The 111488-nt window shown below is 73.7% G+C and carries 102 protein-coding genes, 4 tRNA genes and 1 pseudogene; 62 read left to right on the top strand and 45 right to left on the bottom strand.

The window, feature by feature from the left end; all coding sequences use genetic code 11:
* Window positions 1-14 precede the first annotated feature (14 nt).
* Window positions 15-164 (top strand): hypothetical protein, encoded by a 150-nt coding sequence (locus HOQ23_RS09405; protein ID WP_172214082.1) that lies wholly within the window; start codon window positions 15-17, stop codon window positions 162-164.
* A 71-nt stretch (window positions 165-235) separates the two neighbouring features.
* The gene (locus HOQ23_RS09400; protein ID WP_172214080.1) at window positions 236-3205 is read left to right on the top strand and encodes a helix-turn-helix transcriptional regulator; all 2970 of its coding nucleotides are present in this window, start codon (window positions 236-238) and stop codon (window positions 3203-3205) included.
* A gap of 95 nt (window positions 3206-3300) precedes the next feature.
* Here HOQ23_RS09400 and HOQ23_RS09395 read toward each other — a convergent pair whose 3' ends face one another.
* On the bottom strand, window positions 3301-3555 hold the full coding sequence (locus tag HOQ23_RS09395; RefSeq protein ID WP_216653996.1) for a GlsB/YeaQ/YmgE family stress response membrane protein: 255 nt from the start codon (window positions 3553-3555) through the stop codon (window positions 3301-3303).
* A 53-nt stretch (window positions 3556-3608) separates the two neighbouring features.
* Entirely contained in the window at window positions 3609-4328 is a 720-nt protein-coding gene (locus tag HOQ23_RS09390) for an SDR family NAD(P)-dependent oxidoreductase (protein ID WP_172214078.1), read from the bottom strand.
* Between the two features lie 121 nt (window positions 4329-4449).
* On the opposite strand from HOQ23_RS09390, the gene HOQ23_RS09385 reads away from it, so the two are divergent.
* The 6 genes from HOQ23_RS09385 (at window position 4450) to HOQ23_RS09360 (ending at window position 9517) form a co-directional block, all read left to right on the top strand.
* Window positions 4450-5835, top strand: coding sequence for an NAD(P)-binding domain-containing protein (locus HOQ23_RS09385; protein WP_216653994.1), 1386 nt, complete (start codon window positions 4450-4452; stop codon window positions 5833-5835).
* The gene (locus HOQ23_RS21205) at window positions 5832-6434 is read left to right on the top strand and encodes a TetR/AcrR family transcriptional regulator (protein ID WP_172214073.1); all 603 of its coding nucleotides are present in this window, start codon (window positions 5832-5834) and stop codon (window positions 6432-6434) included. The genes HOQ23_RS09385 and HOQ23_RS21205 overlap by 4 nt, the downstream gene beginning before the upstream one ends.
* Window positions 6431-7366, top strand: a complete 936-nt coding sequence (locus tag HOQ23_RS09375; protein WP_172214071.1) for an alpha/beta hydrolase — start codon at window positions 6431-6433, stop codon at window positions 7364-7366. Before HOQ23_RS21205 ends, HOQ23_RS09375 begins: the two co-directional genes overlap by 4 nt.
* 78 nt (window positions 7367-7444) lie before the next feature.
* Entirely contained in the window at window positions 7445-7627 is a 183-nt protein-coding gene (locus HOQ23_RS09370; RefSeq protein ID WP_172214069.1) for a hypothetical protein, read from the top strand.
* Window positions 7628-7822: 195 nt separating this feature from the next.
* Window positions 7823-9082, top strand: coding sequence for an HNH endonuclease signature motif containing protein (locus HOQ23_RS09365; protein ID WP_172214067.1), 1260 nt, complete (start codon window positions 7823-7825; stop codon window positions 9080-9082).
* Window positions 9083-9118: 36 nt separating this feature from the next.
* The gene (locus HOQ23_RS09360; protein WP_172214065.1) at window positions 9119-9517 is read left to right on the top strand and encodes a hypothetical protein; all 399 of its coding nucleotides are present in this window, start codon (window positions 9119-9121) and stop codon (window positions 9515-9517) included.
* 45 nt (window positions 9518-9562) lie between these two features.
* On the opposite strand, the gene HOQ23_RS20845 is transcribed toward HOQ23_RS09360, so the two are convergent.
* The 7 genes from HOQ23_RS20845 to HOQ23_RS09325 are packed head-to-tail and all read right to left on the bottom strand — an operon-like array spanning window position 9563 to window position 15437.
* Window positions 9563-10372, bottom strand: a complete 810-nt coding sequence (locus tag HOQ23_RS20845; RefSeq protein ID WP_216653992.1) for an acyl-CoA thioester hydrolase/BAAT C-terminal domain-containing protein — start codon at window positions 10370-10372, stop codon at window positions 9563-9565.
* 3 nt (window positions 10373-10375) lie between these two features.
* Window positions 10376-10843, bottom strand: a complete 468-nt coding sequence (locus HOQ23_RS09350; RefSeq protein WP_172214063.1) for a GNAT family N-acetyltransferase — start codon at window positions 10841-10843, stop codon at window positions 10376-10378.
* A 31-nt stretch (window positions 10844-10874) separates the two neighbouring features.
* On the bottom strand, window positions 10875-11333 hold the full coding sequence (locus HOQ23_RS09345) for a DUF1772 domain-containing protein (RefSeq protein ID WP_367650437.1): 459 nt from the start codon (window positions 11331-11333) through the stop codon (window positions 10875-10877).
* Between the two features lie 6 nt (window positions 11334-11339).
* Window positions 11340-12524 carry a sulfotransferase gene (locus HOQ23_RS09340; RefSeq protein ID WP_253945343.1) on the bottom strand — a complete coding sequence of 395 codons (1185 nt, stop codon included), beginning with the start codon at window positions 12522-12524 and terminating at the stop codon, window positions 11340-11342.
* The gene (locus HOQ23_RS09335) at window positions 12521-13366 is read right to left on the bottom strand and encodes an SDR family oxidoreductase (RefSeq protein ID WP_253945342.1); all 846 of its coding nucleotides are present in this window, start codon (window positions 13364-13366) and stop codon (window positions 12521-12523) included. Before HOQ23_RS09335 ends, HOQ23_RS09340 begins: the two co-directional genes overlap by 4 nt.
* On the bottom strand, window positions 13363-14562 hold the full coding sequence (locus HOQ23_RS09330; RefSeq protein ID WP_367650436.1) for a hypothetical protein: 1200 nt from the start codon (window positions 14560-14562) through the stop codon (window positions 13363-13365). Before HOQ23_RS09330 ends, HOQ23_RS09335 begins: the two co-directional genes overlap by 4 nt.
* The gene (locus HOQ23_RS09325; protein WP_172214061.1) at window positions 14559-15437 is read right to left on the bottom strand and encodes a TIGR03619 family F420-dependent LLM class oxidoreductase; all 879 of its coding nucleotides are present in this window, start codon (window positions 15435-15437) and stop codon (window positions 14559-14561) included. Before HOQ23_RS09325 ends, HOQ23_RS09330 begins: the two co-directional genes overlap by 4 nt.
* Before the next feature lie 97 nt (window positions 15438-15534).
* Here HOQ23_RS09325 and HOQ23_RS09320 point away from each other — a divergent pair, with 97 nt between their 5' ends.
* From HOQ23_RS09320 to HOQ23_RS09310, 3 genes are all read left to right on the top strand, one after another.
* Window positions 15535-15993, top strand: a complete 459-nt coding sequence (locus HOQ23_RS09320; protein WP_172214059.1) for a nuclear transport factor 2 family protein — start codon at window positions 15535-15537, stop codon at window positions 15991-15993.
* A gap of 8 nt (window positions 15994-16001) precedes the next feature.
* A complete protein-coding gene (locus HOQ23_RS09315; protein ID WP_216653990.1) occupies window positions 16002-16496 on the top strand; it encodes a nitroreductase/quinone reductase family protein in 495 nt (164 codons plus the stop codon).
* A gap of 125 nt (window positions 16497-16621) precedes the next feature.
* Entirely contained in the window at window positions 16622-17155 is a 534-nt protein-coding gene (locus tag HOQ23_RS09310; RefSeq protein WP_172214055.1) for a hypothetical protein, read from the top strand.
* Window positions 17156-17161: 6 nt separating this feature from the next.
* On the opposite strand, the gene HOQ23_RS09305 is transcribed toward HOQ23_RS09310, so the two are convergent.
* Entirely contained in the window at window positions 17162-18160 is a 999-nt protein-coding gene (locus HOQ23_RS09305) for an EamA family transporter (protein ID WP_172214053.1), read from the bottom strand.
* A gap of 40 nt (window positions 18161-18200) precedes the next feature.
* On the opposite strand from HOQ23_RS09305, the gene HOQ23_RS09300 reads away from it, so the two are divergent.
* Window positions 18201-18743, top strand: coding sequence for a MarR family winged helix-turn-helix transcriptional regulator (locus HOQ23_RS09300; RefSeq protein ID WP_172214051.1), 543 nt, complete (start codon window positions 18201-18203; stop codon window positions 18741-18743).
* A gap of 1 nt (window position 18744) precedes the next feature.
* Here the strand turns inward: HOQ23_RS09300 and HOQ23_RS09295 are convergent, their stop codons facing one another.
* The gene (locus HOQ23_RS09295; protein ID WP_172214049.1) at window positions 18745-19596 is read right to left on the bottom strand and encodes an aldo/keto reductase; all 852 of its coding nucleotides are present in this window, start codon (window positions 19594-19596) and stop codon (window positions 18745-18747) included.
* Window positions 19597-19660: 64 nt separating this feature from the next.
* Between HOQ23_RS09295 and HOQ23_RS09290 the strand changes: the two genes are divergently transcribed.
* Both HOQ23_RS09290 and HOQ23_RS09285 read left to right on the top strand, forming a co-directional pair.
* Entirely contained in the window at window positions 19661-20146 is a 486-nt protein-coding gene (locus tag HOQ23_RS09290) for an NUDIX hydrolase (RefSeq protein ID WP_216653988.1), read from the top strand.
* 9 nt (window positions 20147-20155) lie between these two features.
* A complete protein-coding gene (locus tag HOQ23_RS09285) occupies window positions 20156-21520 on the top strand; it encodes a CapA family protein (protein WP_172214045.1) in 1365 nt (454 codons plus the stop codon).
* A gap of 1 nt (window position 21521) precedes the next feature.
* Here the strand turns inward: HOQ23_RS09285 and HOQ23_RS09280 are convergent, their stop codons facing one another.
* Window positions 21522-22532 carry a M28 family metallopeptidase gene (locus HOQ23_RS09280; protein ID WP_216653985.1) on the bottom strand — a complete coding sequence of 337 codons (1011 nt, stop codon included), beginning with the start codon at window positions 22530-22532 and terminating at the stop codon, window positions 21522-21524.
* A gap of 50 nt (window positions 22533-22582) precedes the next feature.
* Between HOQ23_RS09280 and HOQ23_RS09275 the strand changes: the two genes are divergently transcribed.
* The 8 genes from HOQ23_RS09275 (at window position 22583) to HOQ23_RS09240 (ending at window position 32721) form a co-directional block, all read left to right on the top strand.
* Window positions 22583-23713, top strand: coding sequence for a hypothetical protein (locus HOQ23_RS09275; RefSeq protein ID WP_172214043.1), 1131 nt, complete (start codon window positions 22583-22585; stop codon window positions 23711-23713).
* Window positions 23714-23945: 232 nt separating this feature from the next.
* Window positions 23946-25796, top strand: coding sequence for a molecular chaperone DnaK (gene dnaK / locus HOQ23_RS09270; RefSeq protein ID WP_172214041.1), 1851 nt, complete (start codon window positions 23946-23948; stop codon window positions 25794-25796).
* Window positions 25793-26422: a nucleotide exchange factor GrpE gene (gene grpE, locus HOQ23_RS09265; protein WP_172214039.1), complete on the top strand. Its 630-nt coding sequence runs from the start codon at window positions 25793-25795 to the stop codon at window positions 26420-26422. The genes dnaK and grpE overlap by 4 nt, the downstream gene beginning before the upstream one ends.
* A gap of 109 nt (window positions 26423-26531) precedes the next feature.
* Window positions 26532-27713: a molecular chaperone DnaJ gene (gene dnaJ, locus HOQ23_RS09260; RefSeq protein ID WP_172214037.1), complete on the top strand. Its 1182-nt coding sequence runs from the start codon at window positions 26532-26534 to the stop codon at window positions 27711-27713.
* Complete coding sequence (locus HOQ23_RS09255) at window positions 27713-28147, top strand: helix-turn-helix transcriptional regulator (RefSeq protein ID WP_172214035.1); 435 nt, start codon at window positions 27713-27715, stop codon at window positions 28145-28147. The genes dnaJ and HOQ23_RS09255 overlap by 1 nt, the downstream gene beginning before the upstream one ends.
* A gap of 12 nt (window positions 28148-28159) precedes the next feature.
* The gene (locus HOQ23_RS09250) at window positions 28160-28642 is read left to right on the top strand and encodes a VanZ family protein (protein ID WP_172214033.1); all 483 of its coding nucleotides are present in this window, start codon (window positions 28160-28162) and stop codon (window positions 28640-28642) included.
* A gap of 149 nt (window positions 28643-28791) precedes the next feature.
* Window positions 28792-31386, top strand: a complete 2595-nt coding sequence (gene clpB / locus HOQ23_RS09245; RefSeq protein WP_172214031.1) for an ATP-dependent chaperone ClpB — start codon at window positions 28792-28794, stop codon at window positions 31384-31386.
* 81 nt (window positions 31387-31467) lie between these two features.
* Window positions 31468-32721 carry a hypothetical protein gene (locus HOQ23_RS09240; protein WP_172213912.1) on the top strand — a complete coding sequence of 418 codons (1254 nt, stop codon included), beginning with the start codon at window positions 31468-31470 and terminating at the stop codon, window positions 32719-32721.
* Here the strand turns inward: HOQ23_RS09240 and HOQ23_RS09235 are convergent.
* Window positions 32696-33901: a pyridoxal phosphate-dependent aminotransferase gene (locus tag HOQ23_RS09235; RefSeq protein WP_172214029.1), complete on the bottom strand. Its 1206-nt coding sequence runs from the start codon at window positions 33899-33901 to the stop codon at window positions 32696-32698. The genes HOQ23_RS09240 and HOQ23_RS09235 overlap by 26 nt on opposite strands.
* A 54-nt stretch (window positions 33902-33955) precedes the next feature.
* Between HOQ23_RS09235 and pyrE the strand changes: the two genes are divergently transcribed.
* Together pyrE and HOQ23_RS09225 are read left to right on the top strand one after the other, a co-directional pair.
* Window positions 33956-34495, top strand: coding sequence for an orotate phosphoribosyltransferase (pyrE, locus tag HOQ23_RS09230; protein WP_367650435.1), 540 nt, complete (start codon window positions 33956-33958; stop codon window positions 34493-34495).
* Window positions 34492-35172 (top strand): DedA family protein, encoded by a 681-nt coding sequence (locus HOQ23_RS09225; RefSeq protein WP_172214027.1) that lies wholly within the window; start codon window positions 34492-34494, stop codon window positions 35170-35172. Before pyrE ends, HOQ23_RS09225 begins: the two co-directional genes overlap by 4 nt.
* 80 nt (window positions 35173-35252) lie before the next feature.
* Here the strand turns inward: HOQ23_RS09225 and HOQ23_RS09220 are convergent, their stop codons facing one another.
* Window positions 35253-36032, bottom strand: coding sequence for a VTT domain-containing protein (locus tag HOQ23_RS09220; protein ID WP_172214025.1), 780 nt, complete (start codon window positions 36030-36032; stop codon window positions 35253-35255).
* 267 nt (window positions 36033-36299) lie between these two features.
* Between HOQ23_RS09220 and HOQ23_RS09215 the strand changes: the two genes are divergently transcribed.
* Window positions 36300-36956: a TrmH family RNA methyltransferase gene (locus HOQ23_RS09215; protein WP_172214545.1), complete on the top strand. Its 657-nt coding sequence runs from the start codon at window positions 36300-36302 to the stop codon at window positions 36954-36956.
* Window positions 36957-37004: 48 nt separating this feature from the next.
* Here the strand turns inward: HOQ23_RS09215 and HOQ23_RS09210 are convergent, their stop codons facing one another.
* Window positions 37005-37487 carry a TIGR00725 family protein gene (locus tag HOQ23_RS09210; RefSeq protein WP_172214023.1) on the bottom strand — a complete coding sequence of 161 codons (483 nt, stop codon included), beginning with the start codon at window positions 37485-37487 and terminating at the stop codon, window positions 37005-37007.
* Window positions 37488-37626: 139 nt separating this feature from the next.
* On the opposite strand from HOQ23_RS09210, the gene fbaA reads away from it, so the two are divergent.
* From fbaA to HOQ23_RS09195, 3 genes are all read left to right on the top strand, one after another.
* The gene (gene fbaA / locus HOQ23_RS09205) at window positions 37627-38658 is read left to right on the top strand and encodes a class II fructose-bisphosphate aldolase (protein ID WP_172214021.1); all 1032 of its coding nucleotides are present in this window, start codon (window positions 37627-37629) and stop codon (window positions 38656-38658) included.
* Window positions 38659-38791: 133 nt separating this feature from the next.
* Complete coding sequence (locus HOQ23_RS09200) at window positions 38792-40537, top strand: alpha/beta hydrolase (RefSeq protein ID WP_172214019.1); 1746 nt, start codon at window positions 38792-38794, stop codon at window positions 40535-40537.
* A 49-nt stretch (window positions 40538-40586) separates the two neighbouring features.
* Complete coding sequence (locus HOQ23_RS09195; protein ID WP_172214017.1) at window positions 40587-41003, top strand: DUF3151 domain-containing protein; 417 nt, start codon at window positions 40587-40589, stop codon at window positions 41001-41003.
* Between the two features lie 27 nt (window positions 41004-41030).
* Here the strand turns inward: HOQ23_RS09195 and HOQ23_RS09190 are convergent, their stop codons facing one another.
* Window positions 41031-41933, bottom strand: a complete 903-nt coding sequence (locus HOQ23_RS09190; protein WP_172214015.1) for a LysR family transcriptional regulator — start codon at window positions 41931-41933, stop codon at window positions 41031-41033.
* A 101-nt stretch (window positions 41934-42034) separates the two neighbouring features.
* Here HOQ23_RS09190 and HOQ23_RS09185 point away from each other — a divergent pair, with 101 nt between their 5' ends.
* Entirely contained in the window at window positions 42035-43003 is a 969-nt protein-coding gene (locus HOQ23_RS09185; protein ID WP_172214012.1) for a YeiH family protein, read from the top strand.
* Between the two features lie 15 nt (window positions 43004-43018).
* On the opposite strand, the gene lysS is transcribed toward HOQ23_RS09185, so the two are convergent.
* Both lysS and HOQ23_RS09175 read right to left on the bottom strand, forming a co-directional pair.
* Window positions 43019-44737, bottom strand: coding sequence for a lysine--tRNA ligase (gene lysS, locus HOQ23_RS09180; RefSeq protein WP_172214010.1), 1719 nt, complete (start codon window positions 44735-44737; stop codon window positions 43019-43021).
* A 171-nt stretch (window positions 44738-44908) separates the two neighbouring features.
* On the bottom strand, window positions 44909-45829 hold the full coding sequence (locus HOQ23_RS09175; RefSeq protein ID WP_367650434.1) for a diacylglycerol kinase family protein: 921 nt from the start codon (window positions 45827-45829) through the stop codon (window positions 44909-44911).
* 137 nt (window positions 45830-45966) lie between these two features.
* Here HOQ23_RS09175 and HOQ23_RS09170 point away from each other — a divergent pair, with 137 nt between their 5' ends.
* From HOQ23_RS09170 to purB, 3 genes are all read left to right on the top strand, one after another.
* A complete protein-coding gene (locus tag HOQ23_RS09170; protein ID WP_172214008.1) occupies window positions 45967-47250 on the top strand; it encodes an adenylosuccinate synthase in 1284 nt (427 codons plus the stop codon).
* A gap of 86 nt (window positions 47251-47336) precedes the next feature.
* On the top strand, window positions 47337-48608 hold the full coding sequence (purD, locus tag HOQ23_RS09165; protein WP_172214541.1) for a phosphoribosylamine--glycine ligase: 1272 nt from the start codon (window positions 47337-47339) through the stop codon (window positions 48606-48608).
* Window positions 48608-50038: an adenylosuccinate lyase gene (gene purB / locus HOQ23_RS09160; RefSeq protein ID WP_172214006.1), complete on the top strand. Its 1431-nt coding sequence runs from the start codon at window positions 48608-48610 to the stop codon at window positions 50036-50038. The genes purD and purB overlap by 1 nt, the downstream gene beginning before the upstream one ends.
* A 14-nt stretch (window positions 50039-50052) precedes the next feature.
* Here the strand turns inward: purB and HOQ23_RS09155 are convergent, their stop codons facing one another.
* Both HOQ23_RS09155 and HOQ23_RS09150 read right to left on the bottom strand, forming a co-directional pair.
* Complete coding sequence (locus HOQ23_RS09155) at window positions 50053-51525, bottom strand: MFS transporter (RefSeq protein WP_172214004.1); 1473 nt, start codon at window positions 51523-51525, stop codon at window positions 50053-50055.
* A gap of 39 nt (window positions 51526-51564) precedes the next feature.
* Window positions 51565-53010 (bottom strand): MFS transporter, encoded by a 1446-nt coding sequence (locus HOQ23_RS09150; protein WP_367650433.1) that lies wholly within the window; start codon window positions 53008-53010, stop codon window positions 51565-51567.
* A 120-nt stretch (window positions 53011-53130) separates the two neighbouring features.
* On the opposite strand from HOQ23_RS09150, the gene HOQ23_RS09145 reads away from it, so the two are divergent.
* Window positions 53131-54027: a phosphoribosylaminoimidazolesuccinocarboxamide synthase gene (locus tag HOQ23_RS09145; RefSeq protein WP_172214000.1), complete on the top strand. Its 897-nt coding sequence runs from the start codon at window positions 53131-53133 to the stop codon at window positions 54025-54027.
* A gap of 4 nt (window positions 54028-54031) precedes the next feature.
* On the top strand, window positions 54032-54442 hold the full coding sequence (locus HOQ23_RS21535) for an SRPBCC family protein (RefSeq protein ID WP_172214539.1): 411 nt from the start codon (window positions 54032-54034) through the stop codon (window positions 54440-54442).
* Between the two features lie 90 nt (window positions 54443-54532).
* Here HOQ23_RS21535 and HOQ23_RS21530 read toward each other — a convergent pair.
* Window positions 54533-55192 (bottom strand): annotated as a pseudogene (locus tag HOQ23_RS21530) (phosphatase PAP2 family protein); the annotation flags it as partial.
* A gap of 163 nt (window positions 55193-55355) precedes the next feature.
* On the opposite strand from HOQ23_RS21530, the gene HOQ23_RS21525 reads away from it, so the two are divergent.
* Both HOQ23_RS21525 and HOQ23_RS09135 read left to right on the top strand, forming a co-directional pair.
* Window positions 55356-55820: an AMP-binding protein gene (locus HOQ23_RS21525; RefSeq protein WP_367650432.1), complete on the top strand. Its 465-nt coding sequence runs from the start codon at window positions 55356-55358 to the stop codon at window positions 55818-55820.
* Window positions 55805-56923 (top strand): AMP-binding protein, encoded by a 1119-nt coding sequence (locus tag HOQ23_RS09135; protein ID WP_367650453.1) that lies wholly within the window; start codon window positions 55805-55807, stop codon window positions 56921-56923. The genes HOQ23_RS21525 and HOQ23_RS09135 overlap by 16 nt, the downstream gene beginning before the upstream one ends.
* 42 nt (window positions 56924-56965) lie before the next feature.
* On the opposite strand, the gene HOQ23_RS09130 is transcribed toward HOQ23_RS09135, so the two are convergent.
* Window positions 56966-57484: a general stress protein gene (locus HOQ23_RS09130; protein WP_216654033.1), complete on the bottom strand. Its 519-nt coding sequence runs from the start codon at window positions 57482-57484 to the stop codon at window positions 56966-56968.
* Window positions 57485-57570: 86 nt separating this feature from the next.
* Between HOQ23_RS09130 and purS the strand changes: the two genes are divergently transcribed.
* Genes purS through HOQ23_RS09115 form a run of 3 tightly spaced genes read left to right on the top strand, consistent with a single transcriptional unit; the run spans window position 57571 to window position 58945 of the window.
* Window positions 57571-57840: a phosphoribosylformylglycinamidine synthase subunit PurS gene (gene purS, locus HOQ23_RS09125; RefSeq protein WP_172213996.1), complete on the top strand. Its 270-nt coding sequence runs from the start codon at window positions 57571-57573 to the stop codon at window positions 57838-57840.
* A complete protein-coding gene (purQ, locus tag HOQ23_RS09120) occupies window positions 57837-58502 on the top strand; it encodes a phosphoribosylformylglycinamidine synthase subunit PurQ (protein ID WP_172213994.1) in 666 nt (221 codons plus the stop codon). Before purS ends, purQ begins: the two co-directional genes overlap by 4 nt.
* A complete protein-coding gene (locus HOQ23_RS09115; RefSeq protein ID WP_172213991.1) occupies window positions 58499-58945 on the top strand; it encodes a DUF3817 domain-containing protein in 447 nt (148 codons plus the stop codon). The genes purQ and HOQ23_RS09115 overlap by 4 nt, the downstream gene beginning before the upstream one ends.
* Before the next feature lie 94 nt (window positions 58946-59039).
* Here HOQ23_RS09115 and HOQ23_RS09110 read toward each other — a convergent pair whose 3' ends face one another.
* Window positions 59040-60446: a glycoside hydrolase domain-containing protein gene (locus HOQ23_RS09110; RefSeq protein WP_172213989.1), complete on the bottom strand. Its 1407-nt coding sequence runs from the start codon at window positions 60444-60446 to the stop codon at window positions 59040-59042.
* A 325-nt stretch (window positions 60447-60771) separates the two neighbouring features.
* Here HOQ23_RS09110 and purL point away from each other — a divergent pair, with 325 nt between their 5' ends.
* The 3 genes from purL to HOQ23_RS09095 are packed head-to-tail and all read left to right on the top strand — an operon-like array spanning window position 60772 to window position 64220.
* Window positions 60772-63054: a phosphoribosylformylglycinamidine synthase subunit PurL gene (gene purL, locus HOQ23_RS09105; RefSeq protein WP_172213987.1), complete on the top strand. Its 2283-nt coding sequence runs from the start codon at window positions 60772-60774 to the stop codon at window positions 63052-63054.
* Window positions 63047-63472, top strand: coding sequence for an alternative ribosome rescue aminoacyl-tRNA hydrolase ArfB (gene arfB, locus HOQ23_RS09100; protein WP_172213985.1), 426 nt, complete (start codon window positions 63047-63049; stop codon window positions 63470-63472). Before purL ends, arfB begins: the two co-directional genes overlap by 8 nt.
* 37 nt (window positions 63473-63509) lie before the next feature.
* The gene (locus HOQ23_RS09095) at window positions 63510-64220 is read left to right on the top strand and encodes a S9 family peptidase (protein ID WP_172213983.1); all 711 of its coding nucleotides are present in this window, start codon (window positions 63510-63512) and stop codon (window positions 64218-64220) included.
* A 2-nt stretch (window positions 64221-64222) separates the two neighbouring features.
* Here the strand turns inward: HOQ23_RS09095 and HOQ23_RS09090 are convergent, their stop codons facing one another.
* Both HOQ23_RS09090 and HOQ23_RS09085 read right to left on the bottom strand, forming a co-directional pair.
* A complete protein-coding gene (locus HOQ23_RS09090) occupies window positions 64223-65023 on the bottom strand; it encodes an ABC transporter permease (protein ID WP_172213981.1) in 801 nt (266 codons plus the stop codon).
* Entirely contained in the window at window positions 65020-66039 is a 1020-nt protein-coding gene (locus tag HOQ23_RS09085; RefSeq protein ID WP_172213979.1) for an ATP-binding cassette domain-containing protein, read from the bottom strand. The genes HOQ23_RS09090 and HOQ23_RS09085 overlap by 4 nt, the downstream gene beginning before the upstream one ends.
* A gap of 61 nt (window positions 66040-66100) precedes the next feature.
* On the opposite strand from HOQ23_RS09085, the gene HOQ23_RS09080 reads away from it, so the two are divergent.
* Window positions 66101-67144 carry a YafY family protein gene (locus HOQ23_RS09080; protein WP_172213977.1) on the top strand — a complete coding sequence of 348 codons (1044 nt, stop codon included), beginning with the start codon at window positions 66101-66103 and terminating at the stop codon, window positions 67142-67144.
* Here the strand turns inward: HOQ23_RS09080 and HOQ23_RS09075 are convergent.
* Window positions 67093-68235 carry a DUF2776 family protein gene (locus HOQ23_RS09075; protein WP_216653976.1) on the bottom strand — a complete coding sequence of 381 codons (1143 nt, stop codon included), beginning with the start codon at window positions 68233-68235 and terminating at the stop codon, window positions 67093-67095. The genes HOQ23_RS09080 and HOQ23_RS09075 overlap by 52 nt on opposite strands.
* 50 nt (window positions 68236-68285) lie before the next feature.
* On the opposite strand from HOQ23_RS09075, the gene HOQ23_RS09070 reads away from it, so the two are divergent.
* A complete protein-coding gene (locus HOQ23_RS09070) occupies window positions 68286-68663 on the top strand; it encodes a sterol carrier family protein (RefSeq protein ID WP_172213975.1) in 378 nt (125 codons plus the stop codon).
* 9 nt (window positions 68664-68672) lie between these two features.
* Entirely contained in the window at window positions 68673-70019 is a 1347-nt protein-coding gene (locus tag HOQ23_RS09065; RefSeq protein WP_172213973.1) for a dipeptidase, read from the top strand.
* A gap of 20 nt (window positions 70020-70039) precedes the next feature.
* Here HOQ23_RS09065 and HOQ23_RS09060 read toward each other — a convergent pair whose 3' ends face one another.
* Window positions 70040-71818: a cell wall metabolism sensor histidine kinase WalK gene (locus tag HOQ23_RS09060; protein ID WP_172213971.1), complete on the bottom strand. Its 1779-nt coding sequence runs from the start codon at window positions 71816-71818 to the stop codon at window positions 70040-70042.
* 116 nt (window positions 71819-71934) lie between these two features.
* On the opposite strand from HOQ23_RS09060, the gene purF reads away from it, so the two are divergent.
* The 3 genes from purF to HOQ23_RS09045 all read left to right on the top strand — a co-directional run bounded on the left by purF (window position 71935) and on the right by HOQ23_RS09045 (window position 74975).
* Entirely contained in the window at window positions 71935-73497 is a 1563-nt protein-coding gene (purF, locus tag HOQ23_RS09055; protein ID WP_172213969.1) for an amidophosphoribosyltransferase, read from the top strand.
* 10 nt (window positions 73498-73507) lie between these two features.
* Window positions 73508-74611, top strand: a complete 1104-nt coding sequence (gene purM / locus HOQ23_RS09050; protein ID WP_172213967.1) for a phosphoribosylformylglycinamidine cyclo-ligase — start codon at window positions 73508-73510, stop codon at window positions 74609-74611.
* Between the two features lie 175 nt (window positions 74612-74786).
* On the top strand, window positions 74787-74975 hold the full coding sequence (locus HOQ23_RS09045) for a DUF3073 domain-containing protein (protein ID WP_153325225.1): 189 nt from the start codon (window positions 74787-74789) through the stop codon (window positions 74973-74975).
* A 135-nt stretch (window positions 74976-75110) separates the two neighbouring features.
* Here HOQ23_RS09045 and HOQ23_RS09040 read toward each other — a convergent pair whose 3' ends face one another.
* The 3 genes from HOQ23_RS09040 to HOQ23_RS09030 form a co-directional block, all read right to left on the bottom strand.
* Window positions 75111-76223 (bottom strand): Glu/Leu/Phe/Val dehydrogenase, encoded by a 1113-nt coding sequence (locus tag HOQ23_RS09040; protein WP_367650431.1) that lies wholly within the window; start codon window positions 76221-76223, stop codon window positions 75111-75113.
* Between the two features lie 97 nt (window positions 76224-76320).
* Window positions 76321-77655: a hypothetical protein gene (locus tag HOQ23_RS09035; protein ID WP_172213963.1), complete on the bottom strand. Its 1335-nt coding sequence runs from the start codon at window positions 77653-77655 to the stop codon at window positions 76321-76323.
* Window positions 77652-80882: a response regulator gene (locus tag HOQ23_RS09030; protein ID WP_172213961.1), complete on the bottom strand. Its 3231-nt coding sequence runs from the start codon at window positions 80880-80882 to the stop codon at window positions 77652-77654. The genes HOQ23_RS09035 and HOQ23_RS09030 overlap by 4 nt, the downstream gene beginning before the upstream one ends.
* Window positions 80883-81062: 180 nt before the next feature.
* Between HOQ23_RS09030 and HOQ23_RS09025 the strand changes: the two genes are divergently transcribed.
* A complete protein-coding gene (locus HOQ23_RS09025; RefSeq protein ID WP_172213959.1) occupies window positions 81063-82373 on the top strand; it encodes an HNH endonuclease signature motif containing protein in 1311 nt (436 codons plus the stop codon).
* A gap of 118 nt (window positions 82374-82491) precedes the next feature.
* On the opposite strand, the gene HOQ23_RS09020 is transcribed toward HOQ23_RS09025, so the two are convergent.
* Window positions 82492-83271, bottom strand: a complete 780-nt coding sequence (locus tag HOQ23_RS09020) for an SDR family oxidoreductase (protein WP_172213957.1) — start codon at window positions 83269-83271, stop codon at window positions 82492-82494.
* A gap of 201 nt (window positions 83272-83472) precedes the next feature.
* Between HOQ23_RS09020 and HOQ23_RS09015 the strand changes: the two genes are divergently transcribed.
* On the top strand, window positions 83473-84126 hold the full coding sequence (locus HOQ23_RS09015) for a GTPase domain-containing protein (protein ID WP_216653971.1): 654 nt from the start codon (window positions 83473-83475) through the stop codon (window positions 84124-84126).
* 108 nt (window positions 84127-84234) lie between these two features.
* Here the strand turns inward: HOQ23_RS09015 and HOQ23_RS09010 are convergent.
* Window positions 84235-84311: transfer RNA gene (locus tag HOQ23_RS09010), tRNA-Phe, on the bottom strand.
* Window positions 84312-84553: 242 nt separating this feature from the next.
* Between HOQ23_RS09010 and HOQ23_RS09005 the strand changes: the two genes are divergently transcribed.
* The 3 genes from HOQ23_RS09005 to HOQ23_RS08995 all read left to right on the top strand — a co-directional run bounded on the left by HOQ23_RS09005 (window position 84554) and on the right by HOQ23_RS08995 (window position 85299).
* Window positions 84554-84626: transfer RNA gene (locus HOQ23_RS09005), tRNA-Glu, on the top strand.
* 115 nt (window positions 84627-84741) lie between these two features.
* A tRNA-Asp gene (locus HOQ23_RS09000) sits at window positions 84742-84818 on the top strand.
* 106 nt (window positions 84819-84924) lie between these two features.
* Window positions 84925-85299: a metallopeptidase family protein gene (locus HOQ23_RS08995; RefSeq protein ID WP_172213955.1), complete on the top strand. Its 375-nt coding sequence runs from the start codon at window positions 84925-84927 to the stop codon at window positions 85297-85299.
* 39 nt (window positions 85300-85338) lie between these two features.
* Here the strand turns inward: HOQ23_RS08995 and HOQ23_RS08990 are convergent, their stop codons facing one another.
* Complete coding sequence (locus HOQ23_RS08990; RefSeq protein ID WP_367650452.1) at window positions 85339-86226, bottom strand: ATP-binding protein; 888 nt, start codon at window positions 86224-86226, stop codon at window positions 85339-85341.
* 346 nt (window positions 86227-86572) lie between these two features.
* On the opposite strand from HOQ23_RS08990, the gene HOQ23_RS08985 reads away from it, so the two are divergent.
* The gene (locus HOQ23_RS08985) at window positions 86573-88054 is read left to right on the top strand and encodes an NAD(P)/FAD-dependent oxidoreductase (protein WP_172213951.1); all 1482 of its coding nucleotides are present in this window, start codon (window positions 86573-86575) and stop codon (window positions 88052-88054) included.
* A 58-nt stretch (window positions 88055-88112) separates the two neighbouring features.
* On the opposite strand, the gene HOQ23_RS08980 is transcribed toward HOQ23_RS08985, so the two are convergent.
* The gene (locus HOQ23_RS08980; RefSeq protein WP_172213950.1) at window positions 88113-88769 is read right to left on the bottom strand and encodes a PaaI family thioesterase; all 657 of its coding nucleotides are present in this window, start codon (window positions 88767-88769) and stop codon (window positions 88113-88115) included.
* 65 nt (window positions 88770-88834) lie between these two features.
* On the opposite strand from HOQ23_RS08980, the gene HOQ23_RS08975 reads away from it, so the two are divergent.
* Window positions 88835-89368 (top strand): GNAT family N-acetyltransferase, encoded by a 534-nt coding sequence (locus HOQ23_RS08975; protein WP_172213948.1) that lies wholly within the window; start codon window positions 88835-88837, stop codon window positions 89366-89368.
* 132 nt (window positions 89369-89500) lie between these two features.
* The gene (locus HOQ23_RS08970) at window positions 89501-91780 is read left to right on the top strand and encodes a SpoIIE family protein phosphatase (protein ID WP_172213946.1); all 2280 of its coding nucleotides are present in this window, start codon (window positions 89501-89503) and stop codon (window positions 91778-91780) included.
* A 56-nt stretch (window positions 91781-91836) separates the two neighbouring features.
* On the opposite strand, the gene HOQ23_RS08965 is transcribed toward HOQ23_RS08970, so the two are convergent.
* Window positions 91837-93003: an acyl-CoA dehydrogenase family protein gene (locus tag HOQ23_RS08965; RefSeq protein WP_172213944.1), complete on the bottom strand. Its 1167-nt coding sequence runs from the start codon at window positions 93001-93003 to the stop codon at window positions 91837-91839.
* A gap of 137 nt (window positions 93004-93140) precedes the next feature.
* Here HOQ23_RS08965 and HOQ23_RS08960 point away from each other — a divergent pair, with 137 nt between their 5' ends.
* Entirely contained in the window at window positions 93141-94208 is a 1068-nt protein-coding gene (locus HOQ23_RS08960; protein WP_172213942.1) for a PP2C family protein-serine/threonine phosphatase, read from the top strand.
* A gap of 18 nt (window positions 94209-94226) precedes the next feature.
* Here the strand turns inward: HOQ23_RS08960 and HOQ23_RS08955 are convergent, their stop codons facing one another.
* Complete coding sequence (locus tag HOQ23_RS08955) at window positions 94227-95171, bottom strand: universal stress protein (protein WP_172213940.1); 945 nt, start codon at window positions 95169-95171, stop codon at window positions 94227-94229.
* A 64-nt stretch (window positions 95172-95235) separates the two neighbouring features.
* On the opposite strand from HOQ23_RS08955, the gene HOQ23_RS08950 reads away from it, so the two are divergent.
* Window positions 95236-95385, top strand: coding sequence for a hypothetical protein (locus HOQ23_RS08950; protein ID WP_172213938.1), 150 nt, complete (start codon window positions 95236-95238; stop codon window positions 95383-95385).
* Between the two features lie 22 nt (window positions 95386-95407).
* Here HOQ23_RS08950 and cydD read toward each other — a convergent pair whose 3' ends face one another.
* From cydD to HOQ23_RS08930, 4 genes are all read right to left on the bottom strand, one after another.
* On the bottom strand, window positions 95408-98770 hold the full coding sequence (gene cydD, locus HOQ23_RS08945; RefSeq protein ID WP_172213936.1) for a thiol reductant ABC exporter subunit CydD: 3363 nt from the start codon (window positions 98768-98770) through the stop codon (window positions 95408-95410).
* Between the two features lie 72 nt (window positions 98771-98842).
* On the bottom strand, window positions 98843-99862 hold the full coding sequence (gene cydB / locus HOQ23_RS08940) for a cytochrome d ubiquinol oxidase subunit II (RefSeq protein ID WP_172213934.1): 1020 nt from the start codon (window positions 99860-99862) through the stop codon (window positions 98843-98845).
* 31 nt (window positions 99863-99893) lie between these two features.
* A complete protein-coding gene (locus tag HOQ23_RS08935) occupies window positions 99894-101342 on the bottom strand; it encodes a cytochrome ubiquinol oxidase subunit I (protein WP_172213932.1) in 1449 nt (482 codons plus the stop codon).
* A gap of 147 nt (window positions 101343-101489) precedes the next feature.
* Window positions 101490-102545, bottom strand: a complete 1056-nt coding sequence (locus HOQ23_RS08930; RefSeq protein ID WP_172213930.1) for an NAD(P)H nitroreductase — start codon at window positions 102543-102545, stop codon at window positions 101490-101492.
* A gap of 196 nt (window positions 102546-102741) precedes the next feature.
* Between HOQ23_RS08930 and HOQ23_RS08925 the strand changes: the two genes are divergently transcribed.
* Window positions 102742-103392, top strand: a complete 651-nt coding sequence (locus HOQ23_RS08925; protein WP_172213928.1) for a response regulator transcription factor — start codon at window positions 102742-102744, stop codon at window positions 103390-103392.
* A gap of 6 nt (window positions 103393-103398) precedes the next feature.
* Here the strand turns inward: HOQ23_RS08925 and HOQ23_RS08920 are convergent, their stop codons facing one another.
* A complete protein-coding gene (locus tag HOQ23_RS08920; protein ID WP_172213926.1) occupies window positions 103399-103827 on the bottom strand; it encodes a pyridoxamine 5'-phosphate oxidase family protein in 429 nt (142 codons plus the stop codon).
* Window positions 103828-103987: 160 nt separating this feature from the next.
* Between HOQ23_RS08920 and HOQ23_RS08915 the strand changes: the two genes are divergently transcribed.
* Together HOQ23_RS08915 and HOQ23_RS08910 are read left to right on the top strand one after the other, a co-directional pair.
* Complete coding sequence (locus HOQ23_RS08915; protein ID WP_172213924.1) at window positions 103988-105718, top strand: GAF domain-containing sensor histidine kinase; 1731 nt, start codon at window positions 103988-103990, stop codon at window positions 105716-105718.
* Window positions 105719-105833: 115 nt separating this feature from the next.
* Window positions 105834-106784 carry a universal stress protein gene (locus HOQ23_RS08910; protein WP_172213922.1) on the top strand — a complete coding sequence of 317 codons (951 nt, stop codon included), beginning with the start codon at window positions 105834-105836 and terminating at the stop codon, window positions 106782-106784.
* Between the two features lie 266 nt (window positions 106785-107050).
* Here HOQ23_RS08910 and ppdK read toward each other — a convergent pair whose 3' ends face one another.
* Together ppdK and HOQ23_RS08900 are read right to left on the bottom strand one after the other, a co-directional pair.
* Window positions 107051-109720: a pyruvate, phosphate dikinase gene (gene ppdK, locus HOQ23_RS08905; RefSeq protein WP_172213920.1), complete on the bottom strand. Its 2670-nt coding sequence runs from the start codon at window positions 109718-109720 to the stop codon at window positions 107051-107053.
* 73 nt (window positions 109721-109793) lie between these two features.
* On the bottom strand, window positions 109794-110096 hold the full coding sequence (locus HOQ23_RS08900) for a hypothetical protein (RefSeq protein ID WP_172213918.1): 303 nt from the start codon (window positions 110094-110096) through the stop codon (window positions 109794-109796).
* Here HOQ23_RS08900 and HOQ23_RS08895 point away from each other — a divergent pair.
* Window positions 110089-110421, top strand: coding sequence for a hypothetical protein (locus HOQ23_RS08895; protein ID WP_172213916.1), 333 nt, complete (start codon window positions 110089-110091; stop codon window positions 110419-110421). The two genes, HOQ23_RS08900 and HOQ23_RS08895, sit on opposite strands and share 8 nt — an antisense overlap.
* 74 nt (window positions 110422-110495) lie before the next feature.
* Here the strand turns inward: HOQ23_RS08895 and HOQ23_RS08890 are convergent.
* A tRNA-Lys gene (locus HOQ23_RS08890) sits at window positions 110496-110568 on the bottom strand.
* A 134-nt stretch (window positions 110569-110702) separates the two neighbouring features.
* Window positions 110703-111293 (bottom strand): hypothetical protein, encoded by a 591-nt coding sequence (locus HOQ23_RS08885; RefSeq protein WP_172213914.1) that lies wholly within the window; start codon window positions 111291-111293, stop codon window positions 110703-110705.
* Between the last annotated feature and the right edge of the window lie 195 nt (window positions 111294-111488).

The raw sequence follows: 111488 nt of genomic DNA, 5'->3' as shown, positions 1-111488 counted from the left end.
ACAGGAGCCGAGCGATGTCCATGTTCGAGACCACCAACCAGTTCGGGCGCTCCGAGCTGGACTACCGCAACCAGCGGATCCGCGCCGGGCGCAGCTTCCGGCGCCGCGAGCGCCGCCGGGACCGGGTACGCCGTCCGGCCGAGGCCAGCGACAACGCGCGCTGAGCCCCGCAGGACCCGGCTCCGTGACCGAAACACGCGAGCAATCGGGGCGCGCAACCGCGAAGATGGAGGCCGTGCCCCACTCCAGCAGCACCCTCGTCGGTCGCGACGCCGAGCTCGGTGAGCTCGCCGTCCTGCTCGGGGTGCGCGCCGGCCGCACCAGCCGCGCGCCCGGCGGCCCCGGCGGGGCGGTGCTGCTCTCCGGGGACGCCGGCGTCGGCAAGACCCGGCTGCTGCTGGAGCTGGCCGACCTCGCCGTCGCCGCCGGCTGGCAGGTGGCTGCCGGGCACTGCCTCGACTTCGGCGACAGCGCGCTGCCCTACCTGCCGTTCTCCGAGGTCCTCGGCCGCCTCGCCGCGACCCACGCGGAGGCCGTCGAGGAGGTCGCACGCACCCATCCCGCGCTGTCCCGCCTCCAGCCCGGCCGCCGGGTGCTCACGGCGGGCCCCGACGCCTCGGACGGCGCAGGCACTGCGGACACCGCGACGCTCGACCGCGGGGACCTCTTCGAGGCCGTCCACGCGCTGGTCGAGCGGGTCGCCGCCGAGGCGCCGCTGCTGCTGATCGTCGAGGACACCCACTGGGCCGACCGCTCCACGCGCGACCTGCTCAGCTTCTGCTTCTCCCGGCCCTTCGCCGGGCCGGTCGCCCTGGTGGTCACCTACCGCACCGACGACCTGCACCGCCGCCACCCGCTGCGCCGCCAGGTCGCGGAGTGGTCGCGCGTGCGCGGCGTGTCCCGCCTGGCGCTCAGCCCGCTCGACGACGACGCGGTACGCCGCCTGGTCGCCGAGCTCGCCCCCGCCGACCTCCGCCTCGCCGAGCTCGCCGAGCTCAGCGACAGCGTCGTCGTGCGCGCCGAGGGCAACGCGTTCTTCGTCGAGGAGCTCACCAGCGCCGCCTCCGGCCCGGAGCGCTGGGTCCCGGCCGACCTCGCCGACGTGCTGCTGGTGCGCCTGGACCGTCTCGACGACCTTGCCCGGCAGGTCGTGCGGACCGCCAGCGTCAGCGGCCGCTCGGTCAGCCACGAGATGCTCGAGGCCGTCTCCGGGCTGGACCCGGTCTCTCTGGACGCGGGCCTGCGTGGCGCGGTCGAGATGAACGTCCTGGTCGCCGAGCGCGGCACCTACGCCTTCCGCCACGCGCTGCTCGGCGAGGCGCTGTACGACGACCTGCTCCCCGGCGAGCGGGCTCGGCTGCACGCGGCGTACGTCGCGGCGCTCCAGCAGGGCGCGGCCCGGGGCACCGCCGCGGAGCTGGCCCGCCACGCCCGGCTCGCCCACGACCTGGACACCGCGCTGACCGCGAGCATCCAGGCTGCCGAGGAGGCGACGCGCGTCGGCGGGCCGGACGAGGCGGCGTACCACTACGAGCAGGCCCTGGAGCTGATGGCGGACCCGGAGCGCTGCCTGGCGTGCGCCGACGTCGAGCCCTCGCGCCTGGTCGTGCGCGCCGCCGAGGCACTGACCGCGAGCGGGGTCCCCGAGCGCGCCGCGGCGCTCATCGAGGACCAGATGCGTCGCCTGCCCGGCGCCACCGACGTGCAGCGGGCGCGGATGCTGGCGGCGCGGGCGAGCGCGCTCTACCTCACCGAGGCCGAGAGCGACCCCTCGCTGGTCTCGGCCGAGGCCGTCGCCCTCGCGCCCGCGGGCGACAGCGCGCTGCGCGCCCGGATCCTGGCGATCCACGCGCGGATCCTGGCCTCGGTCGGACGCTACGACGAGGCCGAGGCGGTCGGCATGGACGCCCTCGTGCTCGCCGAGCGCCTCGACCTCAGCGAGCACGTGTCCGACGCCGTGACCACCCTCTCGGGGCTGAAGCGGTCCGGTCCGGTGGAGGGCCTGCGCGCGGCACTGAGCGACGCGATCGCCCAGGCCCAGGAGTCCGGCGTGGTCGCCGCCGAGCTGCGCGGTCGCTTCCTGCTGGCCCGCTCCCACGAGGACTGGGCCGAGCTCGAGCTCGCCGCCGAGGGCTTCCGCAGCGGCATCGTGCTGGCGGGGAGGGCCGGGCTGCACTGGGCGCCGTACGGCTTCGAGGCGCGCTGGCGGCTGGCCTGGATCGAGTTCCTCCGGGGCCGCTGGGAGGAGGTGCTCGAGCTCACCGACTGCGGGGAGCACGCCGCGCCGCCCATCCCGGGTGCGCTGCTGTCCTCGGTGCGCCTGCTCGTGGAGCAGGCGCGCGGGGCCGACGTGACCGCCGACCTGCGGGCGCTGCGCCCGCTGTGGCGCCGCGAGGGTGCGCTGGTGATCCACGCCGCGGAGCTGGAGCTCCTCACCGCCGGGCGCGGGGACGACCCCACCGCCGTCGTCGCGGTGTACGACGACGCGGTGGGCGTGCTGGCCAGCATCTGGCACGAGTGGTTCAGCGCCCGGATCCGGCTCGCCGCGGTTGCGATCGGCGAGCTCGCCGGCCTGGTGCCGCGGGCGAGCGGCGCGCAGCGGGAGCTCGTCGCGGCGCAGGTGGCGCGGCTGCACGCCGACGGGCGGGCGGTGCGCGAGCAGTACTCCGACCCCTCGGGGCACTGGGGGCCGGAGGGACGCGCCTGGGAGTGCCGGCTGGACGCCGAGGTGTTGCGCGCCCGCTGGCTGGCCGGCGAGCCGACCTCCCTGGAGGAGCTGGTGCGGGCCTGGCGGCGCACGGAGACGGCGTTCGCGGAGTTCGGCCACGTCCACGAGCTGGCGCGGGTGCGGGCCCGGCTGGCCGCGGTGCTGCGGGCGAGCGGGGACACCGCCGGCGGCCCGGAGGCCGCCGACCTGGCGCGGGAGTCGGCGGACCGCCTGGGCTCGCGGCTGGTGCTGGAGGAGCTGCGCGCCCACGCCCCGGCGCCGCCGCGCGCCGACGCCGTCCCGGACGCGCTGACCCCGCGGGAGGCGGAGATCCTCGCGCTGGTCGCCGAGGGCCGCTCGAACGGCGAGATCGCCCGTCAGCTCTTCATCAGCGCCAAGACGGTCTCGGTGCACGTCTCGCGGATCCTGGCCAAGCTCGGTGCGACCAGCCGCACCGAGGCGGCCGCGGTCGCGCGACGACGCGGCCTGGTGGAGTAGGCCCGCTGCCGGCCCGGACGCGCACGGAGCCCACGCCTCGTGGGCGCGGGCTTCGTGCAGGTGGGTCGTGGTGGCCGCGGGCGGCCGGCGCGCCGTCAGCGCTTGCTGGTGACGCTCTCCGCGATGCCGATCAGCAGCACCGCGGCGACGATCGCGACGATCGAGCCGAGGATGTTGAGCTCCCAGATGTCACCGGTGCCGAGGGCCGAGGCGATGACGCCACCGATGAGGGAGCCCACGACGCCGAGGCCCAGCGTGGCGAGGATTGACAGGTTCTGCTTGCCGGGCTTGATCAGGCGCGCGAGCGCGCCGACGACGAGACCGAAGACGAGGAAACCGATGATTGCCATGGGAGCCGAGTACCCCGTTCCGCCCGTGATGCCACATGCGGGCGGCCGGCGAGTCAGCCGAAGGCGCGTGCGACGTGCCCGGGCAGGTCGGGGTAGCGCATCAGGTGCGCGCCGCCGTTGAGGTCGAGGTTCTCCCCGGTGAGCCAGGCGGCGCGGAGCAGGAAGCCGATCGCCTCGGCGACCTCCTCGGGCGTGCCGGCCCGCCCCAGCGGGGTGTTCGCGAGGTAGTCGGCCTCGATCCCGTCGATGTCCAGCGCCGGCGCGGTCAGGGGCGTGGGGACCAGCCCGGGGGAGACGGCGTTGACCCGGATCCCGCGCGGGCCGAGCTCCAGGGCGGCCACCTCGGTGAGCATCGCCAGGCCCGCCTTCGAGGCGCAGTACGCCGCCATCCCGGCGCCCGGCTGGCGGGCGTTGAGGGAGGCGACCGAGACGATCGACCCACCGGGGCCGAGCACCCGGGCGGCGTGCTTGAGCACCGTCATCGCCCCGGTGAGGTTGACGTCGAGCACCCGCCGGAAGTCGGCCACGTCGTGCTCGGCGACCGGCGCGAGGGTGCTGGTCCCGGCGGTGTTGACCACCGCATCGACGCGTCCGTACGTCGCGACCACGCCGTCGAGGAAGCCTGCCACGCTCGCCTCGTCGGTCACGTCGACGCGCGGCTCGGTGCCCAGGTCGCCGACCGCGACGTCGTACCCCTCCGCGTCGAGCGCGAACGCCGTGGCCGCGCCGATCCCGGAGGCGCCCCCGATCACGACGGCCGTCCGTGTCCCCATGGATCCCCCTTGGTGCCGGCGTCCGGCCGGTGTCGTTGTTGACGCGTGTCAACTGTGGACCTACTGTGCCTCAGGTCACATCCTCGCGCCAGGGGATCGCTCGAATCGTCCAGGAGGCCACGTGTCCGGACCCACCACCGCCGTCATCGGCGCCGGCATCAGCGGGCTGACCGCCGGCAAGATGCTCGGCGACTACGGCGTGCCGTACACCTGCTTCGAGGCCTCGGACCGGATCGGCGGGAACTGGGCGTTCGGCAACCCCAACGGGCACAGCAGCGCCTACCGCTCGCTGCACATCGACACCTCCAAGCACCGGCTGTCCTTCAAGGACTTCCCGATGCCCGAGGACTACCCCGACTTCCCGCACCACACCCAGATCAAGGCCTACCTCGACTCCTACGCCGAGGCGTTCGGGCTGCTGGACCGCATCGAGTTCGAGAACGGCGTCGAGCACGCCGAGCGTCTCGACGGCGGTGGCTGGGAGATCACCGACCATGCCGGTGCGACGCGGCACTTCGACCTGCTCGTGGTCGCCAACGGCCACCACTGGGACCCCCGCTACGCCGACTTCCCCGGCGAGTTCACCGGGGAGTCCATCCACTCCCACCACTACATCGACCCCACCGACCCCCTGGACTTCCACGGCAAGCGGATCCTGGTCGTCGGCATCGGCAACAGCGCCGCCGACATCGCCGTCGAGCTCTCCAGCCGCTCGCTGAGCAACCAGGTCACGCTGTCCACGCGCTCCAGCGCCTGGATCGTGCCGAAGTACACCTACGGCCTGCCCGCGGACAAGTACTACGCCACCACGCCGTACCTGCCGCTGAAGTGGCAGCGCTGGGCGATGCAGAAGATGCAGTTCATGACCGGCTCGAATCCCGAGCTGTACGGCCTGCCCGCGCCCAACCACAAGTTCTTCGAGGCCCACCCGACCCAGTCGGTCGAGCTGCCGTTGCGGCTCGGCTCCGGCGACATCACCCCGAAGGGGAACGTCGCGCGCCTCGACGGCTCCACGGTGCACTTCGAGGACGGCACCAGCGACGACTTCGACGTGATCGTCTACGCCACCGGCTACAACATCACCTTCCCGTTCTTCGATCCCGCGTTCCTCAGCGCCCCGGAGAACCGGATCCGGCTGTTCAAGCGGATGTTCAAGCCGGGGATCGAGGACCTGGCCTTCGTCGGCCTGGCCCAGGCCACGCCGACGCTGTTCCCGTTCGTGGAGGCCCAGACGCGGCTGCTCGCGGCGTACGCCGTGGGCCGCTACCGGCTGCCCGCGCCCGCGGAGATGGAGCGGGCGATCGACGAGGACCAGGCGAAGTACACCGGTCACGTGCTGGACCGCCCGCGGCACACCCAGCAGCTGGACTACTTCATCTACGAGCACGACCTGCGCGCCAAGGAGATCCCGGCCGGGGTCGAGCGGGCGCGAGTGCAGGGACCGCCGCCGCTGGTCGCGCAAGCGGCCCGGGCCGCCGAGGCGGCCCGGGCGGCGGCGCGGACGTGATCGCGAGCCGGGGCGACCGGCGACGTACCGCGTTGCTCGAGGCGCTCGACGAGCACCTGCGCGACGCCGGGCCCGACGCCCGCCTCGAGGACATCAACGTCGCCGACCTCTCGCGCCGCGCCGGTGTCACGCGCTCGGCGTTCTACTTCTACTTCGACAACAAGGCCGACGCCGTCGCCGCCCTGCTCGAGGAGATGCACGACGCCGGCCAGAGCGCCGCGGAGCTGCTCGCCGGCGACGGTGCGGTCCGCGACCAGGTGGCCGCGGCGATCCGCACCGTCCTGTCGGGCTGGGAGCGGCGCCGCCACGTCTACCGCGCGATGCTCGAGGCCCGGGCGACCAGCCCGGGGGTGCGGGAGCGCTGGGACAGCACCCAGGAGGGGTTCGTGCGGATCGCCGCGGACGTCATCGACGCCGAGCGGGCCGCGGGCCTGGCGCCGCCCGGCCCGGACGCCCACGCGGTCGCCACCGTGCTCCTCGACGTCAACGACCGGGCGCTGGCCCGGCTGGTCCAGGACGCGGCCGACCTCGACTGGGAGCGCCACGTCGAGGCGGTCGTCCATGTCTGGCTGAGCACCATCTACGGGAGGAACGCATGACCACGACGCAGGGCTCCGACGCCCACCCCGCCCCGGCCCGGTACGCCGAGACGTGGTTCCGCGGTCCCGACGGGGTGCGCCTGCACGCCTGGCACTTCCGCGGTGAGGGCGACGCGCTCGCCACTCCCGCCGGTCGCCCGGTCGTGGTGATGGCCCACGGCCTCGGCGGGACCAAGGACAGCGGGCTGGCGCCGTTCGCCGAGCGGCTGGCCGCTGCCGGGCTCGACGTGCTCGCCTTCGACTACCGCGGCTTCGGCTCCAGCGAGGGGGAGCCGCGCCAGACCGTGTCGATGGCCGCCCAGCTCGCCGACTACCGCTCCGCGATGACGGCCGCCGCCGGCCTGCCGGGCGTCGACCCGCAACGGCTGGTGCTGTGGGGCGTCTCGCTCGCGGGCGGCCACGTGCTGGCCGCCGGGGCGCGGCGCGACGACGTCGCCGCGGTGGTCTCGATGGTGCCGCTGGTCGACGGCCTCGCCGCCGCCCGCCTCGCGGTGCGCCACCACCGACCGACCGCGCTGCTGCGCTCCTCGGCCGCCGGCATGCGCAGCCGGGTCGGGCGCCGGGTGATGATCCCGGTGGTGGCGCGGCCCGGCGAGCTCGGCGCGCTGACCCTGCCGGGCGCCTACGAGGACTACCTCGCCGTCGCCGGCCCGACGTTCCGCAACGAGGTCGACGCCTCGGTCGGCCTCGAGCTCGGCAACCACCGCCCCGGGCGCGAGGCGCGCCACCTGCGGTGCCCGCTGCTGGTGCAGATCGCCGACTTCGACCGCAGCGCGCCGCCGCACGCCGCGGCCAAGGCCGCCGTCGCCGGTCGCGCCGAGGTGCGCCACTACCCGGCCGACCACTTCGACCTGTTCGAGGGCAAGGAGTGCTTCGAGGCAGCGGTGCGCCACCAGGTCGATTTCCTGGTGCGGCACCTGCGGGTGGGGTGAGCGGCCGACGCGGCGGCCCGGCCTCGAACTCACCTGAACGGTGGGCCGGGGTGCTATTCGAGATGACATGATCCGCCGGTGGATATCTTGCTTTTGGCGCCGTTGGTCGTCGTCCTCTTCTTCGTGCTCCTGTTCATGGGCAGGGGGTCGCTGGCGCGCGGCACCAACGCGGCAACGGCCAACGGTGCGACATTGTTGGTCCTCGCGACCATTCTCGGAGTGCTGGCGCTGGGCATGATCGTCTCGCTGGATGTCTGGTGAATGAGTCTCGCCGCCTCCCTCACGTCCGGTGATGAGTCGGCCGTGGGCTAGTCGAGGTCGTCGCGTGGAGGACCTCATCCCGACCTTTTCCACAGATTCAGTCTTTACCTCTCGAGACCTTTCGAACACTTTCGAACAACGGTAGGATTGTTCTCACGGAACCAGTTCTCCACCACGTCCTCTCGGGAGGCGACGATGGCCGACAATGCGGCTCATCCCTACCTCGCCGATGTGGGGTGCGCGGAGGCGTTCCTCGACAAGATCGCGGACCGGGACCCGACGTTTCTGTCTGTGCCCGAGAAGCGTCAGGCGTTGCGGATGACTGCCCACCTGGCCTCGCGGGCGCAGGCGATGCACGCGCGGGTGATGGCGTGCGCCGATGACGTGGCCGACGCGGACGGGTATCGCGACGTGGCCGCCTGGGTGGCGCACCGCACCCACACCTCCGGACTGGCCGCCCGGCGCTTGCAGCGGCTCGGGACCGCGTGCGAGCTGCGTTGGCACCGCGTCGGCACCGCGCTCGCCGGCGGGCACGTGAGTCTTGACCAAGGGCACGTGATGGTCGCTGCGCTCGACGACCTGACCGATGCGTTCTCGCTGGTCGAGGCGGGCGCGGAGGAGTGGTCGGCGATGCTGGCCCGCGCGGAGGCCTACCTGGTCGAGCAGGCCGCCGACTTCGGGCCGCGCGAGCTGGGCCGTCTGGCCGAGCGGCTGCTGGAGGTCGTCGCTCCCGAGTGGGCGGAGAAGGTCGAGGAGGAGCAGCTGCGCGCCGCGGAACGCCGCGCTCGGCGGCGTACGACGCTGGGCGTGCGGCACCTCGGCGACGGCTCCGCGATCATCCGCGCCCAGGTGCCGGAGAGTGTCGCGCTGCGCCTGACCACGATGCTGGAGTCGTTCACCAACCCCCGCCGAGCGGATGAGCCGGCGGCGGACGGGCGGCGGGTGCCCTACGAGCGTCGGTTGGGCGAGGCGTTCTGCTCCCTGCTGGAGAGCATCGATCCCGCGAGGCTTCCGCTGCACGGCGGCGACGCCACGACCTTGGTGATCACGATGGACCTGACTGCGCTCGTCGAGGGACTGGGATCCGCCACCCTCGCGGACGGCTCCCGTATCACCGCCGGTGAGGCCCGGCGCTTGGCTTGCACGGCCAATCTCGTCCCCGCGGTGCTCGGCACAAGGTCGGTGCCGCTCGACCTCGGCCGCACGAATCGTCTTTTCAGCCCCGGTCAGCGAAAGGCCTTGGCAATTCGCGACAAGGAGTGCCGCGCCGACGGCTGCACCATTCCCTCGACGTGGTGCGAGGCGCATCATGTCGATCCGTGGTCGGCGGGCGGGAAGACCGATCTCGACAATGCAATGTTGTTCTGCTCGCACCATCATCATCTGATCCACGATGACCGTTATCTGCACCAACGAATGCCGAGTGGCGATATCCGATTCGCTCGGCGGACGTGAGGGTTGCGACATGACTTCCTGTGGGAATGTCGCGGCGTGAAGGTCTACGTGGCCGGGGCTCTGGCGGACGTCGCTGGGGTGCAGGCGGTCCAAGCGGCCGTGATGGCGGCCGGGCACGAGCTCACGCTGGACTGGACGCGAAGTCTGGATGTGACGCTCGTGGAGAGCTACGGGTCGGACCTCGCGCTCTCTGCGAGCCTGGCCTCGGACGACCTGGAGGCAGTGCTCAGCGCGGAGGCAGTGCTGGTCGTCATGTCCGACGAGGAGGGCAGAGGGATGTTCGTCGAGCTGGGCGCCGCGCTGGCTCGGGCGCACCGAGGGGAGCTCCAGCACGTGGTGCTCCTTGGCCCGATCGGGCGGGAGAGCGTCTTCTACTTCCACCCTGCCGTGCAGCGGATGACGTCGGTCGACGAATGGCTCGCCAGCATCGCGTGACTCGCTGTCTGCTCATGCGGCGCTCTCCGAACACGAGGGAAGCGGTCAGAGCAGAGCACTGAGCTGACTCCATGCCGCCGCGCCGAGCCTGGAGTCAGCCGCGGGGGTGCCGCCGCGTCGCATCCGCATCCCTCCCGCGGCGAGCGGTTCGCCGGGCAGCACGGTGCGATGGCCGGCGTCGGGTTCGAGGACGAGCATCGTCTCCAGGCCCTGCTCGTCGCGCCGTGCCGTGATGGCGTCAGCCATCGTCTGCGAGGGCCAGACCTGGTCGTCGCCGCCGGCGACCAGGAGCACCTGGTCGATGTGCTCGACCGGGATCGCGGCCGCGGAGAGCGCCTCGGGGAACCGGTCACGAGACGCCTCGTAGTGGCCCAGGAAGGCGGGTGGTGGGTCGGTGTCGGGCTCCCAGTCGTCGACGAGGTCGACGTAGGGCAGTGGGGTGCCGCCGAGGGTCCAGTGCGACGCCAGGCTTCCGTCGGGCCTGACGCCCGCCCAGACCACGTCGGAGGGCGCGAACGCGGCAACGGCGCTGACGTGGGGGCTGTGAACACCCGTCAGGAGCGCGGCTTCAGATCCGAACGAGGTGCCGAGGACCACGACTCGATCGCAGCTCCGGGCAAGGTCGTCCACACGTTCGAGGAAGAGCTCCAGCGCGATCTCCCACGGTCCCTCGTTCTGGCCGGCCCCTCCGAACCAGCGGATCGACTCGGCGAGGACTCCGTGGCGTGCCAGCAGCTCCGCACGTGCCGAGTCCACGCGGCCGCTGGAGCCCGCGAGGACCAGGGCGGCGACCCCCGAGGGCGAATCGGGGACCCAGCGCACGCCCTCGACGTCCACGAGCTCTACCGGGCGCACGCCTCAGAGCACCAGCGTGAAGAAGCTGCTGTTCGGGCTGGGCGAGTAGTCGCCGAACGGCGCGCACGGGACGAACCCCGCCGCGGCGTACATCGCACGCGCGGGGATGAACGCGTCCATCGATCCGGTCTCGAGGCTGATCCGGGTCGCGCCGCGCTCGCGGGCGAGGGCGAGCAGATGGGTGAGCATCCGGTGCCCGTGCCCGTGGCCGCGATGCTCGCTCGCGGTGTGCATCGACTTCAGCTCCAGGTGGCCGCCGCCGAGGTCCTTCAAGGCGCCGACGGCGACCAGCTCGCCGTCGACGCGGGCCGAGCAGAACGTGATCGAGGCGACGAGCAGTCCGTCGATGTCGAGGGTGTGCACGTCCTCGGGCGGGCTGTGCTCGTGGCCGAAGGCCAGGTGGCGCGCGAGGAGCGCGCGGACGTCGTCGGCGCGCGGGTCGTCCGGGCCGATCACGGGGGCGACGGTCATGGGGAGATCATCGCGGACACGTCGCACGGTCTCAGGAGAGGCACGCCGCCACGCCCAGGCAGGCCACCGAGCCGGTCGAGGTGAGCGTGCGGACGACGTTCCAGCGCCGCCAGGCGCGCTCGAAGCCCGCGCGGGCGGCCGCGGGATCGCCGCCGCCGGCCTCCAGCGCATCGTTCAGCGGGACGTTGCGCGCGCCGGTGACCGCGACCGTCGCGACGGCGAGTGCCGTGCCGGCGACCGCCCAGCACCGCGGCGTGCCGCTCGCCGCCAGCGCGGCGGCGCCAGCGGTGAGCGGGGCGCCGAGGAAGCTCGCGAGGAAGACCGGGTTCACGATCGCGCGGTTCACCTCGCGCATCACCGCCACGAAGGTCCGGTCGTCGACGCGGCCCAGGCCGGGCATCACGCCGCTGGCCCAGGCGTAGTAGGTGCCCGCCTGGAGCCCGCCCAGGACGAGCGCGAGCACCAGGGCGACGGGGAGGAGGTCGGCCACGAGCGGCTACCCGCGGTCGAAGGCGGCGCGCACCTGGTCCTCGGTGAGCCCGTAGTCCTCGAGGGCGTAGCGGTGCGAGGGCGCCGCCTTGCCCTCCTTGGACTCCCGGTCGATCTCGGCGGCGGCCGCGCGGGCCTCCTCGCTCCACTCCAGCCCGAACTGCTCGTGGATCCTTGCCACGGTGCCCAGCGGGTCGCGGCGCAGGTCGGCGAAGGCGACGTCGACGAACTGCTCGGGGGCGTAGCGGGCGCGGGCGTCGTGGAAGGCGTGGAAGGAGCGCGACCACAGGTCCAGCTGGGTGCGCCCGATCGTCTCCCCGACGTACGTCGTGGAGTGCCCGGCCGTGGTCTCGGCCGACAGCGAGCAGGACGAGGCGATGCAGACCACCGGGTCGCGGTGGGTGTAGACGACCAGGGCGTCGGGGTAGACGCTCATCAGGGCGTCGAGGGCCGTCATGTGCGAGGGGTTCTTCAGCACCCAGCGCTTCTCGGGGTCGTTGAGCCCGACCAGCTGGAGGTTCTGCTTGTGGCGCGCGTAGGCGTCGGTCCAGTCCTGCTCGGCCAGCCACGCGGTGTAGCGGGGGACCTCGGCGAGGGACTCATACGAGTTCGACTTGCCGGTCTGGCGCAGCAGCCGCCAGCACTCCTCCACGGTGGTGGCATCCATGTAGTGGATCCCCATGTACTCCGGGCTCTCCACGTGGTGGGCGGCGAAGCCCTGCTGCATCGCGGCGAAGACCGGGTCGGCCTCCCAGGTCTCGCGCGGCGGGCGCGGCTGGGGGAACTGGGTCAGCCACATCTCCAGGCCCTGGGCCGCGGGGTCGGCGTGCAACAGGCGGTGCAGGGCGGTGGTGCCGGTGCGGGGCAGGCCCATCAGGAAGATCGGGCGCTCGATCACTACGTCGGCGTGCTCGGGGCGGGCCGCGAACTGGGCCTGGGTGAGCAGCCGGCCGACCAGGGCGCTCTTGACCTCCGAGCGCTGGAAGTAGTTGCCCCGCGGGGTCAGCCCGGCCTCGGGGGAGGCCAGGTCGTCGACCAGGATCCGCAGGCCCTCCTCGTGGGCGTCGCCGCCGAAGTCGGTGAGCCCCGTGGTGCGCATCGCGGCCGCGGCGATGTCGTCGTAGCCGCCGACTTCCGGGCGGGTGCGCGCCATGACGTTGAGGCCCCCCGCGCCCAGCTCCTCGGTGCTCATCGGTGGAACTCCCCGCAGTCGACGTTGAGGACCTGCCCGGTGACCGCCGAGCACAGGTCGGTGGTGAGCATCAGCGCGGCGCGGGCGACCTCGGCCGGGCTGGCCAGGCGCTTGAGGTCGGTGGGGGCGGCCTTCTCGGCGTACACCTCGTCGTGGGTGCGGCCCGACTCCGTGGCGATCCAGTCGAAGTAGCCCTTGTTGACGTCCTCGTAGATGTAGGACGGCGCGACGCTGTTGACCCGGATCCCGCGCGGCCCGAGCTCGGTGGCCAGCGAGGAGGAGAGGTGCTCCAGCGCGCCCTTGGACAGCTTGTAGCCGGCGTACTCCTCCTGGGACTGGTAGAGCACGCAGGAGTTCACCATCAGCACCGAGCCGCGGGTGGCGGCGAGCGCGTCGGCGAAGAGGGCGGTCAGCCGCAGCGGCGCGAAGACGTTGGTCTCGTTGGCCGCGCGCAGGCCGTCGAGGTCGAGCGCGGTGAGCGGGTCCATCGGCGGGATGCCGAAGGCGTTGTTGAGCAGGCCGTCGACCTGCCCGAACTCCTCCAGCGACCGCTCCACCAGCCGGCGGCGGGAGTCCTCGTCGGTGATGTCGGTGGGGACGACGAGCGCGCGGCGCCCGAGCCCGCGCACGACCTCGGCCATCTTCTCCAGCCGGCGCTCGGTGCGGCTGGCCAGCACCAGGTCGGCGCCCATCTTGGCGGCCTCCTCGCCGAGGGCGCGGCCCAGTCCGGGCCCGACGCCGGAGAGCACCAGCACCTTGCCCTCCAGCAGTGGCAGCGGGCGGTAGCGGGCCTCGACCTCGGCGTCGGTCTCGAGGTGGGCGGCGGCGGTCTGGGGGCTCAACTGATCATCCTTCGGGCCACGGAGCGCTGCCGGGCGGCGATCCGCGCGGCGTACTCCTCGTCGGTGAGCGGTACGGCGTGGGGCAGGCGGGCCGCGACCTCGGCGAGCGGCAGCACCTCGGTGCGGGGGCCGTCCTCGGGGCCCAGGTCGCGGGTGAGGCGCTGCCAGCGCAGCATCACCGCGCCGGTGCGGTGCCCGGTGGTCTCCAGCCAGTTGGCGATCGGGCGGCCGTCCAGGGGCGGGCGCTCGCTGACCACGAACCGGATCATGCCGTCGGGGTCGGTCACCGCCTGCGCCTTGGTCAGCGAGGTCTGGTGGGTCTCGTAGTCGGTGGAGGCGTACCAGTCCGAGCCGATCTGGGCTGCCTGGTAGCCGCAGTCCTCCCAGCGCGGCACCGTGATCACCAGCGCCTCGTCCTTGCCGATCGCGTAGTGCCCGATCGAGGAGCGCTGCGAGGACAGCCCGCCCGGGGTGGACTGTGCCGCGGTGAGGACGTTGGCCGGCTGGGCGTACTGGAAGAAGTGCGGGAAGGCGAACCAGGTGCGGATCGAGCTGGTCAGCGAGCGGGCGGCCACCTCGTAGCGGCGCGCCAGGCCGGCCTGCGTCAGCGGGGAGCGGGGGCGCCCGATCGTGTCGGTGCGCTCGATGGTGAGGGTGCCGCGCTCCTCGGTGTCCCAGTCGTTGAAGACCTCGCGCACGATCAGCGTCTTCGCGCCCGGCTCGGCGACGTAGGTGAAGGCGAAGGTGCCGTCGTCGGCCACCTCGAGCTCGCGGTCGTCGAAGGCCATCAGCGAGGCCGGCGCGGACCCCGCCTGGTAGCCGCCGCCCATCACCTGGAAGGACAGGTCGGCGGTGGTGCCGCGACGCCCGCGCACGACGTACTCCACGCCCTCGACGAGGTAGGCGTGGAAGTAGACCGCGTCGGGGTTGTCCAGGCCCTGGCGGGAGAACTGGTGGGTGGGGTTGATGAACAGCGGCTGCTCGAGGTCGTAGTCGAACGCCGCCTGCAGCGCCATCCGGATCCGGCCGGCGAGGTAGTCGTAGCCCTCCAGCAGGTCGGCCTCGGTGCGGATGAACGGCGCGTCGGCGATCAGCTGCTCGGCCTCGGCGATCGCCTCGGTCAGCGGCCGGGTCAGGTCGAGGTTCTTGCCGGCGCCGGGCCCGTCCTCCAGGCCCCAGTGCGCGTGGCCGCTCACGGGTTGACCTTCGCGATCACGCGCTCGCCGAAGCGCTCCAGCGCCTCGACCTTCTTCTCCAGCGGCTCGGTGTCCGGGCCCACGATGTAGGGCACCCGGAAGCCGACGATGCAGTCGGTGACGCCCTTGTCCTCCAGGCGCTTGATGCCGTCGGGGGAGTAGGCGTCGGCGGAGATCACGTGCACCTCGAAGTCGTCGCGGGTGTCGCCCTCCTCGGCGCGGATCTCGCGCAGCCGGGCGAGCATCCGGTCCAGCTCCTCGGCGTTCCCGCCGGCGTGCATCCACCCGTCGCCCTTGCGTACGGCGCGGCGCAGGGCGGCGTCCGCGTGGCCGCCGACCAGCAGCGGGATCGGCTCGGTCGGCGCCGGGCACTGCTGGACCGGCTCGAAGGAGTGGAACTCCCCGTCGTAGCCGAAGAACTCCCCGCTGGTCAGGCCGCGCACGATGTCGAGGCACTCGTCCATCCGCTTGCCGCGCTTGGCCCACGGCACGCCCATCGCGGCGAAGTCCTCGGGCCACGGGGAGAGCCCGACGCCGAGGCCGAGCCGGTTGCCGGACAGGAAGGCCAGCGAGGCGGCCTGCTTGGCGACCAGCACCGGCGGGCGCACCGGGAGCTTGAGGACGAACGGCGTGAGGCGCAGCGTGGTGGTCACGGCGAACAGGTGGGCGCACAGGATCATCGCCTCGATGAACTCCTTGCCCTCCAGGAACTCCCGGTCGCCGGTGTCGGTGTAGGGGTAGGTGGAGTCCGACTCCCGGGGATAGACCAGGCTGTCGGCGATGGTCATGCTCGTGTAGCCGGCCGCCTCGGCGGCCTGGGCCAGCGGGGCGTAGTTCTCGGCCCGGGTCATGGCCTCGGCATAGGTGAACCGCATTGCTCTCCTCGGTGTCGAGCACGCCGGCCCCGACGTCCGTGGCGGCGCGCTGGACGAAACATAGAACGCGTTTCAGTCCTGTGCCACAGTTCGTCCCGTGGAGCCGAATCAGAACGCCGACCTGCGGGACCGGGCCGAGATCACCGAGGTCCTGCACCGCTACACCCGCGCCGTGGACGCCGACGACCGGTGGGACCTGCTGGACACCGTGTTCACCCCGGACGCCGAGATCGACTACACCGAGACCGGCGGCATCGCGGACCGCTACCCGGTGGTGAAGGCCTGGCTGGCCGAGGTGCTGCCGGCGTTCTTCCCGCGCCGCATGCACTCGCTGCACCAGGTGATGGTGGACCTGGCCCCCGACGGGGACCCGGACGCCGCGCAGGTCACGGCGTACTTCCACAACCCGATGCCGGTGGGGGAGGGCGCGGACGCCAAGGTCGTGGAGTACGGCGGGATCTACCACCACCGCATGGTGCGCACCCCCGACGGCTGGCGCAGCCGCCACCTCCACGAGGAGCTGGTCTGGAAGCGCGAGACCAGGGCCGCGCTCTGATGGGGCTGATGGACATGCCCGAGGAGCGCCCGGCGGGGCTGGACTCGCCGTGGGCGGTGCGGGTGATCAAGCTGATGTCGCGGGTCCAGGTGCGCATCTTCGGGTTGACCAACGGGCGGATCGGCAACAAGTGGCGGGTGGGCGCGGGCTGGCGCAAGCCGGTCCCGACGCTGCTGCTCGACCACGTGGGCCGCAAGTCCGGGACCGCGTTCACCACCCCGCTGCTCTACCTGCGCGACGGCAGCGGGCCCCAGGAGCGGCTGGTCGTGGTGGGCTCCCAGGGCGGGCTGCCGCAGCACCCGCAGTGGTACCGCAACCTGCTCGCCTCGCCGGACACCACCGTCCACCTCCCCGGGGAGGTGCGCCGGGTGCACGCACGGGTGGCCGGGCCCGAGGAGCGCGCCGAGCTGTGGCCGCGCCTGGTCGAGCTCTACGCCGACTTCGAGAAGTACGCCCGTTGGACCGACCGGGAGATCCCCGTGGTGGTGCTCGAGCCGCGCTGAGCCCCGGAAGTGGTGTCGCTTGGCACCGTCCACGACAATGGGCGCGGACGCCTAGGCGCCCGCCGCCCAGCGCCGACCACACCGGGAGTGACGACACCGTGGCCCAGCACCAAGACCGCCCTGTCGTGACCGGACTGCTCGCGCTCGCGGGCGTCGGGGTCGTCGTGGGTGTGGTGATCGGGCTCGTCGCCCTGGTCGGCATCCGGATGCTCGGCATTGGCGGGGACGACGAGGGCGGCCGCGCCGGTGCGCAGCAGTCGATGTACATCCCCGACCCGGTGCGCACCACCGGCGACTCCGGGCCGCAGATCACCCTGGCGACCGAGGACCCCGAGGAGTCCGAGGAGTCCGACAGTCCGAGCCCGTCGGAGTCGGAGACGACGAAGGACGAGGGGATCACCCTGCAGAGCGCCCAGAGCTCGGTGTCCGGCATGGAGCAGATCGACCTCAGCGGGGTCTACCCCGACGGCGAGGGCGCGATCCTCCAGGTCGAGCGGTTCGTGGACGGCGGCTGGACCGACTTCCCGGTGACCGCCTCGGTCAGCGGCGGCACCTTCTCCACCTATGTCCAGACCGGCCAGGCCGGCGAGAACAGGTTCCGCGTGCGCGACACCTCCAACGGCGAGCTCTCCAACGTGGTCAAGGTCCGCGTCGGCTGAGCCGCCTCAGACCAGGGCCCGGTCCGTGGTCCGACGCGCGGCACCCGGCTCCGGCGTGCCCGGGGCGTCGACCGACGGCTGCTGAGCCGTCTGCTGGGCCGAGTCCTGGGCCGGGCCCTGGGTCGCACCGGGGGCCGCGAGGCGGCGGCGTACGGCGGCGATGACGGCCGGCTGGCCGGTCAGCACGCCGATCAGGACCAGCGCCATGCCGAGCGCGTGGGTGGGGCCGAACAGCTCGCCGGCGAGGACGACCCCGACGAGGGTGCCCGCGACCGGGTTGAGCAGCCCGACCAGCGACACGGCGGCCGCGGGCAGCTCGCGCAGGCCGCGGAACCACACGGCGTACGCCACGACCGTGCCGACCAGGCCCAGGTAGAGGTAGCCGCCCACCGCGGCCGCGTCGATCGCCGGCGGCGCGCCCTCGACCACGAGGGCGATCGGCAGCAGGACCAGGCCGCCCAGCACCAGCTGCCAGCCGGTCATGGTGAGCATGTCCACCGGCGGGCGCCACCGCTTCACCAGCACGAAGCCGACCGAGGACAGCGCGACCGCGCCGAGGGCGGCCGCGACGCCCACCCAGTCGACGTCGATACCGCCGCGCAGCACCAGCACCGCGACGCCGACCGCGCCCAGGGCGGCGCCGAGCAGCGACGCGGGGTGCGGGCGCTCGCGGACCAGGCCCCAGGCCAGCAGCATGATCGCGATCGGCGCGGTCGCGGTCAGGGTGGCGGCGAGGCCGCTGGGCAGGCGGGCCGCGGCGACGAAGAACAGCACGAAGAACGCCGCGATGTTGAGCATGCCCAGCACTCCGGCGCGCCACCACCAGATGCCCTGCGGCAGTCGCGGGCGCAGGGCCAGCACGAGCAGGCCGAAGGGCAGGGCCCGCACCGTCGCGCTGAACAGCGGGCGGTCGGCGGGGAGGTGGGCGTCGGCGACGTAGTAGCCCGAGCCCCACGCCACCGGGGCGATCGCCGTGACCGCGAGGACGCGCCATTTGCTTTCCATGGAAGACATAATGTCTTCCGCGTCAGATAGATTCCCGGTCATGACGGTTCCGCGCAGTGAGCCCGGCCACGTCGGCAGCCACGGCCCTGACGCCCCTCCCGACCACGTCGCCAAGGTGATGGCCCAGTGGGCTCGGGAGCGCCCCGACCTCGACCCCTCGCCGATCGGCGTGATCGGGCGCCTGCACCGCGTCGCCCTGCGCCTGAGCGAGGAGCTGCTCGCGGTCTACGCCGCCCACGGCCTGGGGGAGGGTGAGTTCGACGTGCTGGCGACGCTGCGCCGCTCCGGGGCGCCGTACGAGCTCACGCCCTCGGAGGTCGCCGCCGGGACGATGGTGACCTCGGGTGCGGCCACGAAGCGGATCGACCGGTGCGAGCTGCGCGGCTGGGTCACCCGGCGCGCCAGCGACACCGACGGCCGGGGCCGGGTGGTCGCCCTGACCGAGGAGGGCCGCGCGCTCATCGACCGGGCGATGAGCGCCCACCTGGCCAACGAGCACCGGCTGGTGGGGATGCTGCCCGAGGACGACCGCGCCCGGCTCGCACACCTGCTTCAGGTGTGGGGCCGGGCGCTGGACGCCTGACTCAGGCGCTCTCGGGCACCCAGTCGAAGGTGTCGGGGTCCGGGCCGGTGCGACCCTCGGCGCCGCGGTCCAGCGCCGCGATCTCGGCGACCTCGTCGGCGGTCAGGGAGAAGTCGAAGATCTCGAAGTTCTCCCGCATCCGCGCCGGGCTCATCGACTTGGGGAAGACGATGTCGCCGCGCTCGATGTGCCAGCGCAGCGTCACCTGGGCCGGCGTGCGGCCGTGGGTCTCCGCGATCCGGGTGATCACCGGGTCGCCGAGGACCTGGCCCTGCGCGATCGGGGACCACGCCTCGACCTCCGCGCCGTGCCGGATCGACGCGGCGCGGGCCGCCTCGTTGGTGAAGTAGGGGTGCACCTCGATCTGGTTCACCGCCGGCACCACGCCGGTCTCCGCCACGATCCGGTCGAGGTGCTCGGGCTGGAAGTTCGAGACGCCCACGGAGGTCACCCGTCCGTCGGCGAGCAGCTCGGTGAGGGTGCGCCAGGTCGAGACGTAGTCGCCGTCGTAACGGGTCGGCAGCGGCCAGTGGATGAGGAAGAGGTCCAGCCGGTCGACCCCGAGGGCGCTCAGCGTCTCGTCGAAGGCGCGGCGCGCGTCGTCGGGACGGTGGACGTGGTTGTGCAGCTTGCTGGTGAGGTAGAGCTCGTCGCGGGGGATCCCCGAGGCACGCACGGCCTCGCCGACGCCGCGCTCGTTGCCGTACATCTGCGCGGTGTCGATGTGGCGGTAGCCGACCTCGAGGGCGGCCGCCACCGTCTCGGCGGTCTGCTCCGGCGGCACCTGGTAGGTCCCGAAGCCGAGCTGCGGGATGGTGGTCTGGTCGTTCAGGGTGATGCTCGGAACGGTCATGAATGTCCAATGCCCGAGGCTCGGAAGGACATTCCCCCGACGCGCCGTCCGCGACAATGCTCACGTGAGCAACGACCAGCCTGCCGTCCCGTCCCCCGACTCCGCAGCGGCGGAGCCCTACGACACCCGGCTCGCGGCGTACGCCGTGATCATCGAGAGGGGCAGGGTGCTGCTGGCGCTGTGGAACGAGCCGTCGCAGAAGCGCTGGACCCTCCCAGGGGGCGGCGTGGAGCTGCACGAGACGCCCGAGGAGGGTGTGGTGCGCGAGGTGCGCGAGGAGACCGGGTACGACGTGGAGCTGCTCGGCCTGCTCGGGGTGGACACCAGCGTGATCCCGGCGGAGCGCCGCCTGGCCGGCGAGGGGCGTCCGCTCAAGGCGGTGCGGGTCCTCTACGCCGCCCGGGTCGTGGGCGGCGAGCTGACCCACGAGCTGGACGGCACCACCGACGAGGCCCGCTGGCACCCGCTCGCCGACGTGCCCTCGCTGCCGCGCGTCGCCGCGGTCGACGTGGCCCTCGACCTGCAGCGCCGCAGCGCCGCGCGCCCGTAGCATCGCGCCATGTCCCGCCGGGCGCTGCTCGCCGCGGCCGTCCTGGTGCTGGCCGGCTGCAGCACCGGCGCGGGCCCCGACGAGCCGGCGGCGGAGCGGTCGGCGTCCTCGCCGGGGCCGGACGGAGCCGACGCCCCCGTCGCGACCCCCGTGCCCCGGCCCGAGCCGGAGCTGGTCGTGGTCGCGCACGCCACCGCGGCGGTGCTGCGCCTGAGCCGCCCCGAGGCGCGCCGGCTGACCGGCCCGGCCGGGTCGCCGCGCCGCTGGCAGGGCCGCCCGGTGCACCGCGGCGAGACGCCGCGCGCCGCCGCGCGGGCGCTGGACCGTGTCGAGCGGGACCCGGCGGCGCTCGGCGTGGTGCCGCTGGAGGAGGTGCGCCCGGGCGTGCGTGCCGCGCTGGTCGCCGGGCGCGACCCGGTGCGCACCGCCCCGGGGGCCGTCCACCTCACCGTCGTGGGGGACCTGATGCTGGTGCGCGGGGTCCCCGACCCCCGGCAGGCCCTGGCCCAGGTAGCGCCGCTGCTGCACCGCGCCGACCTCGTCGTCGGCAACCTCGAGAGCACCCTCTCCACCGCCGGCGCCCCCACCCAGGGCTCGGACTCCTTCGGCGCCGGCCCGGAGCTGGTCGGCCACCTGCGCCGCGCCGGCCTGGACGCGGTCTCGCTGGCCAACAACCACACCGGCGACTTCGGCACCGAGGCGCTCCGGGACACCGTCCGCACCCTGCGCGGCGGACCGTTGGCGGTGTTCGGCGCCGGTGTCGACCTCGCGGAGGCGGGACGCCCGGCGTACGTCGAGCGTGGCGGGGTGCGCTTCGCGCTCCTCGGGTTCAACGCGATCGGCGAGACCCCGCGCGCCACGGCGGGATCGCCCGGGGCGCTCTCGGTGCGGATGCCCCCGCGCACCGGGCCGCTGGTCCGCGCCGACCTGGCGCACGTGACCTCGCTGGTGCGCCGGGCCGAGCGGCGCGCCGACGTGGTCGTGGTGCTGCCGCACTGGGGCACGCAGTACACCCACGAGCCCGAGCCGGTCCAGCGCGAGGTCTCCCGGGCGCTGGTCGCCGCCGGCGCCGACCTCGTCGTGGGCGGCCATCCGCACTGGGTGCAGGGCATCGACGTCGTCGAGGGGCCGGACGCGGCGGTCCCGGTGCTCCACTCGCTGGGCAACCTGGTCTTCGACATGGACTTCATGCGCCAGACCATGGAGGGGGTCGTCCTCGAGACGACGTTCCTCGGGGAGCGGCTGGCGGCGCTCCGGCTGGTGCCCTACGTGATGGACCCGGGGACCTTCGCGCCGCGCCCGGTCGGCGGGGCGGACGCCGCGCGGATCCTGGGCGACGTGTGGGCCGCCTCGACCGGACCGTTCGCCCGCTGAGTCAGCGCAGCCAGGCCACCACGGTGCGTGCGGCCCGGCCCAGCTGGGCGGGCTCGACGACCTCCGGCAGGTCGCCCGCCGAGTGGTAGCCGGCGTACGGCGTGCTCCCCAGGCGCACCCCGGGCAGCCCGGCCCGCACGAAGGACCAGTGGTCGCTGGAGCGCTGGCCGGTCTCCGGCAGCGTCGCCACCCCGGCACGGCGGGCCGCGGCCAGCACCTCGGCGCGCAGGGGGTCGGGGTCGCCCGCGCTCCCGACTGCGCTCCCGACCGGGAGGGCTGCGCCCACGCCGACTCGGTCCAGCGAGACCATCCCGCGCAGGCTGCGGCGCTGTGCGGCACCGAGATCCGCGACATAGGCCCGCGAGCCGTAGTGGTGGTCGTCGTCGCCGGGCCCGCGCGGCTCCTCCGACCCGAAGGCCACCAGCACCACCGGGAGCCGGGCGCGCCGATCGGCGAGCGCCTCGGCCACCGCGAGCAGCACCCCGACCCCGGAGGCGTTGTCCTCGGCCCCCGGCGCCTGCGGCACCGTGTCCAGGTGGGCGCCGACGAGCAGCCAGGGGCGCCCCGGACGGACCTCGCCGCGGGTGGCGACCAGGTTGACCGACGGCCCCGCCGGCACCGGCACCCCCCACGACACCCCGGCCGGCGTCGCGAAGCGCTGCCGCTCGACGCGCCAGCCGGCCTCGCCGAGCCGCTGCTGCACCCAGGCCGCGGCCCGGAGGTACGCCGCCGACGTCCCCGGTCGTGGGCCGATCCGCCCGGCGAGGTGGCGCACCGCGGCCACGGCGGTCGCGACCCGGACGTCGGCCGGTGCCACCCGAGGCCGGGTGGGTGACGTCGCAGGCGGGGCCGTCACCTCCGGCGGCGGGGCGACGCCCGCCGACGAGGACACGGCGGGGCTCGGGGGTGGCGAGGCGGGGGAGCCGTCGGTCCCGCTGCACGCTGCGCCGGCCAGGGCCAGCGTCGCGCCCAGGGCGAGCGCCGTCGTGCGTCGTGCCGTCGGTCCCGTCATCGCCCCAGTGAAGCACCGCCGGGCCACGCCCCGCGGGGCATGATGGGGAGATGCGCACCGCACCCCGGGTCCTGGCCGCACTGCTGCTCGCGAGCGCCCTGGGTGGGTGCGGCTCCGACGACGACGGCGACAGCGGGGGAGACGACGCCGCGACGGGCGCCTCCTCCTCCGCGCCCACGAGCGTGCCGGAGGTCCTCGACGTGGGCCGCCCGGTCGCGCTGGCCGAGGACGGTGAGGGCCGTCTGCTCGTCGCGCACCTGGTCGAGGAGGGCCCGCGCGAGAGCGTCGCGGCCGCCTGGCGCCTCGAGGACGCCGACGGCGAGACCATCGCCGAGGGCCCCGGGCGACAGGTGCGCAACGAGAGCTCGATCCCGGGAATCTGGCCGCTGGCCGACGGCTTCCTGGTCGACCTCGGCGGCAACGGGCGCTACGAGCGGCTCGACGGCGAGGGCGAGCTGACACCGGTCGAGGAGGTCGACACCCCCCGCCCGCTGGCCGCGGGCGACGTGGCCGTCGAGGGCGCCCGCGGGGTCTACTCCCCGCAGGACGAGACGATCGCGCCCACGCCGCGGCTGCCCGGCGGGGCGGTGGCCGTGGAGCTCGTCCTGGACCCCGAGGGCGGCGCCTGGGCGCTGCCGGAGGCGAGCGACGCCGGCACGACGATGCTGCACCTGCCGGTCGGCAGGACCACCTGGGAGGAGTCCGCGCTGGAGCTGCCCGGAGGCGGCTACCCGGTCGGGCTCGAGGTCACCGAGGACCTGGTCGTGGTGCCGGTGGCGCGCAGCCGCGGCGCCGGCGACCGGCTCGACGCGCTCCTGGTCCGGGCGCGCACCGGGGAGGAGGCCGCCTGGCGCCGGCTCCCCGCACCGTCGGACCTGGGCTCGAGCTGGTTCTCGGCGAGCGTCGCGGGCCTGCCCGACGGCCGGCTGCTGGTCTTCGACGACGTCGACGTGGCCCGGGTCGTGGACCCGGTGGCCGAGACCTGGGAGGTGCTGGCCCTGCCCGAGGGGCAGGGCGGGCGGGACCACGGCTGGGTGCTCGAGGTCGCCGGCGACCGGCTCTACGCACTGGACTGGGTCGACGGCGCGGCGTACGCCTCGACCGGGTCCCTCGACGACCTCGGGAGCGACCCCAGCGCGTCTGCCGATTCCGGGAGCGGATGGCGCGAGGTCTCCGGCTGACGCCGGCTCGGCGACCCCCGGCAGGGGTGCCGCCGAGAAGATTCCGCCCGCGCCGGGAACACCTCCGGGAGACGGGGCGTTGCGTCGTGTGAGGAAAGTTGAGTTGACCGGACTCAAGTTATTTGCGAGTCTCGCTCTCACGACGCAGACTGGCCCCGGCGGGGCTTGATGCGAAGCCTCGCCACCGCAGACCTGCAGCCCTGCGCTGCGCAATCAATTCGGAGGTAGTCCCATGGCACGTGCAGTCGGCATCGACCTCGGTACGACGAACAGCGTCGTGTCGGTCCTCGAGGGCGGCGAGCCCACCGTCATCACCAACGCCGAGGGTGCCCGCACGACCCCGTCGGTCGTCGCGTTCGCCAAGTCCGGTGAGGTGCTCGTCGGCGAGGTCGCCAAGCGTCAGGCGGTCACCAACGTCGACCGCACCATCCGCTCGGTCAAGCGCCACATGGGCACCGACTGGACGACCACGATCGACGACAAGACCTTCACGCCCCAGCAGATCAGCGCCTTCGTGCTCCAGAAGCTCAAGCGCGACGCGGAGGCGTACCTCGGTGAGCCCGTCACCGACGCGGTGATCACCGTCCCGGCGTACTTCTCCGACGCCCAGCGCCAGGCGACCAAGGAGGCCGGCGAGATCGCGGGCCTCAACGTCGCGCGCATCGTCAACGAGCCCACCGCGGCCGCGCTCGCCTACGGCCTGGACAAGGGCGACGACCAGACCATCCTGGTCTTCGACCTCGGTGGCGGCACGTTCGACGTCTCCCTGCTCGAGATCGGCGAGGGCGTCGTCGAGGTCAAGGCGACCTCGGGCGACAACCACCTCGGTGGCGACGACTGGGACGCCCGGATCGTCGAGTGGATGGTCAAGAAGTTCAAGGACGGCAACGGCGTCGACCTGGGCGCCGACAAGATCGCCAAGCAGCGCCTCCAGGAGGCCGCGGAGAAGGCGAAGATCGAGCTGTCGTCCTCGGCCGAGACCACGATCCACCTGCCCTACATCACCCACGGCGAGTCCGGCCCCCTGCACTTCGAGGAGCGCCTGACGCGCAGCGAGTTCCAGAAGCTGACCGAGGACCTGCTCCAGCGCACCAAGGCGCCGGTGCAGAACGTCCTCAAGGACGGCGGCGTGGCGCTCAAGGACATCCACCACGTCGTGCTCGTCGGCGGCTCCACCCGCATGCCGGCCGTGAGCGACCTGGTCAAGGACCTCACCGGCCGCGACCCCAACAAGGGCGTCAACCCCGACGAGGTCGTCGCGCTCGGTGCTGCCCTCCAGGCCGGCGTGCTCAAGGGCGAGGTCAAGGACGTCCTGCTCCTCGACGTCACCCCGCTGTCGCTCGGCATCGAGACCAAGGGCGGCGTCATGACCACCCTGATCGAGCGCAACACCACCATCCCGACCAAGCGCTCGGAGATCTTCACCACCGCCGACGACAACCAGCCGTCGGTGGAGATCAAGGTCGCCCAGGGCGAGCGCCAGATGTGGTCGCAGAACCAGCCGCTCGGCAACTTCGAGCTCACCGGCCTCCCGCCGGCCCCGCGCGGCGTGCCGAAGATCGAGGTCACCTTCGACATCGACGCCAACGGCATCGTGCACGTCTCGGCGAAGGACCAGGGCTCCGGCAAGGAGCAGTCGATGACCATCTCCGGCGGCTCCGCGCTGAGCAAGGAGGACATCGACCGGATGGTCAAGGAGGCCGAGCAGTACGCCGAGGAGGACGCCAAGCGTCGCGAGACCATCGAGGTCCGCAACCAGGCCGACCAGCTCGTCTACACGACGGAGAAGTTCCTCGCCGAGAACGGCGAGAAGATCCCCGACGACGTGAAGACCGAGGTCCAGGGCGACGTCGACTCGCTGAAGTCGACCCTCGAGAAGGAGGACGCCACGGCCGAGGAGCTCAACGCCGGCATCTCCAAGCTCGGTGAGTCCAGCCAGAAGATGGGCGCCGCGATGTACGCCGCCGCCGAGGCGGAGAACGCCGCCGCGGGTGGCGCCACCGGCGCGACCGGCGAGAGCGACGACGACATCGTCGACGCCGAGGTCGTGGACGAGTCGACCGACGAGGGCGGCACCAAGTGACCGAGGAGCACCGCCACGACGAGGGCCCCCCGCAGGACCCCGCCCCCGACGCCCCCGGGACCGCCGGTCCCGAGGGGGCGCGGCCGGAGGACCCGGTCGCACCCGCCGAGGGCGAGGACCGCGAGCCCGTCGAGGCGGACCCGCTCCAGGCCGCACGCGACGAGGTCGAGACGCTCAAGATGGAGCTCGGCGAGCGCACCGCGGACCTGCAGCGGATCCAGGCGGAGTTCCTCAACTACAAGCGGCGCGTCGACCGCGACCGCGAGCTGGTCAAGCAGAACGCGGCGTACGTCGTGCTCGCCCCGGTCACCGAGGTGCTCGACACCATCGACCGGGCCCGTGAGCACGCCGAGCTCGAGGGCGGCTTCAAGGCCGTCGCCGAGCAGCTGGAGCGAGTCGTGGCCAACCAGGGCCTGGAGAAGTTCGGCGCCCCGGGCGACCCGTTCGACCCCGCGCTGCACGAGGCGCTGAGCCACCTGGGCGAGGACCCCGACGTCGACGTGGTGACCTGCAAGGTCATCGCCAAGGCCGGCTACCGGATCGGCGAGCGCGTCGTCCGCGCCGCGCAGGTCCTGGTGGTCGACCCGGCGGCCGACGCCGCCGGACCGGCCGACACCGAGGGCTGAGCCGCTCACCGGGCCCCGTCCGCCACGGGCGGGGCCCGGTGACGCCCCCAGGGGCAGCACCGCCGGCAGCGCGCCGGCCACATTCTTCGAACCGTTGGGAGGAGGGCACATGAGCGACGACGGCTACCGCGCCGACTGGGCGCAGAAGGACTTCTACGCCGAGCTCGGCGTGAAGAAGGACGCGAGCGCCGAGGAGATCAAGAAGGCCTACCGCAAGCTGGCGCGGGCCAACCACCCCGACTCCAACCCCGGCGACACCGCCAAGCACGACAAGTTCAAGTCCGTCGCGGAGGCCTACGACGTCCTCGGCGACCGCGACAAGCGCGCCAAGTACGACGAGTTCCGCTCCATGCAGGCCTCGGGGCGCTTCGGCGGGTTCCCGACCGGCGGCCAGGGCGGCCAGGGCGGGTTCAACCTCGACGACCTGCTGCGCGACCGCGGCGGCGCCGGCGGCTTCGGCGACATGTTCGGCGACCTCTTCGGCGGTGGCGGCGGCGGCTTCGGGCGCCGCCAGCAGGCCCGCCGCCCGCAGAAGGGCGCCGACGTCGAGACCAACGCCACCATCAGCTTCACCGACGCCATCGACGGCGTGACGGTCTCGCTGCGCCTCACCTCCGACGCCCCGTGCCCGGACTGCAACGGCACCGGCGGCAAGCCGGGCACCAAGCCGCACGTGTGTCCCGAGTGCGAGGGCGCCGGCTACGTCACCAGCTCGGTCGGCGGCGCGTTCTCCATGAACGAGACCTGCCCGACCTGCGGCGGTCGCCAGCTCGTGTACGACGAGCCCTGCCCGACCTGCCACGGCTCGGGGCGCGGCATGTCCGCGCGCACCATCCAGGCGCGCATCCCCGCCGGGGTCAAGGACGGCCAGCGGATCCGGGTGCGCGGCAAGGGCGCGTCCGGCGAGAACGGCGGCCCGGCCGGCGACCTCTACATCACCGTCAAGGTGAGCCCGCACCGCGTCTTCGCCCGCAAGGGCGACAACCTCACCATCGACGTCCCGGTCTCCTTCGACGAGCTCGCGCTCGGCTCGGAGATCAAGATCCCCACCCTCGGCGGCGCTCCGGTCACCCTGCGGATCCCCGCGGGCACGCCCAACGGGCGCACCTTCCGGGTGCGCGGCAAGGGTCCCCGGCGTAGCGACGGCACCGTCGGCGACCTGCTGGCCACCGTCGAGGTCGTCGTCCCCGCTGTCCTCGACGAGGAGGCCCGCGCCGCGGTCACGGCGTACCGCGACGCGACCGCCGGTCGCCCGCTGCGCGCGAACCTGTTCGAGAAGGCGGGGTCCTGATGCCCGCCCGGCCGCCCTTCACCGGACCGCCGGGCCCGGACGCCGCGGTGTTCGTGATCAGCATGGCCGCCGAGCTCACCGGCCTGCACCCGCAGACGCTGCGCACCTACGAGCGGCTCGGGCTGATCACCCCCCAGCGCACCGGCGGCGGAGGCCGGCGCTACTCCGCGCGCGACATCGAGCGGTTGCGCGAGATCGCCGACCTCACCGCCGCCGGCGTGGGCCTCAAGGGCGTGCGCCGGATCGTGGAGCTGGAGTCGCAGCTCGCGGCCCTCTCCGACCTCAACGACGAGCTGCGCGCCGAGCTCGCGGCCGTGCGCGAGGCGCTCGGCCAGGCCCACGCGGGCCGGCGCCGCGAGGTCCCCGCCAACAAGCTGCCCGTGCTCCGCGAGACCCAGGCCGGCTCGGTCGTGGTCTGGCGACGCGGGCGCTGAGACCGGGGTCTCGTGTTCCACCGTCACCCGTTCCTGAGCCTGCTCACCTTCGCCTACCTCGGCTTCGTGGGGTGGATGACCCTGACCCCGCAGTCCGGGGCGGGCACCTCGCTGATGACCCGGGTGGCCGACCGCGTGGTGCGCGAGCTCCAGGCCTACGAGCCGACCTCGGGGCTGAGCGCCAGCGACATCGAGTTCGCGGCCAACGTCGCGATGTTCGTGCCGGTCGGCGTGTTCTTCCTGCTCCTCCTCGGACGCCGGCAGTGGGCGGCGGCCGTGCTGATCGGCCTGGTGCTCACCCTCGGGATCGAGATCGCCCAGCAGGAGATCCCGGGCCGCGTCAGCGACGCCCGCGACGTCGTCTCCAACGGTCTCGGGACCGCCATCGGCGTGGTGCTCGGGTGGGTGCTGACCCTCGGCGAGTGGTTCCACGAGGTGGGGGAGCGCCGCGCCCGGGCGCGGGCCGCCCGGGCCTCGACACATTCTCAAAGTTGAGTGGAACAGACTCAACTTCGACGCGGTTGAACAGAGCAGTTGAACAAGACGTCGGGACCCCGGTCCCGACCAGTGAACCGGCAGCGATCCAGCGAGATCCACGCCGATCCAGCGTGACCCAGCCGTTCGTGTGATCCAGGGAGTTGCAAATGAGCCAGTTCGGCGCCGACAAGTTCACCACCCGCAGCCGTGAGGCGATCGAGGCGGCGCAGCTCGCCGCGACCTCGGCGGGCAACACCACGACCGACCCCATCCACCTGCTGGTCGCCCTGCTGCGCCAGGAGGACGGGGTCTCGCGCAGCCTGGTCACCCGAGCCGGGGTGGACGTCGACGGCCTGCTGGCGCGTGCCGAGGCGCAGCTCGCGGCGCTCCCGCGGGCCAGCGGCGCCACCGTCCAGCAGCCCGCCGCCTCCGCCGCGCTGACCCGCGTCCTCGCCGGCGCCCTCGACCTGGCCGCGGAGATGAAGGACGACTACGTCGCCAGCGAGCACCTCCTGGTCGCGCTCGCCGGGACCGAGAGCAGCGCCCAGCGGGTCCTCGAGGACGCCGGGCTCACCGAGACCGCGCTGCGCGAGGGCATCACCGCCGTGCGCGGCAACCGCCGGGTCACCAGCCAGACGGCCGAGGACACCTACGAGTCGCTGGAGAAGTACTCCGTCGACCTGACCGCCTCCGCCCAGGAGGGCCGCCTGGACCCGGTGATCGGCCGCGACGCCGAGATCCGCCGGGTGGTCCAGGTGCTCTCCCGGCGTACCAAGAACAACCCGGTCCTGATCGGCGAGCCGGGCGTCGGCAAGACGGCGGTCGTCGAGGGCCTGGCCCAGCGCGTCGTCGCGGGCGACGTCCCGGACTCCCTCAAGGGGCGCCGGGTGCTCAGCCTCGACCTGGCCGCGATGGTCGCCGGGGCGAAGTACCGCGGCGAGTTCGAGGAGCGGCTCAAGGCCGTCCTCGACGAGATCCGCCAGGCCGGCGGCCAGGTGATCACCTTCATCGACGAGCTGCACACGGTCGTGGGAGCGGGCGCCGGGGGCGACTCCTCGATGGACGCCGGCAACATGCTCAAGCCGATGCTCGCGCGCGGCGAGCTGCACATGATCGGCGCGACCACGCTGGATGAGTACCGCGAGCGGATCGAGAAGGACCCGGCCCTGGAGCGCCGCTTCCAGCAGGTCTTCGTGGGCGAGCCCAGCGTCGAGGACACCGTGCAGATCCTGCGCGGCATCCAGGAGAAGTACGAGGCCCACCACGGCGTCCGCATCACCGACGCCGCGCTGGTCGCGGCCGCGACCCTCTCCGACCGCTACATCAGCGGGCGCCAGCTGCCGGACAAGGCGATCGACCTGATCGACGAGGCCGCGTCGCGCCTGCGGATGGAGATCGAGTCCTCCCCGGAGGAGATCGACCAGCTGCGCCGCCAGGTGGACCGGCTCAAGATGGAGCAGTTCGCGCTGGAGAAGGAGAGCGACCCCGCCTCGATGGACCGCCTGGAGCGGCTGCGTGCCGACCTGGCCGACCACGAGGAGGAGCTGCGGGCCCTCGAGGCGCGCTGGGAGCGCGAGAAGGCCTCCCTGGAGGGCGAGGGCGAGCTGCGCCGCCAGCTCGACCAGCTGCGCATCGAGGCCGACCGGCTGCTGCGCGAGGGCGACCTCGCCGCCGCCAGCGAGATCCAGTACGGCCGGATCCCGGTGCTCGAGCAGCAGATCGCCGCGGCCGCCGAGGTCGAGAAGTCCGAGCAGGTCGAGCCGCTGGTCGGCGAGGAGGTCGGTGCCGAGCAGGTCGCCGAGGTCGTGGAGGCCTGGACCGGCATCCCGACCGGGCGGATGCTGCAGGGCGAGACCGCCAAGCTGCTGGAGATGGAGCAGGTCATCGGCCGGCGCCTGGTCGGCCAGGAGGAGGCCGTGACCGCCGTCGCGGACGCCGTACGCCGCTCGCGCGCCGGCATCGCGGACCCGAACCGGCCCACCGGCTCGTTCCTGTTCCTCGGCCCCACCGGCACCGGCAAGACCGAGCTGGCCAAGTCGCTGGCCGACTTCCTCTTCGACGACGAGCGCGCGATCGTGCGCATCGACATGAGCGAGTACTCCGAGAAGCACTCGGTCTCGCGGCTGGTCGGTGCGCCTCCCGGCTACGTCGGCTACGACGAGGGCGGCCAGCTGACCGAGGCCGTCCGGCGCCGTCCGTACTCCGTCGTGCTGCTCGACGAGGTCGAGAAGGCGCACCCGGAGGTCTTCGACATCCTGCTCCAGGTGCTCGACGACGGCCGGCTCACCGACGGCCAGGGACGCACCGTGGACTTCCGCAACACGATCCTGATCCTCACCTCCAACCTGGGTTCGCAGTACCTGGTGGACCCGGTGACGGAGCCGGAGCAGAAGCGGGAGGCCGTGATGTCGGTGGTGCGCGCCTCGTTCAAGCCGGAGTTCCTCAACCGCCTCGACGAGATCGTCATGTTCAAGGCGCTGACGCTGGCCGACCTGACCCACATCGTCGACCTGCAGCTCGGGCTGCTGGAGAAGCGCCTCGCGGTGCGCCGCATCGGCATCGAGGTCAGCGACGCGGCGAAGACCTGGCTGGCCGAGACCGGCTACGACCCGGCGTACGGCGCGCGTCCGCTGCGCCGGCTGATCCAGTCGGCGATCGGCGACCCGCTCGCGAAGATGCTCATCGGCGGGGAGGTCGTCGACGGCGGCAAGGTCCTGGTGGACCGCGCCACGGACGGGCTGAACCTCACCGTGGCGGGCTGAGGCCCGCCAAGAAGCAGTGACACTGGAAGGACCCACGGAGGCGACGACCGCCGATGTGGGTCCTTCTAGTTCAATGACCCCATGAGTGAGAGCAGTCCGTCCCGTCCGCGCCAGGTGACCTTCGCTGCCTGGCTGATCATGGGCGGATCGCTGTTCGTGCTGATTTCGGCCTTCGAGCAGATGGCCGGGGTGCAGTCGCTGGACACCCGCCGCGCGGTGCAGGACTTCCTCGCCGAGCCGCCCGCCGACGGCCTCGGCGTCGGCGTGCAGGACGTGCTGAACACGCTGCGGGCGATGGTGCTCGTCACCGGCGCGTGCGCGACCGCGAGCCTGATCCTCGGCTTCCAGGTGCTCCAGCGCTCGCGCAGCGCCCGGCTGGCGCTCTCGGTGCTGGCGGTGCCGCTGTTCGTCTGCGGGCTGGTCGTCGGCGGCATCATGTCCTCCTTCGTCGCCGCGGCCGTGGTGATGCTGTGGGTCCAGCCGGCCCGCGACTGGTTCGCCGGGAAGGAGCCGTCCGCCGCCACGCGCGACTCCCGCTTCGACCGGGTCCCGCCGAGCAGCCAGGCGCCGTACTCCTCCGGCCCGGACGGCCAGGACCACACCGGCGCCCACGTCCCCGCCGCGGGTCAGGCGCCGCCGGTGGTCTCCGCCCCGGTCGCCCAGCCCCAGTCCGGTCAGCCCCAGTCCGGCCAGCACGACCAGCCGGGGCAGTCCGGCCAGCCCCAGTCCGGCCAGCCGGGCGAGACACCCGACCCGCGCCCGTGGACCGGGTTCGGGACCGCGGGCACCGGCAGCGCCGGCGCGCCCGTCACCTACCCGCCCGCGACCCGGCAGCCCGACCCCGCGCCGTACTCCCCGCAGCAGCCGCAGCAGCCGCAGCAGCGGGGCAACCGGCGCCGGCCCGCGCCGCAGCCGGTCGTGTGGGCGTGCGTGCTGACCTGGGTGATGAGCGGTCTGGTCGCCCTCGCGATGGGACTCACCGCCCTGGCCCTCGCCGCCGCTCCGGGACCGCTGTTCGAGGAGATGGACCGCCGCGACCCCGACCTGCTCGACAGCACCGGGATGAGCCAGGACGACCTGCGCCTGGTGGTCCTCATGGTGGCCGCCGCGATCGTGGTCTGGTGCGTGCTGGCGGCCCTGGTCGCCGTGTTCGCGGTGCGCGGGGTGCCGGTCGGCCGGGTGCTCCTGATGGTCTCCGCGACCGTCGCCGGCCTGCTCTGCCTCGTCGGCGCCGTGCTCGGCTCGCCGCTGCTCGTCGTGCCGCTCGTCGCCTGCGGCGCCACCATGGCGCTCCTGATGCGTCCCGAGGTCAGCGACTGGTACGCCGGGCGCTGAGGTCGGCCGCGCCCAGGCGGCGCACACCCTCCTCGAGCACGTCGGGCTGCTTGCAGAACGCCCAGCGCACCAGGTGGCGCCCGGCCTCGCGGTCGTCGTGGAAGACCTGCTCGGGGATCGCGACCACGCCGGCGCGCTCGGGCAGCGCCAGGCAGAACTCCAGCCCGTCGTCCCAGCCGAGGTCGGCGATGTCGGTGGTCGCGAAGTAGGTGCCCTCCGGCACCCGCAGCGTCAGGCCGGCGGCCTCCAGCCCGGCGCAGAGCAGGTCGCGCCGGGCGCGCAGGTCCGCGGCGAGCGCGCGCGGGAAGTCGGGCTCCTCGTCCAGGGCCAGGGCCACGGCGGGCTGCAGCGGTGAGCCGGAGGTGAAGGTCAGCCACTGCTTGGCCGCGAGCAGCGCGTCGACGAGGTCGGCGGGGCCGCTGGCCCAGCCCACCTTCCAGCCGGTGAAGGAGTAGGACTTCCCGGCGCTGGAGAGGGTCAGCGTGCGCTCGCGCATGCCGGGCAGCGTCGCCAGCGGCACGTGCTCGGCGTCGTAGGTCAGGTGCTCGTAGACCTCGTCGGTGATCACCACCAGGTCGTGCGTGATCGCCACGTCGGCGACCGCCTGGAGCTCCGCGCGGGTCAGCACCGTGCCGGTCGGGTTGTGCGGGCTGTTGAGCAGCACGAACCGGGTCCGCGGTCCGACCGCCGCGCGCAGCTCGTCAGGGTCCAGGCGGAAGTCCGGGGCGCGCAGGGTGACCGGGCGCCGTACGCCGCCGGCCATCTGGATCATCGCGGTGTAGGAGTCGTAGTAGGGCTCCAGCACCACCACCTCGTCGCCGGGGTCGACCAGGCCGAGCAGCGCCGCCGCGATCGCCTCGGTGCAGCCGGTGGTGACGACGACCTCGGTGTCCGGGTCGAGCTCGAGGCCGTAGTGGCGCTGCTGGTGGCGCGCGACCGCCTGGCGCAGCTCCGGCACGCCGGGGCCGGGGGCGTACTGGTTGCGCCCGGTGCGCAGCGCCTCGACGGCCCGGGCGATGACCGCCGGGGGGCCGTCGACGTCGGGGAAGCCCTGCCCGAGGTTGACCGAGCCGGTGCGGGCGGCCAGCGCCGACATCCGGGTGAAGATCGTCGGCTCGATGCCGTGCAGCCGGCGGGCCAGCCGGGGCGTCGCGGCGGTGCGGGACGGCGAGTCGGGCATGGGCCCCACCGTACGGCGTGCGGGGCGTTGCACGGCGTACGCGACAATGGCGGCGTGACGACCGCCGATACCGACCTCGCTGCCGACATCGACGCCACCTGCCGCCTGACCGGGAGCTTCACGCTCCGGTCCGGGCAGGTCTCCTCGGAGTACTTCGACAAGTACCTCTTCGAGGCCGACCCCGCGCTGCTGTCGCGGTTGGCCCGGGAGATGGTGCAGCTGCTGCCCGCCGACACCGAGCTCCTCGGTGGCCTGGAGCTGGGAGGTGTGCCGATCGCGACGATGGTCGGCTACCTGACCGGCCACCGCACGCTGTTCGTGCGCAAGAAGGCCAAGGAGTACGGCACCTGCAAGCTCGCCGAGGGCCCCGACGTGGCCGGGCGCCGGATCACCCTGATCGAGGACGTGATCACCACCGGCGGCGCGGTCCGCGACGCCACGCGCGAGCTGCGTGCCGCGGGCGCGATCGTCGAGGTGGTGGTCTGCGCCATCGACCGCAGCCCCGAGGGCGTGAACCCGCTGGAGGACGTCGGCCTCGAGGTCCGCCCGGTCCTCACCAAGGCCGAGCTCGACGCTGCGCGGGCCACCGCATGAGCCTGGCGCTCGGCGCACACACCGTCCTGGCCGCGGCCGGCGAGAACCCCGACGACCTGGGGGGCGTCGCCGGCTGGGCGGTCGACCTGATGGAGAAGCTCGGCGCCCCCGGCGCCGGGCTGGCGATCGCGCTGGAGAACCTCTTCCCGCCGCTGCCCAGCGAGGTGATCCTGCCGCTGGCCGGGTTCACCGCGAGCCGCGGCACCTTCGGCCTCACCGAGGCCATCTTGTGGACCATTGCCGGCTCCGTGGTCGGCGCGGTGGCGCTCTACGCGCTCGGCGCCGTCTTCGGCCGAGCCCGGATGTACTGGGTCTGGGAGCGGCTGCCGCTGGTCAAGACCGAGGACCTGGAGCGCACCGAGGCGTGGTTCGGCCGGCACGGGCGCAAGGCGGTCTTCTTCGGCCGGATGATCCCCATCTTCCGCAGCCTGATCTCGGTGCCTGCGGGCGTCGAGCGGATGCCGGTGGGCCAGTTCCTGCTGCTCACGACCGCCGGCAGCACGATCTGGAACGTCACCTTCGTGCTCGCCGGCTACTGGCTCGGCGAGCAGTGGCACCGCGTCGAGGGCGTCGCCGGCACCTTCCAGAAGGTCGTCATCGTCCTGGTCGCGCTCGCGGTCTGCTGGTGGCTCGTGCAGCGGGTGCGCCGCACCCGCGCGAGCCGCACGCAGCCCTGAGCGCCGCCCCGGGGCTGGTGTCGAGGGCTGGTGTCGAGGGCTGGTGTCGAGGGCTGGGGCAGGGGCAGGAGCCCCGGGCCTCAGTCCTCGCGGGGGCGCTCGACCGTGGTGTGCGGCGGGACAGTGATGCCGGTGATGTCGCGGTCCGGGCGGCCGTCGTGGTCGTTGTCCTCGGCGCGGGGGGAGTCGGTGCGCCGGTGGCGCCACCACTCGAACGCGATCGGGACCGCGGTGAAGGCCAGGATGACCAGGAAGATCAGGTCGATGTTGTGCTCCAGCCACGGCACGTTGTGGCCCAGGAAGTAGCCCAGGCCGGTGACCAGCACGACCCACGCGACGCCGCCGACGCCGCTCCAGACGTAGAAGCGGCGGCGCGGCATCTGGGTGATGCCGGCGACCACGGTGATGTAGGTGCGCACGAACGCGACGAAGCGGCCGATGACCAGGGCCTTGTTGCCGTGGCGCTCGAAGAAGACCTCGGTCTGGTCGAAGTACTTCTGCTTGAGCACCCGCCCCTCGCGCTGGCGCAGGGCCGGTCCGAGTCTTCGCCCGATCTCGTAGCCGCAGACGTTGCCCAGCCAGGCCGCGATCGTCATCAGCGCCACCGCGATCCCCAGCTCGGCGAGCCGGCTGCCGGGGAACAGGTCGATCTGCCCGGTCGCGATGAAGATGCCGAGCGCGAACAGCAGGCTGTCGCCGGGCAGGAACGGGAAGAACAGCCCGCACTCGACGAAGATGATCAGCAGGCTGATCCAGAACAGCTCCGCGCCGAACTGCGCCAGCAGCCACTGCGGATCGAGGTAGTCGATACCGAGCAGGAGCGGGTGGGGCAGTGGCAGACCTGCCAGGAGCGCGCTCACGACGTCCAGCCTATCGGTCGCCGCCGCTCGGCGCGGGGCCGCATCGAGAACGCCGAGTCGGCGCTCGTGGTTGCGCGAGTCGGCCCTTGTGGTGCGCCGAGTCGGCGCTCGTGGCGACGTACGTGGTCAGAACCCTCGACTCGATGCGTCCGAAGTCTCGACTCGACCGTGGGGTTGGTCGGCGCGGGGAGCCCCCGCGTGCTCTCGTACGATGCGGCGGTGGACGAGCAGCTCGAGGACGCCGAGCGGCGCGCGCCGTACGACCCGATGCCGCACGGCCGGGCCGAGGTCGGGGTGGGGCCGTGGGCCGGTCCGTGGCCGACCGGTCCGGGCAGCGAGGTGTACGACGAGCAGCTGCTGGCCGAGGGCGACCGGCGCAACGTGGTCGACCGCTACCGCTACTGGTCGGTCGAGGCGATCCGCGCCGACCTCGACACCCGCCGCCACGACTTCCACGTCGCGATCGAGAACTGGCAGCACGACTTCAACATCGGCACGATCGTGCGCTCGGCGAACGCGTTCCTGGCCCGCGAGGTGCACATCGTCGGCAACCGGCGCTGGAACCGCCGCGGGGCGATGGTGACCGACCGCTACCAGCACGTGCGCCACCACCCGAGCGTCGAGGACCTGGCCGACCACCTCGCCGGGCTCGAGGGCGGGCCGGTGCCGCTCCTCGGCGTCGACAACCTCCCCGGGTCGCTCCACCTGGAGACGATGGAGATGCCGCGGCGGGTCTGCTTCCTGTTCGGCCAGGAGGGGCCGGGGCTCTCCGAGGAGGCCCGGGCGCGCTGCGACGCGACCTTCTCGATCGCGCAGTTCGGCTCCACCCGCTCGATCAATGCCTCGGCCGCCGCCGCGATCGCGATGCACGGCTGGGTGCGCCAGCACGCGGACCTGAGCGGCGACACCGCCTGGCGCGGCTGACCGCTCTCACCGGGCCGCTCTCACCCGGCCGCTCTCACCGGGCCGGGATCACCGGCCGGCGAGCAGGTCGGCGACCGCGCGGACCGCGGCGGGGGCGTCGGCGGCGAGCACGCCGGCGTCCTCCGGCAGCTCCCACGGGTCGAGCAGCACCAGCGGCACCCCGGTGCGGCGGGCCAGCGCGATCTCGCTGAGCGTGCCCCACGAGCAGCCGACCGCGACCACCGCGTCGGCGGCACGGACCAGCAGGCCGTTGCGCAGCTCGCCGAGCCCGGTGGGCAGCAGGTGGGTGTGCTCCGGGGCGCCGGCCGCGCGGTCGGACCCGGGCAGCAGCCCGATCGAGACCCCGCCGGCCGCCCTCGCGCCCCGGGCCGCCGCCCGCATCACGCCGTGGTGCCCGCCGGTGAGGAGCACCGCCCCCTGCTCGGCGAGACCGCGGCCCACGGCCTCGGCGCGCGCCAGGTCGCCTTGCCGCGCGTCGTCGGCGGGGCCGACGACCGCGACGTACCTGCCGTCGAGACGTCGTGGGTGCACCGCTCCACGGTAGGGGCGGCGCGGTCGCGCACCCGCTCGACGGGACCCGCCGGACCTCGCGGCGGCCACGCACTAGGCTCGGGGCAGACGTGCCCCGCCATCAGATCCACCGATCAGCTTTTTGCGAGGAGATCCTCAGATGCCCATCGCCAGCCCCGAGAAGTACGCCGAGATGCTGGACGCCGCGAAGGCCGGGTCCTTCGCGTTCCCCGCGATCAACGTGACGTCCTCGCAGACCCTCAACGCCGCCCTGAAGGGTTTCGCGGACGCCGGGTCCGACGGCATCATCCAGATCTCGACGGGTGGTGCGGAGTACCTCTCCGGCCCGTCGGTCAAGAACATGGTCACCGGCTCGGCCGCCTTCGCGGCGTACGCCGCCGAGGTCGCGAAGAACTACCCGGTCAACATCGCGCTGCACACCGACCACTGCCCCAAGGACAAGCTGGACGGCTTCGTGCGTCCGCTGATCGAGCTGTCCGCCGAGCGCGTCGCGCGCGGTGAGAACCCGCTCTTCCAGTCGCACATGTGGGACGGCTCGGCCGTGCCGATGGACGAGAACCTCGTCATCGCCGAGGAGCTGCTCGCCCGCTGCGCCGCGGCCAACATCATCCTCGAGATCGAGATCGGCGTCGTCGGCGGCGAGGAGGACGGCATCGTCGGCGCGATCGACGAGAAGCTCTACACCACCCCCGAGGACGCGCTGGCCACCGCCCGCGCGCTCGGCGTCGGCGAGAAGGGCCGCTACATGACGGCCCTGACCTTCGGCAACGTGCACGGCGTCTACAAGCCGGGCAACGTCAAGCTGCGCCCGGAGATCCTCAAGGCCGCGCAGTCCGCCGTCGCCACCGAGCTTGGCCTCGGCGCGGACGCCAAGCCCTTCGACCTGGTCTTCCACGGCGGCTCCGGCTCGACCGAGCAGGAGATCTCCGACGCGGTCGACTACGGCGTCATCAAGATGAACATCGACACCGACACCCAGTACGCCTTCACCCGCCCGGTCGCCGCGCACATGTTCTCGAACTACGAGGGCGTCCTGAAGGTCGACGGCGAGGTCGGCAACAAGAAGCTCTACGACCCCCGCGCCTGGGGCAAGGCCGCCGAGGCCGGCATGGCCGCCCGCATCGTCGAGGCCTGCGAGCACCTGCGCTCCGCCGGGCGCTCGATCGGCTGACGCCTCTCGGACGAGGTAGTCCGCCACACAGGTGTCGTGGAACGGCGATCAGTCGACACCTGTGTGGCGGACTATCGGCTCGAACCCGCGTGACAGCGGGACGCCTACCGCCGACCAGCCCTAGGGTGAGCGGGTGACGAGCCGCTCGGGACTCGCGTCCCTGACCCTGTCCGTGTCCCTGGTCCTGGCCCTCGCGGCCGGGCTGCTCGGGGCGCTGGTCCCCGGGGCGACCCCGGCCGCCGCGGCAGCCGTCGCCCCGGCCGCACCCGCAGCCGCACCGACCTCCGACCGCCCGCAGGCCGGCGCCCAGGTGGCGCGGGCGCCCGTGCCGCGGCTCACCTGGGGCCGCTGCGACGGCGGCGGGGCCCGGGGCGGGGACTCCGGGCAGGCGCGGACGCCGATCGGGCAGCGGATCAGCTGCGCGACGGCCTGGGTGCCGCTCGACTACGACCGCCCGAAGGGCGCGCGGACCCGGCTCGCGCTGCTCAAGGTGGCCGCCGCTCGGCCGGCGCAGCGGATCGGCACGCTCTTCGTGAACCCCGGCGGTCCCGGAGGTCCCTCCACGCAGTTCGCCCCGCAGGCCGCCCGCCTGCTCGGCTCCCGGGTCGCGGCCCGCTTCGACGTCGTCGGCATCGACCCGCGCGGCACCGGCGGCAGCGGGGAGATCAGCTGCCGCGGCCGGGTGCAGCGCGCCTACCTGCCGTGGGAGTACCCCCGCACCGACGCCGAGACGGTGACCACCCTGCGCCGCGACGGCCAGGTGCGCCGGGCCTGCCGGCGCGAGGCCACCGCGCTCACCGACCACGCCAGCACCGCCGACAACGCCCGCGACATGGAGCTGGTCCGCCGCGCCCTCGGCGAGCGCCGGATCAGCTACTACGGCATCTCCTACGGCACCTACCTCGGCGCGACGTACGCCGCGATGTTCCCCGGCCGCGTCCGCGCGATGACCGTCGACGGCGTGCTCGACCCCGTCGCCTGGTCGACCGGCCCCGCCGGACCCGTGCGCACGCCGTTCTCCACCCGCCTCGGCAGCGACGTCGGCACCCAGGAGGCGCTCACCGCGGCGCTCGCGCGCTGCGACCAGGTCGGGCCGGCGCGCTGCCCGCTCGCCCCCGGCGCGCAGCAGACGTGGGACCGCGTCGTGGCCACCGCCGCGACGCGGCCGATCCGCTTCGAGGGCGAGCGGATCAACGAGCGCGACATCTACTCCTTCGCCACCTCGCTGCTCTACGACCGCCGCACGGTCTCCCTGCTCGTGCGGTACGTCGCCGACCTGGACGCCGCCATCGACGGCCGCGTCGCGCCAGGACTGGGCGCCCTGCAGCGCCGGGTGCGTGAGGTCCAGCGCCGCCGCGAGGAGGTCGGCCCCTGGACGTGGGAGACGGCGTCCGGCACCGGGCGTCCGGCGGCGAACCCGGCGCCGCTGCGCACCCTCGGGCTGCAGCCGCAGGCCGTCATGTGCAGCGACTCGAGCAACCCCCAGCAGCCGCAGGCCTGGATCCGCGCCGCCGCGGAGGCCGACCGCACCGCCCCCGGCTTCGGCTCGCTGTGGACCTGGCTGTCCTCGATCTGCGCCCGGCAGGGCATCGGCTCCGGCGCGGACTCCTACCGGGGCCCGTGGCAGACGCGCACGGCGTACCCGCTGCTGGTCGTCGGCAACAGCCACGACCCGTCCACGCCGATCCACGGCGCGCGGCGGGTCCACGAGCTGTTCGCCGGCTCCCGCCTGGTGACGTACGACGGGTGGGGCCACGGCGCCATCGGGACCGGCACCTGCATCCGCCGCACGATGGCTGCCTACCTCCTCGACCGCGACCTGCCGCCCGAGGGTCGGATCTGTCCCGGAGGGGTCCTGTTCCCCCGCCCGGGGGCGTAGCCGAGGGGCAGGGGGCGGGCGGCACCCGGCGGGCGTGGACACTGGGCGCATGAGTCACATGGATCTGATGGCCCAGCCGCCCGCCACCCGCCTGCCCGAGGACCCGGCCGTGGCACTCCTCGAGGCCGGGCAGAGCCCCGCCGCGGTGGTGCGCGCGCTTCCCTCCTCGCCGTTCGCCTGGGCCGCGCTGGCCGACCAGGCCCGCGAGCAGGGTGCCGACGAGGTCACGCTCTACGCCTACGCCCGCGTCGGCTACCACCGCAGCCTCGACATGCTGCGCCGCAACGGCTGGAAGGGCCACGGCCCGGTGCCGTGGGACCACGCCCCCAACCGCGGCTTCCTGCGCTGCCTGGCCGCGCTCGCGCTGGCCGCCCGCGCGATCGGTGAGACCGACGAGTGGGAGCGCTGCTCCACGTTCCTGCGCGAGTCCAGCCCCGAGGCCTACGAGGCCCTGCTCGGCGACTGACCCCGCCCCGGGCGAGCCCGGGTGCTCTCAGCCCGGGCGCCCGACGGCGCGCGCCACCCGCACCAGCTCGGCGGCCGCGCCGTCGGGGCGCCGCTCGCGCAGCCACACCGCGCGCAGCCGGCGGCGCAGGTCCAGGCCGTCGACCTCGACGACCACCAGCCGCCCGGCGGCGACCTCGGCGGCGACCGCCAGCTCGCTGAGCACGGCCGCGCCCCCGGCCACGGCCGCTGCGGTGACCGCGGCGGTGCTGGCCAGCTCCAGGCGCGCCGGGCCGAGCTCCACCCCCGCGTCGCCCAGCGCGCGGGCCAGCGTGTCGCGGGTGCCGGAGCCCTCCTCGCGCAGCACCAGCTCCGCCGCCGCGAGCTCCGCCGCGCCCAGCGGCGTACGACGCCGCGCCCACGGGTGCGTGCGGCCCACGACCACGACCAGCGCGTCGGTGGCGACCACGCTCGCGGCGAACCCGGCCGGCACGCCGGGGGACTCCACGAACCCGAGCGGCACCTCCCCGGAGCGCAGCGCGGCCAGCACCTGCACCGAGTTGCCGACCCTCAGGCTGACGTGCAGGTCGGGGTGGGTGGCCGCGAAGCGCGCCAGCCAGGCCGGCGCGAGGTGCTCGGCGATGGTGAGGCTCGCCGACACCGTCAGCTGCGCCGCGCGCTGGGCCGCCAGCGACCGCGCGCCGAGCACGATCCGGTCGGTCGCCTCGAGCGCCTCGCGGGCCCAGCTGACGACCACCTCGCCCTCGGTGGTCAGCCGCGAGCCGCTCGGCGTCCGCACGACCAGGGCCAGGCCGAGCTGCCGCTCGAGGCGCTGGATCGCGCGGCTGGCGTTGGGCTGCGCCATCCCGAGGGCCCGGGCGGCCGCGCCGAGGGACCCCGTCTCGGCCACGCGGACCAGCAGGTCGAGGGCGACGAGGTCCGGTCTGCTCATGCGGTCACGATATGGGTTCGGCATAACTCATATCAATGGCGCATGAGTCGATGGTGTAGTGACGGCTACCGCGGGGGGCGTGCGCGCGAGACCGTGGACGCATGCTCAAGGACCGTGGCCCCGGACTCGCCCTCGCCGCCGCCGGAGGCGGCGCCGCACTGCTGGTGCACGCCCTGGTGCCGTACCTGGGCACCACGCTGGTCGCGATCGTCCTCGGCTTCGGCCTCGGCGCCTCCGGCCTGGTGCGCGCCCGGGTGCGCCCCGGGCTGGCCGTCGTCTCGCGCCGGGTGCTGCGCGTCGGGGTGGCGCTGCTCGGACTCGAGCTGGTGCTCGGCGACGTCCTCGGCCTGGGCTGGCAGGTGCTCGTCGTGGTGCTCGCCGTGGTCGTGTGCGGCATCCTCGGCACCCTCGCCCTGGCGCGGGCGCTCGGCGTCCCGACCGACCAGGGCCTGCTGGTCGCCTGCGGGTTCTCCATCTGCGGGGCCGCAGCGGTGGCCGCCGTCGAGGGGGTACGCCGCTCCCGCGAGGAGGACGTCGCGCGCGCGGTCTCCCTGGTGGTGGTCTTCGGCAGCATCGCGATGCTGGCGGTGCCCGCCCTGGGCGGCCTGCTCGGGCTCGGGCAGGTCGCCGCCGGCGCCTGGTCCGGGGCGGCCGTCCACGAGGTCGGCCAGGTGGTGGTCGCCGGCGGTCTGCTCGGGGGAGCCGCGCTCCAGGTCGCGGTCGTGGTCAAGCTGGCCCGGGTGCTCATGCTCGCCCCGGTCCTCGCCGTCGTCTCCTGGCGCTCGCGGCGCGAGGCGGTGGCCACCGGCGCCCGCCCGCCGCTGGTGCCGGCGTTCGTGCTGGCCTTCGTGGGCCTGGCGGTGCTGCGCTCGGTGCTCGACGTGCCGGCGGGCGTGCTCGACACGGCGGGCGCGCTGCAGTCGGCCGCCCTGGCCGCGGCGATGTTCGCGCTCGGCTGCTCGGTCGACCCGCGCGCGCTGCGCCGCACCGGCCGCCCGCTGGTGCTGCTCGCCGCGGGCGCCACGGCCCTGGTGACCGTGGTCGCCCTGCCGGCGGCGTACCTCGTCTAGCGGTTCAGGAGCGGGTCACGCGGGGGTGAGCAGCGTGCGGACCCGCTCGGAGCCCAGCGCCTGGAACAGCGTGGGCAGCCGCGGGCCGCGGTCGGCGTCGACCAGCAGGTGGTAGAGCAGCCGGAAGAACGCCTTCTGGTCGGCCTTCACCTCATCGGTCGGGGCGTCGTCGAGCCCCAGGCCGCGCGCGAGCTTGGGCACGCCGTAGATCAGCGCGGTGAGCTCGTCGCTCTCCGGGGAGTCCGGGAGCCGCTCGAGCAGCACGTCGATCCAGCGCTGCTCCTCGGGCGCGAGCGCGGCGAGGCGGGCGGTGTCGGGAGCCGTGCGCACCGTGGTGCGGTCCTCGGCCGGCACGAACTCCGCGGTCCAGGTCATCGCCTTGGACAGCCGCGGCTCGAGGTCGGCGACGCTCGCGTGCGGGTGGCCCACCTCCTCGATGATGCGGCTGATCTGCTCGGCGCTGCCCGCGGTCACGTCGGCGACCGACGAGAGCAGCCGGAAGGACACCGGGGTCGCCGGCGCGGGCAGGGTGCCGGCCGTCGTGGTCGCGACCGCGCGCGAGTAGGCGAGGGTCTGGGCGTCGCGGCGCTCGGGGTCCGCGGCCTTGCGGGCCAGCGCGTCCCACTCGTCGTACAGGCGCACGACCTCCGCGCCGAAGTCGACGTTGAAGGCCTGCTTGGGCTGACGGCGCACGTAGAGCCAGCGCAGGATCGGCGCCTCGAGGATCCGCAGCGCGTCGGACGCGGTGGGCACGCCGCCCTTGGAGGAGGACATCTTCTGCAGGCCGGCGAACCCGACGAACGCATAGGCGGCGTACGACGGCGCACGGTGCGCGAAGATCCGCTTCACCAGCTCCTTGCCGACCGTGTACGACGACCCGGGGGTGGAGTGGTCGAGCCCGCCGGGCTCGAAGTCGACGCCCTCGAAGGCCCAGCGCATCGGCCAGTCGACCTTCCAGACCAGCTTGCCCTCGTGCTGGGTCGCGACGTTGGTGACGCCGGTGAAGCCGCAGGAGGAGCAGGTGTAGCCCAAGTCGGTGGTGTCGTCGTCGTAGGACGTGACCTCGACGGTGTCGCGGCCGCACTCGCGGCAGAACGGCTTGTAGGGGAAGCGCGCCAGCGAGCCGGCGGCCCCGGTCTCCTCGTCGGCGTCGTCGGCCACCGAGTCGGCCAGCGCCTCGGACTCCTGGTCGCTCTCGGCGACCGGCTCGGCCTTCTTGGTGCGGTGCTTGGCCAGCACCTCCTCGATGGTGTCGCGGTGGCGCAGCGCGTGGAGCACCTGCTCGGTGTAGGCGCCGGCGCGGTACTGCTCGGTCTGGTCGACCTCGACCATCTCGACGCCGAGCTCGGCGAGGGCCTCGCGCAGGGGCGCCTTGAAGTGCTCGGCCCACGACTCGTGGCACTCCCACGGGTCCGGTACGGCGGACAGCGGGCGCCCGATGTGCTCGGCCCAGGAGGCCGGGACCCCGGCGGGCACCTTGCGGAACCGGTCGAAGTCGTCCCAGCTGTGCAGGTGGCGCACCTCGATGCCGCGGCGGCGGATCTCCTCGGTCACGAAGTGCGTGGTGAGGAACTCGCGCAGGTTGCCCAGGTGGATCGGGCCCGAGGGGCTGGCGCCGGAGGCGCAGGTGATGATGCGGTCCTCACCGCCGTTCTCGCGCGCGTGCCGGATGGCGTCGTCGGCCGCACGGGTCACCCAGTCGACGGGTTCACCGGTCTTGTTGCCTCGGGCCATGGCGCTGCGTTCTCCTGTGCGTGCGGGGGTGGGACTCGACCCGCTACGCTACCCGGTCCCGGACGGGCCGGGCCCCGGCGGCCGGACCCTCCCGAGCGGCGGGACGCCCCGGGGGAGCGGCGCGGCGGGCGCCCCTACGATGCGACGATGCCGCGGCTGGCGGTGGGCCGGTCAGCCCCGGGGCGGCAGCACCATCGAGTACGCCCCCGGCTCCACGTGCCAGGTCCGCGAGCGCTCCGGGCCGTAGATCTCCCCGTCGGCGCTGCACCAGAAGCTCTCGCCGCTGATCGAGACCGACGAGCCGCGCAGGTGCAGCACGTCGGCGCGCTCGGTGTGCCGTCCGCGCACCAGCCCCACGACGTACCCCACCCGGGCGATTGGGCCGGTCGCGAGCGAGACCACGACGTCGACGCGGCCGTCGTCGGCCTCGGCGTCGGGGTTGAGCACGGTGCCGGCGCCGACGTGGCTGCCGTTGCCGACCGCGACCATCAGCACCGGGCGGTCCCAGTCGCAGACGACCTCGCCGTCGACCTCGACGCGGAGGCGCACGAACGGGGGGCGGACCGCCGCCAGGGCCGCGCCGATCGGGTAGCCGAGCCGGCCGAGGTTGACCTTGCCGACGCCGATGGCGCCGAGGCGGGACTTCCAGCGGGCGGCGCGGCGGCTCGCCTGGGCACCCGCGCCGGCGTGCACGTTGTTGACCACGACCTGGCCGACCTCGTCGAGCAGGACGTCCATGCGGCGCACCTCGCCCTCGACGATCACCCGGGCGGCCTTCTCGACGTCGAGGGGGATGGCGTTGCCGCGCGCGAAGTCGTTGCCGGTGCCGAGCGGGAGCAGGCCGAGCACCGCGTCGTGCAGGTCGTTGCGCCGGTGCAGCGCAGCGACCACCGCGTGCAGGCTGCCGTCGCCGCCGGCCACCACGATGCGCCGGGACCCGGCGCGGGTCAGCGCCCCGTCGAGCTCGCCGGGGTTCGAGGTGGCCTGGACCTCCACCGACGCGTGGTCGCGCAGGATGGCGAGGGCCCGGTCCAGGGTCTCCTCGTCGGCGCTGCCGGCGTCGCTGTTCTTGATCACCAGGATCGGGTCCACGTCGCGGAGACTATCCCCACCCGCGGACGAGGGGCTCCTCGTTGTGCCCGGTTTGGTAGCGTGGCGTCGCAAGAGCCCCGATGCACTTGTCGTCGGGGCCCGTTGCATTTCCTGCAACCTACGATGAGGGGACCCTCATGCCCGCTGTTGTCGTGCTCGGAGCCCAATGGGGTGACGAGGGCAAGGGCAAGGCGACCGACCTGCTGGCGACGACCGATCCCATCGACTTCGTCGTCCGCACCTCCGGTGGCCACAACGCCGGTCACACGATCGTGGTGAACGGCGAGAAGTACGCCACCCACCTGCTGCCCAGCGGGATCCTGACGCCCGGCGCGACCAGCGTCATCGCCAACGGTGTCGTGGTCTCGCCCGAGGCGCTGTTCCGTGAGCTCGACGGGCTCATCGAGCGCGGCGTCGAGGTGGCGGACCTGGTCGTCTCGGCCAACGCGCACGTGATCGCGTCGTACCACTCGGTGATCGACAAGGTCACCGAGCGCTTCCTGGGCAAGAACCAGATCGGCACCACCGGGCGCGGCATCGGCCCGGCGTACTCCGACAAGGTCGGCCGCATCGGCATCCGGGTCGCGGACCTGTTCGACGAGGGCATCCTGCGCGAGAAGCTCGAGGCGGCCCTCGACCTGCGCAACCACCTGCTCACCAAGATCTACAACCGGCGCGCGATCGAGGTCGACACCGTCCTCGAGGAGCTGCTGTCCTACACCGACCGGCTGCGCCCGATGGTGGCCGACACCTCGCTGCTGCTGAACAACGCGCTCGACGAGGGCAAGACGGTGCTCTTCGAGGGCGCCCAGGCCACGATGCTCGACGTCGACCACGGCACCTACCCGTTCGTGACCAGCAGCAACCCGGTCGCCGGCGGCGTGTGCGCGGGCTCGGGCGTCGGCCCTACCCGCATCGACCGGGTGATCGGCGTGATCAAGGCCTACACGACCCGCGTCGGCTCGGGCCCGTTCCCGACCGAGCTGTTCGACGAGGACGGCCTGGAGCTGCAGCGCATCGGCGGCGAGATCGGCGTCTCGACCGGTCGCACCCGCCGCTGCGGCTGGTACGACGCGGTGGTCGCGCGCTACGCGGCTCGCGTCAACGGCCTCACGGAGTTCTTCCTCACCAAGCTCGACGTGCTCGACAGCTGGGAGCGGATCCCGGTCTGCGTGGCCTACGAGGTCGACGGCCAGCGGGTCGAGGAGATGCCGATGACCCAGACCGAGTTCCACCACGCGAAGCCGGTCTATGAGTACTTCGAGGGCTGGAAGACCGACATCTCGGGCTGCCGCACCTTCGAGGAGCTGCCCGCCAACGCCCAGACCTACGTCCGCGCGCTGGAGAAGATCTCCGGGGCCAAGATCTGGGGCGTCGGCGTCGGACCGGGCCGCGAGCAGACCATCGTCGTCAACGGCTGACCCGCCCGCGCACTCCCCGCCGACCGGCCGGGCCCACCGGGCCCGGCCGACCGCACCTGCCAGAAGGACCCCACGTGACGACCTCCCTGCGCTGCCTCGTGATCGGCACCGGCGGCCGCGAGCACGCCCTGGCGCTCGCGCTCTGTCGTGACCCCGGCGTCGCCGAGGTGCACGCCGCGCCCGGCAACCCCGGCATCGGCGAGGTGGCGACGCTGCACGACGTCGACGCCATGGACCCGGCCGCGGTCGCCGCGCTGGCCACCGCGATCGGCGCCGACATGGTCGTCGTCGGCCCCGAGGCGCCGCTGGTCGCCGGGGTGGCCGACGCGGTCCGCGCGGCTGGCATCGCCTGCTTCGGGCCCTCCCGCGAGGCGGCCCGGCTCGAGGGCTCCAAGGCCTTCTCCAAGGAGGTCATGGCCGCCGCGGGCGTGCCGACCGCCCGGTCGGCCACCTGCGAGACCCCCGAGCAGGTCGCGGCCGCGCTGGACGCGTTCGGCGCGCCGTACGTCGTGAAGGACGACGCACTGGCCGCCGGCAAGGGCGTCGTGGTGACCACCGACCGCGCGGAGGCGCTGGCCCACGCCGCGACCTGCGGGCGCGTGGTGGTCGAGGAGTTCCTCGACGGCCCGGAGGTCTCGCTGTTCGCGATCTGCGACGGCACCACGACCCGCCCGCTGCAGCCGGCACAGGACTTCAAGCGGATCTTCGACGGCGGCCGGGGCCCGAACACCGGCGGCATGGGCTCCTACACGCCACTGACCTGGGCGCCCGCCGACCTGACGAGCACCGTGGTCGAGACCGTGGTGGAGCCGACGCTGGCGGAGATGGCCCGGCGCGGCGCGCCGTTCGTGGGCTGCCTCTACGTCGGGCTGGCCCTGACCGCCGCCGGCCCGCGGGTCATCGAGTTCAACGTCCGCTTCGGCGACCCCGACATCCAGCCGGTGCTGGCGGTGCTGGACACCCCGCTGGGCGGGCTGCTGCTCGCCGCGGCCGAGGGTCGCCTGGCCGGCACGGAGGCTCCGCTCTTCCGCGACGAGGCCGCCGTCAGCGTGGTGCTGGCCTCGGCCGGCTACCCCGAGTCCTCCTCCAAGGGCGACGTGATCGACGGGGTGTCCCTCGCGGACGCCGAGCCGGACGTGGACGTCATCCACGCCGGCACCGCGCTGGTCGGGGAGGAGCTGGTCACCGCCGGCGGCCGGGTGCTCGCCGTGCGCGCCACCGGCACCGACGTGGCCGACGCCCGGGCGCGCGCCTACGCCGCCGCCGAGAAGATCTCGTTCGAGGGCCTCCAGTGCCGCTCGGACATCGCAGCCGAACCCCTGGGCGTCGTCGAAGGCGCCTCCGTCAAGGAGTCCTGATGATCGTCCCCAACGTCCTGGCCACCCGCTACGCGAGCGCCGAGCTGGCCCGGATCTGGTCGCCCGAGCACAAGATCGTCCTGGAGCGCCAGCTCTGGGTCGCGGTCCTGAAGGCCCAGCGCGACCTCGGCATCGAGGTCCCGGACGGGGTCGTGGAGGCCTACCAGGCCGTCGTCGACCGCGGGGAGGCCGGCGTCGACCTGGCCTCGATCGCGGCACGCGAGCGGATCACCCGCCACGACGTGAAGGCCCGCATCGAGGAGTTCTGCGACCTCGCCGGCCACGAGCACATCCACAAGGGCATGACCTCGCGCGACCTCACCGAGAACGTCGAGCAGCTCCAGCTGCGCCAGTCCCTGGCGCTGGTCCGCGACCGCGCGGTCGCTGCGCTGGTGCGCCTCGGCCGGCTCGCCGCCGAGCACGAGGTCACCGTGATGGCCGGGCGCAGCCACAACGTCGCCGCCCAGGCGACCACGCTGGGCAAGCGTTTCGCGACCGCCGCCGATGAGCTGATGGTCGGCATCGAGCGGGTCGAGGACCTGCTCGGCCGCTACCCGCTGCGCGGCATCAAGGGCCCGATGGGCACCGCGCAGGACATGCTCGACCTGCTCGACGGCGACGAGTCCCGGCTCGCCGAGCTCGAGGGCCGGGTCGCGGCCCACCTCGGCTTCGACCGGGTCTTCACCAGCGTCGGCCAGGTCTACCCGCGCTCGCTCGACTACGACGTGGTCACCTCGCTGGCCCAGCTGGTCGCCGCGCCGTCCAACCTGGCCACCACGGTGCGCCTGATGGCCGGCAACGAGATCGTGACCGAGGGCTTCAAGGAGGGCCAGGTCGGCTCCTCGGCGATGCCGCACAAGATGAACAGCCGCTCCTGCGAGCGCGTCAACGGCCTCGCGGTCGTCCTGCGCGGGCACGTCTCGATGATCGGCGAGCTCGCCGGCGACCAGTGGAACGAGGGCGACGTCTCCGACTCCGTGGTGCGCCGCGTCGCGCTCCCGGACGCCTTCTTCGCCGCCGACGGCCTGTTCCAGACCTTCCTCACCGTGCTCGACGAGTTCGGCGCCTTCCCGGCCGTCATCCAGCGCGAGCTGGACCGCTACCTGCCGTTCCTGGCCACCACCAAGGTGCTGATGGCCGCGGTGCGCAACGGCGTGGGCCGCGAGGTCGCGCACGAGGCGATCAAGGAGGCCGCGGTCGGCACCGCGCTCGACATGCGCCGCGGTCAGGCCCACAACGACGTCTTCGAGAAGCTCGCCGCCGACCCGCGCCTGGGCCTGGACGCCGAGCAGCTCGCCTCGCTGGTCGCGGAGCCGATCACCTTCACCGGTGCCGCGGTCGCGCAGGTGCAGGAGGTCGTGCGCCGGGTGGGGGAGATCGCCGAGCAGCACCCCGACGCCGCGGCGTACGTGCCGGGCGAGATCCTCTGAGGCCCGGCACGTGATCAGCGGGTGGGCGTCCCGCCGGGGCCGGCGTGCTCGGCGCGCGCCGAGCGGATGGCGACCACGAGCGCGAGGCTGAGCAGCACCAGCGCGGTCACCAGCGCCGCGCGCAGCCCGGTGGCGGGCGAGGTGGCCGACCCGGTGCCGTAGGCGGTCATCAGCAGCGCCGCACCGAAGGCGGTGCCGATGCGCTGCCCGGTCTGCACCGCGCCGCCGGCCGCGCCGCCCATCGCGGGCGGGACGTCGGCCAGGGTGAGGGTGAAGTTCGGCGAGATGACCCCGCCCGCGCCGATGCCGGCCAGCAGCAGGCTGGGCACCAGGACCAGGGCCAGCGAGGTGCCCTCGCGCCCCGGCGCGAGCAGCGCGACCAGCACGATCCCGGACATCATCATCACCAGCGCCCACACGGTGATCCGGCGCCCGATCCTGTTGACCAGCCGCCCGGCCGCCGGGGCGGTGAACCCCGAGCCCACGGCGAACGGCGTGATCAGCAGGCCGGCCTCGAGCGGGGAGAGGCCGAGCTGCTCCTGCAGGTGCACCGAGAGCACCAGGAAGATGCCGGTGAAGCCGGTGAAGTAGAGGGTGCCGATCACCAGGCCGTCGGCGTAGCCGGGCACCTGGCGCAGCAGGCCGACCTCCAGCAGCGGCGGGCGCCCGACCCGGCGCAGCCGCGCCTCCCAGCGCACGAACGCCCAGCCCAGCGGGACGGCGAGCGGGACCAGCAGCAGCGGGAGCCGGTGCCCGCCCTCGGCGAGCACCATCGGCCACAGCACGGCCAGGACGGTCAGCCCCAGCAGCACCGCGCCGACCACGTCGATCCAGGGCCGCTCCTCGGCGCCGCGGCGTCCCGGGGTGAGGCGCACGATGCCGATGAGGGCGGCCAGCCCGATCGGGACGTTGATCCAGAACAGCCAGCGCCAGCCGTCCTCCTCGCCGGCCAGCGCGATGATCGAGCCGCCGATCACCGGCCCGAGCGCCGAGGCGGTCGCGACGGTGACCCCGAACATCCCGAACGCGCGGCCGCGCTCCGCGCCGCGGAACAGGTCCTGGATCAGGCCGGTGTTCTGCGGGGTCAGCAGCCCCGCCGACGCGCCCTGGAGGAGCCGGGCGAGGATCACCGTCTCGACGTTCGGCGCCAGCCCGACCAGCACGCTGGAGACCATGAAGCCGAGCAGCCCGAGGGTCATCAGTCGGCGCCGTCCGTAGGCGTCGCCGAGCCGGCCGCCGGCCACCAGCGTCAGCCCGAAGGTCAGCGCGTAGCCGGACACCACCCACTGCACCGTCGAGGTCGAGGTGTCCAGCGCCTCGCGCATCGACGGCAGCGCCACGTTGACGACCGTGACGTCGAGCAGGGACATGAACCCGACGACCAGGTTGACCGCGAGGATGCGCCAGCGCCGGGGGTCCGCGACGTACGTGTCGTCGCTGGCACCGGGGGAGGCCGGGGCGTGCCGCGGCGGGGTCTGCTCGTTCATCGAGGTGCAGGTTCCCTCTCCTCGGTCCGGCGACACGGGTCAGCCGGCCGATGCCGGGGTACGCCGACCGGCGCGGGCCGCGCCCACCGCCAGGGCGAGCGCGAGCAGGAGCACCGCGACCGCGACCAGCAGCGCGACGCGCAGCGCCTGCCCGGGGTCCGGCCCGCCCAGGCCGTACGCCGTCATCAGCAGCGCGCTGCCGAGGGAGGAGCCGATCCGCTGGGCCGTCTGCACCACGCCGGCGGCGGCCCCGCCCATGGCGGGCGGCACCTCGGCCAGGGTGAGGGTGAAGTTCGGCGGGATGACCGCGCCGCCGCCGAGGCCGGCGACCAGCAGCAGCGGCACCAGCACCCACCACAGGGCGGTGTCGCCGCGCCCCGGGACTGCCAGCGCGGTGGCGAGCGTGGCCGCGATCATCACCAGCAGCGCCAGCACCGTGATCCGGCGCCCGAGCACCCCCAGGCCGCGGCTGGCCACCGGCGCGATCACGGCCGCGCCGACCGCGAGCGGGGTGAGCAGCAGCCCGGTCTCCAGCGGGCCCAGGGCGCGCCCCTCCTGGAGGTGGACCGAGAGCACGAGCGTGATGCCGGTGAAGGCGGTGACGTAGGTGGCCCCGACCGCGATGCCGATGCCGTAGCCGGGCAGCCGGCGCAGCAGCGCCACGTCCAGCAGCGGGGGCCGGCCGGCGGCCTGGGTGTGCCGCTCCCAGCGCAGGAACGCCCACCCGACCAGCACCGCGGCGGGCGCCAGCAGCATCGACCAGCCGATCCCGGAGCGCACGCCGACCAGCGGGTAGAGCAGGCACAGCACGCTCAGGCCGAGCAGCAGCGAGCCCGGCACGTCCACGCGGCCGTCGGCGTCGGGCTCGCGCGGCTTGGGCGGCAGGGTCCGGGCGATGGCGACCAGCGCGACGAGCCCGATCGGGACGTTGACCCAGAAGATCCAGCGCCAGCCCTCGGGTCCGCCGGCCACGCCGAGGATCAGCCCGCCGACCAGCGGACCGACCGCCGAGGACAGCGAGATGGTCAGCCCGAAGCGGCCGAAGGCGCGCGCCCGCTCCGCGCCGCGGAACAGCTGCTGGATCAGCCCGGTCGACTGCGGGGAGAGGATCCCGGCGGCCGCGCCCTGGGCCAGCCGGGCGGCGATCAGCAGCTCCGGGGTGGGCGCGAGCCCGACCAGCATGCTGCTGGCCACGAACGCGCCGAGCCCGATCAGCAGCATCCGGCGGCGACCGTAGGCGTCGCCCAGTCGACCGCTCGCGACCAGGGTCAGCCCGAACGCCAGCGTGTAGCCCGACACCACCCACTGCGCGGTCTCGGTGGAGATGGCCAGGTCGGAGCGGATCGAGGGCAGCGCGACGTTGACGATGCTCACGTCGAGCAGCGACATGAAGCCCAGCACCTGCACCGTGGCCAGGATCCGCCAGCGCCGCGGGTCCGCGACGTACGTCGTGCCGGCGGCGGGAGCGGGCTCGACGGCGGTCACGCAGGCGAGCCTGCCGTGGCGCGGCGCCATGCGCCGCTGCCGCGTTCCGCACAGCGGCACGGTGTCCGGGATCGGCCGCGGCGGGGGAGGCGCGCACCCGCGGGCTCTAGGGTTGGCGTCGTGGCCGAGCCGAACATCCCACCCGCCCCGGCGATCGAGGGTGCCCGGCACCTGCACTCGGGCAAGGTGCGCGACCTCTACGAGATCGAGGCCGGCGAGCACGCCGGCCGGCTGCTGATGGTGGCCAGCGACCGGATCTCCTCCTTCGACTGGGTGCTGGACTCCACGATCCCGGACAAGGGCGAGATCCTGACCCGGATGTCGCTGTGGTGGTTCGAGCAGCTCACCGACCTGGTCCCGAACCACGTGCTGTCCACCGACGTGCCCGCCTCCGTGCGCGGGCGCGCGGTGATCTGCGAGCGCCTCGAGATGTTCCCGGTCGAGTGCGTGGCCCGCGGCTACCTCACCGGCTCCGGGCTGGCCGACTACCGCGCCACCGGCGAGGTGTGCGGCATCGCGCTGCCGCCGGGCCTGGTCGAGGCCAGCCGGCTCCCCGAGCCGATCTTCACCCCGGCCACCAAGGCCGAGCTCGGCGACCACGACGAGAACGTCTCCTACGACGCGGTCGTCCGCACGGTCGGCGAGGACACCGCCGCGTCGCTGCGCGAGCTGACCCTGGCCGTCTACGAGCGCGCCGAGGGCATCGCCCGCGAGCGCGGCATCATCCTGGCCGACACCAAGTTCGAGTTCGGCCTGCGCTCCGACGACGTGATGGTGCTCGGCGACGAGGTGCTCACCCCGGACTCCTCGCGGTTCTGGCCGGCCGCCGACTGGCAGCCCGGCCGCACCCAGGCCTCCTACGACAAGCAGAACGTCCGCAACTGGCTGACCTCGCCCGAGTCGGGCTGGGACCCGCGCTCCGACGTGGCGCCGCCGCCGCTGCCGCCCGAGGTCGTCGAGCACACCCGGGCCCGCTACGTCGAGGCCTACGAGCTGCTCACCGGCGAGACGTTCTAGCCGCATGCACGTGCCGGTCGCTCCCGAGGTCGCCTTCGACTACCTGGTCGACCCGCGCAACCGGCCGGCCTGGCAGTCCAGCCTCGCCCGCGTCGAGGACGTCGACGGGGAGCCCCGGGCCGGTCAGACCTGGGTCGACGTCACCAGCCCCGGGCTGCGCCCGCGGATGGAGACCACCGAGCTGGACCGCCCGCACCGCTGGACCGAGCGCGGCACCTGGCGCTCCTTCGCGGCCGTGCTCACCCTCGAGCTCGCCCCGGCGCCGGGCGGCTGCGAGATCGAGGCGACGCTCTCGCTGCACGCGACCGGCCCCGCCCGCCCGCTCGCCGCGGTGCTCTCCCGCCTCGCGCCGTACGCCGTGCGCGCCGACCTGCGTCGCGCCGCCCGCCTCCTCGCCGCCCGTCCCCACCCCTGAGATCTCGCCGAGTCGGCGCCTGTGGTGCGCCGAGTCGGCGCTCGTGGTGCGCCGAGTCGGCGCTCGTGGCGCGGCGAGGAGCAGCGCGGCACCGACCAGGAGTGCGCCGGCGGCCGCGTCGAGCCACCAGTGGTTCGCCGTGACGACCACGGTGGCGGTGGTGAGGGCCGGGTGCAGCAGCCACAGCCAGCGCCACCTGCTGCGCAGCGTGGCGACGAGGACCACCGCGAGCAGCAGCGCCCACCCGACGTGCAGGCTCGGTACGGCGGCGTACTCGTTGGCCAGCCCGGCGAGCGGCGAGCCGGCGTAGACGCTCGTCCCGCCGTGCTGCCCGGTGTCGACCATCCCGGCCTCGGCCAGCAGCCGCGGCGGGGTCACCGGCAGCACCAGGTGCACGAGCATCGCCACCCCGGTGGCCAGCGCCAGCGCCGTGCGCGCCCAGCGGTACGACGGGCGGTGGCGCACCCACAGCCACACCAGGACCGCCGCGGTGACGGGGAAGTGCAGCAGGTAGTAGCGGTCCGCCAGCGCGACGAGCCCCTCCACCCCGAGCGCCCAGGCCTGGAGGTCCGCCTCGTCGGGCAGCGCGACCCCGGCCTGGAGGTCGCGGATCGCGCGGGCGTGCTCGTCGGCGGGGCCGACCCGGGTGGTCGCCAGCAGCCGGCCCAGGTTGTAGGCGGCGAACAGCGCCAGCACCGTCGCGAGCTCGCGTGCGGCGGGTGGCAGGGCGCGGGGCCGGGCGGCGGTCATGGCCTCCAGCGTGGCCGGGCGCCGGCGGCGCGCGCATCGGGTGCGTCCCTGGTCCGACCCCGACCCGTCCCCGGGGTCCGCCGGGCGGCCCCGTTTCGTCCCTGTCCCGCCCGGGGGTCGGCACGTAGGTTGTCCCCACACCCGACCGTGACGGAGGCCACCGTTGTCGTACAACCTCTCCACCCTGCTCGAGGACAGCGCCGCGAAGTACCCCGACCGCGATGCCGTGGTCCTCGGTGAGACCCGCCTGACCTACGCCTCGATCAACGCCTTCGCCAACATGTGCGCCAACATGCTGGTCGAGCGCGGGATCGGCCCCGGCGACAAGGTGGCGCTCAGCTGCCCGAACCTGCCGTACTTCACGATCGTCTACTTCGGCATCCTCAAGGCCGGGGCGACGGTGGTCCCGCTCAACGTGCTGCTCAAGGGCCGCGAGATCGCCTACCACCTCGAGGACTCGACGCGAAGGCCTACTTCTGCTTCGAGGGCACCTCCGAGCTGCCGATGGGCGTCAACGGCCACGCCGGCTTCGAGGCGGTCGACGCCTGCGAGCACTTCTTCGTCATCACCGCCGAGCTCGGCGGCCCCTCGCCGATCGAGGGCACCGAGACGATGGCGGAGGCGATGATGACGCACTCCGGCGCCTTCGAGACCGTCGCGACCGACGAGGACGACACCGCGGTCATCCTCTACACCTCCGGCACCACGGGCCAGGCCAAGGGCGCCGAGCTGCGCCACCGCAACATGCGCGACAACGCGCTCGCCAGCGAGGCGCTGTTCGGCGCCGACGCGGAGAACCCCGACACCTACCTGTGCGTGCTGCCGCTGTTCCACTCCTTCGGCCAGACCGTGTGCCAGAACGGCGCGTTCGCGTTCGGCGGCACCGTCGTGATGCTGCCGCGCTTCGAGCCGGTGGCGGCGCTCGAGCTGATGCGCCGCGAGCGGATCACCTTCTTCGCCGGCGTCCCCACGATGTACTGGGGCCTGCTCGGCGCGCTGGAGGAGGACATCGACGCCCAGGCCGTCGCCGAGCACCTGCGCGTCGCGGTCTCCGGCGGCTCCGCGCTCCCGGTCGAGGTGCACCGCGAGTTCGAGAAGCGCTTCGGGGTCACCATCCTGGAGGGCTACGGGCTCTCCGAGACCTCCCCGGTCGCCTCGTTCTCCACGTACGGCGAGCCGGCGCGCCCCGGCTCGATCGGTGTGCCGATCCCCGGGGTGGAGATGCGGCTGGTCGACAGCCAGGGCGTCGAGCTCACCGACGACGGGTCGGGGAGCGACGTCATCGGCGAGATCGCGGTGCGCGGGCACAACGTCATGAAGGGCTACTACGCGCGGCCCGAGGCGACCGCGGAGGCGATCGACGCGGACGGCTGGTTCCGCACCGGCGACCTGGCCCGCAAGGACGAGGACGGCTGGTACCACATCGTCGACCGGGCCAAGGAGATGATCATCCGCGGCGGGTTCAACGTCTACCCGCGCGAGATCGAGGAGGTGCTCCTCACCCACCCGGAGGTCTCGCTGTGCGCCGTCATCGGCGTGCCGCACGAGACCCACGGCGAGGAGATCAAGGCCGTGGTCATCCGCGCCCCGGGCTCCGGGCTGACCGAGGACGCGCTGGTCGCGTGGGCCAAGGAGCAGATGGCGGGCTACAAGTACCCGCGCATCGTGGAGTTCCGCGAGACCCTGCCGATGACCGCGACCGGCAAGATCCTCAAGCGCGAGCTCGCCTGAGCCCCGGACCGAGCCCCGCCTGGCGCCCGGCCCGATCGGGCGTCAGGCGAACGGGTTGGGCTGGCTGCCCGGCAGCTGGGCCAGCAGCTCGCGGGCCTGCGCGGCCACCTTGTGCTCGACCAGCACCTCGTAGCGGGTGGCGATCACCTGGGTGATCGAGGAGAAGTCGCGGCGCCCGCGCGTGGCGGCGTACCCGACCAGCGACCAGATGACGCCGAACAGCGCACCGAAGATCAGTGTCGAGATCAGGATCGGGAGGGCGCCCTCGGTGGTGAACAGGACGAAGAGCAGGCCTACGAACAGGCCCAGCCACGCGCCGGACGCCGCGCCGCCCAGGGCCACCTTCCCGGTGGTGAGACGGCCGGTGATGCGCTCCACTCGCTTGAGGTCGGTGCCGACGATCATGCACTGCTGCACGGGGAACTTGCGGTCGGAGAGGAAGTCCACGGCCCGCTGGGCAGCCGCGTAGTCGTCGTACACGGCGAGGGACTGGGGGAACTCCAGACGCAGCGGGTTCCCTCCAGGTCCGGGGGCGCCGCTGCCGGCGCCGGGCGTGAGCATGCTCATGGCTCCAGTGTGCCGGACCGGGGGTGAGCGGTTGCTCGTAGAATGGCGGCACATCCACCCCTGCTTCCCAGGAGCCTCACGTGCCCCGAGTCGTCGTCGACGTCATGCCCAAGCCCGAGATCCTCGACCCGCAGGGGAAGGCCGTTCTCGGTGCCCTGCCCCGCCTGGGCTTCTCCGGCGTCGCCGACGTGCGCCAGGGCAAGCGCTTCGAGCTCGAGATCGAGGGCGAGGCGAGCGAGGAGGTCCTGGCGCAGGTGCACCAGATGGCCGAGACGCTGCTGTCGAACCCGGTCATCGAGAACTTCACCGTCCGGGTCGAGGACGCGAGCGGCGCCGAGGTGCTCGCGTGAAGGTCGGTGTCGTCACCTTCCCGGGCTCCCTCGACGACGTCGACGCCCAGCGCGCCGTCCGCATCGGCGGCCACGAGGCCGTCGCGCTGTGGCACGGCGACCACGATCTCCGCGGCGTCGACGCGGTGGTGCTGCCCGGCGGCTTCTCCTACGGCGACTACCTGCGCTGCGGCGCGATCTCGCGCTTCTCGCCGGTGATGACCGAGGTCGTCGCGGCCGCCGAGCGCGGCATGCCGGTGCTCGGCATCTGCAACGGCTTCCAGATCCTGTGCGAGTCCCACCTGCTCCCGGGTGCGCTGATCCGCAACACCGAGCAGCGCTTCCTCTGCCTGGACCAGCCGCTGCGCGTCGAGAACAACCGCACCCCCTGGACCTCGTCGTACGACGAGGGCGCGGAGATCGTGGTCGCGCTCAAGAACGGCGAGGGCTCCTTCGTCGCGGACGCCGAGACCCTGGACCGCCTCGAGGGCGAGGGCCAGGTCGTCGCGCGCTACCTCGGCAACCCGAACGGGTCGCTGCGCGACATCGCCGGCATCTGCAACGAGCGCGGCAACGTCGTCGGCCTGATGCCCCACCCGGAGCACTCGGTCGAGGACCTGACCGGCACCGGGACCGACGGTCTCGGCTTCTTCACCTCACTCGCAGCTGGAGTGTTCGCATGACCCCCACCCGTCTCTACCGCTTCATCGCGCGCGCCGAGGCCGTCACCTGGGCGCTGCTGCTGGGCGGCATGTTCCTCAAGTACGTCACCAACACCACCGAGCTCGGCGTCCGCATCGGCGGGATGATCCACGGCGCGGTGTTCATCGCCTACTGCCTCACCACCGTCCTGGTCGCGCTCGACCAGCGCTGGCCGGTCAAGCAGACCCTCCTGGGCCTGGTGGCCGCGGTCCCGCCGTTCGCGACGGTGCCGTTCGAGATCCACGCCGAGCGTCGCGGCCTGCTCGCGAGCACCTGGCGGCTGAGCACCGAGGAGCCCCGCGGCCCGCTGGAGAGGATCGCCGCCTGGGTGATCCGCAAGCCGCTCCAGGGACTGCTCACCGGGCTCGTCGCGGTGGGCGTCCTGTTCGGTCTCGCGCTGCTCGCCGGCCCGCCGGTCGGCTGAGCCCGCACCCACCTGCATCAAACGCCGGACGCCGGCACCGCGTGAGCGGTGCCGGCGTCCGGCGTTGTGCTGCGCGCGCGGGGGGAGCGCGGGGTCAGCGCACGCCCTTGGCGAGGTGGCGCCAGGTGCGGCCCTCGACCACGCCGGACTGCGGCAGGCCGACCTTCTTCTGGTAGCCCTTGACCGCGGCGGTCGTGGTGGCCTCGAAGGTGCCGGTCACCGAGATCGCGGCGCCCGGGCGGGCGGCGTTCAGGGCCCGCTGCACGCGGCGTACGGCGGTGCCGGCGGAGCCGTGCTTGAGCACCGCGCGCGGACCGGCGGCGGTCAGCGACATCCAGTTCTTGTGCGTCCAGCTCGGGCTGACCGGCTGGCCGGCCTCGCGCTGCCACTTGTTCACGGCCTTGATCAGACGCGCGTTGTACTTGCCGTGCAGGCGGCCGGTGTAGATCCCCTGCTCGGTCAGCAGGCACTGCAGCGCGGTGACCTGCGCGGGCGGGGCGACCCGGCCGGCGACGGGGGCCTGGAGGGCCTGGTAGCGCTCGAAGTCGACCCGGACGCCGCCGCAGTGGCTCTCGCGCGGCGCCACCGAGCCCAGCCCGAGGTCGAGGTAGTTGCTGTCGATGTTGATGCGCACCCCGCCCCAGGTCTCGTCGTGGCCGCCGCGGTACTGCTTCACCCGGCCACCGGGGCGCCAGCCGTCCTCGCCGATGTAGGTCGTGGAGGTGTTGGCGACGCCGTCCCAGCGGGCGATCCAGAGCTGGTCGGGCACCACGATGCCGGCCTGCTTGGTACGCCGCGCCTTGTCGAGCGCGACGATGCCGGAGGAGGCGCTGGAGTAGACGCCGGACAGGTAGCCCTGGGCGCGGACGCGGTTGGTCCACCCGGTCAGGAACGCCAGCGCGGACTCGCGGCAGTGGGTGTTGGTGTTGTCGTAGCCCTCGAGGTCGTAGAACAGCGTGCTGCCCGGCACGATCCCGAGCCGCTTGGCGGCGGCGACCGCGGAGTTGGCCTCCGCGCGGCCCATGGTGCGGGCCTTGCCGTAGCGCCCGTGCTTGCCCGGCGCCGGGTTGATCGTCGGGTCGTTGCCGTAGCGCGGGAAGCGCGGCTGGCAGGAGGCCTGCGGGCCGAGGGTGATCGGCAGCAGCCGCCAGCCCTTGGCCAGCTGGGTGCGGACCCACGCCGGAGTCAGGTTCGGCTGGTCGCGGCAGGCGCGCGAGGCGCCGGAGATGTAGACGCCGACGGCCAGGAACGGCGAGGTGCGCAGCCAGGTGTTCATCGCCTGCTGGGTCGGCGTGAGGCACTGGTCGAAGCCGTAGCCGGTGATGTTGCCCGGGGTGGGCGGGTTCGGGGCGGGCTCGGCCGCGGCGACGGCGGGCGGCGCGGTGGCCAGCACCGTGGTGGTGCCGGCGACGCTGAGCGCGAGCACCGCGGCGAGGGCGCCGGCGAGGCGGCGCCCCCGACGGGGCCGGGCGGGAGACGTGCGGAAGGACGGGCGACGCATGGGGAGGCTCCAGGGCAGGACCCGGGCGGACCGGGTCGGGGGATCTGGCGGGTGTCCGGCGGGCGCGGACGAGGGTCCGGGGCCGGGCGCTCGGCATCGAGCCTCGCCACCATAACCACACCAGTCACATCAGTAACACCCATCGCGCTGAACTACAGGAATGTAGTTCACGAGCGCGTCTGTGCAGGTCAGAGGCGGGTCGGGGGCTCCCGCGACCCCGCTCCGCGCGCCCCGCGTCCGGCCGGCGACCACCCGCCGCCCCGCGCGCGACCGGTGCTCGGACGCCGCCGCCGAGGACCCGGAGCGCCGCCGGTAGATTGGCCCCGTGCCCGAGCAGCAGCGTTCCGCCACGTCCACCCTCGACACCGTCGCGGTCGCCGCCACCGACCCGGACCGGCACCAGCCGTGGGCCGACCTGGGGCTGAAGGCCGACGAGTACGCCCGGATCCGCGAGATCCTCGGGCGCCGTCCCACCAGCTCGGAGCTGGCGATGTACTCGGTGATGTGGAGCGAGCACTGCTCCTACAAGTCCTCCAAGGTGCACCTCAAGCAGTTCTCCGAGATCCCGCAGGAGACCCCGGCCGGCAAGATGCTCGCCGGCATCGGCGAGAACGCCGGCGTCATCGACGTCGGCCAGGGCTACGCCGTCACCTTCAAGGTCGAGAGCCACAACCACCCGTCGTACGTCGAGCCCTACCAGGGCGCCGCGACCGGCGTGGGCGGCATCGTCCGCGACATCCTCGCGATGGGCGCGCGCCCGGTCGCGGTGATGGACCCGCTGCGCTTCGGCCCGCTCGACGCCCCCGACACCCACCGGGTGCTGCCCGGGATCGTGGCGGGCGTCGGCGGCTACGGCAACTGCCTGGGCCTGCCCAACATCGGCGGCGAGGCGGTCTTCGACGCCAGCTACGCCGGCAACCCGCTGGTCAACGCGCTGTGCGTCGGCGTGCTGCGCCACGAGGACCTGCACCTCGCCAAGGCCTCCGGCGTCGGCAACCAGGTGATCCTCTACGGCGCCCGCACCGGCGGCGACGGCATCGGCGGCGTCTCCGTGCTCGCCAGCGAGACCTTCGACGCCGACGGGCCGGCCAAGCGCCCCAGCGTGCAGGTCGGCGACCCCTTCATGGAGAAGCTGCTCATCGAGTGCACCCTCGAGATCTTCGCGGCCGGCCTGGTCGCGGGCATCCAGGACCTCGGCGGCGCGGGCCTGTCCTGCGCCACCTCCGAGCTCGCCTCCGCCGGTGACGGCGGCATGCACGTCGAGCTCGACCGGGTGCCGCTGCGCGACTCCACCCTCGCTCCCGAGGAGATCCTCATGAGCGAGTCGCAGGAGCGGATGATGGCCGTCGTCGAGCCCGGCGACGTCGAGGCGTTCATGGCGATCTGCGCCAAGTGGGACGTCGAGGCCGTCGTGGTCGGCGAGGTCACCGACACCGGTCGCCTCGAGATCGACTGGCACGGCGAGCGCGTCGTCGACGTGCCGCCGCGCACCGTGGCCCACGAGGGCCCGACCTACGAGCGTCCCTACGCCCGCCCGAGCTGGCAGGACGCCCTCCAGGCCGACCGCGCCGAGGACCTGGCCCGCCCGGCCAGCGGCGCGGAGCTGCTGGAGACCCTGCTGCGCCTGGTCGCCAGCCCGAACCTGTGCGACAAGTCCTGGATCACCGACCAGTACGACCGCTACGTGCGCGGCAACACCGTGCTCGCCCAGCCCTCCGACAGCGGCATGGTCCGCATCGACGAGGAGACCAACCTCGGCGTCGCTGTCTCCACCGACTGCAACGGCCGCTTCGCCAAGCTCGACCCGTACGCCGGCGCGCAGCTCGCGCTCGCGGAGTCCTACCGCAACGTCGCGACCGGCGGCGCCACCCCGCTGGCGATCTCGGACTGCCTCAACTTCGGCTCGCCCGAGGACACCGACGTGATGTGGCAGTTCGCCGAGGCCTGCCGCGGCCTCAAGGACGGCTGCCTGGAGCTGGGGATCCCGGTCACCGGCGGCAACGTGAGCCTCTACAACCAGACCGGCGAGACCGCCATCCTGCCGACCCCGGTGGTCGCGGTGCTCGGCGTGATCGACGACGTGACCACCCGGACCCCGTCCGGCTTCGCCGCGGCCGGCGAGCGGGTCTTCCTGCTCGGTGAGACCCGCGAGGAGCTCTCCGGCTCGGAGTGGGCCAACGTCGTCCACGGCCACCTCGGCGGCACCCCGCCGCGGGTGGACCTGGCGGCCGAGAAGGCGCTCGCCGAGCTCCTCGCCGAGGGCCGCGGGCTGCTCACCAGCGCCCACGACCTCGCCGACGGCGGCCTTGCCCAGGCGCTCGTCGAGGCCTCGCTGCACCGGATGGTCGGCGCCCGCGTCTCGGTGGCCGACGTGGCCGGCGGCGACGCGTTCGTGGCGCTGTTCTCCGAGTCCGCGGGCCGGGTGCTGGTCACCGTCGCCGAGGGCGAGGAGGACCGGCTCGTCGAGCTCGCCGCGCGCCACGGCGTACCGCTCACCGCGCTCGGCGTCACCGGCGGCGACGCGGTGTCGGTGGAGGGACAGTTCGACGCCCCGCTGCTCGAGGTCCGCTCGGCGTGGATGGCGACGATCCCGGCGGCGCTTGCCTGACGACCTGCCCGTCAGCCGGTCGTGGGTGGTCCCCGCGGCCGAGCTGACCGAGCGGTTCTCGCGTTCCTCGGGCCCCGGCGGCCAAGGGGTCAACACCACCGACAGCCGCGTCGAGCTCTCCCTCGACGTCGCGGCCTCCGGGTCCCTGCCCGACACGCTGCGCGACCGGGTGCTGTCCCGCCTCGCCGGGCGCCTGGTCGACGGTGTGGTCACGGTCGTGGCCAGCGAGCACCGCACCCAGCTGGCCAACCGCAAGGCGGCTCGTGAGCGCCTCGCGCAGCTGCTGCGCGAGGCCGCCGCGCCCCCGCCCGCCAAGCGCCGTCCCACCCGCCCCACCCGCGGCTCGAAGGAACGGCGGCTGGGTGCGAAGAAGCGCCGAGGGGAGATCAAGCGCGGGCGCCAGGGGCGCTTCGACTGACGGCTCCGCCGCGGCGGCAGGCGGGCACCATGGGCGCATGCATCCCGCGCAACGGGTCGACTACGGCCCGCACTCCGACCAGTACGCCGAGCTGAGCCTGCCCGCGGGCGAGCCGCGCGGGACGGTGGCGATCGTCCACGGGGGCTTCTGGAAGCCGCGGTACGACTGCGCGCTCGGACGCCCCCTCGCCGACGACCTGGCGGCGCGCGGCTGGGCGGCGTGGAACGTCGAGTATCGCCGCGGCGTCGGCGCCGCCGCGACCTGCGCGGACGTGGCCGCGGCCCTCGCGGCGCTGGGCGGGCACGCCGCCGCCCACGGGCTGCCCCTGCGCCCGGTCGTCGGGCTCGGGCACTCCGCGGGCGGTCACCTCGCCACCTGGGCCGCCGCCCAGCCCGGCTCGCCGCTGACCCACGTGGTCGCCCAGGCCGGCGTCCTCGACCTCGGGGCCGCGCACCGCGCGCACCTCGGCGACGGTGCGGTGGAGGCGTTCCTGGGCCACCCTCCGGGCCCCGCCGACGCGGCGTACGACCCGACCGCGCAGCTGCCGCTCGCCGTGCCGGTGCGCTGCGTGCACGGGCGGGCCGACGACGTCGTACCCCTCACCCAGTCCGAGCGGTACGTCGCGCGCGCCGGCGCCGCGGGCGGCGACGCACGGCTGGTCGTGGTCGAGGGCGGCCACATGGACCTGGTCGACCCCGCCTCGCCGGCCTGGGCGCGCACGCTCGCGGTGCTGGACGGGCTGGCCTGAGCTCAGGTGGAGCGGTTCATCGCCCGCAGGCCGACGACCAGGCCGAGCGCGGCAACGAGGGCGGACGCGGCGAAGCCCGGCGCGACGACGCCGGCGTCGAAGGAGCCGGCGAACAGCGTCCGGACCGCGTCGACGACGTAGGCGAGCGGGTTCAGGTCGGCGAGGAACCTCAGCCATCCCGGAGCGCCCTCGAGGGGCAGGAGCACCCCGGCGAGCAGCAGCAGCGGGAAGATCGCGGTCTGCTGGACGGTCCAGAACAGCCAGTCCTGGTCCTTGCTGGCCAGGGCGAGGGCGAAGGACAGTGCGCCGACCCCGACGCTGAAGCCGGCGAGGACGACCAGCCCGAGGAGCACGCCGGGCAGGTGCAGCTCGTAGCTGAACGGGGTGACCACGAGGAGGATGATCGCGGTCTGCATCAGCAGCGGCACGACCTCCTTGAGCGCGCGGCCGACCAGCAGCGCCGAGCGCGAGAGCGGCGAGACCAGCAGCCGCTCGTGGGAGCCCGACTGGATCTCCGCGGTCAGGTTGGAACCGGTGAAGGACGCGCCCATCAGGGCCGTCATGGCCACGATGCCGGGCACGAACCACTGCAGCGCCGAGCCGCCGGCGACCGCGGGCAGCAGCGGGGCGAAGAGCGCCAGGAACACCAGCGGCTGCACCATCGCGAAGAGCACCGACACCGGCTCGCGCCAGACCGGCCGCAGCTCGCGCAGCATCACGTTCCAGGTGTCGGCCAGGAAACCGGGGGCCCGGGTCGTGGGCTCGCCGGTGCGGGCCACGGGGACCTCGAGGGCGGTGCTCATGCTGCTGCTCCTTCCGGGGCGGAGGTGGGCTCGCCGGCCGCGTCGCGCAGGCTGCGTCCGGTGAGGTCGAGGAAGACGTCGTCGAGGGTCGGGCCGACCACCTCGAGCCGGGTGACCGGGGCGCCGGAGCCGGCCAGGTCGACGACCAGCCCGGGGACGAGCGCGCGCCCGTGGGCGACGCGCACCTGCACCTCGCTGTCACGCAGCGTGACGTCGGCGCCGGGGAGGCGTGCGGCGCGGTCGGCCGCCGTCGCCGCCGCGTCCGGTGAGTCGAAACCGAGGGAGACCAGGTCGCCCAGCCCGGCCTTGAGCCGGGCCGCGGTGTCGTCGGCGATCACCGAGCCGTGGTCGATGACGATCACCCGGTCGGCGATCGAGTCGGCCTCCTCGAGGTAGTGGGTGGTCAGCACGACGGTGGTGCCGTGCTCGCGGTGCAGGCGCAGCACCTGCTCCTGGAGGTTCACCCTGTTCTGCGGGTCCAGGCCGGTCGACGGCTCGTCGAGGAACATCAGCGGCGGGGCGTGCACCAGCCCGATCGCCACGTCGAGGCGCCGCCGCTGGCCGCCGGAGAGGGTGGAGACCGGACGATCGGCCTGCTCGGTGAGGTCGAAGTCGTGGAGCAGCTCGCTGGCCCGTTCCCTCGCCCGGGCACGGGAGAGCCCGAAGGCGCGGCCCTGGCAGACCAGCTCGTCGCGCCCGCGCTGGGCGTGGGCGGCGGCGTTGCCCTGCCCGACGTACCCGATGCTGCGGCGTACGTCGCGGCGCTGCGTGACCACGTCGAAGCCGGCGACCTCGGCGCTGCCGGAGGTGGGTGGCAGGAGGGTGGTGAGCATCCGCAGGGTGGTGGACTTCCCGGCGCCGTTCGGCCCGAGGAAGGCCACCAGCTCGCCGGCGCCGACCTCCAGGTCGAGGGCGCGCACGGCCTCGACGGTGCGCTTGTGACGGGTGAAGTGCCGGGTCAGCGCCCGGGTGCGGATCACGGGTCCACCCGAGGGGCGGGTCTGGTTCTGGGTCATGGAGCCACGCTAGGAAGCAAAGCGGTCAGCTCCTGACCGCTGGGGGACCTAGTCTCGGAGCATGTCCACGAGCAGCCGGATGCTGCGACTGCTGTCGCTGCTGCAGACCCACCGCCACTGGCCGGGACCCGAGCTCGCGGCCCGCCTCGAGGTCAGCCCTCGCACGCTGCGGCGCGACGTGGAGCGCCTGCGCGAGCTCGGGTACGCAGTGGAAGCGACGCGCGGGGTCGACGGGGGCTACCAGCTGCAGCCGGGCGGCGCGCTCCCGCCGCTGCTGCTCGAGGACGAGGAGGCGGTCGCGATCGCGATCGGGCTGCGCCAGGCGACCACCGGGTCCGCGGCCGGGCTGGCGGAGACCTCGGTGCAGGCGCTCACCAAGGTGATCGCGCTGATGCCGCCCCGGCTGCGCCGGCGCATGGAGGCGGTGCGCACCCAGACCGAGTCACCGGGCCCGTGGAGCGGCGCGCCGGTGCTCGACGCCGGCACCCTCACCACGCTGGCCCAGGCCTGCCGCGACGAGGAGCCGGTCGGCCTCACCTACACCCCGGCGGCGCGGGGCGACCGCACGTCGGAGCCGAGCCAGCGCCGCGTCGAGCCGCACCGTCTCGTCACCCTCGGGCGCCGTTGGTACCTCGTGGCCTACGACCGCGACCGCCAGGACTGGCGCTCGTTCCGGGTGGACCGGATCTCGGAGGTCCGCACGACCGGGCAGCGGTTCCGGCGCCGCGAGCTGCCGGCCCCCGACGCGGTCGCCTTCGTCGAGGCCGGCATCCGCGGGATGCCGCACCGCTACGCCGTACGCGTGCGGGTGGCTGCCCTGGCGGCCGACGTCGCCGCCGCCGTCGGCCAGTGGGGCCGGGCGGTGCCGCTCGAGGGGCAGTCGGCGTCGTGCGTGCTCGAGATGGGCGTCGACGACCTCGCCTGGCCGGTGACGGTGCTGGCCCAGGTCGGTGCCGACTTCGTCGTGGAGTCACCGCCCGAGCTGCGGGACGCGGTCGCCCGGACCGCGAGGGTGTTCGCCCGGGCCGCCCCGCCGTCGCGCCCCGCCGCGGGTCACGTCGAGGACGACGACGTGCCGCTCTCCAGGATCGAGACGATGGAGTAGAGCGAGAAGCAGATCGCGCCGAGGCCCGCGAGTACCCGGGCGGCGACGAAGACGTTGGTGTCGGTGACCGCGGCCTGGAACATGAACGCCGACAGGAACAGGCAGGTCAGCGCGGTCAGGACCGGGAGCAGCGGCACCCGGTTCGCCAGCGCGAAGGTGCGCCGCCAGACCAGGGCGAGCAGGCCGACCTTGCTGAGGATGCTGAAGCAGACCAGCCCGAGGCCGATCATCACCAGCCCCGGGGTGCGGTAGTACGGCTCGGTGTCGAGCACGAGCAGCACGATCCCCCAGACCACGGCCAGCGTCCCCATGACGATCACCAGCCACGGCCACACCATCCGGTCGCGCGGGGTGTAGGTGTCCTGGATCTGGCGCACGATGCTCACCACCAGCCCGATCAGGCTGGTGCAGATCATCGCGATCCCGGCGACGACGTGGCCGACGGTGAACCGCGACGGGGTGGTCGTCTGCGCGAGGTTCACCACGACGACGGCCCAGGCGGCGACGGCCAGCACCACGGGGATCGCGCTCAGCACCCCGACCGCCGCCCCGCCGAAGGTGCCCGCGGGGCGCTCGTGGTCACCGACCGGCCGTGCGGAGTTCGCCGGGATCATCGAGAACCGTGTCGAGGCCGTGGCCACCGTCGCGACGCAGCCGCTGATCAGGCCCAGGCCCAGGACCACGTGGCCGGCGACGTAGTCGGGATCGGCCCCGGCAGCGCTGGCGCCCCACAGCAGGACGAGGCCGTACGTCGCCGTACCGACGGCGGTCAGGTAGCCCAGGACCGGGTAGCACCAGCGGTCCAGGGTGGTGAAGCGGTGGATGAGCTGGCGGATGATCGTCGCGGCGGTGCAGAACAGGCACACGCAGACCGCGGCGAGGAAGGTCACCACCCGCCCGGCGACCTCGTTGCCGGGCTGGTCGGCGGCGGTCCAGATGTCGACGCCGAGGCCGACGCACACGGCGGCCATCGCCAGCGGGATCGCCCGGAACAGGACGCTCACCCAGTAGTTCATGCCGACCACTTCCGTCGGTGCGGAGCGACACGCGGGGGAGTGCCCGAGCGCGGTGGTGCCCTTCTCAGAGTCCACGCGCGCACCGCTGCTGTCAACGTGCCCCGTGCGCCCTAGGCTTGAGGACCGTGCCCGCCCGACTGAAGCCCGCCCCCGCCGCCGCGGTCGACGCCGCCCTGGCCAGGGTGCGTGCGGGGGAGGCCGACAAGGCCGACCTGCGCCTGCTGGTCAAGCACTTCCTCGCGGTCCTCGAGGAGCGCGCGCCCGGCCACTCCGTGGAGGTCCGCGTCCCGCCGTACGCCGCGGTGCAGGTCATCCCCGGCGTCCGCCACACCCGCGGCACGCCCCCGGCAGTGGTGGAGACCGACGCGCCGACCTGGATCGCGCTGGCGAGCGGGGAGCTCACCTGGGCCGAGGCCGACGCGGCCGGACGGCTCCGGGCCAGCGGCCAGCGGGCCGACCTCACGGCGTACCTCCCGCTGGGACGCCCGGGCGAGGAGGCTTAGGTTGGATCCATGAGTCTCGACATCCACGCCAGGGTCCAGCAGCTCCTCCCCGGGATCCGCCAGGACCTCGAGGACCTCGTCCGCATCGAGTCGGTCAGCGCCGACCCCGCGCGCGCCGCCGAGGTGCAGCGCAGCGCCGAGGCCGTGGCCGCGCTGTTCCGGGCCGAGAACTTCGACAGCGTCGACATCGTCAGTGCGCGCGAGGACGGCGGCGCGCCGGCCGTCATCGCCCACAAGGCCGGGCCGGAGGGCGCGCCGACGGTCCTGCTCTACGCCCACCACGACGTGCAGCCCGAGAACGACCACGGCGAGTGGGACTCCCCGCCGTTCGAGCCCACCGAGCGCGGCGAGCGGCTCTACGCCCGCGGCGCCGCCGACGACAAGGCCGGCATCGCGGCCCACCTCGGCGCGCTGCGTGTGTTCGGCGACGACCTGCCGGTGAGCGTCACGATGTTCATCGAGGGTGAGGAGGAGGTCGGCTCCGACACCCTCCCCGAGCTGCTGCGCCGCCACCGCGACCGGCTCGCCGCCGACGTCATCGTGATCGCCGACTCCGGCAACTGGGACATCGGCGTCCCGGCGCTCACCACCAGCCTGCGCGGCCTGGTGCGGGCCGACATCGAGGTCCGCACGCTCACCCACGCCGTGCACTCCGGCATGTGGGGCGGCCTGGTGCCCGACGCGCTGATCACCCTGAGCCGGCTGATCGCCTCCTTCCACGACGACGCCGGCAACCTGCTCATCGAGGGCCTGCACAGCGGACCGGCCGCCGACGTGGAGTACCCCGAGGAGCGCCTGCGCGCCGAGTCCGGCGTGAACCCCGGCGTGGAGTGGATCGGCTCCGGCCCGGTCGTGGAGCGGCTGTGGACCCAGCCGGCGCTCTCGATCACCGGCCTCGACGCGCCCAAGGTCGACGGCGCCAGCAACACCCTGGTCGCCTCCGCGCGCGCCAAGGTCTCGCTGCGCATCGCCCCGGGCGACAACGCCGCCAACGCCGTGGAGTGCCTGCGCCGCCACTGCGAGCAGCACACCCCGTGGGGCGCCGAGCTCACCTTCACCGTCGTCGACACCGGCGAGGCCACGGCGATCGACGCCACCGGCCCGGCGTACGACGCGGCGCGCGCGGCGTTCACCGAGGCGTGGGACGGCACCTCGCCGGTCGACATGGGCGTCGGCGGGTCGATCCCGTTCATCGCGGAGTTCCTCGAGACCTTCCCGGAGGCCAGCGTGCTGGTCACCGGCGTGGAGGACCCCGACACCCGCGCCCACGGCGCCAACGAGGGCCTGCACCTCAAGGAGTTCGAGCGGGTCGTGCTGGCCGAGGCGCTGCTGCTGCGCAACCTCGCCCAGGGCTGAGCCGGGCGGCTCGCTGGCGCTCAGGCGGCGGGCAGCAGGACCCGGAAGGTGCTGCCCCGGCCCAGCTCGGACTCGACCTCGATCCGGCCACCGTGACGGCGCACGATCCGCTGCACGATGGCCAGGCCCAGCCCGGTGCCGGGCTGGGCGACCGCCTCCGGGTTGCTGGAGCGGAAGAACTCGGTGAACAGCTGCTCCTGGTCGTCCTCGGAGATGCCCAGGCCCTCGTCGGAGCAGGTCAGCACGACCTCGTCGGCGTGGCGGTCGAGGTTGACCACGATGGTGCCGCCGTCGGGGGAGTACTTCACCGCGTTGCTCAGCAGGTTGGTCAGCACCCGGTCGAGCTCGTCGGGGTCGCCCATCGCGACCACCCGACCGTTCGGTGCCTCGACGCGGACGGTGAGCTCGCGCATCGAGGCGGAGACGGCGTTGAGGTCGACGACGTCGTCGACGACGGAGCGCAGGTCGACCGCCCGGCGCTGCACCGTGTTCGTCGGGTCGTCCATCCGCGCGAGCAGCAGCAGGTCGTCGGCGACTCGGGCCAGGCGCCGCGCTCCGCGCTCCATCGCCGAGAGCGAGGTGCGGACCGGCGGCGCCACGTCGACCGACTCGAGGATCTCCAGGTGCCCGAGGACCGTGGTGAGGGGGTTCTTCAGCTCGTGGGAGACCGTCGCGATCAGCTGGCTCTTGTAGCCGTCGAGGGTCTGCAGCTCCTGCACGAGCAGGTGCTCGCGCTCGAAGGTGCGGGCGTTGAGCACCGCCCGCCCCAGGTCGTGGCCGACGTCGAGGGCGGCGGCCGCCTCGGTCTCCGTCCAGCCGCGGTCGCCCACGGGCCGGGTGAGCACCAGGTTGCCGACGCAGTCGCGTCCGGCACCCAGCGGCACGAAGAGCAGGCTGCCGACCCCGATCCGCTCGAGGAAGTCCGTGACCAGCCGGCGCTGCTCGGCGCTGAGCTCGAGCAGTCCCACGGGGTCGGGGTGGGCGACGCTGAAGACGAACGCGCGCTGGGCGTCCCAGGAACGGTGGGCCACCGCCTCGGCGAGCGCGCTCACCTCCGGGTCCATCTCGGGTACGTCGTGGTGCGCGGCGTACAACGCGGCGGAGCGCTGGTGCTCCTCGCCGAAGGTCTGCACCCACACGCCCCCGGCACGGAAGCCCTGCGCGAGCGCGGCCTGGCACTCGCCCAGCACGTCCTCGAGGGCCAGGTGGCTGGAGGCGTGGCGGATCACCGCGCGCGCGGCCTCGGCGAGGCGGACCTGCTCGGCCAGCGCCTCGCGCTCGAGCGCGGTCACCACGGCGCGCCCGGCCTGCTCGGCGTACACCTGGAGCATCCGGCGCTGCTGGGCGCCCGGCCGGCGGCCGTCCGTGGGCAGGTCCATGGTGAGCATGCCGCGCAGCACGCCGTCGGCGTCGCTCAGCGGCGCGACCAGGAGGTCCAGAGGGTGCCAGGCATCGGGGGCGTCGATCGGCTCGATGTCCGGCACCCAGCCCCACTCGCCGTCGGGGAGGTCGAGGCGCTCGTGGGGCACGAACTTCAGCAGGCCCCAGTCGTCGGCGACCGCGATCTCCTCCATCAGCGTGATGATGGGGGTGCGCGCGCCCTCCAGCGACCGGCGCGCCTCCTCGCTGCCGGCGACCGCCACCACCTGCATGGTGCAGTCGTCGCGCGCGACGCTGATCGCGGCGACGCCGAACCCGGCCACCTGGGTGACCCCCTCGGCGATCAGCTGCAACGCGTCGCGCGACGGAGCGGTCAGGTGGGTCGGGTCGGAGGCCGGCGGGTGCTGCGAGGTGGTCATGGTCCCTCAGGTCGGGTAGGGGCCGGCACAGCCTACGGCGGGTGCCCCGGGCTGTCTGGTAGTCCAGCAGGGTTGCCGGGGCGAGGTATGGGGCGATCACGCCCTAGACTGGGGCCGTGCCCTTCCTCAGCAGCAGTGGCAGTTCTTCCAGTGCTGGTCGGCGGGGCGGCGACGGCCGCCTCACCCATGCGCTCGACCCGCAGGACCAGGGACCCCAGGACGCCTGCGGCGTCTTCGGTGTCTGGGCCCCGGGGGAAGACGTGGCCAAGCTGACCTACTTCGGTCTCTACGCCCTCCAGCACCGCGGTCAGGAGTCGGCCGGCATCGCGGTCAGCAACGGCCGCCAGATCCTGGTCTACAAGGACATGGGTCTGGTCTCGCAGGTCTTCGACGAGTCGACGCTCAGCTCGCTGCGCGGCCACCTCGCGATCGGCCACTCGCGCTACTCCACCACCGGTGCCAGCACCTGGGAGAACGCGCAGCCGACGTTCCGCCCGACCGGGCACGGCTCGATCGCGCTGGGCCACAACGGCAACCTGATCAACACCCACGAGCTGCGCGAGCTGGTCGCCGCGCTGCCGGGCCCCGCCGACGAGCTGGACCTCCAGCGTCCGCAGGGCGAGGCCACCAACGACACCAGCCTGGTCACCGCGCTGATGGCGCACCACCCGGACGGCACGCTCGAGGAGCGTGCGCTGGAGGTGCTGCCGATGCTGCGCGGGGCGTACTGCTTCGTGTGGATGAACGAGGACACCCTCTACGCCGCCCGCGACCCCCAGGGCATCCGCCCGCTGGTCCTCGGCCGCCTCGAGCGCGGCTGGGTGGTGGCCTCGGAGAGCGCCGCGCTGGCCACCATCGGCGCCAGCGTCGTGCGCGAGGTCGAGCCCGGCGAGATGATCGTCATCGACGACCAGGGCCTGCGCTCGCACAAGTTCGCCGAGCCCGACCGCAAGGGCTGCGTCTTCGAGTACGTCTATCTCGCCCGCCCCGACGCCACCATCAGCGGACGCAGCGTCCACGAGGCCCGTGTCGAGATGGGCCGCCAGCTGGCCCGCGAGTTCCCGGTCGACGCCGACCTGGTGATGCCCGTGCCGGAGTCCGGTACGCCGGCCGCCGCCGGGTACGCCGAGGAGAGCGGCATCCCGTTTGGTCAGGGCTTCGTCAAGAACGCCTACGTCGGGCGCACGTTCATCCAGCCCAGCCAGACCCTGCGCCAGCTCGGCATCCGGCTCAAGCTCAACGCCCTCGATCACATGATCCGCGGCAAGCGCATCGTGGTGGTCGACGACTCCATCGTGCGCGGCAACACCCAGCGCGCCCAGGTGCGGATGCTGCGCGAGGCGGGCGCCCTCGAGGTGCACGTGCGCATCTCCAGCCCCCCGGTGAAGTGGCCGTGCTTCTACGGCATCGACTTCGCGACCCGCGCGGAGCTGATCGCCAACGGCATCGACGTCGAGGAGATCGCCCACAGCGTCGGCGCCGACAGCCTCGGCTACATCTCCCTCGACGGGATGATCGAGGCCACCAAGCAGCCGGCCGAGCAGCTGTGCCAGGCCTGCTTCACGGGGGAGTACCCCGTGCCGCTCCCCGACGAGAGTCAGCTCGGCAAGCACCTGCTCGAGGCGACGCTCACCTCCCCGACCATGGGCAAGGCGCTGCCCGTGCTGAACAACCCGTGAGGACGACCCCGTGACCGAGACCCCCACTGGCACCTCTGCCGGTCAGAACAGCGCCGCGAACGCCTACGCCGCCGCCGGCGTCGACATCGAGGCCGCCGACCGCGCGATCGACCTGATGAAGGGCTGGGTCGAGAAGGCCCGCCGCCCGGAGATGATCGGTGGCCTGGGCGGCTTCGCCGGGCTCTTCGACGCCTCCGCGCTCACGAAGTACAAGCGCCCGCTGCTGGCCACCTCCACCGACGGCGTCGGCACCAAGGTCGCGATCGCGCAGGCCATGGACGTGCACGACACGATCGGCTTCGACCTGGTCGGCATGGTCGTCGACGACCTCGTCGTGTGCGGCGCCGAGCCGCTGTTCATGACCGACTACATCGCCACCGGCCGGGTCGTGCCCGAGCGGATCGCGGCGATCGTCAAGGGCATCGCCGAGGCGTGCGTCGAGGCCGGCTGCGCGCTGGTCGGCGGCGAGACCGCGGAGCACCCGGGCCTGCTGGCCCCCGACGAGTACGACGTGGCCGGCGCGACCACGGGCGTCGTCGAGGCCGACGACCTGCTCGGCCCCGGCCGGGTCCGCCCCGGCGACGTGGTGATCGCGATGGCCGCCAGCGGCCTGCACTCCAACGGCTACTCCCTGGTGCGTCACGTGCTGCTCGAGCAGGCCGGCTGGGCGCTGGACCGCGAGGTCGAGGAGCTCGGCGGCACCCTCGGTGCCGAGCTGCTCGTTCCGACCCGGATCTACGCCAAGGCGTGCCTGGAGCTCGCCCGGCGCACCCGCACCCACGCGATGTCCCACGTGACCGGTGGCGGCCTCGCGGCCAACCTGGAGCGGGTCATGCCCGCCGAGCTGACCGCGACGCTGGACCGGGCCTCCTGGACCCCGCAGCCGATCTTCGACGTGGTGCGCCGCGTCGGGAGCCTCTCGCAGGCCGACCTCGAGATGACCCTCAACTGCGGCGTCGGGATGGTCTCGCTGACCCACCCCGAGGACGTCGGCGAGGCGATCCGGGTGCTCGCCGGCTTCGGCATCCACGCCTGGGTCGCGGGCGAGGTCAGCGCCTCGGAGACCGACGGAGGACGGGTGAGGCTCATCGGCCAGCACCCCGGCTGGAGCTGACCCGACGGGGCCCGCGAGGGCCCTCCGGGAGGCGGTGTTCGCCCACGGCAGAAGCCGAAGGGCGGTCCGGACGTGCAGGAACATCGGCCAGCAGGTAGCGTTGCCCTCACGAGATATTTCTGAGGACAGCCCGGGAGCCGCAGTGCCCCGGCCGAGGTGCGAGGGGGCTGACCCTATGGGGCGCGGCCGAGCAAAGGCCAAGCAGACGAAGGTCGCCCGCGACCTGAAGTACCGCACTCACGAGACGGACTTCGGGAAGTTGGCCCAAGAGCTGCACGGCGGTGAGAAGAACCACACCGAGGACCCGGTGGATCCCGAGGTCCTGGAGAAGTGGGCAGACTACTCCGAACCGCACCGCGACTGACGCCGCGTCGATGGTGTCAGCACGAGGTTTGAACCGCATCTGACGACCTCCACCGTGCCGCCAGGCATCGCCTGACGGCACGGTGTTGTTCGCCGGGTCCCGCGTGGCCCACCGGCCTTCGGGGACGGTGCGGTCTCAGCCGACCCAGATCCCGCGCAGTCGACCGACGTCGCGGATCCGGGTCTCGGCGACCCGGTCCGCCGCGGTCGCGGTCGGTACGCCGTCGCGTGCGGCGCGCTCGAGGATGCGGCGGGTGGTGTCGAGGATGCCGCCTGCCCGGAGCCGGGCGCGTTCGAAGGAGAACCCCGACGGGTCCAGGGCGTCCGCGACCTGGATCAGCCCGCCGGCGTTCACGCAGTAGTCGGGCGCGTAGACGATCCCGCGGTCGGTGAGCTCCTTCTCGACCCCTGGGCGGGCGAGCTGGTTGTTGGCCGCGCCGCAGACGACGCGCGCCCGCAGCACCTCGACGACCTCCGGGGTCAGCGCGCCGCCGAGCGCGCACGGCGCGTAGACGTCGAGCGGTGCCGCCACGAGCTCCTCGGTGGAGCCGACGACGCGCACCTGCGGGTGCTCCTGGCGCACCCGGTCGAGCGCGTCGGGGGAGACATCGGTGACCACGACGTCGGCGCCGTCCTCGAGCAGCAGCGCGACCAGGTGGCGCCCGACCTTGCCGACCCCGGCCACGCCGACGGTGCGCCCCTCGAGCGCGCCCGGCTCCGGCGCCGTGCCCCAGGCGCGCTCGACCGCGGCCAGCATGCCGCGGTGCACGCCGTACGCAGTCAGCACGGAGCTGTCGCCGGCGCCGCCGTGCTCGGTGCTGAGCCCGCTCACGTGCCGGGTCTCGCGGGCCACGTCGTCCATGTCGGCGCTGTCGGTGCCGACGTCGCAGGCGGTGACGTAGCGCCCGCCGAGGGACTGCACGAAGCGGCCGTAGGCGCGGAACAGCGCCTCGGAGCGCTCCGTGCGCGGGTCGCCCACGATCACGCCCTTGCCGCCGCCGAGGTCGAGCCCGGCGAGGGCCGCCTTGTAGGTCATCCCGCGGGAGAGGTCGAGCACGTCGCGCAGCGCCTCGTCGGTGGAGGCGTAGGGGTGGAAGCGGGTGCCGCCGAGGGCGGGCCCCAGGGCGGTGGAGTGGATCGCGACGATGGCGCGCAGGCCGCTGGCGGGGTCGTGGGCGAAGACGACCTGCTCGTGCTGGGCGCCGAGCTCGAAGACGTCGGTGGCCGGGACGTCGGGGGTGCTGCTCACGGGCATGGGTGCTGTCCGTCCTGTCGGGCCGCCATGGGTGGGCGGCGGGGGCGACCCGCGGGTGTGGTGCGGGTCACGCCCAGCCTAGGCGGGGCGCTCAGTGCGCGACGGACCGCATCACCACGACGTCGCCGTGGGTGCCGTAGCCGGCCAGCCGCCCGCCCTGCTGCGTGCCGTCGAAGGTGGCCAGCAACCACCCGTCGCCGGTGCGGGCGAGGGTCGGCCACGGGATGTTCGTGGGGTACGGCGCGGGGAGGTCGCCGAGCCGGGTCAGGTCGAGGTCGCAGACCGGGTAGGCCTGCCGGTCCTTGCTGCTGGCCAGCACCCGCCACGCGTCGCCGGCGCCGGGGTCGCGCAGCACGGTGGTGCCCTCGCACTCCTGCGAGGCGGTGTCGACCGCGCGCAGGGTCAGCGTGTCGAGGTCCGGGCCGGTCGCCAGGGCGGGGCCGAAGCGGAAGTAGCGGGTCGCCACGACGTAGCCCACCAGCCAGCGGCCCCCGTCGCGGACCAGGTGGGGGTCCCAGACGCCGACCGCGCGCACACCGGTGGTCGGCACGTCCAGCGGCCGGGTGTCGAGCACGTGCTGGCCGGCGGTGAGGTCGGCCGTGGTCTGCGCCAGCGTGATCCGCATCGGGCGGGAGGTGTCGAAGTCGCCCCAGGTGCTGGTCGCGAGCAGCCAGCGCCCGCCGTCGCGCACCAGGTGGCAGGCGTGGTCGCCGAAGACCCCGGGGGTGTCGGGACGGCGGAAGAACAGGTCGCCGCGGTGGCTCAGCGCGTGGGTGACCGGGTCGAGCGCCCACACCGAGGTGTGCGCGGTGTCGAAGAACCCGGGCCCGGCGCTGGTCGCGGTGAGCAGCAGCCGCCCGTCGTCCAGGAGGTACGGCGTGCCCTCGGCGTGGGTGGCCAGGCGCAGGTCGCGCAGGCCCAGCTGCCCGTAGCGGCCCCAGCGGTGCGCCCCGGTGCTGCTCGAGGCGCCGAGGGTGGCCAGCCAGGCCTCGTCGCGGGTGTCGAGGTGCCCGGCGAGGTCGAGGCGGGCGCGGGCGGTCCAGCCGTCCGCGCCGCGGGTCATCGCGCTGACGTGGGTGCCGGTGAGGGCGAGGCCGAGCGCCTCGACGGGGGAGTCGGGGCGGGCGAGGGCGCCGTGGCGACCGCGCAGCGCCCCGAGCCTCGCGCGTGCCGAGCGCCGCACCTCGCGGCCGCGGACCCGCGCGGTCAGGGAGACCCGTCCGTGCGGGCCGGCGCCCGCGTCGAGCCGGGCGGTCAGGGTCACGTCGCGGCCCTCGAGGTGCACCTCGAGGGCGCCGTCGGGCGAGGGAGCCGCCTCGACCGCGACGTACGGTGCCGCGGCCGCGCCGTCGGCCAGCGCGTCCTGCACCAGCGCCACCGGCCGGTGGCGGGCCACGACCTCGAGGCGGACGTCGGTGAGGCTCACCGCACCGCGTCCGCGAGGACGCTGACCGCGAGGTCGATCTCGTGGCGCAGGGTGTCCACGAGCGCCTCGTAGCCGGTCGTCGCACCGCCGTCGGCGCGCGACTCGATGCGTGCCGCGGCCGCGGCCACCCGCGGGAGACCGAGGTTGAGGGCGCTGCCCTTGACCAGGTGGGCGGTGGTGAAGGTGCGCATCGCCTCCCCGGAGTCGATGGCCTCGCAGATCGCGGCCAGCTGCTCCTCGATGCGGCTCATGAACGAGCGCGCGGTGCGGTCGAAGAAGCTGACCCCGTCCTTCTCCAGCTCGTCGAGCATCCGCACCCGCGCCGGGTCGAGCACCGGCGCGCCGGCCCGCGGCCCGCCGTGCCCGGTCTCGGCCCCCGTCTCACCGGTCGTGGCGAGGGGGGAGCCGTCGACGGTCCAGCGGCGCAGCAGCCGCTCCAGCTGGGCGGGGTCGACCGGCTTGGTCACGAAGTCGTCCATCCCGGCGGCCAGGCAGCGCTCCCGCTCGCCCTCGATGGCGGAGGCGGTCATCGCGATGATCGGGACCCGCCGGCCCGGGGCCTCGGTGGCGCGCACCGTGCGGGTCGCGTCGAAGCCGTCCATCACCGGCATCCGGCAGTCCATCAGCACGGCGTCGAAGCCGTGGTCGCCGGCCAGCGCGGCCACGGCGGCCAGGCCGTCCTCGACGACCTGCACCCGGGCGCCGAGGTTCTCCAGGATGCCGGTGGCGACCATCTGGTTGACGAGGTTGTCCTCGACGACGAGCACCGAGGCGTCCAGCCGGCGGGCGGGCGCTGCGCCGCCCTGCTCGCCGGACTCTGCCTCGTCGCCCGGCTCCGGGGCCGCGTCCGTGCCGTCGCCCAGCTGGGCCAGCAGGGTCTCGCGGAGCTCGGCGTGCGGCACCGGCTTGCCGAGCACGTGGGCCACCCCGCCGGCGGTGTCGGCGGTCTCGCGGAACCACAGCGGGTCGGCGCTCAGCAGCACCACCGACAGCCCGGTCAGGCCGGGGTGCTCGGTGACCCGCCGGGCCAGCTCGACCCCGTCGGTGACCGGCAGGGCGGCGTCGACCAGCGCCACGTCGTACGGCGCGGCGTTGCGGACCGCGTGGTGCAGCAGGGAGAGGGCGTGCTCGGCGTCCGGGGCGGTGCCGACCTCCAGGCCCCAGCCCCGCAGCTGGGCGACCATCGCGGCGCGGGCCGAGGCGTTGGCGACGACGACCAGCGCCCGGCGCCCGCGCAGCGCCGCGGTCGCCTCGGGGGAGTACGCCGCCGAGGCACGCTCCAGCCGCGCGGTGAAGATGAAGGTGCTCCCGACGCCGGGGCGCGAGGACACCGTGATGGTGCCGCCCATCGCCTCGACGAGCTGGTGGGAGATCGTCAGGCCGAGGCCGGTGCCGCCGTGGCGGCGGGTGGTGGACAGGTCGGCCTGGCTGAACGCGTCGAAGACGGTCTCCAGGGCCTCGGCGTCGATCCCGACCCCGGTGTCGCGCACCTCGACGCGCAGCACGACGTGCTCGTCGGTGGCCTCCGCGACCCCCGCGCTGACCACGACCTCGCCGCGCTCGGTGAACTTCACGGCGTTGGAGACCAGGTTGGCCACCACCTGGCCGAGGCGGGTGGCGTCCCCGCACAGCAGGGTCGGCACCTCCGGCTCGCAGCCGACCACCAGCTCCAGGCGCTTCTCGTAGGCCGCGCCCCGCACCACCGACGCGGTGCGCTCGAGCACGGCGCGGACGTCGAAGTCGGCGACCTCGAGCTCGAGCTTGCCGGCCTCCACCTTGGAGAGGTCGAGGATGTCGTTGATGATCGCCAGCAGGTCCAGGCCGGCGGCCTGCAGGCCCTCGGCGAGGCGGCGCTGCTGGGCGTCGAGACCGGTGGAGAGCAGCAGCTCGGTGAGACCCACGACGCCGTTCATCGGCGTGCGGATCTCGTGGGTCATCGTGGCGAGGAACTCCGACTTCAGCCGGGACGCCTGCACCGCCTCGTCGCGGGCGCTCGCGAGCTCGCGAGCGGCGCGCTCGCGGGTCGCCACGACGCCGAACTGGGTGCCGACCTGGGCGAGCAGGGTGCGGGAGGCCTCGTCGGGCGGGACCTCGTCGGTGTGCAGGAGGATCACCCCGACGACCTCGCTGCGCACCAGGACCGGCAGCGCGACCAGGGTCCCGGTGCGCGGACCCGCCTCGGAGGGCTGCTCGTGGACCCGGGTCGCCACGGCCGCCGTACGCCTGGCCTGGGCGGCGAGCACCAGGTCGACGTCGGGGTCGGTGCCGGGCGCGAAGACCTCGACCACCTCGGGCTCGGGCCCGGAGGTGTCGTAGAGCGCGAGCGCCGTCCAGCCGGGCGCGTTGTGCTGCAGCCCGGCGCCGGCGAGGCGCACCGCCTCGCGCAGGGTGGTCGCGCGGTTCGCGATCGAGGAGACCTGCTGCTGCAGACGCAGCCGGCGGGCCGCGTGCGCGGCCTGCTCCTCGGCGACGTGGGTCTCGGTGACGTCGTGCACGGTGCCCAGCATCCGGGGGCTGGTGCGCGGGCCGCTGCGGTCGCGGACCCCGAGCACGTGCAGCCAGCGGGTCCGCCCGCCGGGCGGGGTGAAGCGGGCGACGAAGTCGACCTCCTCGCGCCCGGCGACGACGCGCCGGTAGGCCTCGCGGACCGTGTCGCGGTCCGCCGGGTGGACCAGGGCGAGGAAGGACTCGCCGGCCGGGAACGGCTCGCCGGGCGCGAGGCCGAGGACCTCGCGCAGCTGGTCGGTGCCCGACACCGTCGCCGCCTCGAGGTCGCCCTCCCACGCCGCCAGCCGCGCCAGCTGGCGGGCGTTCTCGATGCGCTGCTGCCGCGCGCGCATGGACGCGGCCAGCTCGCTGTGCCCGCCGTACGGCGTGAAGCGGTGCAGCCACCCCAGCAGGACGCCGTCCTCGTGCAGGGGACTCCAGCTGATCAGGCAGCAGTTCACCGAGCCGTCGGAGCGCGTCACGGTCGCCTCGGCGTTGTCGACCCCGGGGTCGGAGGGGTCGGTGTCCGCGAGGCGCGCGAGGTGCATGCGCAGGACGCCCGCGTCCTGGGGGCGCACCGCCTCGGTCGCCGGTCGGTCGGTGATCGCCGCGACGTCGCGTCCGAGCAGCGCGCCCATCGCGGCGTTGGCGTAGCGGGTGGTGCCGCCCGGGTCGATCAGCCAGAGCCCGTCAGGGCTGCCCTCGATGATCGTGCGGAACAACTCCCGGGACTGGGACACGCGTCTCCTCCAGACTCGGTCAGCTCGCGCCCATCATCCCTGACGCCCGGCCCCCGCGTCCGCCCTTCCCCGGAAGCGTGGTCGGGCGCCCACCGTTGGTCGAGCCTGTCGTTGGAGGGAGTGCCGAGAGCGCTGGGGAAACACCCTTGTCCTCGAACGTATGTTCGAGTAGACTGAGGCATGGCCTCACCGGATCTCCCCGACCGCGACACCCCAGCCGCCGTGCTGGCGTTCGTGCAGTCACGTCGGGCCGCAGTGCAGCGGGCGGAGGTGGAGATCCTCCAGGGGGCGCTGGCGTGGGCGGCGATGCACCCCGAGGAGTCGGTCTCAGAGGAGGTCTCGACAGGCTCGGCCAACGGTCTGATCTTCGCCGAGGTCGCCGTCCCGCTCGCGGGTGAGGGCACCCCGCTGGTGGCGGAGTTCGCGCCGATGGAGTTGGGCGCCGCGCTCGGTCTCTCGACCGACTCCGCGAAGGGGCTGATCGGGGACGCCCTCGAGTTGGCCCACCGGTTGAAGCGGACCTGGGCGCTCGTGCAGGCCGGTGAGGTGCCGGTGTGGAAGGCCCGCCGGGTCGCGCAGCTGACCACCACGTTGCCGTTGGTCGCCGCGGACTACGTCGACCGCCAGCTCGCCCCTGTGGTGGGGAAGGTCGGCTTCGCGGCGATCGGGCGGCTGGTGGAGCACGCACGGGTGACCTTCGACCCCGAGGGCGCGGAGAAGCAGCGGCGCGAGGCGGCCGACGGGCGTCGTTTCGACGTGCACACCGGGGCGGCCGACTTCGATGGCACCGTGCAGGTCGAGGGCACCCTCGACCTGGCTGATGCGCTCGATCTCGACGCCGCGATCCGGCAGGGAGCCGCCGAGCTCGCCGCGCTGGGCTCGGAGGAGCCGCTGGACGTGCGCCGCTCCATGGCCGCCGGCGAGCTCGCCCGACGCCAGCTGACCCTCGACCTGATGGCCGAGGCCGGCGACGGGACGGCGTCGGTGGTGAAGCCGCGACAGGTCGTCATCCACGTCCACCTCTCCCACGCCGCGATCAGCCGCGACGAGGCAGGGACCGCCAGCATCGAGGAGACGCGGTCCATCGTCTCCACCGACCAGGTCCGTGGGTGGTGCAGTGGCGACGCGCAGGTCGTCATCAAGCCCGTCATCGACCTCGAGGCCCACCACCACACCGACGCCTACATCGTCCCGGACCGGCTGGTCGAGCGGACCCGTCTGACCCAGCTGACGTGCGCCTTCCCGTGGTGCGAACGCACTGCCCGTCGGTGCGACATCGACCATGTCGTCGCTCACGGTGACGGCGGCCCGACCTGCTCCTGCAACCTGGCGCCGCTGTGCCGGCGACATCACCGGGCCAAGACCCACAGCGGCTGGACCTACGAGAAGACAGAGCCCGCGACGTACCTCTGGCGATCCCCGCACGGCCTGCATCTCCTGAAGTCCGACGGCACCACCCGCCTCCTCACGGCGCACCCGCCCGACGCGTAGGAGAGCTCCGCCCGCTCACGCTCGCCACTACGCCAGCACGCCTGCTGGCGTGGCGGACCGCTGTGCTGGGACGACCGCCACCTGAGCTCGACCGGCAGGCCAGCGGCCGCGGCAGGCGTCAGAAACGGTCGGCGGGGCGGAGGGTGGCCTCGGCGCCGCCGTCGACGTAGATGACCTGGCCGGTGATGTGGGTGGTGGTCGGCTCGACGAGCCAGGCCAGCACGCGGGCGATGTCCTCGGGCTTGGCGTAGCCGTGCAGCGGCATCGGCACCGCCTGGTCCATCACCTTGCGCATCGCGTCGTCCTCGAACAGCTCGGTCGTCATCGGGGTGAGCACGACGCCGGGGGCGACCACGTTGATCGGGATGCCGGCGTCGGCCCAGCCGGGGGAGACGGCGGTACGCCGGGCCCACTGGGCGAGGGCGGACTTCGTCGCGGGGTAGATCGAGGCGGCGGCCCGGGGGTCCTGGAGGACGGCGTTGGCCGCGGCGGTCGCGGCCGGCTCGTCGCCGGCGAGGCAGGCGGCCAGGACGTCGGGCTCGGGCGGGCGGGTGCCGCTGATCGAGCCGACCACGGCGACGCGCGGCGCGGAGGACTCGGCCAGGAGCGGGCGCAGGCCCTCGACGACCTCGGTGGTGCCGAAGTAGTTCACGCGCACCATCAGCTCGCCCGGCTGGGCGACCCCGGCGCAGGTGACGACGGAGTCGATCTGGCCGCCGGCCCGCTCGCGTACGGCGTCGATGGCGGCGGAGCGTCCCTCGGGCGTGCTCAGGTCGCCCACGACCTCGGCGTCGCGCAGGTCGATGCCGATGACCTCCTCGCCGCGCTCGCGGAGGATGGTGGCGACGGCTTGACCGATGCCGGAGGCGCTTCCGGTGACGACGGCTCGACGGGGCATGGGTCCTCCTGAAGTAGAATCAATTCTAGTCGAACGTAGCACTCTGGCCGGGGTGCTGTCCGGTACGTTGGCGCCGTGGTCGACCCCCGTCATCAGGCCCGTTCCGATGTCCGTCGAGGGCTGCGCGCCGTGCCGGCGTCGCTGGCCCGCGGGCGGGAGCGGGTGGTCGGGGTCTTCCAGCACCGCTTTCCCACGGTAGCCGTGACCGGTATGACCGGCGTCGGCAAGAGCGAGCTCGTCGAGCACCTGGCCGGACGCCCGCGGCCCGACGAGGAGGTCGCCGAGGCGGGCTCGGCGGTGCTGGAGCGTCGCGTCCGCCGTGGCCGCCGGCTGCAGGGCTTCCGCTTCCGGGTGGTGCCCGGCGAGAACGCCGCCACCCGGCTCGGCGCACTCGACGAGGTGTTCCACGACGACCCCGTCGACGGGGTGCTCCACGTCGTCGCCCACGGCCACGCCACCGGACGGCGTACCGCCGGCACCTCCGGTGCGGTCACCGTCGACCGCGACGAGCAGCTCGCCCGCGAGCTGGAGGACTGGACGGTCACCGCCCACCGGATCGCCGCCATGGCGGTACGCCGCCCGCGGCCGACGTGGCTGGTGATCGCCGTGACGAAGGTCGACCTGTTCCCCGACCGGGTCGAGGAGGTCGTGCACGCCTACTCCCCGGGCAGCGGGACGCCGTTCGGCAACCGCCTCGACGAGCTCCGGGCGCTCGCCGGCGCCGCCAAGCTCTCCATCGACGTGCTGCCGGTGTGCAGTCGCGTCGAGCCGGGCGGGCCGGTCTCCCCGGCTCAGCGTGACGCCTACCTCGACGCGCTCGCCACCCGGATGGGCCAGCTCTCCGGCCACCGCTGACCCCACTGGCCGCGGGCCTCGGGGGATCTCGCGGACGACGCCGGGAAAATGGCGAACGCCCCGCCGGGATCCGGCGGGGCGTTCGGTGCAGGCCGTGACCTGCGCTGCTGGTGGGCAGGGGCGGGGTCGAACCGCCGACCTTCCACTTTTCAGGCGGACGCTCGTACCAACTGAGCTACCTGCCCCACTCCGGGCTCCGTCGTTCGCCTGCGGCCAGCACAGGATGACGTTCGGAGAGCGTCCCGGACTCGCAGAACTATACATGGGCCTCGGGGTGGGTCCGCATCGGCCCCGGATCGACTCCGGGGTGACCCAGGGTCGGCTTCGTGCGGCCGGTCCGCCGGGCTCCCCGACGCCCGGCGCGGTCCGCCCAGCGGGTGTCGCGTGGAGGTCGGCGGGTCTCGTCTTCTATGCTGCTCCGTGTCTGGCCCCCATCGTCTAGCGGCCCAGGACCCCGCCCTTTCACGGCGGTAGCACGGGTTCGAATCCCGTTGGGGGTGCTCAACATCCGGCTCGCGAGGGCCGGGTGGGTGCGGGTTGGCTCCCGATTGGGAGTCCGCGCGGACCATGGGTTAGAGTTCCATCGCTCGCCCAGTGAGGGAGAGAGCAAAGCGAGGCCCCGTAGCGCAGTTGGTTAGCGCGCCGCCCTGTCACGGCGGAGGCCGCGGGTTCGAGTCCCGTCGGGGTCGCCAGTGCGAAGGTCCCGGTCCACGAGAGTGGGCCGGGGCCTTTCGTCATTTCGCGGTGAGGTCGGCCCTCTCGACCCGGTGAGTGACCAGGTGGCTGGACAATGGGCGGGTGCCCTCCGATGCCGCCGACCGTCTCCACGTCGACCCCGAGCGCTTCGACGCCCTCGTGGACGCAGCCCTCGACCAGATTCCCGACGAGCTCGCCGCCCTGGTGCGCAACGTCGTCGTGCTGGTCGAGGACGAGCCCCCGGAGGGGGAGCCCGCGGACCTGCTCGGGCTCTACGACGGCGTGGCGCTCACCGAGCGCGACAGCATGTACGGCGCCACCCTGCCGGACCGCATCTTCATCTTCCGCAACCCGCTGCTGGACTTCTGCGAGTCCGAGGAGGAGCTGGTCGAGGAGGTGCGGATCACCGTCGTGCACGAGGTCGCGCACCACTTCGGGATCAGCGACGAGCGCCTGCACGACCTCGGCTACGCCTGAGGGTGCGCCCGGGACGGCCAGGGCTGGCGCAGGGGGCCGTCAGGAGGCCTGCGAGCGCCGCTCGTCCTCGTCTTCGTCGACGAACTCCTGCCAGGCCATCGGGGCCTCGCCGTTGCCCTGACGGACGAACTCGCCGAGGTACCAGCGCTGGAAGGCCCGCTGCTCGGGGCTGCGGGCCAGGGAGAGCAGCCGCTGCTGGCGGCAGAACTCGTCGGCGAGGTCGAGCTTCTCGATGAAGCGCGCCATCGTGCGCGTGCTGGCGCGCGAGGTGACCAGCTGGACGTCGGCGAGCTCGGTGCCGGTGACCGTCGCCTCCTCGAGGTGCTCGAGGCCGACGCCCTCGCGCAGCTGACGTTCCAGGGCGCCGAACAGGTCGCTGAGGTCCTGCGCCAGCGGGTAGTCGGACTGGTGGGCAAGCGCGAGCAGGCGCACCTCTCGGCCGAGCTCGCGGAAGTGCCGCTCGAAGGTCTGGAAGTCGGCGAGTGGCACGCCGCGGATCTCGACCTCGACCGGGTCCTCCGGCGGGGCGGGCGGCTCCTCGTCGTCACCGGTGATCACGCCCGGGACGCCCTCGTCCTCGGCGAAGTCGCGCGCGGGTGCGAACCAGACGATCTTGCCGTCCTCCTCGATCACCGCGCCCCAGGCGTCCGCGCAGCGCGCGACGATGCTCAGGCCGCGGCCGAAGGTGAGCAGCAGGTCGTCCTCGGGGTCGATCTCCGTGGGCAGCTGCGGACGCTCGCGGGAGCCGTCGCGGATCTCGACGCGCGGGTGCTCCGCCGTGCCGCGGACCCGCACCGTGATCGGGTGCGTGCCGTGCAGCAGCGCGTTGGTCACCAGCTCGGAGACGCCGAGCTCGGCGCACTCGGCGAGGTCGTCACGGCCGATGTCGTGGCAGGTGCTCAAGACCCACCGGCGCGCTTCCTGCACACCTCGCGGGCCGATGCCCAGCGAGAGGGCGGGCCGGTTCAAGGGCACAGAGGCGCTCCATGTTTCTGGCCGAGGTGGGCGGTGGACGACGCGTGGTCTGGACAAGCCGGGGATCGTCTGGGCGGGGGGCTCCCGTCGGTCTACCCCTGCGTGTCCGGACGCAAACTACATGTCGTTGAAAGTAGTCGAAAGTCTCCCGCGAATCGAGCGCGGCCCGGACCCCGGGGCCCTGGGGCGAGACGGAACGCGGTCACGGTGTCGAGACTCACGAGTTGGGGCACCGGGGTGTCGACCGGGTCCCGGGCAGCGGGACAATGAGCCCGTCCCCCGCACGAAAGGTCACTTCATGGCAGCGCTGGCAGCGAGCGACTCAACCGCACGGCACCGCGTGGTGATCGTCGGGTCCGGCTTCGGGGGTCTCTTCGGAGCCAAGTCCCTGCGGACCTCCGACGTCGACGTCACGGTCGTCGCGAAGACCACGCACCACCTCTTCCAGCCGCTGCTCTACCAGGTGGCGACCGGGATCCTCTCCGAGGGCGAGATCGCGCCGCCGACCCGTGAGGTGCTATCCGGGCAGAAGAACGCCCAGGTGATCCTCGGTGAGGTGACCGACATCGACCTCGAGCGCCGCGTGGTGCACTCCCACGTCCTGGGGCGCGAGACCGAGACGCCGTACGACTCCCTCATCGTGGCCGCGGGGGCCGGGCAGTCCTACTTCGGCAACGACCAGTTCGCCGAGTTCGCGCCGGGCATGAAGAGCATCGACGACGCGCTCGAGCTGCGCGGACGCATCTTCGGCGCCTTCGAGCTCGCCGAGCTGGCCGCGGGACGCGGCGAGCCGGTCGACCACCTGCTGACCTTCGTGGTCGTGGGCGCCGGCCCGACCGGTGTCGAGATGGCCGGCCAGATCGCCGAGCTCGCGCACCGCACGCTGCGCCGCGACTTCCGCGCCATCAACACCCACCAGGCCCGCGTGGTGCTGGTCGACGCCGCGGCGCAGGTGCTGCCGCCGTTCGGCAGCAAGCTCGGCAAGAAGGCCGAGCGCGAGCTGACCAAGCTCGGCGTCGAGGTCATCCTCGGCGCGATGGTCACCGACGTCGACGAGCGCGGCCTGCAGATGAAGTTCAAGGACGGCCGCGTCGAGCGGATCGAGAGCGTCACCAAGATCTGGGCCGCCGGCGTGCAGGCCAGCCCGCTGGGCCGCACTCTCGCCGAGCAGACGGGCGCGCCGCTGGACCGCGCCGGCCGGATCGGCGTCAACCCCGACCTGACCCTCCCGGGCCACCCGGAGGTCTTCGTCGTGGGCGACATGATCGCCCTCGACAACCTGCCCGGCGTCGCGCAGGTGGCGGTCCAGGGCGCGAAGTTCGCGGCCAAGGAGATCGACAACCGGCTCAAGGACAAGCCCTCGCAGGGCGCGTTCAAGTACTTCGACAAGGGCTCGATGGCCATCATCAGCCGCTTCCGGGCGGTCGCGATGGTGGGCAACACCCGCCTCAGCGGGCTCATCGCCTGGCTGATGTGGCTGGTCGTGCACCTCTTCTACCTGACCGGCTTCAAGAACCGCGTGACCGCGGTCCTGCGCTGGGCGGTCTCCTTCATCGGCCGCGGCCGCTCCGAGCGCACCACCACCGAGCAGCAGGTCTTCGCGCGCAGCGCGCTCGGCCGGCTCAAGGGCGGCGCGACCGAGCTGGTCTCCGAGCCCGGGGCGTACGACGCGGCGCGCGACGCCGCCGAGCAGGCCCGGCGCTCCGAGCTCGAGGCGCAGGCGGCCGAGGAGGCCCGGCTCACCGACGCCCGCGAGCGCGGCACCCGGGTCGCCGACTGAGCCCCACCGGGGTCACCTGGCCACCCGGGCCACGCAGCGAGCGGCCGCCCGCGGGCGGCTACTCGAAGGACGCGGGGATGTCCTCGGGGGCGACCTGCTCACGCGCCCAGCGGGGCAGGATGAACAGGCCCTCGGCCTCCACGGTGACGCCCTCGGGGCCGATCAGGACGCCCTTCGCCCAGGTCTTGTGGCCCTCGCTGCGGTCCACCCAGGCCTCGGCGCGCAGGTCGCCGAGCGGGGTCGGCCGGCGGTAGCTGAGGGTCAGGCTCGCGGTCATGCCCGGGCGCCCCGCGGCGCTCGCGGCGTGCCCGAGGAGCTGGTCGAGCAGCAGCGAGGTGACACCGCCGTGCACCAGCGTCGGCGGGCCCTCGTAGGCGGCGCCGAGGTGGAAGTCGGACCAGACCTTCTCGCTGTCGGACTCGATGCGCAGCGGGGGAGCGATCGGGTTGCGCAACCCCACCACCGCGTTGCCCCACGACCGGGCGGTCCCGTCGTCGCGCAGTCGCACGCCGTACGAGCCGGGCAGCTGCTCGGCCCGCAGCCGGGCGGTCACCGCCTCGATCTCGGCCTGCGCGGCACGGATCTCCTCGGGCCCCGCGAGGGAGCGGATGCTCGCGTCGACGAGGTCGCGGACCGCGGCCGTGAAGGGCGAGTACAGGTCGACCTCGGCCTGCAGCTCCTCGGCGGTGGTGTGGTCGTGCTCGTAGCCGTTCACGAACGCGCACTCTAGGACCGCCACCGGCCCGCGGGGGCCGCTGGGGCATCTGGTGGGATGGGCGCATGACCAGGCTCGTACGCCCCGACGTCGCCCTCCGCGCCTCCTGGGCGGCCACCGTCGCCGAGTTCGAGGGCGGGCACATCGACGGCTCCGGCCTCGGCGACCTCGAGGACCTCGACACCACCGAGGAGGGCTGCGCGCGGGCCGTCGCCCACCTGCTCGCCCAGGCCGACCCCGCGACCCGGCTGCCCGAGGACCGGGTCCCGTGCAGCTTCTTCTGGATCGTCGACGACAGGCCCGACGGCGAGCCGGAGGTCGTGGGCCACCTCGCCGTACGCCACGAGCTGAACGCGTGGCTGCACGAGCTCGGTGGCCACATCGGCTACTCCGTGCGTCCGACCCGGCGCCGGGAGGGTCACGCGGGCCGGGCGCTGGCCCTTGCCCTCGAGGAGGCCCGCGGGCTCGGCCTGGACCGGGTCCTGGTCACCTGCGACGAGGACAACGAGGCCTCGCGGCGGACCATCGAGCGCAACGGCGGGGTCCTGGAGGACGTGCGCGAGGGCAAGCGCCGGTACTGGATCGACCTCGGCGACTGACGGCGAGCCCGCCGCGGCCGGCCGGCCCGGGGCGGCGGCTCACCGGGCGCCTCCGGTGGCCATTCGCCGCCCCGGCTGCGAAGATGTGGGGTGTTGTTGCGCGTCGTGACGGCCGGGATCTGGGAGGTGGGCATGCCAGCAGCTGCCGCGCCCGCGCCCCGAGGAGGGGCCGAGGCCCACACCCCGGCCTACGAGCCGGCCACCCTCTCGAACTGCGAGCGCGAGCCGATCCACGTCCCCGGTGCGATCCAGCCCCACGGCGTGCTGCTGGCCGTCGACGCCGACCTGCGCGTCGTGATGGCCTCGGAGAACGTCAAGGAGATGGTCGGTCTCGACCTCGACCGGCTGCTCGGCGCGGAGCTTGCCGACGTGCTGGGGGAGGGCGCGGCCCGCACCATCGCCGACTCCGTCGAGCGGACCGGCGGCGAGGCGCTGCGCCTCGTGGTCGACGACGTGGCGGCGCGCTTCGGTGCCCTGGGCGCCGAGCTCGACGTCAACGTGCACCGCTCGGGCGAGCGGATCATCGTGGAGGTCGAGCCCGCGCTCGAGGTGGCCCTCGCGATGCCCTCCTACCGGCTCGCGCGCGGCGCGATGCAGCGCCTGGCCCGCACCAGCACCGTGCTCGACCTGAGCGCCCAGCTCGCCACCGAGGTCGCCGGCCTGACCGGCTTCGACCGGGTGATGGTCTACCGCTTCGACGAGGACTGGAACGGCGAGGTGGTCGCCGAGGAACGTCGCGCCGACCTCAACCCGTTCCTCGGCCTGCACTACCCCTCGACCGACATCCCGGCCCAGGCGCGCCGCCTCTACACGGTGAACTGGACCCGGCTGATCGCCGACGTCGGCTACCTGCCGGTGGCGCTGTCCCCGGTGCACGACCCGGGCACCGGCCGGCCGCTGGACCTGTCGCACTCGGTGCTGCGCAGCGTGTCGCCGATCCACCTGGAGTACCTCGGCAACATGGGCGTCACCGCCTCCATGTCGGTCTCGCTGGTGGTCGACGGCGAGCTGTGGGGCCTGATCGCCTGCCACCACTACTCCGGACCGCACCGCCCCGGGCACGACGTCCGCGCCGCCTCGGAGTTCCTCGGCCAGGCCGCCTCGCAGCTGATCGCCGAGCGGCAGCGCGCCGACCTGCGCGAGGCCCGGCTGGCCAGCGGCCGGCTGCTCACCGAGATCACCGCCCGCACCTCCGCGAGCGGCCCGCGCGCCCTGGAGTCCCTGATCGAGGACCCCGACCTGCTGGCGCTGATGGGCGCCACCGGCGTCGCGCTGTGCTTCGACGGGGTGCTCAGCACGCTGGGCACGGTGCCCGACGAGGACGTCGTACGACGGGTCGCGCAGCTGCTGCGTCGCGGCGACAACAAGCCCGCGGCGGTCTCCCGCCTCTCCGAGCTCGACCCCGACCTCGCCGAGGTCGAGGACGTCGCGGCGGGTGCGCTCGTCATCGGCGCCGCGCCCGACCGCTGGTTGGCGTGGTTCCGCCCCGAGCTGCGCCGGGTAGTCGACTGGGGCGGCGACCCGACCAACAAGCTCCTCGCCCGCGCCGAGGACCCCGACGTGCGCCTGAGCCCGCGCAAGTCCTTCGAGAAGTGGCAGCAGGTCGTCCGCGGTCGCGGCGCGACCTGGGAGCCGTGGCACCTCGACGCGGCCGTCGCCCTCGACAGCCACCTCGCCAGCCTTCTGTTCCTGCACGCCCGCGAGCAGATCGACGTCGCCGAGTCGCTGCAGCGCAGCGTGATCCCGCAGGCCGCGCCGCAGTTCGACGGGCTCGAGGTGCTGGCCCGCTACGTGCCGGCCTCCACCTTCCAGCTCGGCGGGGACTGGTGGGACGCCTTCGCCCTCGACGACGGTCGGGTGGCGTTCGTGGTCGGCGACGTCGCCGGGCACGGCGTCGCGGCGGCGACCACGATGACCCAGGTGCGCTCCGCGGTGCGCGCCCACCTGTTCGCCGGGGAGTCCCCGGCCTCCGCGCTCGACCGCACCGACCGGTTCATGGACGGTCTCTTCGAGCACGCCGTGGCCACCGCGCTGATCGCGGTCGTCGACCCGGTGAGCGGCTCGGCCACCCTCGCCGCGGCCGGCCACCCGCCGCCGTTCCTCGTCGACAGCGGTGCCTCCCACGAGCTCGAGGTCGGGCGCCGCCCGCTCCTGGGCCTCGGCGTGGTCGCGGCCGTCGAGAGCGAGCTCCAGCTCGCGCCCGGGGCGACGCTGCTGCTCTACAGCGACGGCCTGATCGAGCGCCGCGGGGTCAACCTCGGCGTCTCCCTGGCCCAGCTCGGCGCGATCGCCCCGCCCGGCGAGCGGCCCGAGGACTTCGAGCGCTGGGCGGATCGCCTGCTGGCCGCAGTCCCCGGCAAGCGCGACGACGACACCACCATCCTCGCGGTCCGCGTCCGCCCCCAGGGCTGACCGCGCCTCACCCGCCCGGCGACCGCCTGCGGGAGCAGGGCCCAGGCGGGTCCGCCTCAGGCGTGCTCGATGGTGCCGCTGTCCGGGCCGGCCAGGCCACGGGCGATGACGAGGCGCTGGATCTGGTTGGTGCCCTCGAAGATCTGCATGACCTTGGCCTCGCGCATGTAGCGCTCCACCGGGAAGTCCCGGGTGTAGCCATAGCCGCCGAGCACCTGCACGGCGTCGGTGGTGACCTTCATGGCGTTGTCGGTGGCCACGAGCTTGGCGACGGAGGCCTCCCGCGAGAACGGGCGGCCGGCGTCCTTGAGCCGCGCGGCGTGGAGCGTGGTGGCGCGTGCCGTCTGCACGGCCGCCTCCATGTCGGCGAGCAGGAAGCCCAGGCCCTGGTGGTCGATGATCCGGCGTCCGAAGGTCTCGCGCTCCTTGGCGTACGCCACGGCGTGGTCGAGGGCGCCCTGGGCCAGGCCGGTCGCCACCGCCGCGATGCCCAGCCGGCCGGCGTCCAGGCCGGCCAGCGCGATCCGCAGGCCCTCGCCCTCCTCACCGAGGCGGCGCTCGACGGGCACCCGGACGCCGTCGAAGCGCATCGTCGCGGTCGCGGAGCCGGTCAGGCCCATCTTCTCCTCGGGGCGGTCGGCGCTCAGGCCGGGGCTGTCGGCCGGGACCAGGAAGCAGCTGATGCCCTGGCGCTCGTCGCTGGTGCGCGCCATCACCTTGTAGAAGTCGGCGTGCCCGCCGTGGGTGGTCCACGCCTTCGCCCCGTCCAGGGCGTAGTCGTCCCCGTCGCGACGCGCGCGGGTGGTCATCGCCGCCGGGTCGGAGCCCGCCTGCGGCTCGGAGAGGCAGTAGGCGCCGAGCAGCTCCCCGCCCAGCATGTCGGGGAGCCAGCGGGCCTGCTGCTCGGGCGTGCCGCGGGTGGCCAGGCCGAAGCAGGACAGTGCGTGGACCGAGACGCCGACGCCCACCGACGCCCAGACGGCGGCGATCTCCTCCAGCACCTGCAGGTAGACCTCGTAGGGCTGACCCCCGCCGCCGTGCTCCTCGGGGTAGGGCAGGCCCAGCAGCCCGGTGCGTCCGAGCAGGCGGAAGACCTCGCGCGGGAAGGTCTCGGTCCGCTCCGCCTCGGCGACCCGCGGGGCGAGCTCGGTGGCGGCGATCTGGCGGACCAGCCGGACCAGGTCGGCTGCTTCGTCGGTGGGCAGGACTCGGCGGGCGCTCACGATGCTGGGTCTCCTGGGCTCTGGGAGGGCGGGTCACCTCGATCTTGCGTCAGGGCTGGGCGCGCGTGCTGCTCGCCACCCTCGAAGAGGCCGGTGCGGATGTGCGGCAGACGGGCGGATTCTGGGATCGTTGCACCATGAACCCCTCCGCCGGCACGGCCCCCTGGGTCCGCGATCCGGGCGTGTGGGCGGGGCTCAGCCTGGTGCTCCTCGTGGCCGTGCTCGACCGGGTCTCCCTGGTGGGGCTCACCGGCGGCTTCGGCATCGGGGCGCTCGTCACGGCGATGATCTCCACGGCCCGTCGTACGGCGGGGGTCGCGGTGTTCGCGCTGCTGGCGGCGCTCGTCGCAGGTGGGTTCGTGGAGGAGTACGGCCCGCCCGAGTACGCCATCCGCATCCTGATCTGCGTGGTTCTCGGCGCGCTGGCCGTGGCGTCGGCAGAGACGCGGGAACGGCGCGAGGCGCGGCTGCGCCGGCTGACGGTCATCGCCGATGCCGCGCAGCGCGCGGTGCTGCGCGCCTCCCCGGACCGGATCGGCCGGCTCGGGCTGGCGGTCCGCTACGTCTCGGCCTCCGAGGAGGCCTCGATCGGCGGAGACCTCTACGAGATCGCCGCGACGCCGTTCGGCGTGCGCGTGATCGTCGGCGACGTGCGCGGCAAGGGGCTGCCGGCCGTGCAGACCGCCGCCTCGGTGCTCGGCGCTTTCCGGCAGGCCGCGACGACCGCCCCCGACCCGGCGGTGCTCGCCCGCCAGGTCGACGACGTGATCTCCCGCCTGATCGACGACGAGGAGTTCGTGACGGCGGTCTTCGCGGAGTTCCGCGACGACGGCACCGTCGCGCTGGCCAACTGCGGGCACCACCCGCCGATGCTGCTCGACTCAGACGGCGCCCGGGTGCTCGACACCGGCGAGCCGACCCCGCCGCTGGGCCTGTTCCCGGACCCCGAGCTGGTCGTCCACCCGTGGCGTCCCGGCGGACGGCTGCTGCTCTACACCGACGGCCTGGTCGAGGCCCGCGACGAGGACGGCGAGTTCTTCAGCCTCGAGGGCGAGGCCAACCTGCTCGCCAAGCGTCCGTTGCCGGCGGCACTGGACGGGCTGGTCGCCCACCTGCGCGCGCACGTGGGCGGTCGGGTGGCCGACGACGTGGCGCTGGTGCTGGCCGAGGACCTGACCCGCGCGGGGGTCCGCGCGGGTCGCTGAGCACCTCGTCGGCCCGCCTCAGGCGGTGTTCGGCTGGTCCTTCTCGGAGGGCACGACCATGACGGGGCACTGGGCGTGCTCCAGCACGGCGGTGGACACCGAGCCGCGCAGGATCGCGCGCAGCGGGCCGTTGTGGTGGCGTCCGACGACGACCAGGTCGGCCTCGCGGGCGCCGGTGGACAGCGCCTCCTCGACGAGACCGCGGGCCAGCTGGAGGTGGACCTCCACGTCGGGGTACTTCTCCCCGAACCCGGCGACCGACTCCGCGAGCAGGACCTGGAGCTGCTCGGTCTCCTCCTGCCCCTTCTCCTGCGGCACCAGGTGGGCCGCGGTGCCGGCGGCGACGAGGTCCCAGAAGGCGTGCATCACCGTGACCGGCAGGCCTCGGGCCGAGGCCTCGCGGTAGGCCCGCTCGAGGGCGGGCAGCGACTGCTCGGTGCCGTCGGCGCCCACCAGCACGCCCTGGCGGGTGCCGGCCGGGCGCTTGTCCGGACGCACCACCACGACGGGGCAGGTCGCGTGACGGGCGACCGCGACGCTGGTCGAGCCGAGGAACAGCGAGCGCATCGGGCCTCGCCCGCGTGAGCCGAGCACCAGCACGTCCGCACGCTCGCCGGCGGCCAGGGCCAGGTCGCGGGGGTCGGCCACCCGGACCACCCGGATGATCTCCAGCCCAGGGTCGGCCTTGAGGACCTCCTCGGTGGCCTTCGCGACCTGCTCGTTGGCCTCGCCGATGATCTGGTCCTGGAGCGTCTCGGGGTGGATCCCGGTGCTCACGAGCATCGTGCGGGTGTTGGCCCCCATCGGCTCCACGGCCTGGAGGACCACCAGACGGCGGTTCTCCGACCTCGCCTGCGCGGCCGCCCACTGCAGGGCGCCCTGGGCGTTCTCCGAGCCGTCGAAGGCGACGACCACGCTGCCGTGCGGGATCTCGTCGAGGTCGAACTGCGTCGTGTTCTCCATGGCCCGATACTCCCCGTCGCTCCCCGAGGTGTCCACGGGCCGACGGCCCAGTCGCCCTGGGACCTTGGACCTTGCCCGGGTCTGGCCGCCGCGCCCGTGGGCGGCGGGACCGCGCCCGCACCACCTGCGGGTGCGCTGGACCCGGCTGACCGGGCGCCAGCTCGGCGCCGGCTGGGACCCGCTGCGCGAGCTGGACTTCCGCCGGGTGCTCTGAGCCCGTCCGGCCGGGCGCCTGCTCAGAACCCCGGCGCCCGGCTGGTACGACGCGGGGCCCGGAACCCCGACGGGTCCTCGAGGTCGACGCGGTGGTCGAGCAGGTCCAGGCCGACGTCGTCGTGGGTGATCCACACCAGGCTGCGGGTGCGGGGCCCGCTCAGCAGCTCGGCGGCCAGGTCGGTCGCGGTCGCGTGGTCGAGGTGCGCGGTCGGCTCGTCGAGCACCAGCACCGGGTGGTCGGCCAGCAGGGACCGGGCGATCGCGATCCGGGCCCGCTCGCCGCCGGAGACCTGGGCGTGGCCGGTGCCGATCCAGGTGTCGAGGCCCTCGGGCAGGGAGTCCAGCCAGTCGCCGAGCCGTGCCCGGCGCAGCGCCCGCTCGACCTCGGCGTCGCTGGCGCCGGGCCGGGCGAAGCGGACGTTCTCCACGAGGGTGGAGGAGAAGACGTGGGGGTCGTCGTCGACCAGCCCGACCACGCGGTGGACGTCGTCGGGGTCCAGGCGGGTCATCGGGGTCCCGCCGAGCGCGACGGTGCCCTCGACCGGGTCGAGGAAGCGCAGCAGCAGGGCCGCCAGGGTGCTCTTGCCGGAGCCGGACGGGCCGACCACGCCGATCCGCTCGCCGGGGGCGATGTCGAGGTCGAGCCCGTCGAGGGGCCAGTGGTCCGTGGGGCGCTCGACGGCGGGGTCGTTGCCCCAGCCGGCGCGGACGCCGCGCACCGCCACGTCGTGGCCGCGGGGGAGCGGGTCGCGCAGCGTCACGCGCACCGCGGGGGGCGTGCGCTCGAGGGCGGTCAGCCGCTCGGTGGCGGCGCGGGTGCGTGCCGAGAGCGCGCCGGCCTCGGCGACCGGCACGATCGAGTCGGCCAGCGCGAGCGGCACCAGGATCAGCAGCGCGAGCACCGGGGCCGACACCTCGCCGGCGGCGTACGCCGGGGCGCCGCGCCAGGCCATCGCCGCGACGCCGATCCCGCAGGTGACGAGGACGGCGGCGCGGGCGGCGCCCAGCCAGGCGCCGGCACCCAGGGTGGCGCGGCCGAGGCGGTCGCTCAGCGTCCGGACCCGGCCGACCGCGCGGTCCTCGGCCTGCCACATCACCAGCTCGGGGGCGACCTGGGCGATCTCGACGGCCGCCTCGGAGAGTGCGGCGCGCTGGGCGACGGTGGTCCGCTCTGCGGTGCGGGCGCCGAGGCGGGCGAGCACCCAGGCGGCGACGCCCGCGGTGAGGCAGGTGGCCAGCACGATCCCGCCCGCGACCGGGAGGATCAGGCCGGCCACGACGGTGGCGCCGAGGGCGACCAGCACGAAGGAGCGCACCGGCAGCTTCACCCGCAGCGCGTCGTCGACGACGGAGTCGACGTCGTCGACCACGGAGGCGAGCAGGTCGCCGCGGCGCTTGCCCAGGCGCCCGGGCACGAGCGGGACGAGCGCGTCGTACACCTCCACCCGGCGCCGCGCGAGCATCCGCAGCGCGACGTCGTGGGAGTGCAGGCGCTCGACGTAGCGCAGCACCGGACGGGCCAGGCCGAAGGCCCGCACCCCGACCACGGCCATCATCAAGGTGAGCACCGGCGGGTGGGTGGAGGCCTGCACGATCAGCCAGCCGGCGGTCGCGGTCAGGGCGACGCCGGACAGCGAGGCCAGGGCGCCGACCGCGGTCGAGGCGCCGAGGCCGAGCCGCGAGGGCCGGTCGGTGGCGTCGTCGCCCGTTCCGTCCGGCTCGTCGGGCAGGGCGGGGGCGCCCCCGGCGGGCAGGGCGGCCGGCACGGTGTCGACGGGGCGGGGCCGGGCGGGGGCGGGCAGCGTGACGACGTGGTCGGCCAGCGCGACCAGGGCGGGTCGGTGGGCCACGACCACGACGGCCCGGTCCCGGGCCAGCTCGACGATGGTGTCGGCGATGACGCCCTCGGTCAGCTCGTCGAGGTGGGCGGTCGGCTCGTCGAGCAGCACCCAGGGCCGGTCGGCCAGCACGACGCGGGCGAGCGCGAGACGGGCCCGCTCACCGGCGGAGAGGCTGGCGCCGTCCTCGCCCAGCGGGCTCTCCAGCCCGGTGGGCAGGGCGCGGACGCGCTCCTCCAGGGCGACCCGGCGCAGCGCCTCCCACAGCTCGTCGTACGACGCGTCGGGGCGCGCGGCGCGCAGGTTGTCCGCGATCGAGCCCGCGACGAAGACGGGGCGCTGGGGGACCCAGGCGACCTGGCTGCGCCAGGCGGTCCCGCCGACCGCGCGGTCCCCGACCCGGACGGTGCCGGCGGTGGCCGGCACCAGCCCGACGACGGCGCCGAGCAGGGTGGACTTGCCGCAGCCCGAGGGCCCGACCAGCACGGTGACACCGCGGTCCGGGATGCGGGCGTCGACGTGGTCGAGGGCCGGGACGGTGCGGCCGGGGTGGAGGACGGTGAGGCCGCTCAGCACCAGGTCGCCGCGGGCCGGGGCGGGCGTGCCCGCGTCCTCCTCGGGGGCGGACTCCAGCAGGTCGTGGACCTGCTCGAAGGTCGCGACGCCCTCGGCGGCGGCGTGGAACTCCGCGCCCACCCGCCGCAGCGGCCAGTACGCCTCCGGGGCGAGCAGCAGCACGAGCAGCGCGGTCTCCAGCGGGAGGCCGTCGTGGGCCAGCCGGACGCCCACGGTGACCGCGACCAGGGCGACGGAGAGGGTGGCGACCAGCTCGAGGATCGCCGAGGAGGCGAAGGCGATGCGCAGGGTCGCGGCGCTGGCGCGCCGGTAGCGGTCGGTGGTGCGCGCGATGGTGTCGGACTGGACCCGGGCCCGGCGGTAGGCCACCAGCGTGGGCAGCCCGCGCACCACGTCGAGGAAGTGGCCCGACAGCGAGGACATCGCGCGCCACTGCTTCTCGGCCTTGTCGCGGGTGGCCACCCCGACCAGGGCGCCGAAGACCGGCACGAGCGGCAGGGTGAGCACGACGATGAGGGCGCTGAGCCAGTCCTGGGCGGCGATGACGACCACCGTCAGGGCCGGCAGCACCCCCGCCAGCACGACCGCGGGGAGGTAGCGGGTGAGGTACGGCTCGGCGGCGCTGATGCCGCGGGTGAGCAGCACCGCGTCGCCCGGCTCGGAGGTACGCCGCCGCAGCAGCGCCCCGGTCACCTCGCGGCGCAGGTGGGTGCCCACCACGGAGGCGGCCCGGGCCGCCGCGAGGTCGCCGACCCACGAGCACAGCGCCCGGGCCACGAAGACCCCCGCCACCGCGAGCGCCCACGCGCCGAGCGCCTCCCCGCGCACGGCCGCCACCACCAGCCCGGTCACCGCCCACGCCTGCCCGATGATGAGCACCGCCCCGACGAGGCCGGCGGCGAGCACCCCGGCCAGCGGGAGCCGTGCGGGGGCGAGGTGGACGCGCAGGCGCGGGTCGGTGGGCTTCATCGGGTGCTCCGGTCGGGGCGGTGGCGGACGGGGCTGGCGGTGCGGCTGGTGGTGCGCGGCGTGCGGTGCGGCTCAGTCGCGGGCGGCCGCGAGCTCGGCCTCGGGGATGTGGTGCACGGCGATCCGCTTGCGGAAGACCCAGTAGGTCCAGCCCTGGTACATCAGCACCAGCGGCGTGAAGATCACGGCCACCCAGGTCATGATCTTCAGCGTGTAGGTGGTCGCCGCGGCGTTGGTGGTGGTCAGGCTGGTGCCGTCGACCAGCGAGGTCGGCATCACGTCGGGGAACAGCGCCAGGAACAGCCCGGCGACCCCGAGGGCGATCGCGACGAAGGTGCCGAGGAAGCCCCAGCCCTCGCGCCCGGCCTGGACCGAGAGCAGCCCGACGACCAGCGCGAGGGCGGCGACGCCGAACGCGACGGCCGAGGTGGCGGTGCCGGTCTGCGCCTGGGTCCAGACGAGGAACGCCACGGTGACCACGGCGGCGGCCAGGCCGAAGCGGACCGCCAGGCCGCGCGCGGCGTACCGGATCGGGCCGTCGGTCTTGAGCGCGATGAACATCGCCCCGTGGGTCAGGAACAGCAGCAGCGTCATCGCACCGCCCAGCAGGGCGTAGGGGTTGAGCAGGTTGAAGAAGCCGCCGACGTACTCCAGGTCGGCGTCGATCGGGACACCGCGCAGGATGTTGGCGAAGGCCACGCCCCACAGCAGTGCCGGCGCGAACGAGCCGACGATGATCACGGCGTCCCAGCGCTTGCGCCAGGTCAGGTCGTCCTTCTTGTGCCGGTACTCGAAGGCCACGCCGCGCACGATCAGGGCCAGCAGGATCAGCAGCAGCGGCAGGTAGAAGCCGCTGAACAGCGTCGCGTACCACTCCGGGAAGGCGGCGAACGTCGCGCCGCCGGCGACCAGCAGCCAGACCTCGTTGCCGTCCCAGACCGGGCCGATGGTGTTGATCAGGACGCGGCGCTCGCGCTCGGAGCGACCCAGCACCGGCAGCAGCATGCCGACGCCGAAGTCGAAGCCCTCGAGGGCGAAGTAGCCCATCCACAGGATCGCGATGAGCGCGAACCAGACGGTGGTGAGTTCCATGTCTCTTGTTCTCTCTTCGTGCTCTCGAGGCTCAGTAGGCGAACGCGAACGGCTTGTCGTCGTCGTCCTTGGTCCGCACGCGCGGCAGGTCGTCCTCACTGATGTCCTCGGGGCCCTTGCGGATGGCCGCGAGCAGGAGCTTGACCTCGACCACCGCGAGGACGCCGTACACGAGGGTGAAGGCGATCAGCGAGGTGAGCACCTCGCCGGCGGTGACACCGGGGGAGACGGCCGACTGGGTGGTCATCAGCCCGAAGACGGCCCACGGCTGGCGGCCCATCTCGGTGAAGATCCAGCCGGTCGAGTTCGCGAAGAGGGGCATGAACGGCAAGAGCATCATCGCGGTGTAGAGCAGCCGGCTCTGGGGGATCCGGCCGCGTCGGGTCGCCCAGAGCACCCAGGCGGCGACGACCATCGCGGCGAAGCCGAGGCCCATCATGAACCGGAAGGTCCAGTAGGTGACGGGGATGTTGGGCGTGTAGTCGCCGGCGGAGTAGTACGTCGACCCGGGGTCCTGCCCGTAGGTCTCCTGGTACTGCTCGCGCAGCTCGTCGATGCCCTTGACCTCGCCGTCCCAGGTGCCGGTGGCCAGGAAGGACAGCAGGTTCGGGACGGTGACGGAGAACTTCTCCTCCTTGCCGTCCGGGGTGCCGACGGTGAAGACCGAGAACGCCGCTGGCTGCTCCGTCTCGTAGAGCGCCTCCGCGGCCGCCATCTTCATCGGCTGGACGTCGGTCATGATCTTGCCCTGGATGTCGCCGACGCCGACCACGCCGGCGCCGCTGACCAGCACCACGACCGCGGCCGTGCGCAGGGACTTGCGCCACATGGTGGCGTCGGGAGAGCCGTCGCGGTGCTTGCGCAGGTGCCAGAAGGCGACGGCGCCGACCAGCGCGGCGGCGGTCATGTACGCGGCCAGGATGACGTGCGGGAAGGTAACCAGCTGGACCTTGTTGAGCAGCACCGCGGCGAAGTCGTTCATCTCCGCGCGTCCGGTGTCGGGGTTGAACGCGTAGCCGACCGGGTGCTGCATCCAGGAGTTCGCGGCGAGGATGAAGTAGGCCGAGAACAGGGTGCCGAGGTGCACGATCCACATGCAGGCGGCGTGCAGCTTGGCCGGCAGCCGGTCCCAGCCGAAGATCCACAGGCCCAGGAAGGTCGACTCGAGGAAGAACGCCAGCAGGCCCTCGATGGCGAGCGGCGCCCCGAAGACGTCACCGACGAAGCGGGAGTAGTCCGACCAGTTCATCCCGAACTGGAACTCCTGCACGATGCCGGTCACGACACCGATGGCGAAGTTGATCAGGAAGAGCTTGCCGAAGAACTTCGCCAGCCGCAGGTACATCGGGTTGCGGGTGCGCAACCACGCGGTCTCGTAGCCGGCGACCATCGCCGAGAGTCCGATCGTGATCGGGACGAAGAGGAAGTGGTAGACCGTCGTGATGGCGAACTGCCATCTCGCGATGTCGAGCGGGTCCACGGGTGCTCCTGTGCAGGGAGGGCTGTTGGGTCGTACCCGACAGTAGGAATCGCCGCCCGCAAGCCCCACGGTCCGCTGTCCCGTGTGCGCGGGACCTTCGTCCTCGGCGCTGTCGCCCCGGCCCCTTGTCGTGTCGTACGACGCGGCTCAGGGCAGCAGCACGTCGTCGAGCGGACGCCGCGGCGTGGCGTGGTGGGTGCTGCGGGAGATCTCCAGCCAGCCGACCCGCACCACGAGGTGCGGCACCATCCGGTCGCCGAGCACGTCGTGCTGCAGGGCGTGCCGGGTCTCGTCGACCTCCACCACCTGGCTGAGCGGGACCACCGCCAGGCCGGTGCGGGTCGCGAGGAGCCACAGCGCGCTGAGGCCCTCGCCGGTGCGCAGCCAGGACCCCGTGGTGTCGTCGGGGCCGCCGAGCACCAGGACGCCGTCGGAGGCCTCGACCGGCTCGCGGGCGGAGCCGATGCCGCCCTGGGCGAAGCGGTGGCGGCGCAGCGCGCCGAGGCCGACCTCGGGCACCGAGGCCGACGGGATCCCGTCGTCGCGGCTGTGGTCGATCCACGCGCGCTGCTCGGCGAGGAGGCCGTCGTCGCCCTCCTGGGCGCTCATCGCGCGCCCGATCAGCAGCTCGAGGCGGAACCGGGCGGCGGCGTCGACCACCGGCTCCCCGGGACCGCCGTGCTCGCGGGCCTCGCTCGCCAGGTGGTCCAGGCGCTCCGGGGGCACCGGCCACGAGGTGAACCGGCGGCGGTCGGTGCGCCGCTCGCGGATCGCCTGGAGGTCGCCGGCGGGGTCGCTGTGGTCGGCCCGGGCGGTCCGATCGGCCTGGGCGGCCTCGCCACGGCGCAGCCGGATCCGGGCCAGCAGGTCCGGCTGTGCGGGGTCGGGGAGACGGGTCACGTCGGGGACCCAGCCCAGCGCGCGGGCGGCGACCTGGGCGTGGTGCAGCGCGGCGCCGCAGCTCAGCGCGAGGTTGCGACCGGACGGATCGGCGGCGGCGAGGGCGCGCGATCGGTCGGCGTACAGCTCGAGCGTGGTGTCCTCGACGCGCCAGCGCCACGGCTGGGTGTTGTGGACGCTCGGGGCGCGGCAGGCCAGCACGACGATGTCGCAGGGGTCTCCGGTCAGGACCGAGTGCGGGTCCGGCGCCGAGGGGAGGTGGGCAGGGGAGGTGGCGCGACCGATGTCGGCCAGGGTGCCCATGGTGCGCTCCTCACGTGCGGCTGGCGTCCGGATCCGCGGGATCGGTCCCGTGCGTCGTCGCCGCCCCACTGCCACCCAGCGTGCGGGGTCCGAGCCGTGCGCCACAGGGCCGATGGTCCCGGGGGCCCGGGACCATCCGCCGGGCGGTGTCCGACGAGGCTGGGCGGGCGGGTCGGGAAGCCGGTAGGTTCGGCGCATGGCAGAGCCACGCACCGCGCCGATCCGCGTCTTCCTGCTCGACGACCACGAGATCGTGCGGCGCGGGATCAAGGACCTCCTCGAGAGCGAGGGTGACGTCGAGGTGGTCGGCGAGTCCGGGCTGGCCAAGGAGGCGGCCGCTCGCATCCCCGCGCTGCGTCCCGACGTCGCGATCCTGGACGGCCGGCTGCCCGACGGCTCCGGCATCGACGTGTGCCGCGAGGTCCGCTCGCTGGACCCCTCGATCCACGCGCTGATCCTCACCTCCTACGACGACGACGAGGCCCTGTTCGCCGCGATCATGGCCGGCGCCGCCGGCTACCTGCTCAAGCAGGTGCGCGGCAACGACCTCATCGACACGGTCCGCCGGGTCGCCGACGGCCAGTCCATGCTCGACCCCGCCGTGACCGCGCAGGTGCTGGAGCGGCTGCGCAGCGGTCCGCCGCGCGACTCCAACCTGGAGCGCCTCACCAGCCAGGAGCAGAAGATCCTCGACCTGATCGCCGAGGGGATGACCAACCGTCAGATCGCCGAGCACATGTTCCTGGCCGAGAAGACGATCAAGAACTACGTCTCCTCGCTGCTGGCCAAGCTCGGCCTCGACAGCCGCACCCAGGCCGCGATCTACGCCACCAAGCACCGACACTGAGCCGGCTCAGCCCGACACCAGCCGGCGTCCGGTGATCGAGCGCGGCACCACCTCGACCCACACCGGGCGCGGACCGGTCGGCCACGTCTGCAGGTCCGGGGGGTTCGGGCCCTCGCGGCCCGGGTAGACCAGCCGCGCCGTGCCCTCGACGACGACGCTCCAGCCCGCCCGGGTGCGGTCGTCGAGGTCGTCGGCCTCGTAGGCGACCGGGCTGTCGTCGATCTGCTGCGCGAGCGCGGAGTACGCCGTGGTGCGCAGCCACAGCACCCCGTCGCTGACCGTGTGGTTCACCGGGCGGATCGAGGGCCCGTGGGGGCCCGACCAGGCGATCCGGCCGAGCTCGCGGGAGGTCAGCAGCTCCCAGCACTCCGCCTCGCCGAGCTCGACGAGCGGGCCGGTGCCCCACCGCAAGACGTCGTCGTGTGTCGTGTCCATGCTTCCTCCGATCGTCGGACCCTCTGCAGGCCATGGTGCCCCGCGCCCGGTCGTCGGGTGCCCGAGACCTCGCAGCGTTGCTAACCTCGACCATCCGGCCGGGGCCGACCGGAGCCCCACCGACCGTGTCGCCCCGGGACCTGCCGAGGAGGACACGCCGATGGCGCAGAGCGAGGGCCCGCCCGAGGACCCGTACGCGCAGGAGCCGACCCCGGACCCGGGGTCCGCTCCCGCGGCCGCGCTCGGCGACGCACCGTTCGACGACCTCCTGCGCGAGGTCCTCAGCCGGGTCGGGGGAGTGCTCGACGAGCAGGCCCGGCTGCGGCTGCTGCTCGACGCCGTGGTGGCGATGGCCGCCGACCTCAGCCTCGACGGTGTCCTCACCCGGATCGTGGAGGTCGCCAGCCGCCTCGTCGACGCCCGGTACGCCGCCCTGGGCGTGCTCGGCAGCGGCCCCGACAAGCGGCTGCGGACCTTCATCCACCACGGGATGGACGAGACGTTGGTCAAGGAGATCGGGGCGCTGCCGGACGGCCACGGGCTGCTCGGCCTGATCATCGACCGCCCCGAGCCGCTGCGCCTGCACGACATCGCCGCGCACCCCGCGTCGTACGGCTTCCCGCCCCACCACCCGCCGATGCACTCGCTGCTCGGGGTGCCGGTGCGGATCCGCGACAAGGTGTTCGGCAACCTCTACCTGACCGAGAAGGCCGGCGGCGGGGACTTCACCGAGTCCGACGAGGAGATCGTCGTCGCGCTGGCGGCCGCCGCTGGCGTCGCGATCGAGAACGCCCGGCTCTACGAGGAAGCCGCGCGGCGGGAGCGCTGGCTCGCCGCCACCGCCGAGATCACCGGCCTGCTCGCCGGGTCGGTGCACGGGCTGGACGCCCTGCAGGCGGTCGCCGACCGGGCCCGGGAGGTCGCGGAGGCCGACCTGGCCTGGATCGTCACCGGCTCCGGGGAGGAGGACGACCTGGTGCTGCAGGTGGTGGCGCGCACCGGCGGCTCCGTGCCCGGCACCCGCGCCTCGGCGGCCGCCGAGCACACCCGCACCGTGGTGCGCTCGGGGACGGCGCTCTCCTTGGACCGGCTCTCCCTCGAGGACGGCGGCCAGGGCCCGGCGGTCATCGTCCCGCTGCGCACCCCGGACGGGGTGGAGGGCGCCCTCGGCCTGGCCTGGACCCCCGAGAACGCCGCCCTGCACCACGAGATCGACCCGCAGCTGCCGGCCAGCTTCGCCGAGCACGCCGCGCTCGCGCTCCAGGTCGCCCGCGCCCACTCCGACCAGCAGCGCCTGGCGCTGTTCGAGGACCGCGACCGGATCGCCCGCGACCTGCACGACCTGGTCATCCAGCGGCTCTTCGCGATCGGGTTGACCCTGCAGAGCACCGCCCGCACCTCCGACGACGCCGAGGTGGCGCAGCGCCTGGAGGGCAGCGTCGACGAGCTCGACGCCACCATCAAGGACATCCGCCGCTCGATCTTCGCCCTCGGGGCGATGGAGCACGCGTCCGACATCCAGGCCGAGGTCACCCGGATGGTCGACCGCGCGGCCGGCACCTTGAAGTTCCGCCCCGTACTGCGCTTCGCCGGACCGGTGCGCACCCTGGTCTCCGAGAACGTCGCGCCGCACCTGCTGGCGGTGCTCGGCGAGGCGCTGTCCAACGCCAGCCGCCACGCGGAGGCGCGCGGGGTGGACGTGAGCCTGACCGCGGGCGCCGAGATCGTCCTGCGGGTCGCCGACGACGGCCGGGGGCTGCCGCCCGACGTGCGCGAGAGCGGCCTGGGCAACATGCGCCGCCGTGCCGAGGAGCTCGGCGGGCGCTGTGAGGTGCGCAGCGCGCCGGGCGAGGGCACCACGCTGACCTGGGTCGTGCCGAGCAGTCGCTGAACGGCCTGTGACGGGTCCCCCGTCCCGGCGCACCCGGGACGTTGGGCCCTGTGCCCGGCCGCGCCGGCCCCGTGAGGATTCACGTGTCCAGCCCGCCACCAGCACAGGAGCAGCGATGGTCGCCGAGCAGCGCTCCGAGGCCCGCCAGGACGCCACGAGGAACCTCGTCGCGGTCGGCGTCGACGGCACCGCCCGCAGCTCCGGCGCGATCCGGTACGCCGCGGACGAGGCGGTCCGCGGCGGCGCGGTGCTGCGCCTGGTCCACGTGAGCCCGTGGTACGTGCCGATGGCGCCGCTGCCGCTGACCCTGGAGGATCTCCAGACCACCGCCCGTGAGGTCCTGGAGGCGGCCACCCGCGAGGCGCTGGACCGCCAGAGCGTGCTGCCCCTCGAGACCGAGCACGAGACCGGGTCGCGGGTCACGGGGCTGCTGAAGGGCGCCTCCGGGGCCCGCCTGCTGGTCCTGGGCCGCGAGACCCGCAGCGGTGTCGAGCGGATGGCCGCCGGCGCCACCACCACCTCGGTCGCCGCTCGCGCGGAGAGCACGGTCGTCGTGGTCCCCGACAGCTGGGACGGCTCCGCCGCGCACGGCCGGGTGCTGCTCGGCATCAAGCGCGCGGCCACCTCGCCGTACCTCCTGGCGCGGGCCTTCAAGCTCGCCCGCGAGCGCGGCGCCACGCTGGTCGTGGTGCACGCCTGGCGGATGCCCGACGCCTACACCGACCTGATCGCCCGGCGGGTGCGGCCCGAGGAGTGGCGCGCGGAGGGCCTGCGGATGCTCACCTCGCTGCTGACCCCGTGGCGCGCGGAGTACCCCGACGTCGAGGTCGAGATGAACGTCGACCACGGCACCGCCGTGGACGTCCTGGTGCGGCACAGCGCCCGCGCCGACGCCGTCGTGGTGGTGCGCCACCCACGTGACGCGACCCGCCCGCGGTCGCTCGGCAGCGTGCCCCGGGCGATGCTGCGCTACTCCGCGGCGCCGGTCGAGGTGGTCCCGGACGGTCCCGAGGAGGACCTGGTGCCGGGGCTGGTGCTCGAGGAGGACGGCCAGATCCTGCGCTGAGACAGACTCCTTCTCCTGGGCTTGAGGGAGCCTCGGGAGGAGGTACGGCGGCCCGCGTGCGGGGAGCGGTGGTCGAGCACGCTCCCACCGCAGCCTTGAGGGAGGCCCCCCGCCCGGGCCGCCGTTGTTCCCCCCCCACGCCGAGTCGGCCCGAATGGTTGCGCGAGTCGGCCCGAATGGCGCACCGAGTCGGCGCTCGTGGCGGCGCGAGAACGCCGACGCGCCCCCGGCCGGTGGCCGGGGGCGCGCGAGCGGTGCAGGACGGGTCAGGCGTCGGTGCCGAGGACCGCGCGCGCGGCCTCGAGGCGGGCGACCGGGACCCGGAACGGCGAGCAGGACACGTAGTCCAGGCCGACGGTCTCGAAGAAGTGGATCGAGACCGGGTCGCCGCCGTGCTCGCCGCACACGCCGACCTTGAGGTCGGGCTTGGTGGCGCGGCCCTTCTGGGTCCCCATCTCGACCATGCCGCCGACGCCGCGCTGGTCGAGCGACTCGAACGGCGAGACGTCGAAGATGCCGTGCTCGAAGTACTTCGAGAAGAACGCCGACTCGACGTCGTCGCGCGAGAAGCCCCACGCCATCTGGGTCAGGTCGTTGGTGCCGAAGGAGAAGAACTCCGCCGACGCCGCGATCCGGTCGGCGAGGAACGCCGCGCGCGGCAGCTCGATCATGGTGCCGACCTTGACGTCGATCTCGACGCCGCGGGAGGCCTGCACCTCCTCGGCGACCGCGAGGATGTCGCGCTTGACGACGTCGAGCTCGCGCACGCTGGCGACCAGCGGGACCATGATCTCGGGCAGCGGGGTGCCGCCGGCCTCGATGCGGTCGGCGGCGGCCTCCAGGATCGCCCGCGCCTGCATCACGAACAGGCCGGGGATCTGGATGCCGAGCCGGACGCCGCGCAGGCCGAGCATCGGGTTCTGCTCGTGCAGGCGGCGTACGTGGTCGAGCAGTCGTACGTCGTGCTCGTCGGCTCCGCCGGCGGCCTCGGCGAGCGCCACCTTGACCGACAGCTCGGTGTAGTCGGGGAGGAACTCGTGCAGCGGCGGGTCGATGAGGCGGATGGTGACCGGCAGGCCGTCCATCGCCTCGAGGATGCCGGCGAAGTCCGCGCGCTGGAGCGGCAGCAGCGCGTCGAGAGCGGCCTCCTGCCCGGCGGCGTCCTCGGCCACGATCAGGTGCTCGACGAGCTCGCGGCGGTCACCGAGGAACATGTGCTCGGTGCGGCACAGGCCGATGCCCTCGGCGCCGAAGCGGCGGGCGCGGGCGGCGTCCTCGGCGGTGTCGGCGTTGGCGCGCACCTTCATGCGGCGCCGGGAGTCGGCGTGGGCCATGACCTCGTCGACGGCCAGCACGACGTCGGCGTCGACGTCCTCACCCTCGAAGTAGCGCACCACGTCGGAGGGGGAGACCGGCACCGCGCCGGCGAAGACCTCGCCGGTCGCGCCGTCGATGGAGATGACGTCACCCTCGCGCAGCTCGCCGCCGCCGCGCACCCGGACGACCTTGGCCTCCACGTCGACGTCGAGCGCCTCGGCGCCGCACACGCAGGTGCGGCCCATGCCGCGGGCGACGACGGCGGCGTGGCTGGTCTTGCCGCCGCGGCTGGTCAGGATGCCCTGGGCGGCGACCATGCCGGCGAGGTCGGAGGGGTTGGTCTCCTTGCGGACCAGGATGACGTCCTCGCCGCGCTCGACCCACGCGACCGCGGTGGGGGAGTCGAAGACGACCTTGCCGACCGCGGCGCCGGGGGAGGCGTTCATGCCGGTCGCGATGAGGGTCTTGTCCGCGGTGGCGTCGAAGCGGGGGAACATCAGGCTGGCCAGCTGCGGGCCGGTCACGCGGGACAGCTGCTCGTCGGCCTCGATGAGGCCCTCGTCGCGCATGTGGCGCGAGATGCGGAACGCTGCGCCGGGGGTGCGCTTGCCGACGCGGGTCTGCAGCATCCACAGCTTGCCGCGCTCGACGGTGAACTCGATGTCGCACATGTCGCGGTAGTGGTTCTCCAGCTGCGCCATGATCGCGATCAGGTCGTCGTACGACGTCTTGTCGAGCTTCTCGAAGTCGGCGAGCGAGACGGTGTTGCGGATGCCCGCGACGACGTCCTCGCCCTGGGCGTTCTGCAGGTAGTCGCCGTAGACGCCCTGGTTGCCGGACGCGGGGTCGCGGGTGAAGGCGACGCCGGAGCCGGAGTCCATGCCGAAGTTGCCGAACACCATGGCCTGCACGTTGACGGCGGTGCCGAGGTCCTCGGGGATCCGCTCGCGGCGGCGGTAGAGGCGGGCGCGGTCGGTGTTCCAGGAGTTGAAGACCGCGCGGACCGCGAGGTCGAGCTGCTCGCGGGCGTCCTGCGGGAACTCGCGGCCGGCCTCGTCGCGGATGATCTGCTTGAAGGTCTCCACGAGGGCGCGGAGGTCGCCGGCGTCGAGGTCGAGGTCGGCGGTGGTGCCCTTGGCCGACTTGGCGGCGTCGAGGGCACGGGAGAAGTGCTCGGAGTCGATGTGCAGGACGGTGCCGCCGAACATCGACAGCAGGCGGCGGTAGGAGTCGAGGGCGAACCGCTCGTCGCCGCTGAGCCGCGCGAGGCCGTGGACGGACTCGTCGTTGAGGCCGATGTTGAGGACGGTCTCCATCATCCCGGGCATGGAGAACTTCGCGCCCGAGCGCACCGAGACCAGCAGCGGGTCGGCGGCGTCGCCGAGGCGTCGACCCATCGTGTCCTCGAGCGCGGTCAGCCGGGCGGTCACCTGCTCGGCGAGCTCGGTCGGCTCCGTGCCAGCGGTCAGGTAGGCGCGGCAGGCGTCGGTGGAGATGGTGAAACCTGGTGGCACGGGTAGCCCCAGGTTGGTCATCTCGGCGAGGTTGGCTCCTTTGCCTCCCAGAAGGTCCTTCTGGTCCTTGTTTCCCTGCGCGAAGTCGTAGACATAGACGGTCACCGGGTCATCTTGACCGCTGAGGACGTCCCCATGCGCCGATCTCGCACTACGTGGACAATCCGGGTGGCAAGGCTCAGCAGACGTCGCGGTGCCAGGCGCCCAGCTCGCGCACCCAGGGCTCCGCGCGCAGCGCGATCCGCGGGCTCCGGAAGCTCGCCGTGACGCTGGCCCGGTCGCTCCCGCTGTCCGCGTCGTACGACGTGAGGCGGGGGGTGGTCCCGTGCCTGTCGGCCAGCGCGAGCGACTCCTCGCCGAAGGCGCCCATGTCGACGCTGTCCTTGCACCGCTCGCTGAGCAGCTCGAACGCCGTCGGAGCGTCGCCGGTGGTGAAGGCGACGTGGTACGCCGTGACCGCCACGCGGAGGTCGGTGTCCACCGCCGGGGGCTGCGCGGCGGGAGCCGTCGGGGTGGCCACCGGTGCGGTGGTCGCGGGCGTGGAGGCCGGCGCGCTCGCGCTCGGCGAGGACGGCGCGGAGGGCTGGGACGGGCTCGCGGACGCGGACGCCGAGGTGCTCGTGCTCGCGCTCTCGCTGGGGCTCACCGAGGGCGTGCCCGGGGCGGGGCTCGTCGGCGTCGCCGTCGCGCTGTCGCTGACCGGGACCGTGGGCGCCTGGTCCTCGGAGTCGGACCCGCAGCCGACCAGGGCGGCTGCCAGGGTGCCGGTCAGGAGAGCGGGGAGGAGCAGGGGAACCAAGCGCTGACGCATGGCTCGATGCTAGGCGGCGACGCCGACAGGGCGGGTGGTCGCACCCGCGTGAGGCGCGCGAGTCTTCGGTAGGCCCCGTGGGACTCGAACCCACAACCAAGAGATTAAAAGTCTCCTGCTCTGCCAATTGAGCTAGGGGCCCGGGGTATGGGGAAAACTCTCGCCAAATTCCGGGGGAGAACCCTGGGAAGAAGGGAAGGGAAAACCCACACTCCGGCCCTCAGGCTAGTGGAGTGTGGGTGTGGTGGTTCAGGGGGGCGAGGCTGCGGCGTCGGGTCAGCGCAGGCGGCGGTGCAGGACCTGCCACGGCGTTCCGTAGTAGGTGGCGGCGTCGAGGAAGGTCGCGGTGTCGTGGGTGGTGCGGATGGCCGACCAGACGCGGATCTTCTCGGGGGTGAGGCCGGTGGTGCTGAGGCCGGTGGGGTGGATGAGCTTCTTGAGGTGGGCCGATGTGGTGACGCGGGCCGAGTCGCTGTCGAGGGTCTGGTAGCCGGAGTAGAACGGTGATCGGTCCGAGCCTCCGAAGCCTTCCTCTCGGTAGAGGCGGAACGCCTCGGCTGCCCAGGGGTCGAGGGGGTTGGTGCGTGCTGCGACTGCGTTACCTGGCTTGTCCGCGGTCACGCCGCGGAGGTGGAGGTGGGTCTCGGTGGCGTCGGTCAGCTTGAGGTGGGGGACTTCGGCGACGGCGGCTCCGCTGCTGTAGGCGGCCAGGATGGCGGCTGTCAGGCCGTTGCAGCGTGCGGTGTCGCCGTGGTGGGCGGCGAGACGCAGGATGAGGATCTCGTCGTGGGTGGCGCACGCCCGCAGGGGCAGGACTGGTGCCCAAATCTGCGATGGAACACGCCGTCTCTTGAGAACAACGGCCAACGGCGCGGTCTCGGGCCGTCATGAGAGCAGCTTTGTGCCTCGGAGTCGCTGGTGGAGGTCTCCTCCCGGGGACTGCCCCCGGTCTTGTTGACACTCGGGGTTTGCGGGGATCAGGCCGCTTCTGAGATCGCGTAGATCATCTCAAACTCGACCGGGGTGAGCTTGCCGAGGCCTCGTTGGCGACGCCGGCGGTTG

Source organism: Nocardioides sp. zg-DK7169 (assembly GCF_013155365.1).
Classification (GTDB): domain Bacteria; phylum Actinomycetota; class Actinomycetes; order Propionibacteriales; family Nocardioidaceae; genus Nocardioides.
The sequence above is the reverse complement of the archived record's forward strand: the minus strand, read 5'-3'. Positions and strand labels throughout refer to the sequence as shown.

What these genes read in the sequence shown, in the direction of transcription:
- HOQ23_RS09405 (WP_172214082.1), top strand. Translation starts at nt 15, where the DNA reads ATGTCCATGTTCGAGACCACCAACCAGTTCGGGCGCTCCGAGCTGGAC.
- HOQ23_RS09395 (WP_216653996.1), bottom strand. Translation starts at nt 3,555, where the DNA reads ATGGCAATCATCGGTTTCCTCGTCTTCGGTCTCGTCGTCGGCGCGCTC.
- HOQ23_RS09390 (WP_172214078.1), bottom strand. Translation starts at nt 4,328, where the DNA reads ATGGGGACACGGACGGCCGTCGTGATCGGGGGCGCCTCCGGGATCGGC.
- HOQ23_RS09375 (WP_172214071.1), top strand. Translation starts at nt 6,431, where the DNA reads ATGACCACGACGCAGGGCTCCGACGCCCACCCCGCCCCGGCCCGGTAC.
- HOQ23_RS09365 (WP_172214067.1), top strand. Translation starts at nt 7,823, where the DNA reads ATGGCCGACAATGCGGCTCATCCCTACCTCGCCGATGTGGGGTGCGCG.
- HOQ23_RS09350 (WP_172214063.1), bottom strand. Translation starts at nt 10,843, where the DNA reads ATGACCGTCGCCCCCGTGATCGGCCCGGACGACCCGCGCGCCGACGAC.
- HOQ23_RS09340 (WP_253945343.1), bottom strand. Translation starts at nt 12,524, where the DNA reads ATGAGCACCGAGGAGCTGGGCGCGGGGGGCCTCAACGTCATGGCGCGC.
- HOQ23_RS09325 (WP_172214061.1), bottom strand. Translation starts at nt 15,437, where the DNA reads ATGCGGTTCACCTATGCCGAGGCCATGACCCGGGCCGAGAACTACGCC.
- HOQ23_RS09315 (WP_216653990.1), top strand. Translation starts at nt 16,002, where the DNA reads ATGGACATGCCCGAGGAGCGCCCGGCGGGGCTGGACTCGCCGTGGGCG.
- HOQ23_RS09305 (WP_172214053.1), bottom strand. Translation starts at nt 18,160, where the DNA reads ATGGAAAGCAAATGGCGCGTCCTCGCGGTCACGGCGATCGCCCCGGTG.
- HOQ23_RS09300 (WP_172214051.1), top strand. Translation starts at nt 18,201, where the DNA reads ATGACGGTTCCGCGCAGTGAGCCCGGCCACGTCGGCAGCCACGGCCCT.
- HOQ23_RS09295 (WP_172214049.1), bottom strand. Translation starts at nt 19,596, where the DNA reads ATGACCGTTCCGAGCATCACCCTGAACGACCAGACCACCATCCCGCAG.
- HOQ23_RS09285 (WP_172214045.1), top strand. Translation starts at nt 20,156, where the DNA reads ATGTCCCGCCGGGCGCTGCTCGCCGCGGCCGTCCTGGTGCTGGCCGGC.
- HOQ23_RS09280 (WP_216653985.1), bottom strand. Translation starts at nt 22,532, where the DNA reads ATGACGGGACCGACGGCACGACGCACGACGGCGCTCGCCCTGGGCGCG.
- HOQ23_RS09275 (WP_172214043.1), top strand. Translation starts at nt 22,583, where the DNA reads ATGCGCACCGCACCCCGGGTCCTGGCCGCACTGCTGCTCGCGAGCGCC.
- dnaK (WP_172214041.1), top strand. Translation starts at nt 23,946, where the DNA reads ATGGCACGTGCAGTCGGCATCGACCTCGGTACGACGAACAGCGTCGTG.
- dnaJ (WP_172214037.1), top strand. Translation starts at nt 26,532, where the DNA reads ATGAGCGACGACGGCTACCGCGCCGACTGGGCGCAGAAGGACTTCTAC.
- HOQ23_RS09255 (WP_172214035.1), top strand. Translation starts at nt 27,713, where the DNA reads ATGCCCGCCCGGCCGCCCTTCACCGGACCGCCGGGCCCGGACGCCGCG.
- clpB (WP_172214031.1), top strand. Translation starts at nt 28,792, where the DNA reads ATGAGCCAGTTCGGCGCCGACAAGTTCACCACCCGCAGCCGTGAGGCG.
- HOQ23_RS09240 (WP_172213912.1), top strand. Translation starts at nt 31,468, where the DNA reads ATGAGTGAGAGCAGTCCGTCCCGTCCGCGCCAGGTGACCTTCGCTGCC.
- HOQ23_RS09235 (WP_172214029.1), bottom strand. Translation starts at nt 33,901, where the DNA reads ATGCCCGACTCGCCGTCCCGCACCGCCGCGACGCCCCGGCTGGCCCGC.
- HOQ23_RS09225 (WP_172214027.1), top strand. Translation starts at nt 34,492, where the DNA reads ATGAGCCTGGCGCTCGGCGCACACACCGTCCTGGCCGCGGCCGGCGAG.
- HOQ23_RS09215 (WP_172214545.1), top strand. Translation starts at nt 36,300, where the DNA reads ATGCCGCACGGCCGGGCCGAGGTCGGGGTGGGGCCGTGGGCCGGTCCG.
- fbaA (WP_172214021.1), top strand. Translation starts at nt 37,627, where the DNA reads ATGCCCATCGCCAGCCCCGAGAAGTACGCCGAGATGCTGGACGCCGCG.
- HOQ23_RS09195 (WP_172214017.1), top strand. Translation starts at nt 40,587, where the DNA reads ATGAGTCACATGGATCTGATGGCCCAGCCGCCCGCCACCCGCCTGCCC.
- HOQ23_RS09190 (WP_172214015.1), bottom strand. Translation starts at nt 41,933, where the DNA reads ATGAGCAGACCGGACCTCGTCGCCCTCGACCTGCTGGTCCGCGTGGCC.
- HOQ23_RS09185 (WP_172214012.1), top strand. Translation starts at nt 42,035, where the DNA reads ATGCTCAAGGACCGTGGCCCCGGACTCGCCCTCGCCGCCGCCGGAGGC.
- lysS (WP_172214010.1), bottom strand. Translation starts at nt 44,737, where the DNA reads ATGGCCCGAGGCAACAAGACCGGTGAACCCGTCGACTGGGTGACCCGT.
- HOQ23_RS09170 (WP_172214008.1), top strand. Translation starts at nt 45,967, where the DNA reads ATGCCCGCTGTTGTCGTGCTCGGAGCCCAATGGGGTGACGAGGGCAAG.
- purB (WP_172214006.1), top strand. Translation starts at nt 48,608, where the DNA reads ATGATCGTCCCCAACGTCCTGGCCACCCGCTACGCGAGCGCCGAGCTG.
- HOQ23_RS09155 (WP_172214004.1), bottom strand. Translation starts at nt 51,525, where the DNA reads ATGAACGAGCAGACCCCGCCGCGGCACGCCCCGGCCTCCCCCGGTGCC.
- HOQ23_RS21535 (WP_172214539.1), top strand. Translation starts at nt 54,032, where the DNA reads ATGCACGTGCCGGTCGCTCCCGAGGTCGCCTTCGACTACCTGGTCGAC.
- HOQ23_RS09135 (WP_367650453.1), top strand. Translation starts at nt 55,805, where the DNA reads ATGGCGGAGGCGATGATGACGCACTCCGGCGCCTTCGAGACCGTCGCG.
- HOQ23_RS09130 (WP_216654033.1), bottom strand. Translation starts at nt 57,484, where the DNA reads ATGCTCACGCCCGGCGCCGGCAGCGGCGCCCCCGGACCTGGAGGGAAC.
- HOQ23_RS09115 (WP_172213991.1), top strand. Translation starts at nt 58,499, where the DNA reads ATGACCCCCACCCGTCTCTACCGCTTCATCGCGCGCGCCGAGGCCGTC.
- HOQ23_RS09110 (WP_172213989.1), bottom strand. Translation starts at nt 60,446, where the DNA reads ATGCGTCGCCCGTCCTTCCGCACGTCTCCCGCCCGGCCCCGTCGGGGG.
- HOQ23_RS09095 (WP_172213983.1), top strand. Translation starts at nt 63,510, where the DNA reads ATGCATCCCGCGCAACGGGTCGACTACGGCCCGCACTCCGACCAGTAC.
- HOQ23_RS09090 (WP_172213981.1), bottom strand. Translation starts at nt 65,023, where the DNA reads ATGAGCACCGCCCTCGAGGTCCCCGTGGCCCGCACCGGCGAGCCCACG.
- HOQ23_RS09085 (WP_172213979.1), bottom strand. Translation starts at nt 66,039, where the DNA reads ATGACCCAGAACCAGACCCGCCCCTCGGGTGGACCCGTGATCCGCACC.
- HOQ23_RS09080 (WP_172213977.1), top strand. Translation starts at nt 66,101, where the DNA reads ATGTCCACGAGCAGCCGGATGCTGCGACTGCTGTCGCTGCTGCAGACC.
- HOQ23_RS09065 (WP_172213973.1), top strand. Translation starts at nt 68,673, where the DNA reads ATGAGTCTCGACATCCACGCCAGGGTCCAGCAGCTCCTCCCCGGGATC.
- HOQ23_RS09060 (WP_172213971.1), bottom strand. Translation starts at nt 71,818, where the DNA reads ATGACCACCTCGCAGCACCCGCCGGCCTCCGACCCGACCCACCTGACC.
- HOQ23_RS09045 (WP_153325225.1), top strand. Translation starts at nt 74,787, where the DNA reads ATGGGGCGCGGCCGAGCAAAGGCCAAGCAGACGAAGGTCGCCCGCGAC.
- HOQ23_RS09025 (WP_172213959.1), top strand. Translation starts at nt 81,063, where the DNA reads ATGGCCTCACCGGATCTCCCCGACCGCGACACCCCAGCCGCCGTGCTG.
- HOQ23_RS09020 (WP_172213957.1), bottom strand. Translation starts at nt 83,271, where the DNA reads ATGCCCCGTCGAGCCGTCGTCACCGGAAGCGCCTCCGGCATCGGTCAA.
- HOQ23_RS08985 (WP_172213951.1), top strand. Translation starts at nt 86,573, where the DNA reads ATGGCAGCGCTGGCAGCGAGCGACTCAACCGCACGGCACCGCGTGGTG.
- HOQ23_RS08975 (WP_172213948.1), top strand. Translation starts at nt 88,835, where the DNA reads ATGACCAGGCTCGTACGCCCCGACGTCGCCCTCCGCGCCTCCTGGGCG.
- HOQ23_RS08970 (WP_172213946.1), top strand. Translation starts at nt 89,501, where the DNA reads ATGCCAGCAGCTGCCGCGCCCGCGCCCCGAGGAGGGGCCGAGGCCCAC.
- HOQ23_RS08960 (WP_172213942.1), top strand. Translation starts at nt 93,141, where the DNA reads ATGAACCCCTCCGCCGGCACGGCCCCCTGGGTCCGCGATCCGGGCGTG.
- HOQ23_RS08955 (WP_172213940.1), bottom strand. Translation starts at nt 95,171, where the DNA reads ATGGAGAACACGACGCAGTTCGACCTCGACGAGATCCCGCACGGCAGC.
- cydD (WP_172213936.1), bottom strand. Translation starts at nt 98,770, where the DNA reads ATGAAGCCCACCGACCCGCGCCTGCGCGTCCACCTCGCCCCCGCACGG.
- cydB (WP_172213934.1), bottom strand. Translation starts at nt 99,862, where the DNA reads ATGGAACTCACCACCGTCTGGTTCGCGCTCATCGCGATCCTGTGGATG.
- HOQ23_RS08930 (WP_172213930.1), bottom strand. Translation starts at nt 102,545, where the DNA reads ATGGGCACCCTGGCCGACATCGGTCGCGCCACCTCCCCTGCCCACCTC.
- HOQ23_RS08925 (WP_172213928.1), top strand. Translation starts at nt 102,742, where the DNA reads ATGGCAGAGCCACGCACCGCGCCGATCCGCGTCTTCCTGCTCGACGAC.
- HOQ23_RS08920 (WP_172213926.1), bottom strand. Translation starts at nt 103,827, where the DNA reads ATGGACACGACACACGACGACGTCTTGCGGTGGGGCACCGGCCCGCTC.
- HOQ23_RS08915 (WP_172213924.1), top strand. Translation starts at nt 103,988, where the DNA reads ATGGCGCAGAGCGAGGGCCCGCCCGAGGACCCGTACGCGCAGGAGCCG.
- HOQ23_RS08910 (WP_172213922.1), top strand. Translation starts at nt 105,834, where the DNA reads ATGGTCGCCGAGCAGCGCTCCGAGGCCCGCCAGGACGCCACGAGGAAC.